Origin of the sequence: Xanthomonas citri pv. mangiferaeindicae, from assembly GCA_002240395.1 — a bacterium.
Lineage (GTDB): Bacteria > Pseudomonadota > Gammaproteobacteria > Xanthomonadales > Xanthomonadaceae > Luteimonas > Luteimonas citri_A.
Genome location: CP016836.1, coordinates 2,848,970 through 2,964,312, shown reverse-complemented (window position 1 = coordinate 2,964,312; position 115,343 = coordinate 2,848,970). Strand labels below are relative to the sequence as shown.

The window sequence follows — 115,343 nt, the reverse complement described above, 5'->3', positions numbered from 1 at the left end:
GTCGCTGGAACTGTTCACGCTGCTGCTGCCGCTCGCGCTGCAATGGACGATCGACGGCGTGCTGGTCACCGCCGACACCAGCCTGTTGACGCTGATCGGGCTGGGCTTCATCGGTGTGGTCGCATTCCAGGCGACGATCGCGGCGGTGCGCGGCTGGCTGGTGGCCGACCTGGGCGCCTCGCTCAATGCGCAGTGGATCGGCAACCTGTTCGCGCACCTGTTGCGATTGCCGCTGGACTATTTCGAGAAACGCAGCGTCGGCGGCGTGCTGTCGCGTTTTCTGTCGGTGCAGTCGGTCCAGCAAACGCTGACCGGCAGCTTCGTCGAGGCGGTGCTCGACGGGCTGACCGTGCTGCTGGTGTTCGCGCTGCTGCTGTTCTACAGCGGGCCGTTGACCGCGCTGGTGCTGCTGGCCTTCGCGCTGTATGCGCTGCTGCGCTGGCTCGCCTACCGGCGCCTGCGCGACCTCAAGGAGACCCAGTTGGTCCACCTGGGGCGGCAGCAGAGCCAGATGATCGAGTCGATCGGCGGCATCCAGACCATCAAGCTCGCAGGCCTGGAGGCCGCCCGACTGGCACGGCTGCGCAACGCGACGCTGGAGGTCGCCTCGCGCGAAGCCGCGATCGCGCGCACCACCGCGACCTTCGGCGCGCTCTCCAAGCTGATCTTCGGCCTGATGCGCGTGGGCCTGATCTGGCTTGGCGCGCTGCTGGTGCTCGACGGCCGGTTCACTGCGGGCATGATGGTGGTGTTTGTCACCTACGCCGATCTGCTGGCGATGCGCGGCGGCGCGCTGGTCGACAAGCTGGTCGAGTTCCGCCTGCTGGGCATGCATGGCGAGCGCATCGCCGATGTCGCGCTGGCCGCGCCCGAGGCCGATGTCGAAGCCGTGCACTCCGGCCCCGATCCCGCGCCCGAGCTCATGATCGAGGGCGTGTCGTTTCGCTACGACGAGAGCGGCCCCTGGGTGCTGCGCGACTGCTCGCTGCGGGTCAAAGCCGGCGAATCGGTGGCGATCACCGGCGCCTCGGGCTCGGGCAAGACCACGCTCGCCAAGCTGATCCTGGGCCTGCTGGCGCCCAGTGAGGGCCGCATCCTGATCGACGGCGTCGACATCCGGCACCTGGGCCTGGCGCGCTATCGCGCCCGCTTTGGCGTGGTGATGCAGGACGACGTGCTGTTCGCCGGTTCGATCGCCGACAACATCAGCGTGTTCGATCCCGATGCGACGCTGGACCGGATCGAGGCGGCGGCCCGGATCGCGCAGATCCACGACGACATCGCCGCGATGCCGATGGGCTATGAGTCGCTGGTCGGCGACATGGGCTCGGCGTTGTCGGGCGGCCAGAAGCAGCGCGTGATCATCGCCCGTGCGGTGTATCGCCAGCCCGATCTGCTGCTGCTCGACGAAGCTACCAGCCATCTCGACGTGCCGCGCGAGCGCGCAGTCAATGCGCTGATCGCCGACCTGCGCGCGACCCGCATCATCATCGCCCACCGCACCGAGACCGTACGCAGCGCCGATCGCGTCGTGCGGCTGGTGAATGGGCGTGTCGCCGAAGACGACGGCGCGGACGATACGAACGGCACCTGACCGGCGGCATCGAAAGTCCGGAAACACGACGTAGGTCCGGAATCCGGGGTTCCGCATCCTCCCTGCTGGCGACTAGCATCGAAGACGCCGGATCCGGACCGGCTCCCTTTCAATCCGGACAAGCACTGGAGGAAACATGAGCCATCAAGACGCGCAGCATGTCCGCCCCATCGCACGCCTCGCGGCCCGCGAGCTGACCGAGGAGGAGGTCGCCGCTGTCGCTGGCGGCAAGCCCGACCACACCCATGCCACCGGCCCCAACGGCGACGACCCGGGCGATCCGGGCGTCGTCTGACCCGCTGCGAGCCCTGCGCGGCCGGCCGTCCCCCGACGGCCGGCCGCATTGCATTCCCGATCCCGCCCACGCCATGACCGCTTCCCTGATCGTGTCGTCGCTCGCGCACGACATCCATGCCGCCGCTGCGTGCTGGGGGCTGCAACGCGCTGGCGTTGCCTCACGCTGGATCGCCGGCTGGCACGCTGGCGCGCCGACGCTCGAGATCGCGTCCGACGGTGCCCCGACCGTCGGCGGCTGGGGACCTGACGGCATGCCGCGCAGCGTGTGGTTCCGACGCCCGATGCCACCGGCGCAATTGCCGGGGGTAGCCGAGCCCGACCAGCGTTTCGTCGGCGACGAGTGGCGCCGCTTCGCCGGCAATCTGCATGCGATCGCCGGCGACATTGCCGGTCCGCTGTGGGTCAATCCACCGGCATCGGCGCTGCGCGCCGAGCACAAGTTCGTCCAACTGCAGGCCGCCGCGCAACTCGGCCTGCCGGTCCCGGCAACGCTGATGTCCAGCGACCCGGCGCGCATCCGCGCGTTTGTCGCGCGCCACGGTCGGGTCGTCTACAAGCCCTTCCAGACGCACAGTTGGCAGGATGCCAACGGTCGGTTGTTCAGTACCTACGCGCGGGTCGTCGATGCCGACATGCTCGCCTCCGACGCGAGCCTGCAGCTGTGTCCGGGCATCTACCAGCAGGCGATCGACAAGATCTGCGATCTGCGGGTGACGGTGATCGGCACGCACGTGTTCGCCGCACGCCTCGATTCGCCGCACGATGACGATGTCATCGACTGGCGGTCGGCCTCGATCGCCGGTGCGGTGGAGACGTCCGCTTACGCGCTGCCGGCCGTCTGGCGCGACGGCCTGCTCGCGCTGCACCGCAAGCTCGATCTCGCGCTGGGCTGTGTCGACCTCGTCGTGGACCGCAGCGGCGCGCTGCACTTCATCGAGGTCAACCAGGCGGGGCAGTTCCTGTTCCTGGAACAGGCGCTGCCGGACCTCCCGCTGCTGCGCACGCTGTGCGCATTGCTCGCGCAGGGACGGCGCGATTGCGATCCGGACGCGATGCCGGACGATGTCGGCTTCGCGACCTATCTCGACAGCGCGGTCTACGCCGACTGGTGGGCCGAGGTCGCACCGCGCCTGCACACCGCCGGCACCGTGCCACCGGGCGTCAGCCTTGAGGCCTGAACTTATGCGCGCGCATCTTCGCCCATCCCGAGCAAAACACTGAGATTTCGCCTGAGTGCGAACTGGTCATTCCACTTCGGATGGGCAGCGGCCTGCCGGCCGGAAGCCGCTCCCCCCTCGGTCAAGGCATCCTGCCTTGACTCGGGCGCGCGCCATCCTTGGCGCGCTCGACGCGGCCACCGGCCGTCAGTCCACTGCAGTGGACGTTCGCAGTCGGACTTCGGTTGGACGGAGGCGTCGTCCGTTTAAAGGAATGGTGCACTGTAGTTCTTAGTGTGGCGTGCCGACCGAGAGGTCTGCACACCTGCTTGGTCATCCGCTCCTCGGTCTGGCCTCCAGCAAAAATAAGCACGCGGGGCTTTTGCGAAGTCGCGGGGTAATGCCGCGCAAGCGACCTTCGCTCACCCCTGGGCCCACTTGGCGGGCGCATTGCGGCCGAAGGCGCACGGCTTCTTCCAGCGGGCGACGCTGCGTCTACCCGAAGTCAGGGTGCATTCGTCTGCTGCAGCGGACTGGCGGCCGGTGGCCGCGCCAAGCGCACCATGGATGGTGCGCGCCCGAGTCAGGACAGGATGTCCTGCCGAGGGGAAAGCGGCTTCCGGCCGGCAGGCCGCTGCCCATCCAAAGTGCCTCACCCCCAAAAAGCCCAGCGCAAAAAAAGCGGGCCTTTCGGCCCGCTTTTTCTAACGACTAAAGACGCCAGGCCTTACTCGGCCGGCGTGCCCTCGCCTTCGGCGACGGCCTTCATCGACAGGCGGATGCGGCCCTGCTTGTCGACTTCCAGCACCTTGACCTTGACCACGTCGCCTTCCTTGAGCACATCGCCGACCTTCTCGACACGCTCGTTGGAGATCTGCGACACGTGGACCAGACCGTCCTTGCCGGGGGAGATCGTCACGAACGCACCGAAGTCCATCAGCTTGACGACCTTGCCCTCGTAGATACGGCCTGGCTCGACGTCCGACGTGATCTGCTCGATGCGCGACTTCGCGGCCTGGCCGGCAGCGCCGTTGACAGACGCGATCGTGATCGTGCCGTCGTCCTGGATGTCGATCTGGGTGCCGGTCTCCTTGGTGATCGCCTGGATGACCGAACCGCCCTTGCCGATGACTTCGCGGATCTTGTCGGGGTGGATCTTCATGGTGATCAGGCGCGGCGCGAACTCGCTGAGCTCGGCACGCGGCGTGGTCAGCGCACTGCTCATCTCATTGAGGATGTGCAGACGGCCTTCCTTCGCCTGGGCCAGCGCGACCTTCATGATCTCCTCGGTGATGCCCTGGATCTTGATGTCCATCTGCAGCGCCGAGATGCCATTCGTGGTGCCGGCGACCTTGAAATCCATGTCGCCGAGGTGATCCTCGTCGCCCAGGATGTCGGACAGGACGACGAAGTCGTCGCCTTCCTTGATCAGGCCCATCGCGATACCCGCGACCGGCGCCTTGACCGGCACGCCGGCATCCATCAGCGCCAGCGACGAACCGCAGACCGAGGCCATCGACGACGAGCCGTTCGACTCGGTGATCTCCGACACGACACGGATCGTGTACGGGAATTCTTCCATCGTCGGCATCACCGCGAGCACGCCGCGCTTGGCGAGGCGGCCGTGGCCGATCTCGCGACGCTTCGGGCCCATCATGCGGCCGGCCTCACCCACCGAGTAGGGGGGGAAGTTGTAGTGGAACAGGAAGTGTTCCTTGTACTCGCCGGCGACCGAATCGATGATCTGGCCGTCGCGGGCGGTGCCGAGCGTGACGGCGACGATCGCCTGGGTCTCGCCGCGGGTGAACAGCGCCGAGCCGTGGACGCGCGGCAGCACGCTGACCTTCGAGCTGATCGGACGCACGTCCGCCGGGCCGCGGCCGTCGATGCGCTTCTTGGTCTTGAGGACCGAGTTGCGCATGGTCTGGTATTCCTGCTCGCCGAACTCCTTCGACAGGTCGCCCTGCGACCAGGCATTGGCCTCGGCGTGCGGCGCGATGGTCTCGAGGATCGCCTTCTTGAGCTTGGAGATGGCGTCCTTGCGCTCGAGCTTGTCGCGCACCTGGAACGCACCCGCGAGCTGCTCGCCGATGGCGGTGCGCAGGGTCGAGATCAGGCCTTCATCGGCGGCCGGAGCCTGCCAGTCCCACTTCGGCTTGCCGGCTTCGGCGACCAGCTCGTTGATCGCGGCAATGGCGACCTGCTGCTGCTGGTGACCGAACACCACCGCACCGAGCATCACGTCTTCCGACAGCTCCTTGGCTTCGGACTCGACCATCAACACCGCCTTGGCGGTACCGGCGACGACCAGCTCGAGCTCGGAGTCGACCAGCTCGCTGGTCGTGGGGTTGAGCAGGTACTGGCCGTTCTTGTAGCCGACCTTCGCCGCGCCGATCGGGCCGTCGAACGGCGCGCCCGACAGCGACAGGGCAGCCGAGGCGCCGATCAGGGCGAGGATGTCGCCGTCGACCTCGGGGTTGAGCGACATCACCGTGGCGATGACCTGGACCTCGTTGCGGAACCCTTCGGGGAACAGCGGGCGGATCGGACGGTCGATCAGGCGCGCGGTCAACGTCTCCTTCTCGGTCGCGCGACCTTCGCGCTTGAAGAAGCCGCCCGGAATCCGGCCGCCTGCGTAGAACTTCTCCTGGTAATCGACGGTGAGCGGGAAGAAGTCCTGCCCTTCGCGCGCGGTCTTGTTGGCCACTGCGGTGACCAGCACCTGCGTGCCTTCGCACGAGACCATGACCGCACCGCCGGCCTGGCGGGCGATCTCGCCGGTTTCGAGCGTCACCGTCTGGTTACCGAACTGGAAGCTCTTTGTCACTTTTGCCACGTTGAATTCCCTTGATGACTCTTGCGATGGACCGGACGGAACCCTTGCCCCGACCGGGTGGACGCTGCGCGCGCCCAAAAAACGACCGCGGCGCATTTCTGCGCCGCGGGGGGAGACGGGTTTAGCGACGCAGGCCGAGCTTCTCGATCAGCGCCTTGTAGCGGTCTGCATCCTTGCGGTGCAGATAGTCGAGCAGACTGCGACGGCGGTTGACCATCATCAGCAGGCCGCGGCGGCTGTGGTGGTCCTTCTTGTGCGTCTTGAAGTGCTCGGTCAGGTGCACGATGCGTGCGGTCAGCAGGGCGACCTGGACTTCCGGCGAGCCGGTGTCGTTGTCGCCGCGCTTGTGTTCTTCGATGATCTTGCTGTTGTCGATCGTGGTCATGTGTTTCGCTCTTGACGCGCGTCCCGCAGAGACAGCGACGGATCAACCGTCACGTACCGCCCGGACCGCCTGTGGATGGAGAGTACATTTCGCCTGGAAAAAGGCGGCCAAGATTGTATCGCCTGTGGTCTGGCCGAACAAGGCGACGTATTCAGTCCGGCGCGCTCAGTCCGGGGCGGCCGCGCGCCGCAACATGCGCCGCGGCCACAGGCTGCCGTCGCCCTGCACCTGTGCCAATCCCTCGGCCCGTCCGTTCGGCCCGAAGACCGCGACCTCGCCGGTCGCCGCGAACGGACCGGGCAGCGACTGCCCGTTCTGCAACCGCGCCGCCTGGCGGGCGTCGACATGGACCGCCGGCCAGGCCAGCATCCCCGCCTCCAGGTCCAGCAGGCAGGCCTCGAGCTGGTGTTCGCCGCGCGCAGCGAGGGCCTGGAGTTCGTCGAGCCTCCACATCCTGGGATCGCGGAACGGATCGACCCACAGCCGGCGCAACTGCGCGACGTGCGCGCCGCAGCCCAGCAACTCGCCGAGGTCGCGGACCAAGCTGCGCACATAAGTGCCCGAGCCGCACTCCACGTGCAGGCGCAGTTGCGGCGCCCCGCCCGGATCGAGCACGCCGTCGAGCAGGTCGGCCGCCGACTGCAGTTCGAAGGCGTGCACATCGACTGGCCGCGACTCGACTTCCACGGTCTCGCCGCGGCGGGCCTTGGCGTACAGCGGTTCGCCCCCGCGCTTGAGCGCCGAGTAGATCGGCGGACGCTGGTCGATGCGGCCGGTCAGTCGCCGCAGCGCGGCATCGATCGTGGCCAGATCCAGCGGCGGCACCGGCCGCTCGCGCAGCAACTGGCCGGCCGCATCGTCGGTATCGGTGACCTGGCCGAGCCGGGCGACGGTGGTATAGGCCTTGCGCGCGCCCAGCAATCCGCCGGCGATCTTGGTCGCCTCCCCGAAACAGACCGGCAACAGTCCGGTCGCCAGCGGATCGAGGCTGCCGGTATGCCCGCCCTTTTCGGCGCGGAACAGGTGGCGCACGCGCTGCAGGGCCTGGTTGGAGCTCAACCCGCCCGGCTTGTCGAGCAGCAGAATGCCGTCGAGCTTGCGGAACTTCGTACGCGGGCGGGACTGGGGACGGCTCATCTGAGGATCGGCGGACAAGGGAAGAATGACGTCCCCGGGAACCCGGGCGGCGTCATGACCGCGGCGATCGGCCCGGGCGCTGCGTGGACGTCAGGCGCGGCGCCCAGCGTACGGCGTCGTGCCAAGCCACGACGGCCCGGCGGCATTGTCGAACGCCAGGCCGCCGGACGGCGACGATAGCGGTCAGGCCCGCTCGCCGCCGTCGTCGAGGTCGCGCAGCAGATGGTCGATGCGCTCGCCGCGGTCGACCGAATCGTCGTAGTGGAAATGCAGTTCGGGCACGTGGCGCAGCTTGACCGCGCGCGCAAGACGGAAGCGGATCTCGGGCGCAACCGCCTTGAGCCCCTTCAGCGCCTCGGACGCGCGCTCGGACTGCAGCGCCGTCACGAACACCTTGGCGTGGGCCATGTCGCGCGTGACCTCGACGTCGGACACGCTCACAGACGGCAGGCCATGCTCGGACACGGCTTCACGGACCAGGGTGCCGAGTTCACGGCGAAGCTGGGCGGAGACGCGGTCGGTGCGATGGAAGGATTTGGTCGGCACGTGATGGCTGATTCGTGATTCGTTCTGGGTAATGCGAAAACCTGGCTCGATCCTGCGATGGGCAAGGACCCGTGATCCGCGCTCGCGGATCACGGTGCCCCCATCGCCGATCGGTCGCGGACGCTTACAGCGTCCGCTGCACCTCGATGCGCTCGAAGCATTCGATCTGGTCGCCGGCCTTGACGTCGTTGTAGGCCTTCACGCCGATGCCGCACTCGGTGCCGTTGCGCACCTCGTCGACGTTCTCCTTGAAGCGGCGCAGCGATTCGAGTTCGCCTTCGAACACCACGGTGTTGTCGCGCAGCACACGGATCGGCTTGGAGCGCTTGACCACGCCCTCCACGACCATGCAGCCGGCCACGGCACCGAACTTGGAGCTGCGGAAGACGTCGCGGACCTCGGCGATACCGATGATCTCCTCGCGGATCTCCATGCCCAGGATGCCGGACGCGACCTGCTTGACCTGGTCGATCACGTCGTAGATCACCGAGAAGTAGCGCAGGTCCAGACCGTTGCCTTCGATGACCTTGCGCGCCGAGGCGTCGGCACGGACGTTGAAGCCGATGATCGTCGCCTTCGCCGCCGCCGCCGAGTTGGCGTCCGACTCGGTGATGCCGCCCACGCCCGAGACGATGATGTTGACGCGGATCTGATCGTTCGACAGCGCGGTCAGGGCCTGCTTGAGCGCCTCGACCGAACCCTGCACGTCGGCCTTGACGACCAGGTTGAGCGACAGCTGCTGCTCGGCCTGGCCCATCTGCGCCATGATGTCTTCCATGCGGTTGCCCGCGGCCTGCACCAGACGCGTCTCGCGGCGCTTGGTCTCGCGCTGCTGGGCGACGTCCTTGGCCAGGCGCTCGTCGGCGACGACGACGAAATCGTCGCCGGCATCGGGCACGCCCGACAGGCCGAGCACCTGCACCGGGATCGACGGACCCGCGGTCTGTACCTGGGTCCCGGTCTCGTCGAACAACGCACGCACGCGGCCGTACTGCACACCGCAGACCAGATAGTCGCCGCGAGCCAGCAGGCCCTGCTGCACGAGCACCGTCGCCACCGGGCCGCGGCCCTTGTCGAGCGAGGACTCGATGACCGTGCCGCTGGCGCGGCCTTCGGCGACCGCACGCAGCTCCAGGATTTCGGCCTGCAGCGAGATCGCGTCGAGCAGGTCGTCGACACCGTCGCCGGTCTTGGCCGACAGCTCGACCATCTGCGTGTCGCCGCCGAAGTCTTCGGCCACGACCTCGTGTTCGAGCAGCTCGTTCTTGACCCGGTTCGGATCGGCGTCGGACTTGTCGATCTTGTTGATCGCCACGATCAACGGCACCTTCGCCGCCTTCGCGTGCTTCACCGCCTCGACCGTCTGCGGCATGACGCCGTCGTCGGCCGCGACCACCAGCACCACCAGGTCGGTGAGCTTGGCGCCACGGGCGCGCATCGAAGTGAATGCCGCGTGGCCTGGGGTGTCGAGGAAGCTGATGACGCCCTTGTCGGTTTCGACGTGGTAGGCGCCGATGTGCTGGGTGATGCCGCCGGCCTCGCCCGAGGCGACCTTGGTGCGCCGGATATAGTCCAGCAACGAGGTTTTGCCGTGGTCGACGTGACCCATGATCGTGACCACCGGCGGACGCGCGGTCAGCTCGCCCTGCGACTCGCCGACGTGGGCGATCAGCTCGCTCTCGGCATCGTCGGCATCGGCGCGCACGGCCGTGTGGCCCAGTTCCTCGACCACCAGCACCGCGGTGTCGTGATCGATCGACTGGGTGATCGTCGCCATGACGCCCATCTTGAACAACGCCTTGACCACGTCGCCGCCCTTCATCGCCAGCTTCTGGGCGAGATCGGCGACGGTGATCGCCTCGCCGATCGCGACTTCACGCACGACTGGCGCGGTCGGACGCTCGAAGCCGTGCGGACCGGCGCCACTGCGCGCAGGCGCGCTGCCGCGGCGCTGCGGGCCACCGCGGGCCGGCCGGCCACGCGTACTGGTGCTGCGGCGCGCCCGATCGGATGCACTGAGGTGCAACTGCCCGGCAAAGCGCGCGGTGCTGTCATCGTCCTCGACGCCCGACACCATCGCGTGCGAACCGCGGTTGCCCTTCTTGGCATTGGCGTTGGCATTGCGGTCATCGCTGCGCGGCGCCGCCGGCGCCTTGTGCGCATGCGCGTGGCCACCGGCCGGCTTGCGGGCGGTCGCGGTCTCGCCGGCGTCCGGGGTTGCGGCAGCGGCTGCAGCGGCCTGGCGCAGCCGCTCAGCTTCGGCCTCGGCTTCGCGCTTGCGCTGCTCGGCCTCGTCGGCACGACGCTTGTCTTCCTCGGCCAGGCGCTGCTGCTCGGAGAGATTGCGCTGGCGCGACTCCTCGAGCTTGCGCAGGATCTCGGCGCGCTCGCTGTCCGGATCGACCGGCGCCCCGCCATCGGCGGGCCGGCTGAGCGTGACCTTCTTGCGCACGACCACGTCGACCGTCTGGCGGTTCTTGCCGCCGCCGACCGTCAGCTCCTGCTTGCGGCTGCGGCTGAGCGTGATCTTCTTCGGCGCGGAGGTTTCCTCGACAGGGGCGTCGCCCTTGCCGTGGGCGCGCTTGAGGAAGCCGAGCAGCTTGAGCTTCTCGGCACTGGTCACGACCTGGTCGGGGTTGCTGAACTGCATGCCCGCCTCGGACAGCTGTTCGAGCAGTTTCTCGACCGGCGTGTTCACCAGTGCGGCCAGCTTACGGATGGTGGTTTGTTGCGACATTCGTGATTCCGATTCCTTGCGCGCCGCCGCGGGGGCGGCGCAGTGGATTTGTCATTCTAGCGCTGCATGGGGTGCATTCCGAACGCGACCGCCTGCGGGGATCGGGCGACTGCAGGACCGCGGCCCTCGAGAAGCATGCGACCTGCGCCATCACTGCGACCTTCCCGACGGTCCGACTACGACTTCGGGTCGTCCTGCCCGGCCTTCACACGACCGGGCGGCAGATCACCCCTCCCGTTCCAGACGTGCGATTTCCTCGGCACGTGCGGCCAGGATCAACGCCGCGGCGCGCGCCTCGTCGAGGCCCTCGATACCGAACTCCAGCACCTCGTCGGCGCCCAGGTCGGAGAGGTCCTCGCTGGTGCGCACGCCGTGGGCGGCGAGTGCGAACGCGGTGTCCTCGTCCATGCCCTCGAGCGCCAGCAGGTCCTGGGTCGGCGCGTTCTCGTCGGCTTCTTCCTCGACCGCGAGCGCGTCGTTGAGCAGGGCGTCGCGGGCGCGCGAGCGCAGTTCCTCGACGATGTCCTCGTCGAAGCCCTCGACGGCGAGCAATTCGCCGACCGGCACGTAGGCGATCTCCTCGACGGTGCCGAAGCCCTCCGACACCAGGATGCCGGCGATTTCCTCGTCGACTTCCAGCTTGTCCATGAACAACTGGCGCGCAGCGGCCTGCTCGGCCTCCGACTTCGCGGTCACCTGGTCCTGGGTCATCACGTTGAGCTGCCAGCCCGCCAGGCGGCTGGCCAGGCGCACGTTCTGCCCGCCCTTGCCGATCGCCTGCGCCAGCTTGTCCTCGGCGACCGCCAGGTCCATCGAGTGCTTGTCCTCGTCGACAACGATCGACTGCACTTCGGCCGGGGCCATCGCGTTGATGACGAACTGCGCCGGGTTGTCCGACCACAGCACGATGTCCACGCGCTCGCCGTTGAGCTCGTTGGAGACCGCCTGCACGCGCGAGCCGCGCATGCCGATGCACGCGCCGATGGGGTCGGTGCGGGTGTCGTAGGCGACGACGGCGATCTTGGCGCGGTCGCCCGGATCGCGGGCGCAGGCCTTGATCTCGACCAGGCCCTGGCCAACTTCCGGCACCTCGAGCTTGAACAACTCCATCATGAATTCGGGCGCGGCGCGGCTGATGAACAGCTGCGGGCCACGGGGCTCGCTGCGCACGTCGTACAGGTAACCGCGCACACGGTCGCCGGCACGCACGACATCGCGCGGAATGGCCTTGTCCTTCTGGATCAGCGCCTCGGCGTTGCCGCCCAGGTCGACATAGACGTTGCCGCGCTCCACGCGCTTGACCACGCCGGTCACCAGCTCACCCACGCGATCCTTCCAGGCGTCGACGACCTGCTGGCGCTCGGCCTCGCGCACGCGCTGCACGATCACCTGCTTGGCGGCCTGCGCGGCGATGCGGCCGAAATCGACGTTCTCGATCTGCTCTTCGATGTAGTCGCCGACCTCGACGCCGTCGGCCTCGTCGACCGCATCCATCAGGCGGATCTGACGGTCCGGCGATTCCATCACCACGTCGTCGGCCACGACTTCCCAGCGGCGGAAGGTCTCGTAGCTGCCGTCCTTGGGATCGATCGCCACGCGGGTCAGCACGTCCTGATCGACATAGCGCTTCTTGGCCGCCGTGGCCAGTGCGGCCTCGATGGCCTCCAGGATCACGGTCTCGGGGACACCTTTCTCGCTGGCGACCGCATCGACGACCAGCAACAGTTCCTTGCTCATCTTTTCATTCACTCCGCACCGGCCGGCTTGCGCGGCCGCTTGTTGTCACGTGGTGTGTTGTCTGCGTTGCGGGTCGCGCCGGCGGCGCGTCCCTTCTTGTCCTTCGACGGCGCCAGGCCCAGCGCGGCCCAGTCGGGGACCAGCCGCGCCTTGTCGATGTTGTCCATGCGCACCGTCAACGGCGTGCCGTCGACGTCGAACGTGATGGTCTCGCCCTCGACCGCGTCGATGCGGCCGGTCAGGCGGCGGCGCCCGTCCTGCGGCAGCTTCAGGCCGACCTTCGCGGTCTGGCCGGCGAAGCGCGCGAAATGCGCGGCCTCGAACAGCGGCCGGTCGACGCCGGGCGAAGACACCTCGAGCGTGTAGTTGCCGCTGATCGGGTCCTCGACGTCGAGCTGGGCCGACACCTCGCGGCTGACCGCCTCGCAATGCTCGATGGTCACGCCCTGCCCGGCCTCGCCGTTGGTCGCCCCACCCTCGGCGGCATCCGTGTCGGTGGCCGGCACATCGATGTAGAGCCGCACCAGCGCGCCACCGGGCGCCGGCAGGTATTCGATGCCCAGCAGTTCGAGGCCAAGAGACTCGACCGTCGCCGCCAGCATCGTCTTGAGTTGTGTCGCCTTGTCCGCCACTCGTCCCTCGCGTTGTCCGGTACCGCGTCCGATCGCCTGCATTTCGACGACCTGCCGACGCGCGCGTCGGTTTTGCGGTCGTGGAAAACGACAAGGGGCCCGACGGGCCCCTTGTCCGATACCACTGGATGTCGGCGCCGAAGCGAAGCAGGAGCTTCGGCAAGCCCAGACTTTTCGCTTTCGGGCACCTTGCGGATACCCATCGATCGACGCGAAAAATTTGGTAGCGGGGGCAGGATTTGAACCTGCGACCTTCGGGTTATGAGCCCGACGAGCTGCCAGACTGCTCCACCCCGCATCAGGAGTGCGATTATGAAGCGAGCGGTGCGGAATTGCAAGCCAGAACACCGCTGCAGATCCCGTTTCGCATCGCTCGATCGTGTGGGCAAACCCAGGTCACGACCGACCGCGGGCGCATCATAACGCAAGCACAATGCCGGCGCCATCGCCGTGCGCTAAACGGCCGATACGCAGGCGAGCGCACGCGAGGAAACCAGCCACTGAAGCAGCGCACGGGCATCGTCTTGGGGCATCGAAGTCGCCTCTCCCGGCCGCGTCTCGAACGGCGCGAGCAGCGCGTCGACCGAGATCGCCGCGCCGCCATCGAAGCACCGCAGCGAAGCGGCGGCCACGGGGTCGAAACGCTCGATACGACGGACATGCCCGGCCGCGCCGCACAGCACCGCCCCCGGCGCATCGTCGTGGCTCCAGACCAGCGGATACGCCGGGTCGGCCAACCGCAACTGCGCCCGGTCGTCGAGCGGCGCCAGCGGCATCGCCGGCGGCGGCGGCATGAAGCCGCCACCGGTCAGCAGCGAGAGATAGCCCGCCGTCGCGGCACTGCGCAGCGCACGCGAAGACGCCAGGTCCCGTGCCCGATCCAGCGCCTGTACGACCCCGATCGGCCGGCCGTCGTCCTCCGCGCCCAAGGCATCGGCAGCAGGCCCCGTCTGGTCCGCATCGCAGGCCTCGGCCACGCGCTCGATCGCATCGAGGGCATAGAGCACGGCATGCCCGTCGCGCGGGACGCCGACGTTCACGCTGGTCGCCACCTCGGCGCCGACCGTCTCGCCGACGTGGTAATAGGTCGACGGCCAATAGAGCAGGTCCCCAGGGCCGATCTCGACGGCGAACGAGTCGTCCAGAAACTGCGCATAGTCGACCCGCGTGGCCACCGCATCCTGCCAGGGGCGCGCAGGCCAGAAGCGCATGCGCTTGCGTCCCTGCAGCACGAACACGAACGTCGAGAAGCGGTCCTTGTGCACGCCCACCGGCGTGCGCTCGTAGTTGCCGTGGAACAGCGTGGTGATCGCCCCGCTCGCCGGCAGACCAACGTGCGCCCACAAACCGCGAAAGAACCGGCGCCCGGCCTCGAAGATGTCGGCATCGTGCCGATGAAACTCGTTGACGATCAGCGCGTAGGCCGCGCGCGTGCCGGCATCGCGCAGCACCCGCTGCGCGTAGCGCGCGAAGTCGCCGTCGTCCGCGCGCGGCAGCCAGCCACCGGGCTGCCGCAACTGGCGATCGTCAAGCACGAACCGGCACACCGCGCCCCCTGCAGCCCCTTCGTGCGCCACCGAAGCGGCCGCGCGCAGCGCCGCATCGACGGGGTACGGCGCCGCGCCGCCTTGGCGGTACACCACCGGCCGCACGTCCCAGCAGGTCGCGACGAACTGCGCCCAGTCCAGCGGCCCCTGCACTTCCAGGTAGGGCGTGGCGTTCATGGCGTGTCTCCCCCGTAGGTGCGCTGCAACTGCGCGCGATAGGCGGCGAGCGGCGGCAGCCCCATCCGACGCCGATGCGCATCGATCTGGTCGGGCTGCTCGAGCGGGTACGGCACCAGCCGTCCGCGTCGGCGCCTGAACTTGGTGCCGTAGCGCTGCGGGCGCCCGGCCTGCACGCAGACCGCGTCGCTCAGATACGCCAGATGGCGCAGCGGCACCTCGCCCTGCGCGGCGGCCGCGGTCACCAGCGCCAGACAGCGCCGCTGCAGGGTCGCGGCCTCGCGGCCGGCATGCTGCGCGAGCGCGGCAGCGGCGTCGCAGGCCTGGGCACCGACGCGTGCGACGGTCGGCCAGCCGTGCGCGTCAAGCACCGTCTCCAGCCACGTCAGCGCGGCGCGTGTCAGCCGCGCAAGGCGCGTGGCCAATGCGCGATCCCGGAAGCCGTCCGCAGCCCATTGCCGGCGCAACGCGCCGTCGATGCGCTGGATCGCGCGCAGCCGCCGGGCCACCGCCGGCAACCGCGGGGCAGCTGCGGGCAACGGCCGCGTACGCAGCTCGATCCGCCGCCGGCTCCAGGTGTAGACGACCCGACAGTCCGCCGCGGGCCAGTCGAAGTGGGCCTCCCCAGCATGCGTGCTGCGAAGATGCAGCGCGACGCCCAGCGCCGGATCGCGCCAGCGCCAGCCGCGAGCGTCGCGCCAGACCTCGGGCGCGTCGCGTTCGAGATCACGATACGCATGCGCGACCGCGTCCTGGAGCAGCGTCGCCAGATCGACCAGATCGGGGCGCCACGCCAGCCGCGCGCGCAGGTCCGGCCGCAGCGACGGCAGTGCGAGCGTCACCGGCCCGGCCGCGCGGGCGCGCAGAAATGTCGGCGCGGCCAGGCACTGCAGCGCGCCGCCACCGGCTGCGGCAAAGAAGTACGGCACATCGCCACGCGCCAGTTGCGTGCGCTCGGCCTCGTCGAACGACAGTGCATCGGTCGGCACGCCCTCGGCCTGCGCCGCGAGCGCGCGGGCATAGGTTGCGGTCAACTGGGTCAGCACGCGGACGCGCCCACCGCGCACCGCCCGCCGCAGACGCGCATCGAACCCGCGCCGGTGATGCAGCAGACAGGTCCAGGTATCGAACATGCCGCGCAGCATCGCCGGCAGATAGCGCGCAGGACCGAGATTTCCGGCGAGATCGGCGACTGCCGCCCGCGATGCAGTGCGTGCCCACGCGGCCACCGGTCGCAATTGCAGCGCGTCGCCAGGCGCCGCGAACAAGGCGGCGGCCGGCCCCTCGACAGCATCGGCCTGCAGGCGGGACGCGAAGCCGGGGTGACCGGTCTGCGCATCGCCCAGGACCAGTCCAGTGCCGGTCAAGCGGGTCATGTGGCAGCCGAACACTTCCATATCGACGATATAGGGCATCGGTTCGGGCGCACCGGGACGGATGCCGCACAGCACGTTGCCCTCGCCCAGGTCGGTAGCGCCGACGGCGTGGCAGGCGACAGCCAGCGCACCGGCCGAGCGCCAATAGCGCGCCGCCGCCCGCGGCGACAGGCGCGCGCCTTCGATCGACGGCTGCGCCGGGTCCAGCACGTCCCATTGACGCGGCGGCGCGATCCAGTCCTGCCAACTGTAGGTCCAAGCGTCGGCGCCGGCGCCGCGCCAGACCCGCAGCGTGGGCAGCCGCACCGGGCCGGACACCGGCGAGCACGCATTGAGCCAAGCGAACAGCGCGGCGTTGTCGCGGTCCGCCCCGTCGGCGAGAAAGAGTCGCTCGCCATCGACCGGTCGCGGCTTGTAGGCGATACGCCTGCCCCCGCGCAGCCGCAGGCACAGCACGCGCTGGCCACCGTTGTGCGTTTCCGACGCACTGGCCCACAGTCCGACCACCGGCCCGCGCACCGCATCGCCGAAGACCTCAGCATCCAGGTCGCGACGCAGGCGCAGCACGAAGCGCTCGAGGAAGCGCTGGAACTGTTCGCGACTGCCGACGAGCGCTTCGGCTGTGTCGGGTCCGCCGGTGGCGCAGCGGACGAATGCGTCACTGACCAGCGGGGCAAACAACGCGGCATTGCCGAGCCCGAGCACCCGGCGCGCAAAGAGATCGGCATGGGCCGGCGCCAGGGCACGGCACCACGACCCCAGCGCCTCGAGCATGTCGACGAACGGTGCGAACGCCGGCCGGACCAGGACCGCCGCGAGCCGGCGCGCATCCTCCGGGCCTTGCAAGGGCCCGAGCGCTTCGACCAGCCCATCCCCGCGCCGTCGCGCGCGCGGCGGCAGCAACGCGCCGCCTCCGCCGTGGGCGACGGCGCGCACGAGTGCCCGGGCTTCCGGCGGCAGTCGCACCATCGAATCGACGAGTGGTAACGTCAGCGCGAGAGCCACAGGCAATGCGTGCCGAGTCGGGTCAAGCCCGCAGCCTGCATCGCGCCGCACACGACGGGCCAAGGCCTCAGGGCCCTCCGGTGCTGTCGGCGGCGGACCACGCGACCCCACGCGCTGCGCACAGCTGCGCCAAGGTGGTCTGCAACGCAGCCACGGGGCCGCACAGCGCTGCGACGGTCGACGCCCCATCGCGCATGAGCGCCTCGCGCAGCCTGCGGCTGGCGGGCGTCGCCTCGACCGCCAGCGTGTGCCCGTTGACCGCCCACAGCAGCATCCCCTCGCCCGCCGGGATCTCGAGAATGCGGGTGCCGGGCACGGTGCGGATACGGTCGTCGGGCGCGAGGTCCGGCACAGCGGCGCAGCCAGGCACCGGCTCCAGCGCGCAGGCGCTGGCGCGGGCGATCCACTGCACGCGCTGGGCGAGTTCGGCATTCGGCCCGGCGGCGACGTCGCCGAGCGCCTCGACATCGCGTGCGAGCGCATCGGGCAGCACAATCGCACCGTCGGCCGCACATGTGGGCGTCGCCGGCAGATACGGCACGAGGCCTTCGGGATAGCGTTCGGCTTGCACCAGCGAGGCGAACAGTGCGATCAGCTCGCGCACAGATGCCGTCCGCTGCACCGGAATGTCCAGACGCAACGCGACACACCCCGGATCCTCGGCTACCTCCACGGCCTCGCCGGGCGGCCTGCACAGCAATTGGCCGGGCGCGACGCGATGCGTGTCGCCGCAGTCGCCTTGGGTCACGACGATCCCCCGAGCAATGGCAGCAGCAGCGTCGCGGCCGTGCGGTCGTCGGTATTGCGGCGGAAGCGTCCCAGCAGCAGGTGCGAGGCCACCGGCCGCACTGGGCAGCCCAGCCGTTCGCACCAACCAGAAAGAAAATCGCGGACATCCCGCCATGTCGCCGGATCGACGACCAGGGGCGATTCGATGTCCAGCCATGCCGGCGCGTCTGGACACTCGGCTGCGAGGCGACGCAGATACGCGACCGCCGATGCGTCGCGCGCGTCAGGCAGCAGCGCACCCGGTGCGCGGATCTCGGCATCCCCGGCAAAAAAGCGCAGGGCCGGCACCGAGAAGAAGCGGATACCCGCGCGCGAGGGCCGGCAGATGGCGATCGCCAGGCGATACGCTGATGCGATCGGCCACAACGGCGGTGCCGGCAGGCAGACCGCACGGCCTGCCCGGTGGCAGGCAGCGAGGCGGTCCCAATCGAAAGCGCCGGCGTGCGCCGGCGCCGTTGCCATGTCCATGGCCGATGCCATCCGCAACACGAAGGCCGCACCCGCCGGCATCGCCGGCCGGATGCGGCACTGCGCTCAGACGCAGTAGATCGTGCGCGAGCAGGTCGCCTGCGGGGCGATCCCGGCGGTGTCGAGGGCGGTGCCCTTCGGCGTCTGCTTCTGCATCTGCCCGATCAGCCGATCGAGGTTGGACCTCGCATCGCCGGCCGGGTTGCGACGGGTCCCCTGATCCTTGCTTGCCTTGACCTTGTCCATGATCGTCTCCTTGCTGGTTGGGTGACGTCCCGGTGCAGCCCGGCGGTGACCGGACGATCCGGCGATCCGCGCGCCGCACCGGCCCGCCGTCGTCGACGGGCGGGTTCCGGGGTAACACGCCCGCGCGGCGCCATGCAAATGAATACGCCAGCGTCGTGCTCGAGCCATGACCGAGGTCACATCCTCATGCGCACGTGCCCAATGGCGGCGCTCGGCCGTACAGGCATCGAAACGGATCCCGCAAACGACACCGGCCGGGTCGAAGACCCGGCCGGTATTGAAGACATCGATGGTCCGCGCACGCGCGGCCTTTGCGGTCAGGCGAACGCCTGCTGGCACCAGGCCATCAGCGGGCTCCAGAACAACCCCAGGCCCAGCAGCGCCAGCGCATTGACCGCGAACACGATCCGCAGCAACGAACCCGGGCGCTGCGCGACCGGCGCGGCGTTGGGCGCATCGAAGTACATGACCTTGATCACGCGCAGGTAGTAGAACGCGCCGATGACCGCAAACACGATACCGACGATCGCCAGCCACAGCAGGTCGCCTTCCAGCGCGCCCTGCAGCACGACCAGCTTGGCCCAGAAACCGAGGAACGGCGGCACGCCGGCCAGCGACGCCATGATGCACAGCACCAGACCGGCCATCCACGGGCTGCGCTGGTTCAGGCCCTTGTAGTCCTCGATCCGCTCGGCCTCGAAGCCGGCGCGCGAGAGCATGACGATCGCACCGAACGAGGCCACCGACATGATCGCGTAGCTGATCGCGTAGAACATCGCCGCCGCATGTCCGGTCTCGCCGCCGCCGGCCAGGCCGAGGAACAGGAAGCCGACGTGCGAGATCGTCGAGTAGGCGAGCATGCGCTTGAGGTTGGTCTGCGCGATTGCGAACAGGTTGCCGACCGCCAGCGACAGCGCCGCGAGCAGCGCCAGCAGCAGCTGCGACTGGTCGTGCACCTGGCCCAGCGCGGTATCGAGCAGGCGCCAAGCCATGCCGAACGCGGCCAGCTTGGGCACCGAGCTGATGAACGCGACGATCGGGGTCGGCGCACCGTGGTAGGTGTCGGGCAGCCACATGTGGAACGGCGCGGCGCCGAACTTGAACGCGATGCCCACCAGCACGAACACCATGCCGGTCAGCAGCAACACGCGCCCCTCGCCCACCAGCCCACCAACCGCCTGGTCGATGCCGGGCAGCGACAGCGTGCCGGTCGCGCCGTAGATCAGCGACATGCCGAACAGCAACATGCCCGAAGCCAGCGCGCCAAGGACGAAGTACTTCATCGCCGCTTCCGACGACAGCGGGTTGTCGCGGTCGCAGGCCACCAACGCATACGAGCACAGCGCCAGCAGCTCCAGGCCGACGTAGACCATCGTCATGTTGTTGGCCGAGACCAGCAGCATCATGCCGGCGCTGGTGAACAGGAACAGCACCGGGATCTCGCCCTGGTACAGGCCCCGCTCGCGCAGGTACGGCCACGCGTAGTCCAGTGCGATCGCACCGACGATCAGCCCAGCGACCTTGAGCACATCGGCGCCGGCATCGCGGACGAACATGTCGGCCAGGATCGTGCCGTGGCCGCCGATACCGGCGGCGATCAGCACGGCGGCGCCGAGCATCGTGACCACGGCCAACGCATGGGTGACGATGCGGCGGCGCGGGTCGAGGAACAGGTCGAGCATCAGCAGCGCGAACGCGCCCAGGATCACGACGAGCTCAGGCACGATCGGGCCAAGCTCGGCCAACGTGCGGACGGGGGGCGTCATCGGAGCGGAAATCATCGCGGCACGGCTCTCATTGAATATGGACTCACAGCTTGCTGGCGGCGATCACGTTCGCCAGTTGCGCGATGGACGGCTCCATCAGGTCGGTCAGCGGCTTGGGGTAGACACCGATCAGCAGCGTGCCCGCGGCGAACACGCCCAGCACCAGCGCCTCGCGGGCGTTGATGTCCTTGAGCGCGGCGACGTGCGCATTGGCGACCTCGCCGTAGAGCACCCGCTTGACCAGCCACAGGGTGTAGGCGGCGCCGATGATCAGCGTCATCGCCGCGAAGAAGCCGATCAGCGGGTGGTTCTGGAACGCGGCCAGGATCACCATGAATTCACCGACGAAACCCGACGTGCCCGGCAGGCCGGAGTTGGCCATCGCGAACAGCACGTAGAACGCCGCGAACCAGGGCATCACATTGGCGACGCCGCCGTAGTCCTTGATCATGCGCGTGTGCATGCGGTCGTACAGGATGCCGATGCACGAGAACATCGCGCCCGAGACGAAGCCGTGCGAGACCATCTGCACCATCGCGCCCTGCAGGCCCAGCCGGGCCGCATCGCCAGCGTCGACGTCACGCACCAGCGCAAACGCGATAAACACGCCCAGGGTCACGAAGCCCATGTGCGAGACCGACGAGTACGCGACCAGCTTCTTCATGTCCTGCTGGACCAGCGCGACCAGGCCGACGTAGACCACCGCGATCAGCGACAGCGCGATCACCAGCCACGCCCACTCGTGGCCGGCATCGGGGGTGATCGGCAGGTTGAAGCGCAGGAAGCCGTAGCCGCCGATCTTGAGCATGATCGCCGCCAGGATCACCGAGCCGCCTGTCGGCGCCTCGACGTGCGCATCGGGCAGCCAGGTATGCACCGGGAACATCGGCACCTTGACCGCGAACGCGGCGAGGAACGCGAAGAACAGCCACGTCTGCTCGGTCGCCGACAACCGCACCGCGTACAGGTCGGGCAATTGCCAGCTGCCGGCCTGCAGGTACAGGTAGATCAGCCCGACCAGCATGAACACCGAGCCGAGGAACGTGTAGAGGAAGAACTTGACCGAGGCGTAGACGCGCCGCGGACCGCCCCACACGCCGATGATGATGAACATCGGAATCAGCATCGCCTCGAAGAACACGTAGAACAGCATCGCGTCCACGGCGCAGAACACGCCGATCATCATGCCCTCGAGGATCAGCATCGCGGCGTAGTACTGGTGCACGCGCTTGCTCACCGAGGTCCAGGCGCCGATCAGCACCAGGGCGGTGGTCAGCGTGGTCAGGATGATCAGCGCCACCGAGATGCCGTCCGCACCCAGGTGGTACTCGATGCCCAGCGACGGAATCCACTCGCGGCGCTCGAGGAACTGCATCCCCGCATTCGCGTAATCGAAGCCGGTGAACAGCGGCAGGCTGAGCACGAACACCGCCACGGCGACCGCGAGCGACACCCAGCGCACGGCATCGGCGCGGCGATCGCCCAATGCGAGCACGCAGGCGCCGCCGAGGATCGGCAGCCAGATCAATAGACTGAGAAGAGGCCAGTTCGACACGTGGGTATTTCCGTCAGCGCCAGTACTTGATGAGGACGGCCAGGAGCACGATCAGGCCGACGATCATCGCGAATGCGTAGTGGTAGAGAGCGCCGGACTGCAGCCGGCGGACGAGGCCCGAGACCAGGTCGACGACGCGCGCCGAGCCGTTCACGAACAGGCCGTCGATGACCTTGGTGTCGAACACGCGCGACAGCTTGCCCAGCGCGACGCCGCCACCGGCGAAGCCGCCGATCCACAGGTCGTCGGCGAAGTACTTGCGCTCGAGCACCCGGATCGGCAGCGCGAACACGCGCGCGGCCTTGGCCGGCAGTTCCGGCTTCCACCAGTACATCACCGTGGCGAGCACGAAGCCGGCCACGACCAGCCAGAACGCAGGGGCAACGAAGCCGTGCAGCGCGAAGCCCACCGGGCCGTGCCAGAGCTCTTCCTTCAGCGTCGCCAGCACGTCGTTGGACGCCAGCACGTGGATCACGCCATCGAAGAACCCGTTGCCTGCATGGTGGCCGGTCCAGTCGGTGCCGAAGAGCATCGGGCCGGCGGTGAAGTAGCCGATCAGGATCGACGGGATCGCCAGCAGGATCAGCGGCAGCGTCACCACCCACGGCGACTCGTGCGGCTCGTGCGCACCGTGACCATGGTGCCCATGATCCTCATGCGCATGGGCCACCGCATGGCCATGCCCGTCGTCGTCCAGCGGCTCGTGATGGGTCTCCTGGCCGTGCGCATCGTGTGCGGCATGCACGTCGGAGGCGTGCGCATCGCGGAAGCGCTCCTTGCCGAAGTAGGTCATGTACAGCAGGCGGAAGCTGTAGAACGAGGTCACGAATGCGCCCAGCAGCACCGACCAGTACGCGTACTGGTACACCCAGCCGCCATCGCCGGCGTGCTTGGCCGCTTCGATGATCGTGTCCTTGGAGTAGAAGCCGCTGAAGAACGGCGTGCCCACCAAGGCCAGCGTGCCGATGACGCTGGTCCAGAACGTGATCGGCATGTACTTGCGCAGGCCGCCCATCTTGCGCATGTCCTGCTCGTGGTGCATGCCGATGATCACCGAGCCGGCGGCCAGGAACAGCAGCGCCTTGAAGAACGCGTGCGTCATCAGGTGGAACACTGCGGCCGAGTACGCCGACACGCCCAGTGCGACCGTCATGTAACCCAGCTGCGACAGCGTGGAGTACGCGACGACCCGCTTGATGTCGTTCTGCACGATGCCGATCAGGCCGGTGAAGAACGCGGTGGTCGCACCGATGAACAGGATGAACTGCAGCGCGGTCTCCGACAGCTCGAACAGCGGCGACATGCGCGCCACCATGAAGATGCCGGCGGTGACCATCGTCGCGGCGTGGATCAGCGCCGAGATCGGGGTCGGGCCTTCCATCGAATCGGGCAGCCACACGTGCAGCGGGACCTGGGCCGACTTGCCCATTGCGCCGATGAACAGGCAGATGCAGACCAGCGTCGCCACCGACCACTCGAAGCCGCTGATGATCTCGACCGTCTGGCCACCACCGATCGTGGTGTCGGCGGCCGCGAACACGGTCGCGTAGTCGAGGCTGCCGAACCAGTAGAGCACCCCGGCAATACCAAGCAGGAAGCCGAAGTCGCCCACGCGGTTGACCAGGAACGCCTTCATGTTGGCGAACACCGCGCTGGGCTTCTTGAACCAGAAGCCGATCAGCAGGTACGACACCAGGCCCACCGCTTCCCAGCCGAAGAACAGCTGCAGGAAGTTGTTGCCCATCACCAGCATCAGCATCGAGAAGGTGAACAGCGAGATGTAGCTGAAGAACCGCTGGTAACCGGGGTCCTCGGCCATGTAGCCGATGGTGTACAGGTGCACGAGCAGCGACACGAAGGTCACCACGACCATCATCATCGCCGTCAGGTTGTCGACCAGGAAGCCGACGTGCGCCGAGTAGTTGCCGACCTCGAAGAACGTGTAGACGTTCTCGTTGAACGGTGCGGCGCCCTGCAGCAGTTGCCACAGCGTGTAGACAGACAGCGCGCAGCTGACCGCGACACCGGCGATCGTCGCCACATGCGCGCCGGTGCGCCCGACCTGGCGTCCGAACAGGCCGGCAATGATCGAGCCCAGCAGCGGGGCCAGGACGATCGCGACCAGGATGCCCTTTGAAATGGTGTACTCCATGCCCGGCTCAGCCCTTCAGCGTGTCGAGTTCGGCGACGTTGATCGTGCGCCGGTTGCGGAACAGCGTGACCAGGATCGCCAGGCCGATCGCGGCCTCGGCCGCGGCCACGGTCAGAATGAAGAACACGAAGATCTGACCGGCGGCATCACCGTATTCGCGCGAGAATGCGACGAAGTTGATGTTGACCGCGAGCAGCATCAGCTCGATCGACATCAGCAGGATGATCACGTTCTTCCGGTTGAGGAAGATGCCCGCCACGGAAATGCAGAACAGCACCGCACCCAGCGACAGGTAGTGGCCCAGCGACAGGCCGGTTCCGAACAGCTCGGTCATTTCGCTTCTCCCTCGGTCGGCAGGTCGCCGGCATCGGCCGGGGCCTCCACCACCGGACGCACTGCGTCCATCTTCACCACGCGCATGCGGTCCTTGGCGCGCACCCGCGCCTGCTCGCCCGGGTTCTGATGCTTGGCGCCCGGCCGGCGGCGCAGCGTCAGCGTCACCGCGGCGATCACTGCGACGGTGAGGATCACCGCGGCGACCTCGAACGGCAGCAGGAAGTCGGTGAACAGCCGGCGGGCCAGCCACACCGTGTTCGAGACCCCGGCCGCGTCGACCGCATCGACCGCGAACGGCGTCATGCGGCTGCGCACGCCGATCAACGCGAGGATCTCGAGCAGCATCACCACCGCCACGATCAGGCCGACCGGCAGGTAGCGCACGTAGCCCTCCCGCAGCGGCGCGACATCGATGTCGAGCATCATCACCACGAACAGGAACAGCACCATCACCGCACCGACGTAGACCAGCACCAGCGCGATGCCGAGGAACTCGGCGCCGACCAGCAACCAGGTGCAGGCGGTGGAGAAGAACGTCAGCACCAGGAACAGCGCCGCGTGCACCGGGTTGCGGGCACTGATCACCGCAACCGCGGACATCACGGTCGTCGCGGCGAAGACGAGGAAGAAGATCAGGGCGAGGTCCATGGCTTACCTGTACGCGGAGTCGGCGGCGCGGCGTTCGGCGATCTCGGACTCGAGACGGTCGCCGATGGCCAGCAGCTGCGGCTTGGTCACGATGTTCTCGCCGCGGTTCTCGAAGTGGTACTCGTGGATGTGCGTCTCGACGATCGAATCCACCGGGCACGATTCCTCGCAGAACCCGCAGTAGATGCACTTGAACAGGTCGATGTCGTAGCGCGTGGTGCGGCGGGTGCCGTCGGCACGCTGCTCCGAATCGATCGTGATCGCCAGTGCCGGGCACACCGCCTCGCACAGCTTGCACGCGATGCAGCGCTCCTCGCCGTTGGGATAGCGACGCAGCGCATGCAGCCCGCGGAAGCGTGGCGACTGCGGCGCCTTCTCCATCGGGTACATCAGCGTGTACTTGTCCCGGAACAGATATCGGAACGTCAGTGCCATGCCGCCGAGCAATTCGAGCAGCAGCAGGCTCCTGAACCATGCAACGAACTTGCCCATCACTGCCCTGCCTCGAATACGCCGAAGTACGCCATCAACGCGGTGACCACGATCCAGCCGATGCTGATCGGGATGAACACCTTCCAGCCCAGCCGCATGATCTGGTCATAGCGGTAGCGCGGGAACGACGCACGGAACCAGATGAAACAGCTGGCGAAGAAGAACACCTTCGCAAACAGCCACCACCAGCCATCGATCGCCAGCCACTCGAGCACCGGCACGCCGTCGAACCAGCCCTGGAACGGCGACAGCCAGCCACCGAGGAAGAACGTCGAGGTCAGGAAGCTGATCAGGATCATGTTCGCGTACTCGGCCAGGAAGAACAGCGCGAACGCCGACCCCGAGTACTCGACCATGTGGCCGGCGACGATCTCCGACTCGCCTTCGACGACGTCAAACGGCGAGCGGTTGGTCTCGGCCACACCGGACACGAAATAGATCACGAACAGCGGCAGCATCGGCAGCCAGAACCAGTCGAACAGGCCCTTGCCGCCGGCCTGCGCCATGACGATCTCGCTCAGATTCAGGCTGCCGGCGCCGACCATCACGCCGACCAGGGCGAAGCCCATCGCGATCTCGTAGCTGATCATCTGCGCCGAGGCGCGCATCGCGCCCAGGAACGCGTACTTGGAGTTCGACGCCCAGCCGGCCAGGATGATGCCGTAGATCCCCAGACTGGTCATCGCCAGCAGGTACAGCAGGCCCGCGTTCGCGTTCGACAGCACCAACTGCGCGTCGAACGGCACCACCGCCCAGGCCGCGAACGCCGGCGCGAGGGTGATCAGCGGCGCCAGCACGTACAGCACACGTTGCGCGTTGGTCGGCTGGATGACTTCCTTGAACAGCAGTTTGAAGACGTCAGCGAAGGCCTGGAAGATGCCCATGCCGACGTACATCGGCCCATGGCGCACGTGCATCCAGCCGATCAGCTTGCGCTCCCAGACCACGTAGAACGCCACGGCGATGATCACCGGCATCGCGATCACGAGGATCTTGAGCACGATCCACAGCACCACGCCGATACCGCCCAGCGACAGCAGCGCCTCGTGCAGCGGCGCAGTGAGATCGCCGAGCAACGATGCGGTGTTCGTCACGCCGGTTTGCGAAACGCCGCCTTGCAAAAGGCTTGCTGTAGGCATGCTCATGCCGCCACCACCTTGACCTTGCCGGCCACCAGCGCCGCGGTGGCGCCGTAGCCCGATTCGACCCATGCCGCGCCAGGGGCGACGCGGTCGTCGACGACGACCTGCAGCGTGCCGGTGCCGACCGCGTTGCTGACCTTGGCCATGCCGCCATCGGCCACGCCGTGCGCCGAGGCGTCATCGGGATGCAGCGCGATGCGCGGGCCCAGGGTCAGCGGATGGGACTGCAGCGCCGCCGCGCGACGGGTCAGCGCATCGACCCGGTAGATCGCCTGGGTCACCGCCAGCTCGAGCCCGTCGCCGTCGACCGTCGGGGCCGCAGAGGCTGCGACCGTCACGGTCCGCGGCTGCAGACCTGCACGCAGGCCGGCCAGATCGGTGAACTCGAAGCCCGGTACCGCCAGCTCGCCACTGAGCGCACGCAGGACCCGCCAGCCCGCCCGGGCATCGCCCGGCAGCTTGCCGGCCGCGGTCGCATGCTGCGCGCGCCCGTCGAGGTTGGTCAGCGTGGCGTCGATCTCGGCGAGCGCGCCGATCGGCAGAATCACATCGGCGACGCTGCGCGTGGATTCGCAGGCGAACTGGCTGAATGCCACGACCTGGGCCGCGCCCAGTGCCTGCATCGCCTGCGCCGGATCGGCGAAGTCCAGGCCCGGCTCGATGCCGTAGATCACATAGGCGCCACGACGCTGCGCGAGCATCGCGTTGGCATCGCGCGTGGTCGGCAGCACGCCGGCATGCGTCAGGCCGAGCGCATTCGCACCCTGCGGGATCCGGCACAGCGCGGCCCCGGTCGACTGCGCCAGCGCGGCCGCGGCCTTGCGGATGTCGGTGGCGTGCGCGCTGGTTTCCGCCTGCGCACCGACGATGATCGCAGCATGCTTGGCATCGCGCAGCGCGTCGGCCAGCTCGGCGACCTGCAGCGTCTCGGCGATGCGCGACGGCGCCACGATGGCCTTGTCGGCGATGTCGAAGGTGAACTCGAAATCGACCGGATTGACGACGTAGACCTTGGCGCCGCGCTTCCAGGCCTGGCGCACACGGTGGTGCAGCAGCGGCACTTCATGGCGCAGGTTGGATCCGACGATCAGCACCGCGTCGGCCTTGTCGAGCTCGGCGACAGGCATCGCAAACGCTTGCGCGACGGCGCCGTCGGACAGGTCGCGCTGGGCGATGCGATGGTCGAGGTTGCCCGAGCCCAGGGCGTCGGCCAGACGCGCGAGCAGCGCGCCCTCCTCGCTCGAGGTCGACGGGTGCACCAGCACGCCGAGTTCGTCGGCCGGGTTATCGCGCAGGATCCGGGCCGCGCGCGTGAGCGCTTCGTCCCAGGTCGCCTCGCGCCACTGGCCTCCATCCTTGATCTGCGGATGCAGTGCACGGTCTTCGGCCGCCAGGCCCTGATGCGAGTAGCGGTCGCGGTCCGACAGCCAGCACTCGTTGACCGCCTCGTTGTCGCGCGGCACCGCACGCATCACTTCGCCGCGGCGCAGGTGCAGGAACAGGTTGCTGCCCAGCGCGTCATGGCCGCCGAGCGACTCGCGCGCGATCAGTTCCCACGGCCGCGCGCGGAAGCGGAAGACCTTGTTGGTCAGCGCGCCGACCGGGCACACGTCGATGACGTTGCCCGACAGTTCGGTCGTCAACGGCTTGCCGTCGTAGGTGCCGATCTGCAGGTTCTCGCCGCGCTGCATACCGCCCAGCTCGTAGGTGCCGGCGATCTCGGCGGTGAAGCGGATGCAGCGCGTGCATTGGATGCAGCGCGTCATCTCGGTAGCGACCAGCGGGCCGAGATCTTCGTCGGGCACCACGCGCTTGCGCTCAGCAAAACGGCTGACCGAGCGGCCGTAGCCCAGCGACAGGTCCTGCAGCTCGCACTCACCGCCCTGATCGCAGATCGGGCAGTCGAGCGGATGGTTGATCAGCAGGAACTCCATCACGTTGCGCTGCGACTTGAGTGCCTTCTCGCTGCGCGTGACGACCTTCATGCCGTCCATCACTGGCGTGGCGCAGGCCGGCGCCGGCTTGGGCATCTTCTCGACCTCGACCAGGCACATCCGGCAGTTCGCCGCAATCGCCAACTTGTCGTGATAGCAGAAGCGCGGGATCGCGATGCCGGCCTTGTCGGCGGCCTGGATGATCATCGAGCCCTTGGGCGCGGCCAGCTCGACGCCGTCGATGAAGACGGTGACGTGGTCGGGCGGCAGGTTCGGATTCACAGGTTGCGCGCTCATGCAGCCCCCGCCTTCGACACCACCGTGCCGTTGCGCTGATCGTCGACCAGGAAGCGCCGGTTGACGATCGCGTACTCGAACTCGTCCCAGAAGTGGCGCAGGAAGCCCTGCACCGGCCACGCAGCGGCCTCACCGAACGCGCAGATGGTGTGTCCCTCGATCTGGCCGGCGGCCGCCCGCAGCATCTGCAGGTCGTCGACGGTCGCCTTGTGTTCGGCGATGCGGGTCAGCATGCGGTACATCCAACCGGTGCCCTCGCGGCAGGGCGTGCACTGGCCGCAGGACTCCTTGAAGTAGAAACGGGCGATGCGCTGGCATGCACGCACCATGCAGGTGGTCTCGTCCATCACGATGACCGCGCCCGACCCCAGACCCGACCCGGCCTTCTGGATCGCGTCGTAGTCCATCGTCAGACCCATCATCGTCTCGCCCGGCAGCACCGGCATCGACGAGCCGCCCGGGATCACCGCCTTGATGCGGTGCCCGTTGCGCATGCCGCCGCACAGATCGAGCAGTTCGGAGAACGGCGTGCCCAGGCGGATCTCATGGTTGCCCGGCCGCGCGACGTGACCGGAGACCGAGAAAATCTTGCAGCCGCCGTTGTTGGGCTTGCCCAGATTGAGGAACCACTCCGGGCCGTTGCGCACGATCGCGGGCACCGACGCGTAGGTCTCGGTGTTGTTGATCGTGGTCGGCTTGCCGTACAGCCCGAAGTTGGCCGGGAACGGCGGCTTGAAGCGCGGCTGACCCTTCTTGCCTTCGAGCGATTCCATCAGCGCGGTTTCTTCGCCGCAGATGTAGGCGCCCGCGCCCAGCGCGTTGTAGATGTCGATATCGATGCCCGAACCGAGCACGTTCTTGCCCAGCCAGCCGTTGGCGTAAGCCTCGGCGGTGGCTTCTTCGAGATGCTCGAACGGCTCGTGATGGAACTCACCGCGCAGGTAGTTGTAGGCCACGCTCGATCCGGTCGCGTAGCAGGCGATCGCCATGCCCTCGATGACCGCATGCGGGTTGTAGCGCAGGATGTCGCGGTCCTTGGCGGTGCCCGGCTCCGACTCGTCGGAGTTGCAGAGGATGTACTTCTGCATCTCGCCCTTGGGCATGAAGCTCCACTTCAGGCCGGTCGGGAAGCCCGCGCCGCCGCGGCCGCGCAGGCCCGACTGCTTGACCATCTCGATGACGTCGGCCGGCGGGATCTTCTCCTCGAGGATCTTGCGCAGCGCGCTGTAACCACCCGTCTTGAGGTAGTTCTCGTAGCTCCACGGCTTGTCGAAATGCAGCGTGGTGTAGACCGCCTGGTGTTCCTTGGGCGCAGGCCCGACGGGCCCGTAGCCTTCGGAAGACTTGGGATGGTGATGTGCCATGTCCGCGCGTTGCCCTACTTCAGACCATCGAGCAGCTCATCGACCTTCTCGGGCGAGAGCTTCTCGTGGTAGTGACCGTTGATGACCACAACCGGCGCGCCGCAGCACGCGGCGACGCATTCTTCCTCGCGCTTGAGGAAGACGCGGCCGTCGGCCGTGGACTCGCCCAGTTTGCAGCCGAGCTTCTTCTCGGCGTGCGCGACCAGATCCTCGGCGCCGTTGAGCCAGCAGCTGATGTTGGTGCAGAAGGCGACGTTGTTGCGGCCGACCTTCTCGGTTTCGAACATCGAGTAGAACGTCGCGACCTCGTACGCCCACACCGGCGGCAGGTCCAGGTACTTGGCCACGCCGGCGATGAGCTCGTCGGTGAGATAGCCGCCATTCTGCTCCTGCGCAGCGAACAGGCCCTGCAGCACCGCCGAACGCTTACGATCAGGCGGGAACTTGGTCAACCAGTGGTCGATGTGCGCGCGGGTGTCCTCGCTGAGCACGACCATCGGGTCGACGTTGCGGGCGTTCTCGAAATTTCCGGTCGCCTTCATCGGTCGACTTCTCCGAACACGATGTCGTAGGTGCCGATCATCGCGACGACGTCCGAGAGCATGTGGCCCTTGGTGATCGCGTCCATCGACGAGAGATGCGCAAAGCCGGGCGCGCGCAGATGCACGCGGAACGGCTTGTTCGCGCCGTCGGAGACCAGGTAGCAGCCGAACTCGCCCTTGGGCGCCTCGACCGCACTGTAGGTCTCGCCCGCGGGCACGCAATAGCCCTCGGTGAACAGCTTGAAGTGGTGGATCAGCGCTTCCATGTCGTCCTTCATCTCCGCGCGGGAGGGGGGCGACACCTTGTAGTTGTCGAGCATGACCGGGCCGGGGTTGGCCTTCAGCCACGCCACGCACTGGGCGATGATCCGTGCCGACTGGCGCATTTCGAAGATGCGGACCAGGTAGCGGTCGTAGCAGTCGCCGTTGACGCCGACCGCGATATCGAAATCGACATCGGCATAGCGCGCATACGGCTGGGTCTTGCGCAGATCCCATTCGACGCCCGAACCGCGCAGCATCGGGCCGGTCATGCCCCAGGCCATCGCCTGCTCGGGCGGGATGACGCCGATGCCGACAGTGCGCTGCTTCCAGATGCGGTTGTCGGTGAGCAGGGTCTCGTACTCGTCGACGCGGCTGGGGAAGTCCTTGGCGAACGCCTCCAGGTAGTCGAGCATCGAGCCCTCGCGCCAGGCATTGAAGCGCTTGAGCTTCTCGCCCTTGCGCCAGCGCGATTCCTTGTACTGCGGCATGCGCTCGGGCAGGTCGCGGTAGACACCGCCAGGCCGGTAGTAGGCGGCATGCATGCGCGCGCCCGAGACCGCCTCGTAGACGTCCATCAGCTCTTCGCGCTCGCGGAACGCATAGAGCATCACCGCCATCGCGCCCAGGTCGAGCGCGTTGGAGCCGACCCACATCAGGTGGTTGAGGATCCGCGTGACCTCGTCGAACAGCGTGCGGATCCACTGTGCGCGCTCGGGCGCCTCGACGCCCATCAGCGTCTCGATGGCGCGCACGTAGGCGTGCTCGTTGCACATCATCGACACGTAGTCGAGACGGTCCATGTAGCCGATCGACTGGTTGAACGGCTTGGACTCGGCCAGCTTCTCGGTCCCGCGATGGAGCAGGCCGATATGCGGATCGGCGCGCATCACCGTCTCGCCGTCCATTTCCAGGATCAGGCGCAGCACGCCATGCGCGGCCGGATGCTGCGGACCGAAGTTGAACGTGTAGTTGCGGATCTCCTGCTTGAGGACATCCGCGCTCGGCGTGGTGTTCGCCTGGTGCAGGGAGGTAGTCGGCACGGCACTCATTTGGCGTTCTCCGCGCGGCGGGCCATCTGCTCACCGCTGGCGGTCGCATAGCGGGCATCGTCGCGGATCACGCGCGGCACGCCGACGCGCGGCTCGACCGAGGTCACCGGCTCGTAGACCACGCGTTTGCGTTCGGCGTCGTAACGCACTTCGACGTTGCCGATCAACGGGAAATCCTTGCGGAACGGATGGCCGACGAAGCCGTAATCGGTGAGGATCCGGCGCAGGTCGGGATGGCCTTCGAAGATCACGCCGAACAGGTCGAACGCCTCACGCTCGAACCAGTCGGCGACCGGCCACAGCCCGGTCAGCGAGGACACGACCGGCAGGTCGTCGCTCGGCGCAAAGCAGCGCACCGTCAGGCGGCGGTTGTGACGGATCGACAACAGCTGCGCGACCACGACGAAGCGGCGCTGCGGCACCGGGATCTCGGCGGTCGCATCGGGCTGGCCGACCTGGCGACTCGGAGCTTCACCGAAGCGGAAGCGACCCGGACCACGGCCTTCGACGCCGCGACTGAAGCCTTCGGAGGACACTTCGGTGTCCCACTCGTCGCTGCCGTAGCCCAGGTAATCGACGCCACACAGATCGATCAGCGACTGAAAGCCGAACTCGTCGCGCAACGCACGGCAGGTATCGAGCCAGTCGCCAGCGGTGGTGATCGTCACCTCACCGCGCGGCAGCGCAACGCCGACCTCGGCGTCCAAAAAGCGAGTGCGCAGGCGCGCGGCGAATGCGCTCGCCGACTCGCGAACAGGTTGGTCACGCATCGCGCAGCCCCGTCTTCTCGTCGCCGAAATTGGTGGCGCGGCGGATCTTCTTCTGCAACTGCAGGATGCCGTAGACCAACGCCTCGGCCGTCGGCGGACAGCCCGGCACATAGACATCGACGGGCACGATGCGGTCGCAGCCGCGCACCACGGAATAGGAATAGTGGTAGTAACCGCCGCCATTGGCGCAGCTGCCCATCGAGATGACCCACTTCGGATCGGGCATCTGGTCGTAGACCTTGCGCAGCGCCGGGGCCATCTTGTTGACCAGGGTGCCGGCCACGATCATCACGTCGGACTGGCGCGGACTGGGGCGGAACACCACGCCGTAACGGTCCAGGTCCAGGCGCGCTGCGCCGGCGTGCATCATCTCCACCGCGCAGCAGGCCAGACCGAAGGTCATCGGCCACATCGAGCCGGTCCGCGCCCAATTGAGCAGCGCGTCGGAGCTGGTGGTGACGAAACCGCGCTCGAGCAGCGGGTTTTCGCCTTCAGGGCGCAGGATGTCGTCGACCCGGCCTTCCGGCAGCGGGTTGTTCATCAGGCGCGCAACGGTCTGGCTCACTCCCATTCCAGCGCTCCCTTCTTCCACACGTAGATGAAGCCGAGCAGCAGCATGCCGGCGAAGATGCCCATCTCAATCAGGCCGAGCATGCCGAGTTCGCGGAACACGGTCGCCCAGGGCACGATGAAGATGATTTCCAGGTCGAAGACGATGAACTGGATCGCGATCAGGTAGTAGCGCACATCGAACTGCATGCGCGCGTCCTCGAATGCCTCGAATCCGCACTCGTAGGGCGACAGCTTCTCCAGCGACGGGCGCTTGGGCCCGAGCAGGTTGCCAACGACCAGCAAGGCGATGCCGATCCCCGTGGCAACGATCAGGAACAGCAGGGTCGGCAGATATTCGGCCAGCACTGGATTGTTCTCTCGGCTACAGCCGCAGGTTTGCGGCCTTGGCTCGACGTCGTGACGTCGCACTCACGAGGCGCCTGGGCGCCTCACGCATATCGGGGACCGCCGCGTTGGCGACGCCTCCACCGATCCCCCTAATTGTACCGTTTTCAGAACTGACGAGTAAACGATTACCCCGGGCCGATACGCGATTCGGGCGGCCTGCAAGGAGGCGCCCAGGCGCCGACCGGACGCATGCGGCAAGAACGCGTCTCAACCGCAGCAAACCGCGTGCTTGAAACGAAAAACCCCCGCTTTTGCGGGGCTTTTCGCCGGCGCGGCACGCGTGCCGACGTCCGTATTTTCTGGTGCCCAAGGGGGGACTCGAACCCCCACGACCTAAGCCGCTACCACCTCAAGGTAGTGCGTCTACCAATTCCGCCACCTGGGCAAACCTGAAACCGCCCGAGCGCGTTACAACAGCACTCGGTAGCCGCGCATTGTAGCGCGAATTATTCCGTCTGGGGAGCCTGCGGCGCAGGTTCCTGCGCCGGTGCCGACGGCACAGTCGCGGCGTCGGCCGGCGCCTGCGGGACCGCGCCCGAGACTGCCGGTGCTGCGGGCACGGCAGCGTCGCCCTGCGGCACTGCCGGCACGGCGGGCGCCTGCTGCTGCGCACCCATCACGCCCAGATCCATATCCAGCGCATTGGGGTTGGCCCGATGCATCGCGTACCAGGCCATGAACAGGGTGATCGAGAAGAACGAGATCGCCAGCCACTTCGTGGCCTTGGACAGGAAGTTCGACGAGCCGCGCGCGCCAAAGACCGTGGCCGAGGCGCCGCCGCCGAAGCCCGAACCGGCCGACGCACCGGCGCCGCGCTGCATCAGAACCAGGATGATCATCGCGATCGCGATGATGACGAACAAGAGGTTGAAGACGAACAGCATTGCGTGGGCGCTCGCAGAACGTGTGGTACGAGGGGCCGCTCAGCGCGCGGCTGCAGCGACGATGGCCAGGAAATCGGCGGCCGACAGCGAGGCTCCGCCGATCAACCCGCCGTCGACATCCGGCTGCGCGAACAGCTCGGCCGCGTTGGCGGGCTTGACGCTGCCGCCATACAGGATCGGCAACGAATCGGCGATCTTAGCATCCCGTGCCGCGATTTCGCTACGGATGAAGGCGTGGACGGCCTGGGCCTGGTCCGGAGACGCAGTCCGGCCGGTGCCGATCGCCCAGACCGGCTCGTAGGCGACGACCGCGTCGGCGAAGGCGGCCGCGCTGACCAGGTCGAGCACCGGGCGCAACTGGGCGGCAATGGCGTCCTCGGTGAGGCCGGCGTCGCGGTGCTGCAGCGACTCGCCCACGCACAGGATCGGCCGCAGCCCGGCATTGACCGCTGCCAGGAACTTGCGCGCCACATGCTCGCTGCTCTCGTGGTGGTACTGCCGACGCTCGGAATGGCCGACCAGCCCGAAGCGCGCGCCGACATCGACGAGCATCGTCGCCGACACCTCGCCGGTATAGGCGCCCTCTTGGTTGCTGCTGACATCCTGGGCACCGAAGGCAAGGCCCTGGGCACCCGCGAAGGCTTCGGCCAGGTCGCCCAGATAAGGCAGCGGTGGCAGGATCACCACCTCGACCCCCGGCGCCGGCGTCGCGGCGATCCGCGATACCAGCGCATTGGCGAATTCACGGCTGCCGTGCAGCTTCCAGTTGCCGGCGACGATGCGTGGACGCATTGGCCATCCTCATGAATGCGGAACGGGGATTCTAGGCGCTGCACCCCAACGGGGCATAGCTGGAGAATCGCGCGGGCCTTCAAAGGCCGGTCTTCACATCGCAAAATAGCCGTAGCCGGCCCTCGCCGGCTTTTTGTTGCGCGGCCTGTTTCGCGTGATGTCCACGATGACCGGAGTCCCCCACCCATGCGCTCTTTCCCTGCCCTCACCGCCCTCGCCTGCGCGCTCGCGCTGGCCCCCACGCTCGCCCTGGCCACCGACGGCTGGACCGGCACCGGCGAGCTCGGCGTGGCCATCTCCAAAGGCAACACCGACAGCGAAACGATCGTGGGCAAGCTCGCGCTCGCCCGTGAGACCGAACTGTGGAAGCATGCGGTGAATGCGTCGTTCCTGTACGGCACCGCCGACGAGGTCGAGAACGCGCGCCGCTACGAGCTGTTCGGCTCGACCGGCTACCAACTCGGCGAGCGGCACTACGTGTTCGGCTCGGCGCGCAACGAGCGCGACCATTTCAGCACCAACGAGTACCAGACCACGGTGGCCGGCGGCTACGGCTTCGAAGCCTTCATGGACGAGCGCACCAAGCTGGTGTTCGAGATCGGCCCCGGTTATCGCTGGGCCAAGGCGCAGGATGTGCGCGTGCACAACAACGAGGCGATCGTCCGCGGCTTCATGGACTTCAGCCATCAGCTCAACGACAACACCCGCCTCTACGACACTCTGCTGATCGAATCGGGCAGCGACAACACCTTCGCCCGCAACGAGCTCGGCGTGCAGGTGAAGATGACCGACGCCCTCGCCCTCAAGGCTGGCTTCGAGATCCGCCACAACACCGAGGTCACCGACGACCGCCAGCGCACCGACCGGCTGACGACGGTGAACGTGGTGTACGGGTTCTGAGAGGCTTTTGATGGGTGCAGGGGCGATCCGAAGGGGCAACAACGCCCGAAGAAGGTTCTCCGCCGAGATCAGGGGATCCTACTTCTGCTCGCTCGATCATGGGGCCATCTCCGGAGCGCGCGTCGCGCCGGCCGGGGACTGCTCCCCGGCTCGGTCAGCCCGCTCCGCGGTCCGGCCCGGCGAAGCACGCCGGGCGTTCGTGCGGGCTGCGCGGCATGCCGCGCGAGCAGCCCGCACTCACCCATGGCTGACTCGCCGCCGCGGGCCATCCATGGCCCGCTATCGCAATCCCCGACCAGCACGACGCACTGAGGCCGACAGTGCGCGACTTCTTCCAGCGGGCGACTTCACATCCACCCGAAGTCGGGTTGCAAACGTCTATGGCAGCGGACTGACAGCCGGTGGCCGCGTCGAGCGCGCCATGGAGGGCGCGCGCCCGAGTCAAGGCAGGGCGAGCATGGATGGCCTGCGCGGCACTGCCGCGCATCCATGCGAACGCCACGCGTGCTTCGCGTGGCCGGACCGCGAAGCGGCCTTGACCGAGGGAAGAGCGGCTTCCGGCTGACAGGCCGGTGCCCATCCGAAGTGGACTCTCATCCGCAGTTGAGAGAAGCACCAAAAGAAACGGCGCCCAAAGGCGCCGTTTCAAATCAGCTATAACGCATCGCGAATCTCGTTACTTGAGCTTGATCTCGCGCAGCCGTTCCTCGAGATAGCCCTGGGCGGTGATCGGCTCGGGGTAGCGGCTCGGGTTGTCGGCAGTGACCGTCGAGGGCAGTACGTCGATCAGGAAGTCCGGATTGGGGTGCAGGAAGAACGGCACCGAATAGCGCGGCTGGCGCGCCGCCTCGCCCGGTGGATTGGTTACCCGATGCGTCGTCGACGGATACACGTGATTGGTCAGGCGCTGCAGCATGTCGCCGATGTTGACCACGATGGTGTCGGCGTCCGAGGTGAACGGCACCCACTCGCCGTCATGCGAACGCACTTCCAGGCCGGCGGCGCTGGCGCCGACCAGCAGCGTGATCAGGTTGATGTCCTCGTGCGCGCCGGCGCGCACGTTGGGGATGTCATCGGCGGTGATCGGCGGATAGTGGATCGGGCGCAGGATCGAATTGCCACTGTCGGTCTTGTCGGCGAACCAGTGCTCGGGCAAGCCAATGTGCAGTGCGAGCGCCGAGAGCACCCGCGCACCCAGCGCATCGAGCGCCTGGTACAGCCCGTAGCCGTGCTCGCGGAAGCCCGGCACCTCGGACGGCCACAGGTTCGGCGGCATCACATCGCGGTACTTCGAGTCGTCCGCGATCTCGCGACCAATGTGCCAGAACTCCTTGAGGTCGAAGTGCTGGGCACCCTTGGCAGTCTCGACGCCGAACGCGGTATAGCCGCGCGCGCCGCCGCCGCCGGGAACGTGGTACTGCAGCTTGGTCGCCTCGGGCAGCGCGAAGAACGCCTTGAAGACGTCGTAGGCCGCATCGATCTGCGCCTGTGGGATGCCGTGGCCCTTGATGCCCGCAAAGCCCCACTGCCGGTAGGCAGAGCCGAGTTCGGCGACGAAGGCGTCCCGGTCCGTGTCGAAGCGTCGAATGTCGAGCGTCGGAATGCGGGCGGTCATGAAAAATCCTCCAAAAGTCAGGCAGCGGCCGCGCGCACCGCGTCGGCCAGTCGATCAAGCGTGGTTTGCATCAGGGCGGCATCGTCGGCCTCGACGGTCACGCGCACGACCGGCTCGGTGCCCGACGGCCGCAGGAAGGCGCGACCGCGGCCCTCGACCGCCGCTTGCGCCTGCGCCAGTGCGGCCTGCACCGACGGCGCCTGGGCCGGCTTGGCATCGCCCGCGTAGCGGACGTTGACAGTGCGCTGCGGCACCTTCGCCAGGCCGTGCAGCGCCTGTTGCAGCGACACGCCGCGGCGGCGCAGCACTTCGAGCACCTGCAACGCACTGATGATGCCGTCACCGGTGCTGGCGCGATCCAGACACAGCAGGTGACCGGAGGTCTCGCCGCCGAGCACGCCGTCGTGTTCGATCAGTGCCTGGTGCACATAGCGATCACCGACCTTGGCGCGCAGGAAGCCGATGCCGGCCTCGCCGAAGGCGCGCTCCAGGCCATAGTTGCTCATCAACGTGCCGACGACCGGTCCCTGCAGGCGCCCCTGCTGCTGCCAGTCGCGGGCCAGCACGTAGAGCAGATCGTCGCCGTCGCGCACAGTGCCGTTGCTGTCGACGAACAGCACGCGGTCGCCGTCGCCGTCGAAGGCGATCCCGAGGTTCGCACCGCTGTGACTGACGCGTCCAGCCAGGCCTTCGGGATGGGTCGAGCCGACGCCGTCGTTGATATTGACGCCATTGGGCTCGGCGCCGATCACCTCGACCTGGGCGCCCAGCTCGCGCAGCACGATCGGCCCGACCTGGTAGGTCGCGCCATTGGCGCAGTCGACGACGATGCGCATGCCGTCGAGATCGAAGCCGCGCGGCACCGAGGCCTTGCAGGCTTCGACATAACGGCCGACCGCATCGCGCGTACGCACTGCCTTGCCCAGCCGCTCCGACGGCACGGTGCGGAACGGCTGGTCGAGCGCCGCCTCGATCGCCAGTTCGGTGGCGTCGTCGAGCTTTTCGCCCTGCGCACTGAAGAACTTGATGCCGTTGTCGTGGTGCGGGTTGTGCGAGGCGGAAATCACGATGCCGCCGTCGGCGCCGAGCGAGCGCGTGAGGTGCGCGACCGCAGGCGTGGGCATCGGGCCCATCAGCTGCACGTCAACCCCGGCCGCGACCAGGCCGGCCTCGAGTGCGGCCTCGAACATGTAGTTGGAGATCCGCGTGTCCTTGCCGATCACCACCTGCGGGCGCCGCCAGTCGGCGCCGCGCGCGCGCAGCGAATGGCCGTAGGCGTTGCCCAGGCGCAGCACGAAATCGGCCGAAATCGAGCCCTCGCCCACCCGGCCGCGGATGCCGTCGGTACCGAAGTATCTGCGGCTCACGCGGCGGCCTCGGAAGGCGCGTCCTGCCGGCTCAGCAACGCGAGTAGACGCGCGATGCGCGCACGCAGTTCGCGGCGGTCGCAGATCTGGTCGATCGCGCCGTGCTCGAGCAGGAACTCGCTGCGCTGGAAGCCCTCGGGCAGGGTCTCGCGCACGGTCTGCTCGATCACGCGCGGACCGGCGAAGCCGATCAGCGCTTCGGGCTCGGCCATGTTGATGTCGCCGAGCATCGCGAACGACGCCGAGGCGCCGCCGAAGGTCGGGTTGGTCAACACCGAGATGTACGGCAGGCCGGCCTCGCGCAAACGGCCGAGGGCGGCCGAGGTTTTGGCCATCTGCATCAGCGAGAACATGCTTTCCTGCATGCGCATGCCGCCGCTGGCGGCGAAGCTGACGAACGGGGTACCGGCGGCCAGCGCCTGCTCGGCGGCACGCGCGAACTTCTCGCCGCCGACCGAGCCCATCGAACCGCCCATGTAGGCGAAGTCCATCGCGCTGGCGACGATCGGGCGCTGCATCAACGTGCCCTGCATCGCGACCAGGGTGTCGCGCTCGCCGGTCGAGCGCTGTGCGGCCTTGATGCGGTCCGAGTACTTCTTCTGGTCCTTGAACTTCAGGATGTCGGTCGGGCCGAGGCCAGCCGCGATCTCCTGCACGCTGCCCGGGTCCAGGAAAGCCTTCAGGCGCGCGCGTGCGCGGATCGGACGGTGGAACCCGCATTTGGGGCAGACCTCGAGGTTCTCTTCGAGTTCGGGGCCGTAGAGCACGGCGCTGCAGCGCTCGCACTTCTCCCACAGGCCCTCGGGGACGCTGCGCTTGCGGACCGCGGCGGCATCGGTGCGGATGCGCGGCGGCATGATCTTCTGCAACCAGGACATGGCTCGTGTACTCCCGCCGGCCCGTACGGGGCCGCGAAGCGCGGAAGTGTAACCGACGGCCGGTGCCGGGCCGCGCCGTTCAGGCAGCGTCGAGCGCGGCCCGCAGCGGCGCCAGGAACGCCCCGGCACGGCGCGCGGCCTCGCCCGGATCGGCGGCATCGGCGATCTCGGCGACCAGGGCGCTGCCCACGACCACGCCATCGGCGTCGGCCGCCATCGCCGCGGCACCGGCAGCGTCGCGGATGCCGAAGCCGGCGACGACCGGCGCGCGACTGGCCTGTCGCAGCGTCCGCAATCGGGCCGAAGCCTGCGTCGGGTCGAGCCGGTCGGAGGCACCGGTGACCCCGGCGAAGCTGACGTAGTACAGGTAGCCCTGCGCCTGGGCGCACAAGGTCTCGATGCGGGTGGCATCGGTTGTCGGCGAGGCCAGCAGGATCAGCGCCAGCCCTTGGGCATCGAAGGCGGCGCGGTACTCGCTGGCCTCCTCGGGCGGCAGGTCCACCAGCAGCACGCCATCGACGCCGGCCTCGCGCGCCTGCGCGGCGAAGGCCGCCGGGCCGCGGATATCCACCGGGTTGAGATAGCCCATCAGCACGACCGGAGTCGTGGCATCCGTCGCCCGGAACGCACGCACCGCATCGAGGACCCAGGCCATGCCGGCGCCGCGTGCAAGCGCGCGTTCGGAACTGCGCTGAATCGTCGGGCCGTCGGCCATCGGGTCGGAGAACGGCACGCCGAGCTCGAGAATGTCCGCGCCCGCATCGACCAGCGCACGCATGACCGGCACCGTCGCCTCCAGCGACGGATCGCCGGCGGTGACGAACGGGATCAGCGCCTTGCGGCCACTGGCGCGCAGCGCGGCGAAGCGGGCGTCGATCCGGGACATCGCAGATCCGGTCGCCGCGCTCACAGCGTGAACCCCTCGCGCCCGGCGATCGTGTGCACGTCCTTGTCGCCGCGGCCAGACAGGTTTGCCAGCACGATCGCGTCCTTGGGCAGGTCGCGCGCGAGCTTGATCGCCTGGGCGATGGCGTGGCTGGATTCGAGTGCGGCCAGGATGCCCTCGGTGCGGGCGAGTTGGTGGAACGCGGCCAGCGCTTCGTCGTCGGTGACGCCGACGTACTGCGCGCGGCCGGCGTCGGCCAGGAACGCATGCTCGGGGCCGACGCCCGGGTAGTCGAGCCCAGCGGACACCGAGTGCGTCTCGGTGATCTGGCCGTCGTCGTCGCAGATCACATAGGTGCGGTTGCCGTGCAGCACACCCGGCCGGCCGGCGGCGATCGAGGCGGCATGACGGCCGGTCGCGATGCCATCGCCAGCGGCCTCGGCGCCGACGATGCGCACGCCCGGATCGTTGAGGAACGCGTGGAACAGGCCGATCGCGTTGCTGCCGCCGCCCACGCACGCGGTGATCGCATCGGGCAGCCGTCCGTACTCGGCGAGCATCTGCGCCCGCGCCTCGCGGCCGACGATGGCGTTGAAGTCGCGGACCATGCGCGGGTACGGGTCGGGACCGGCGACGGTACCGATGATGTAGAAGGTATCGGCGATGTTGGTGACCCAGTCGCGCATCGCCTCGTTGAGCGCGTCCTTGAGCGTCGCCGAGCCCGAGGTCACCGGCACCACCTGCGCGCCGAGCAGGCGCATGCGGTAGACGTTGATCTTCTGCCGCTCGATATCGGTCGCGCCCATGTAGACCACGCACTCGAGCCCCAGGCGCGCGGCGACGGTCGCCGAGGCCACGCCGTGCTGGCCGGCGCCGGTCTCGGCAATGATCCGGGTCTTGCCCATCCGGCTGGCGAGCAGCGCCTGGCCGATGGTGTTGTTGATCTTGTGCGCGCCGGTGTGGTTGAGGTCCTCGCGCTTGAGCAGGATGCGCGCCCCGCCCACCGCGTCGCTGAGCCGCTGCGCGTGATAGATCGGGCTGGGCCGACCGACGTAATGCGCGAGGTCGGCGTCGAACGCCTGCTGGAACGCGGGATCGACCTTCGCAGCGTCGTAAGCGGCCGCGAGCTCGGCGACCGGCCCGACCAGCGTCTCGGCGACGAAGCGCCCCCCGTAGCGACCGAAGTGGCCGGCGGCGTCGGGATAGGCGTGGAAGTCGGTGATCGGAGCGTCGGACATCGAAAGGACACGGCGAAAAGATGACTCGCACTCTAGCGCACACGTCCAAGCCCCGGAACCGATAAGATCTGACCGTTAGCTCAGGAAATCTCACAGATGACCGATGCCGATCTGCCGTCGCTCAACGCCGTGCGCGCCTTCGAGGCGGCCGCCCGGCTGGGCAGCCTCACCCGGGCCGCCGAAGCCCTGCATGTGACCCATGGGGCGGTCAGCCGCCAGGTGCGGTTGCTCGAGGACGCGCTGGGCACGCCCCTGTTCGTCCGCGCCGGCCGCGGCCTGCGGCTTACGCCGGCCGGGGAACGTCTGCGCGATGCGGCCGGCGATGCCTTCACGCGCCTGCGTAGTGCGGTCGCGACGATCCGGCACACGCAGGGCGATGCGGCCCTGGTGCTCGGCTGCCCAGGCAGCCTGGTCGCGCGTTGGGTGATTCCGCGCCTGCCTCGACTGGCGGAGGCCTTACCCGAGTTGCGCTTGCACCTGTCGCCGCACGAGGGCGCGTTTCCGCAGTCGCTGGCCGGCTTCGACGCCGCCTTGCTGATCGGCCAGGCGCCCTGGCCGGCCACCTGGCGCGTACGCCCGTTGGCGCCCGAACGCATCGGACCAGTCGTCAGCCCCCGGCATCCCGAGGTCGCACGCCTGCGCGCACTCGCACCCGACGCCTTGTTGCGCGAGCCACTGCTGCACACCCTGTCGCGGCCGCAGGCGTGGCCCGCCTGGGCGGCGGCCAGCGGTGCAGCGCCGCCCCAGGCCCTGGGCACGGGCTTCGAGCATCTCTACTTCCTGCTCGAAGCCGCGGTTGCCGGACTCGGTGTGGCGATCGCGCCGCAGGAGCTCGTCGCCGACGATCTCGCTGCCGGCCGCCTGCTCGCCCCCTGGGGCTTTGCCGCCACCGGCGCCCAGTGGGTGCTCGCAAGCCCGCGCGATGGCGACGATGCCCGCGCCAACGGGCTGGCGAACTGGCTGTCGCGGGAACTGGCCTGACCGCCGCGCGGCAACGCAGCACCGAACCCAGCTAGAGGACGATGTCCCGCACCGCCGCCACGAACGCACGCATGCGCGCGGCGTCCTTGCGACCCGGCGCCGACTCGATCCCGCTCGATACGTCGACCCCCGCCGGGCGCGCGGTCGCGATCGCCTGCGCCACATTGGCGGCATCCAGGCCACCCGCCAGCCAGAACGGCCGGTCGAGCGTCGCGGGCAGCGCCGCCCAGTCGAAGCGCGCGCCGCCGCCGCCCGGCTCGCCGGCTGCATGGCCGTCGAACAGGAACGCCGCGGCATCGGGCCAATCGCCCAGCGTGCGCAACGCGGCCGCCGGATCGCCGCCCATCGCGATCGCCTTCCAGTAGGGCCGCCCGAAGCCACGACAGAATGCGGCGTCCTCGTTGCCGTGGAACTGCAGCACGTCGGGCGCCACGCCCTCGACGATCGCCGCGACCTCGGCAGCGGCGTTGTCCATCGTCAACGCGACCACCTGCACCTGCGGTGGCACGATCGCGCGCAGCGCCCGGGCCTGATCGAGATCGAGCCGGCGCGGGCTGCGCGCCGCGAACACGAAACCGACACAGTCGACGCCGAGCGCGACCGCAGTTTCGACATCCTCGCGCCGGGTCAGCCCGCAGAATTTGATCCGGACCGCGCTCATGCCGGCAGCGTGACTTCCGCCGGCAGGCTCCATTCCGGCGGATACAACGGCCCCAGAAAGACCAGGCCGGCTGCGGGCGCGGTCGGGCCGGCCAGGCGGCGATCGCGGCCGGCCAGCACCTCGGCGATCCAGCTTTCTGGCTGCGCCCCGGCGCCGACCTCGAGCAGCGAGCCGACGATGTTGCGGACCATGTGGTGCAGGAACGCGTTGGCCTGCACCTCGACGACGACCTCGTCGCCATCGCGGCGGACCGCGATGCGCTGCAGGTCGCGGCGCGCGTGCGGCGCCTGGCAGTGCACGGTGCGGAATGCGGAGAAATCCTGCTCGCCGACCAGCGCCTGCGCCGCACGATGCATCGCGGCCGCGTCGAGCGGCCGTAGTTCCCACGACAGGTATTGCCGGTGCAATGCCGGGCGCACCTGGCGGTTGAGGATGCGGTAGCGGTAATGGCGCGCGCGTGCGGAGAAGCGCGCATTGAACGTGTCGGGCACTGGCTGGCACCAGCGCACGCTGACCTGCGGCGGCATCAGCGTGGTCGCACCGAGCATCCAGGCGCGCGGCGCGCGCGCGGCCTCGGTATCGAAATGCACGACCTGGCATTGCGCGTGGACGCCGGCATCGGTGCGCCCGGCGCAGACCGTGGCCACCGGATGCGCGGCGATTTTCGACAGCGCCGTCTCCAGCGCGGCCTGCACCGACTCCTGCCCGCCCTCGCCGGCCTGGCTCAGCCGTTGCCAGCCCAGAAAACCATTGCCGTCGTACTCGACGCCCAGCGCGAATCGCATCGCGCGATCAGCCGAGCGTGCGCAGCAGGCGCGCGGCCTCGGCCGCGGCGACCGGATCGCCGCCATCGACCACATCCTGCAGCAGGCCGCGCGCGGTGTCGGCATCGCCCAGGTCGATGTAGGCGCGGGCGAGTTCCAGACGCTCGATGCCAGGCGGCGGTTCGACCGCGTCGCCGCGATCGAGCTCGACCGGCGTCTGGACCGGCGCAGGCGCCGGTGGCGCCGCCACCGGCGCGGCGTCGGACGCTGGGGGCGTATCGCCGACATGCCAGGTCGGCCCGCCGGTCGGCGGCACGACGGGCGCTGCGGCCGGTGCAGCGGCAGGCGGTGCCGAGCGTGCGAAAGCGGGCACGGCGTCGGCCGGCTGCGCGGCGGTCGGCGAGCTGTCCGCAGCACTTGTGGTCGTCCGCGCCGGGGCCGCCCGGCGCCCACGGCGACCGAGCAGGAATGCGAGTGCACCGACCACCAGCAGCGCCGGGGCCAGCCACAGCCAGGACCAGGGCGCGCCTTGCGATGCCGTGGCCGCGTCCAGACGCTGCTGCGCAGCCGCGAGGTCGGCGTCCTTCATCTCGATCAGCCGCTGCTGCTGGCGTTGCAGCTGCTCCAGGTCGTCGAGTCTGGACCGCAGTTCGGCAAGCTCCGCGTCGCGCGAGATCGCGGCCTCTTCGGCCTGGTGCGGGTCCTGACGCAGCATGTCTCCTCCAGCGCCGGCCGCGATGCCCGACTGTGTCGCCGCCGGCGCAGCGTCGCCGGCCGGCGGTGTGATCTCGAGCCGGGCCGATGGTGCGGCAACCGCAGCGGGTGTGACAGCGGACGCGGCGCGGGGCTCAGTGGGTGGCGGCGTTGTCGCGGCGGACGCCGCGGGCGCCGCCGTCGCGACCGTCGCGGCCTGCGCCGACGCTGTGGCGGGCCGGCGCATGTCGCGCCACTGCCCCACCTGCTGGCGCACCAGCGCATCGGCCTCGGCGGTGCCGGCCTCGGCCCAGTCGTCGCGCGGCGGCACGCGCAGCACGGCGCCCTGACGGATCAGGTTGAGATTGCCGCCGATGAAGGCATCGGGGTTGTGCCGCAGCAGCAGGACCATCGCCTGGTTGACGCTGATCCCGGCCTCACGCGCGAAGGGCGCGGCAATCGTCGACAGGGTCTGGCCGGGCCGGACGGCCGGCAACGTCTGCGCGCGATCGCTGGCAGGCGATTGGGCGATGCTTGCCGCGGGTCGCACGGGTGGCGGCGCAGGCCTGGGTGCTGTGCGCACTGGCGTTGCGGGCGCCGGCGCCTGTTGTGACGCGGTCGGCGCCTGTGCCTGCAGCGGGGCCGGCGCAGCGGGTGTTTCGGTGGCGGAGACGACCGCCGGCCGCACGATCGCGTCGGCCGGCGCGGCGACGGGTGCCTGGATCGCGGGCTGCGCTTCGGCCGCGACGGTGTCGGGCACTGCGAGCAGCGCCGAGTACTCGCGCACCAGCCGGCCCTGCCCCCAATCGACCTCGACCAGGAAGGCGAGCGCGGCCTGCTGCACCGGTGCGGCGCTGGTGACCCGGATCACCGGCCGACCGCGCGCATCGAGCGCGACGCCGAAGCGCAGGTCCGAGACCACGCCGCGCGGCGGCGCCAGGCCGATGCGGGCGAAGGTCTCCGGCGACGCCAGCCGGGCCTGCAACTGGCGCAGTTCGGCCGGGTCGCTGGAGATCACCGGAATCTCGGCCAGCAACGGCTCGCCCTGCTGCGAACGGACCTCGATGCGTCCCAGTCCCAGCGCCAACGCCGGCCCGGCGACGCCCAGCAACACGCTCGCCACCAGCAGGGGCTGCACGATGCGCGACACGATCTTCCCCCGATCCATCGGACGACTGTAGCGGCCGGCCGCTGCGCTGCGCAACGTTGGCGACGTCGCGCCCGGCGAGCGGCCAGCACGCATGCTCAGCGTTCCGCCGCGACCAGTTCGGCCACCTGGACCGCATTGAGCGCGGCGCCCTTGCGGATGTTGTCCGAGACGATCCACAGGTTCAGGCCGTTGGGATGCGAGAGATCCTCACGGATGCGGCCCACGAACACCGCGTCGCGGCCGGAGGCGTGAGTGACCGGGGTCGGATAGCCGCCCGCGCGCCGCTCGTCGACGACCTCCACGCCGGGCGCCTGCGCCAGCAGCGCACGCGCCGCCTCGACAGTGAGCTTGTCGCGCGTTTCCACCGCCACCGCTTCCGAGTGCCCATAGAACACCGGCACGCGGACCGCGGTCGGGTTCACCAGGATGCTGTCGTCGCCGAGGATCTTGCGCGTCTCCCAGACCAGCTTCATCTCCTCCTTGGTGAAGCCGTTGTCCAGGAAGTCGTCAATGTGCGGGATCAGGTTGAAGGCGATCTGCACCGGGAACTTCTGCGGATCGAGGTCGCGGAAGTTCAGCAGGTCGCCGGTCTGGCGGCCGAGCTCCTCCATCGCCGAGCGCCCCGCGCCCGAGACCGACTGGTAGGTGGCGACATTGATCCGCACGATGCCCGCCTGCCGGTGCAGCGGCGCCAGCGCGACCAGCATCTGCATGGTCGAGCAGTTGGGGTTGGCGATGATGCCGCGCGGGCGATTGCGTGCGGCTTCGGGGTTGACCTCGCTGACCACCAGCGGCACGTCATCGTCGTAGCGGAACGCCGAACTATTGTCGATGACCACCGCACCGGCCGCGGCGAACTTCGGCGCATAGGTCTTGCTGGTGGCGCCGCCGGCCGAGAACAGCGCGATATCGACGCCAGTCGGGTCGAACGTCGCCAGGTCCTGCACGACGATGTCCTCGTCGCCGAACTTGACGGTGGTGCCGGCCGAGCGTTCGCTCGCCAGCGCGACGAGCTCGGACACCGGGAAATCGCGTTCGGCGAGGATCGACAGCATGGTTTCACCGACGGCGCCGGTGGCACCGACGACTGCGACGCGGAAGGCGCGGGAGGGAGACTGGGACATGACAGGAACTCTCGAAAAAGGGGACGTGGGAGACGCGGGCACTGATCGGGGTTCGGGGAACCGCTCGCCGGGAACTCAGGCGGTTCCCGGTCGTTTCGCATCCTGGCCAGCCGGCGCGATCGGGCTCGGCGGATGGCCGGCATCGGGGCCGGCGCCCAGTGCGGCGATCAGGTTGTCCACCGCCAGCGCGACCATCGCCCGGCGCGTGGCCAGGCTGCCGCTGGCGATGTGCGGGGTCAGCACCACGTTGTCGAGCGCGAGCAGACGCGGGTCGACGTCGGGCTCGCCCTCGAACACGTCGAGCGCCGCCGATGCCAGGCGGCCATGCGCCAGCGCGTCGGCCAGCGCGGACTCGTCGACGATGCCGCCGCGCGCGATGTTGGTCAGTGTCGCCGTCGGCTTCATCCACGCCAGCGCGGCCGCATCGACGATGTGGTGGCTGGCAGCCGAGTACGGCAACACCAGGACCAGGTGGTCGGCCTGCGCGAACAGCGCATCGAACTCGACGTAATGCGCGTTGCAGCTGCGCTCGACCTCCGCCGGCAGGCGGCTGCGATTGTGGTAGCACACGCGCATGTCGAAACCGGCGGCGCGCCGGGCAATGCCCTGCCCGATCCGGCCCATGCCCAGAATGCCCAGCGTGCTGCCGTGCAGATCGGCGCCCAGCAGGCCCTTGAAGTTCCAGCCCTGCCAGCGGCCCGCGCGCAGGTGGCGTTCGGCTTCGGTGATGCGGCGCGCGGCGGCCATCATCATCGCAAAGCCGAAGTCGGCGGTGGTCTCGGTGAGCACGTCGGGCGTGTTGGTCGCGACGATGCCGCGCGCGTGCAGCGCGGCGATATCGAGATTGTTGTAGCCCACGCCGACATTGGCGATCGCACGCAGGCGCGGCGCCGCGGCGATCTCGGCCTGGCCGATGCGCTCGTTGAGCGTCACCAGCGCCCCGTCGGCGTCGCGCAACGCGGCGGCGACCGCGGCCGCGTCGTGCTCGACGACCGACGGCACCTGCACGACATCGAAGTGCGCGTGCAGCCGCGCGACGATGTCGTCGAACAGCGGCTGCGCGACCCAGACCCGGGGACGCGGCTCAGCCATCGATGCGTCCCGGGATCCGCGGCCCCACGTCGCCGACGTCGCCGCACTGCGCGCGATGGCGCAGCGCCTGGTCCATCAGCACCAGCGCCAGCATCGCCTCGCAGATCGGCGTGGCGCGGATGCCCACACACGGATCATGGCGGCCGGTGGTCACCACCTCGACCACGTTGCCGTCGACATCGACGCCATCGGTCGGCAGACGCAGGCTCGAGGTCGGCTTGAACGCGGTCGAGACCACGATCTGCTGGCCGGTGCTGATGCCGCCAAGCACACCGCCGGCATGGTTGGATGCGAAACCGGCCGGTGTCATCAGATCGCGGTGCGCGCTGCCGCGCTGGGCGACCGCCGCGAAGCCGTCGCCGACCTCGACGCCCTTGACCGCATTGATCGACATCATCGCCGCCGCCAGGTCGCCGTCGAGCTTGCCGTAGATCGGCGCGCCCCAGCCCGGCGGCACGCCGTCGGCGACCACGGTCACACGCGCGCCGACCGAATCGCCGGACTTGCGCAGCGCGTCCATGTAGGCCTCGAGCTCGGGCACCTGCGCCGCATCCGGCCAGAAGAACGGGTTGGCCTCGACCACGGCCCAGTCGATCGCCTGCGGATCGGACACCGACGGCACCAGCTCGCCCAGTTGCGACAGCCAGCCGTGCACCTGGACGCCGTGGCGCTGCGCGAGCCACTTCTTGGCGATCGTGCCTGCGGCCACGCGCATCGTCGTCTCGCGCGCCGACGAACGTCCGCCGCCGCGCGGATCGCGGATGCCGTACTTCTGCCAATAGGCGTAGTCGGCGTGACCGGGGCGGAACTGCGCGGCGATGTTCGCGTAGTCCTTGCTGCGCTGGTCCGTGTTGCGGATCAGCAGCGCGATGGGCGTGCCGGTGGTCGTGCCTTCGTACACGCCGCTGAGGATCTCAACCGCATCGGCCTCGCGCCGTGCCGAGGTGTGTCGGCTCTTGCCGGTCGCCCGGCGCGCCAGATCATGCGCGAAGTCCTCCGGCGCGAGCGCGATGCCCGGCGGGCACCCATCGACCACGCAGCCGATCGCCGGTCCGTGGCTCTCGCCGAAGGTCGTGACGCTGAACAGTTGGCCGAAACGGTTGCTGGACATGGCACCGGACGCCGCGCAGAGCGACGGAAGACGGGGGCCGGCAAGCTTAGCGCGCCCGTGCGGGCTGTGGATGGATGGTTGCGCGCACAACCGTTTGTGTGGACGGTCAGCGGCCGAAATCGCCCTGCCGGAAATCCGTGTCGCCGCCATAGCCGTACAGGCGTGCGACCTTCGCGAAGTCATCGGCGGCAAACCCGCACCACGTGTAGTGCCGGACGTTGCGGCCACGACGGCGATCGCGCACGTGGAACGACAGGCCGGCCTTGCGCTCTGGCAGGTTCACGACCTTGTGCAGCACCGGCACGAAGGCGTAGTCGGCGGTCGGGAAGGTCCGGTGCATGCCCAGGGCGGTGCGCACGCCGATGGCCTGGGGACTGAACGTGTAGCGATGGGCCAGGATCGCGTCGCGCCGCCAGATCACGAACACGATCAGCCCCAGCGCGAGGGTGACGGCATAGAACGCCGGCGTGTTGACGGCCCGGTCGACCGTGTAGCGGTATCCGTAGTTGAACACCAGCGAGATCAGTCCGGCGCCGAGTGCGAGTTGACCGAGCTGGTAGAGGCTCCAGCGGACCGGATGCCGGACCGTCACAATCTCAGTGCCCGGCTGGCTGCCGGTCGTTCCGAGCGCGCCCACGGTCAGAACAGACCGGTGCCAGCCGGGTCGGCGGCACGGGTCTCCCGTTGCGCCGCCAACTGCGCGATGCGCGCGTTGTGCGCGACCAGGTCGCGGCGCTCGACGACGAACACGCCCATCTGCCCGACCTGGAACTCGACCCACAGCAACGGCAGCTCGGGCAGCAGCTTGATCAGATGCTGCTCGGACTCGCCGACTTCGCAGATCAACAGCCCATCCTCGGTCAGATGCAGCGGCGCGTCGCGCAGGATCTTCAGCACCAGGTCCAGACCATCGTCCCCGGCGCGCAGGCCCATCTCGGGCTCGTAGCCGTACTCGCGCGGCAGCGCATCGGTCTCGTCGTTGGTCACGTAGGGCGGATTGGTCACGATCAGGTCGTAATGCTCGCCCTGCAGGCCCGCGAACAGGTCGGACTTGAGGAACCGCGTGTTGCGCACCTCCAGCCGGGCCTCGTTCTCGGCCGCAAGCGACAGCGCCTCGTCGCTGAGATCGACGCCGTCGACGTGCCAATCGGGGTTGTGGTGGGCCATCGCGATCGCGATGCAGCCCGAGCCGGTGCACAGATCCAGCGCGCGGCGCACTTCGCGGCCGCCCAGCCACGGCTCGAAGCCGGACAGGATCAGCTCGGCGATCGGCGAGCGCGGCACCAGCGCACGACGGTCGGACTTGAAGCTCAGGCCGGCGAACCACGCCTCGCCAGTCAGATAGGCCGCCGGGATCCGCTCCTCAATGCGACGCAGGAACAGGCCCAGCACGTCTTCCTTCTCGGCCAACGTGACCCGCGACTGCCCGTAGACCGGGCTCAGGTCGTGCGGCAGGTGCAATGCGTGGAGGGTCAGCTGGGTGGCCTCGTCGATCGCGTTGTCGTAGCTGTGACCGAAGGTCAGCCCAGCGGCGTTGAAGCGACTGGCGCCATAGCGGATCAGGTCGACGATCGTCTGCAGTTCTTCGGTCATGGCGCGCGCGGCTCGGGGGACGGCTTGATGGCCGGCGATTATAGGTCAGCGGCCGCCGCGCTCCCGCGTGCCGCCGGGCGCGCACGTGCGCGCGGGCTATGATGCCCGGTCCCTCGACTCGGCGGCCCCAGACGGATGTTCAACCGCACCACCCTCGTGATCCTGTGCATCGCGCTCGCCGGCGGGCTCGGCCTGATCGCAGCGCAGCGCTACTTCACCGGCGGCGCCGTCGCCGATCGCCCACCGCTGCAGGTCGTGCAGCTCTACCCCCAGCCGCGCGCATTGCCGCAGATCGAACTGCAGCAGGCCGACGGCACCCCGCTGCCGACCAGCGCGTTGGCCGGGCACTGGACCCTGGTGTTCATCGGGTTCACCCAGTGCCCCGACGTGTGCCCGATGACACTGACCCAGTTGGCGCAGGCCCAGCGGCGCTGGGAAGCGCTGCCGGAGGCGACCCGGCCGCGGGTGCTGTTCGTGTCGGTGGACCCCGAGCGCGACACGCCGCAGCGGCTCGGCGACTATGCGCACGCGTTCCACCGCGACACGCTCGCCGCGACCGCCGACCTGCCGACGCTCGAGCGCTTCACGCGCGCGCTGTCGATGGTGTTCGCCAAAGTGCCGCTGCGCGGCGACGCGCCGGCCGGCGCCTACACGATCGACCACAGCGCCTCGATGGCGGTGCTCGACCCGCAGGGCCGCATGGCCGGCGTGGTCTCGGGCAGCGTCCTCAACGGCGAGACGCCCCAGCCCGAGGCCATCGCCGACGACCTGCTGCGCCTGACCACGGACACTCGCCCATGAGCCTGACGACCACGCTGACCTATGCGCTGCCGCACCGCCTGCTCTCGTCGATGGCGCGCCGGCTCGCCTACTCGACCCATCCGGGCACGCGACGCTGGCTGATCGACACGGTCGTGCGCCGCTTCGGCGTCGACCTGTCGGAAGCGGCCAATCCGGACCCGGCGTCCTACGCCAGCTTCAATGCGTTCTTCACCCGCGCGTTGCGCGAAGGCGCGCGCACTGCCGATCCGGACCCACGCGCGCTGCTGATGCCGGCCGACGGCCACATCAGCCAGTGTGGTGCGATCGACGGCGACCGCATCTTCCAGGCTAAGGGCCAGTCGTTCACGGTCGCCGAACTGCTCGGCGATGCCGACGACGCGGCGCCCTATCTCGACGGCCGCTACGCCACCGTGTACCTGTCGCCGCGCGACTACCACCGCGTGCACATGGCCTGGACCGGTACGCTGCGCGAGACCGTGCACGTTCCGGGCCGGCTGTTCAGCGTCGGCACCGACGCGGTCGCCAATGTGCCGCGATTGTTCGCACGCAACGAGCGGCTGGTATGCCATTTCGATACCGACTTCGGGCCGATGGTCCAGGTGATGGTCGGCGCGCTGCTGGTCTCGGGCGTGGAGACGGTCTGGGCGGGTGAGGAGATTCCCGCCTACGGCGACCGCATCCAGCGCAAGGACTACCGCGGGCGCGGCATCGTGCTCGAGCGCTTCGCCGAGATGGCGCGCTTCAACTACGGCTCGACGGTGATCGTGCTGCTGCCGCCCGGCGTGGCCGAACTGGCACCGGCGCTGCACGCCGAGTCGCCGGTCCGCCTGGGCGAACGGCTGGCCACGCGCCTGGGCGCGTGACCATGCGCGCGCCCTGCCCGCACTCGGGCGAGGGCGTCGCGCGCGGCGTCTAGCGCGCGCAGCCCTGCAACGTCAGCGTCTGTCCCGGCTTGAGTGCGTACGCAGGCGCGCGCAGGCCATTGGCGCGCGCGAGCGTCGAGATGTTGCAGCCATAACGCTGGGCGATCTTGCCCAGGGTGTCGCCGCGGGCGACGCGGTGGCTGCGCGCGGGCGCCGGGGCGGCCTGCGGCGGCCGCGGGGCGGCAGGCGCAGCCGGCAGGGCCGCTGGGGCGTCGGCGCTGACGTCGGGCAACACCTCGATCGCACCGGTGCGCACGATCGCCGCACGCGGGTCGCTGTTCACCAGTTCGGCCGCCAGGTCGGCGCGCGCGCCGCGCACGCACCACTGGCGATACAGCCCGGCCATGCGCACGGTGCCGTTGAGCACGGTGCCGACCGGCAGCAGGCTCTCTGCCTCGTAGCTGGGATTGAGATTGCGCAGCGCGCGCATGTAACCGTCGCGGGTGTTGCCGTTGCCCAGACAGATCGTAAGTTCGTAGATCGACGCCGGCCGCTCGAGACGGAACGTCGCCGGCCGCGCATCGACCTTCGGGAAGGTCAGTCCGTACTCCTGCGGGTGCAGGTACAGCCACGCCGCGGCGATCACCATCGGCACATAGTCGCGGGTCTCGGGCGGAAACTGGTTGTAGACATCCGGGTCCCAGAAGCGCCGGCCCGCAGCCTCACGGTAGACGCGCAGCGCGCGCCCCTCGCCGCCGTTGTAGGCGGCCAGCCAGTATTCGATCTCGTTGCCGTGCTGGGCGAACCGCTCATTGAGATAGACCGCCGCGGCATCGGCCGCCTGACGCGGGTCGTAGCGCGTGTCGAAGCCGCTGCCGTCGGGGCCCAGACCGAACCGGCGCCCGGTAGCGGGCATGAACTGCAGCGGCCCGGCGGCGCCGGCGCGCGAACGCGCGTGCACCCGGCCGTTGGATTCCTTGGCCATGATGCCGAACAGCAACGCCTCGGGCAGCCCGCTGCGCTTGAACGCCGGCGACATCAGATGCCGCATGTACTGGTAGTTCTCGTGACTGGTGATCAGCGACACGCGCATGTCGGTGAGCCAGCGGCGGATGCCGGCCTGGACGGCCGGATTGAGCTCGACCATGCGCTTGAACCGCTCGTCCTCGCTCAGCAGCGCCGAAGCGCTGGCAGCGGCGGGCACATCGGCGGTCGGCAGGCTGCCGTCGGGCGCATCGACCGGCGCGTCGTCCTCACCCTGCCCGGCCTGCGCATCGGCATCGGCCTTGAGCAGGCGCTTGTAGCTGGTCAACAGCTGCGGGACGCTGCAGCCGCGCTGCTTCTCGCAGGCCACCATCACGTCCTCCATGTCCTCGAGCGCGGCATTGCTCGCCTCGACGCCCGCCGGGTCGTCATTGGCGATGCGCACCAACGCTTCGCGGTAGCGCCCCTCGGCATCGAGCATGCGCTGATTCAGCGCCTCGGCCGCCTCGCGGTCGCGGCGCGACTGCGCCTGCGCATCGGTGGCATGGCAGGACAGGACCAGCGCCAGCGCCAGGGCGCCCAAGTGCGCGAGCGGAAAACGACGGGAAAACCGGGACTCGGGCATGCGGGGCTTCGCTCTGAGGGGCCGGCAGGGTAGCCCCGGCCATCGCGCCGCGGCAAGGCGACCGACGGTCGCCGGGCTCAGCCGCCGGGCTGTCCGGCCCCGACCCGCGAACGGGCCCAGTCGCGGGTCTGCGCCGGATCGTGGCGCGCGAAGCCGGCCGCGTCGATCGCCGCATCGAGGTCGCCCGCCGGCGCGGCCGCGAGATGGCGGGCGAGGAACGCGCGCGTCACCGCGGCGACACCGCGCGCGGTCGCGGCGGCATCCGCATCGCCGAAGTGCGCCTCGTGCGCCGGGCCCGCCATCAGCAGCGGCAGGTCGCTGAACGCCATATGCCGGCTGCCGGGCACGCGCAGCCGGATCACGTCCGGCGCCAGCCCGACCTGCGTCCAGCGCTCGTAGGCGTAGTCGTTGTGGTGGAACGCAGCGTCGGCCGGCGTGCCGTCGTAGAGCGGAAACCGCACCCAGTCGCTGGCCAGCGCCAGCAACGGCCGACCGAGGTCGGCATCGTAGAGCCCGGGGTCGAAATTCAGCCCGTCCAGACTCACCGCCGCGCGGCAGCTCGGCAGGTGCCGGCAGGCGGTCGCCGCGGTCGACCCGCCGAAGGACATGCCTGCGATCGCCAGCCGCTGCGGATCGGTCGCGGCGAGCACCGGCGCGAACGCCGGTGGCACGTGCCCGGCCTGGAGCGCGCGCACCGCGAACAGCACGTCCTCGCGCCAAGTCGCCTGACTGGCGCCCAGCCGGCTGCCGGCCAGCGCCTGTGCGTAGCCGTCGATCAATGCGGCGCGCGTGGCGTGATCGTGGGCGGCATGGAAACGACGGCGCCATTCCAGCAGGGCCGGCGCCTCGGCGGTCATGTGGGTCGGCACCACCCGGCCGTCGGCCAGCGCGAGGTCCACCGCGTCGCCGGGATGCCCCAGCGCCACCACCACATAGCCATGACTGGCCAGCGATTGCGCCAGTGCGGTGTTCTGCGCCGGATACAGGAAGAAGCCGTGACTGAGGACCACCAGCGGGAAGCCGCCCTCGGGCCGCGACGCCACGCCCGTGCCGGCGCCTGCGGCGGTGCAGGCGGCGATAGCGTGAGTCTCGTCGACGGCGTAGCCCAGATTGCGTGCCAGCGCCGGCAACAGCTGCCCTGCTTCGTCCTGCGGCAGATACGGGCGCGGGGGCGCGGCCTGCGCGGCGGGGTACCAGGCGACGAGAGGCAACGTCCGCACCGCCTCGGGGGCCTCGCCTGCCACACCACGCCGCGTCGTGTCCGCCAGTTCGAAGCGCTGCTGGCCCACGGGCAGCGGTCCGTCCGGCGCTGGCAGCGCGCAGGCAAGGACCACTGCGGGCAAGGCCGCGACGATCAGGCAGAGCAGACGCGACGGGAGTCGAGAGGGCATGGCGACACTCCTTGAAAACAACACGTCCATTGTGCGCGCGCCACGGACCTCGACGACGGCGCGGCACCGGCAGCGACGAGGTCCTAGAATCGCGACTTCCTCCAAGCGCTCTGAATCCATGGATCCGATCCTCATCGGCAAGGCCGTCACCACGCCCGACGGTGGCCCCGTGCACCTGCTACCTGCGCTAGGCAACCGCCACGGCCTGGTCGCCGGCGCGACCGGCACCGGCAAGACCGTCACGCTGACCACGCTGGCCGAAGGCTTTTCGCGCCTGGGTGTGCCGGTGTTCATGGCCGACGTGAAGGGCGACGTCGCGGGTCTAGCGGTGCCCGGCGAGATCGGCGATGCGCTGCGCGAACGCGCTGCGCGCATCGGCGTGCCCGACTATGCCGGCGAAGCCAGCCCGGTGGTGTTCTGGGACCTGTTCGGCGTGTCCGGCCATCCGGTGCGCACGACGGTCAGCGAGATGGGGCCGACGCTGCTGGCGCGCATCCTCGAGCTCAACGATACCCAGGCCGGCGTGCTCGACATCGTGTTCAAGCTCGCCGACGACCGCGGCCTGCTGCTGCTCGACCTCGACGATCTGCGCGCGCTGCTGGGCCTGGTCGCCGAGGAGCGCAAGGCGGTGTCGTCCGAGTACGGTCTGGTCTCGGCCCCCTCGGTCGCGGCGATCCAGCGCGCGGTGCTGCGGCTGGAACAGGACGGCGGCGCACCGTTCTTCGGCGAACCTGCGCTGGCGCTCGACGACCTGCTGCGCACGCGCACCGACGGCCGCGGCGTGATCGGCATCCTCGCCGCCGACCGGCTGATTCTCAAGCCGCGTCTGTACGCGACGTTCCTGCTCTGGCTGCTGTCGCAATTGTTCGAGACGCTGCCCGAGGTCGGCGATCTGGACAAGCCGCGGCTGGTGTTCGTGTTCGACGAGGCGCACCTGCTGTTCGGCGACGCGCCGACCGCGCTGCAGCAGCGTATCGAACAGGTGGTGCGGCTGGTGCGCTCCAAGGGCGTGGGCGTCTACTTCTGTTCGCAGTTCCCCGATGACGTGCCGCAGGCCGTGCTCGGCCAGCTCGGCAATCGCGTGCAGCACGCGCTGCGTGCGTACACGCCGCGCGATCAGAAAGCCGTGCGCACCGCCGCGCAGACCTTCGTGCCCAACCCCGCGCTCGACGTCGCCGCCACGATCGCCACGCTCAAGACCGGCGAGGCGCTGGTCTCGATGCTGCAGGCTGGCGGCGCGCCGGCGCCGGTCGAGCGCACGCTGATCGCGCCGCCGCGCTGCCGGATGGGCGCAATCACCGAGGCCGAACGTGCACGCGTGCGCGCCGGCAGTCCGGTCGGCGCCAAATACGACACGCCGGTCAATCGCGAATCGGCCGCCGAGCTGCTGGCCCAGCGTGCGCAGGCCGCGACCACTGCCGGCGACGCGCCTGCGGCGAAGTCCCGCGACGCTGACGAGGCCGAGGGTGGCCTGGGACAGAAGCTCAACGAGTTCCTGTTCGGCACCAAGCGGCGCCAGGGCGCGGTCCAGGCTGCCGGCAAGCAGGCGGTGCGCACGATCACCAACCGGATCGTGCGCAACCTGCTGGGCGGGATCGGGCGCCGATGAGCCGCTGGCGCCCGCCACCGGAAAAGAGCACCGCGCTGATCACTCCGGACGGCCACGCCCGGCTCAAGGCCGAGCTCGACGATCTGTGGCGGGTGCGCCGGCCCGAGGTCGTACGCGCGCTGTCGGCCGCTGCGGCCGAAGGCGACCGCTCGGAGAATGCCGAGTACACGTATCGCAAGAAACAGCTGGGCGAGATCGACCGCCGCGTGCGCTACCTCGGCAAGCGGCTCGAAGCGCTGCGCGTGGTCGACACCGTGCCGACCGATCCTGCGGCGGTGTTCTTCGGCGCTTGGATCGAACTGGAAGACCTCGACAGCGGGCAGTGCAGCCGCTACCGCATCGTCGGCCCCGATGAAACCGATGCGCGCGAAGGCTGGATCAGTATCGATTCACCGCTCGCGCGCGCATTGCTCAAGAAGCGCGTCGACGACGAGGTCGCGGTCGAACTGCCGGGCGGGTCGCGCACGTTCGCGATCGTCTCGGTCGACTACGCCAACTGAATGGGCCGCGATCGCCGACACGGTGGCCGGACGGTCGCGGCTGCGAACAGATGGCCCCTCGCGCGCGGGACCTGCACCGGCCTCATCCTGCTGGCGACCGCCCTCGCCGCCTGCAGTCCAGGCACCACCCCACTTCGCCGGCGACCACGCCCGCCCCGGCCCCTGCCGACCCAACGACCGACGCCCATGCCGCTCTCGCTGCGCGGCTGCGGCCGTTCCTGATCGAACGTGGCACGGGCCCTTCCGGGCGCAACGCACGCGCCGCCGACGATGAGCGCTTCCGGCTCGGCGCGTTCTGGAAGGTCCGGACCGATACCCATCACTTCGACGCCGCGTTCCGCGCGCGGGCGCACGCCGTTCTGGCAGCGCATGAGGATGGCGCGGGAAACGTGATCGTGCGAGGCGCGCTGCGGCAGCTGCTTGCGACCGTCGACGCGCGCCTGCCGGCCTGGCAGGCCCTGGTCGACTACAACGCCTCGGGGCGGATGCGCGACGACGGCGGCGACGGCGGACGGGCCCTGCTGCCCGGCGCGATCGCGGCGATCGACGCGATCGAGGCCGCGACCTGGGCCTATGTCGAGACGGCCGCCCAGACAGCGCCCGCGCCGTAGATACGCGAGGGCGCGCGCCGGACCTGCGCCCGGCCGGGCGCTCAATCGATGCGCTGCAGCTCGTGGATCTGCGTGTCCGAGAACGCGCTGAAGTACCCGGTCGTCGACGTGAACTTCTGGTCGGGGAACACGGTGCCCGGCGCGACGCGGCACATCAGGAACGCGCTCGACGACGCGCACTGCAGTCCGGCCTCGGGCGGGACACCGGGAAACAGTGCCGCCTGCTCACGCCCGCTGAGCGGCAGCATGGCCAGCCCTTCGCCACGGAACATCGCCAACCAGCCGCGGCCCTCGGCCCGCAGCGTCAGCTGGGCGTCGGCCGGCGCCGTCGCCGGATCCTCGTCCACCGGCCGATAGGTCCCGCTCAGTCCGTCCGCCGCGCCTGCGGTGCCGGCCACGAACGCCAGCAGCAGCCCCGTCGCCACTTCCTTCGACCAGCGCTTCATGCATCCGTCTCCACGACTTCGCCGTAGAGATCATGCTCGTCGCTGCCCATGATCGCCACCTCGACGAAATCGCCAGGGCGCACACCGGCCTCGCGGCCGTCCTGGATCTGCACCACGCCGTCGATCTCGGGCGCATCCCCCATGGTCCGCGCGATCGCCAGATCGCCGTCGACGACATCGACCAGACACGACTGCACGGTGCCGACCTTGGCCTCCAGCCGCGCTGCGGAAATCTCCGCCTGCTTGTCCATGAACCGCGCCAGCCGCTCCTGCTTCACCGCCTCTGGCACAGGATCGGGCAACAGGTTTGCGCTCGCGCCCTCGACCGGCGAATAGGCGAACGCGCCGACGCGATCGAGCTGGGCCTCGTCGAGGAAGTCCAGCAACTGCTGGAAATCGTCCTCGGTCTCCCCGGGGAAGCCGACGATGAAGGTGCTGCGGATCGTCAGGTCCGGGCAGATCTCGCGCCAGCGCGCGATACGCTCGCGGGTGCGCTCGATCGCGCCGGGCCGCTTCATCAGCTTGAGGATGCGTGGGCTCGCATGCTGCAGCGGCACGTCGAGATACGGCAACAGCTTGCGGCTGCCGTCGGCATGGCGCTCAGTCATCAGCGGGATGATGTCGTCGACATGCGGGTACGGATACACATAGTGCAGTCGTGTCCACACGCCTAGTTCCGACAGCCCCTCGCACAGCGCCTTCATCCGCGTCTGATAAGCGCGATCGCGCCACGTCCGCTCGGCATAACGCACGTCCACGCCGTAGGCCGAGGTGTCCTGGGAGATCACCAGCAGTTCGCGCACGCCGCCGCGCACCAGCCGCTCGGCCTCGCGCAGCACGTCATCGACCGGGCGCGACACCAGGTCGCCGCGCATCGAAGGAATGATGCAGAAGCTGCAGCGGTGGTTGCAGCCCTCGGAGATCTTCAGATACGCATAGTGCCGCGGCGTCAGCTTGACGCCGGTATCGGGCACCAGGTCGATGAAGGGATCGTGCCGCGGCGGCAAGGCCGCATGCACCGCGCCCATCACCGAGCCGTAGTCCTGCGGCCCGCTGATCGACAGCACGCCCGGATGCGCGTCGCGGATCATCTCCTCGCGCTTGCCCAGGCACCCGGTCACGATCACCTTGCCGTTCTCGGCCATCGCCTCGCCGATCGCGTCGAGCGACTCGGCGACCGCCGAATCGATGAACCCGCAGGTGTTGACGACCACCACGTCGGCATCGTCGTAGGTCTGCACGATGTCGTAGCCCTCGACCCGCAACTGGGTGAGGATGCGTTCGGAATCGACGAGGGCCTTCGGACAGCCGAGACTGACGAAACCGACCTTGGGACTGGCTGCGGACATGGGAACCGTGGCGGGTGCAGGAGGGAAGAGCCCACGCGCATCGCCGGGCGACCGGACGGGCCGGTCCGCGGTTGCGGGCACGAGGGGCCGCGCAGTATAGCGGCGGCGGCCGGGGCGGTCCTGCGGCCACCGCCCTGGGGTAGACTCGGGGCGATCCCCTGAACAGGACGCCGCCATGGGCCGGGACATCGTCGTCGCCACCGCGTCGGGGCCGGTCAACGCCTGGCGGGCCGACCCGCCGCATGGCGCCGCTGCCAAAGGCGCGATCGTGGTGCTGCAGGAGATCTTCGGCGTCAACGCCCACATCCGCAGCGTCGCCGATGGCTACGCGGCGGCCGGCTATGTCGCGATCGCCCCGGCGCTGTTCGACCCGGTCGCACGCAATGTCGAGTTGACCTACGAGGCCGCCGACTTCGAGCGCGGCCGTGCGCTTGCCACGGAGCTCGGCTTCGACCGCGCCGTCAGCATCGTCCGCGCCACACGCGACCTGTTGCGCGGCGAAGGCCATCGCCAGATCGGCGTGGTCGGCTTCTGCTGGGGCGGCAGCCTTGCCTTCCTGGCCAACACCCGCTTGGGGCTACCCGCGGTCAGCTACTACGGCGCGCGCACCGTGCCGTTCCTCGATGAACCGCTGCAGGCGCCGATGCTGTTCCACTTCGGTGCCGACGACGCCAGCATTCCCGAAGCCGATATCGCCGCCCATCGCGCGCGGCAGCCGGACGCCGAGATCCATGTCCACCCGGGCGGCCACGCCTTCAACCGCGACGTCGACCCGGCCCACTACCACCCCGACAGCGCCGCCGAGGCCCGCCGGCAGACGATGAAGTTCCTCGCCGCGGCGCTGCGCTGACCGGAGGCCGATGATGCCGCACACCGCCGCCCCTGCCCGCTACGTCCTGCACCCGCAGCTGGCCGACGACACCCACCCGGTCACCATGCTCGCACTGAGCGAGGTGCGGCTGATGGACGATGCCAACTATCCGTGGCTGATCCTGGTCCCCCGCCTGCCGGACGCCCGCGAACTGATCGACCTTGGCAGCGAACAGCGCAGCCTGCTGACCGAGGAGATCGATATCGTGGCGCGCGCGATCCGTGACGCGTTCCGGCCGTTCAAGCTCAACATCGCGGCGCTGGGCAACCAGGTGCCGCAACTGCACGTGCACGTGATCGGTCGCGACCAGAACGATCCGGCTTGGCCCGCGCCGGTCTGGGGCCGCGTCGCGGCCCGCCCGTACTCGCCCGAACTGCTGGTGGAGCGCATCAACCGCCTGCAGGCCGTGCTGCCCGGCTGAGCGCGCGTCAACGCACCTTGACCACACGCGTGCCGGCCACGACATCGTGGCCGCAGCGCCGGTCCTCGCGGAAGATCATGCACACGCTGATCAGGACCGCGAGCGCCCCCAGGCAGGGGATCCCGCCCACGGCCTGCAACGGCAGGTAGCGCGCCAACAGCGCGCGCGTCGCGGTCACCGGCCGGCCATCGAGCGTCACGATGCGGATCCCCAGCCACCGCTTGCCCCAGGTCTGGCCACCGACATGCAGCGGCCAGGCGTGGATCGCCGCGAACATCAGCAGGCCGATCCCCATCCACAGCAGTTGCAGGCCGAACCCGACCTGCTCACCGCGCTGGGCCGCCGCGATCACTGCAGACCAGTAGCCGCCGAGCCACATCACCGGTGTCATGATCGCAAGCCCGATCAGGCCATCGATCACCGCCGCGCCCAGCCGCGTGCCGCGTTCGGCCAGCACTTCGTCGGTATCGCCCTGCAACTCGGCCACCGGGGCCTGATAGGGGTTGGTGTCTTGCATCACACGTCCTTGTTGGAAGAAAGCGACAGGTTGCTCAGGTGCGCGGCAGCGTCACCCCGGTCTGGCCCTGGTACTTGCCACCGCGGTCCTTGTACGAGGTCTCGCAGACGTCGTCGGCATCGGACTGGAAGAACAGCATCTGCGCCACGCCCTCGTTGGCGTAGATGCGGGCCGGCAGCGGCGTGGTATTGCTGAACTCCAGCGTCACGTGGCCTTCCCACTCCGGCTCGAGCGGGGTCACATTGACGATGATGCCGCAGCGCGCATACGTGCTCTTGCCCAGGCACACCACCAGCACGTCGCGCGGAATGCGGAAGTACTCGACCGTGCGCGCCAGCGCGAACGAATTGGGCGGAATGATGCACTCGTCGCCGACCACGTCGACGAAGCTCTTGGGGTCGAACCGCTTGGGGTCGACGATCGTCGAGTTGATGTTGGTGAACACCTTGAACTCACGCGAGCAGCGCACGTCGTAGCCGTAGCTCGAGGTGCCATAGCTTACGATACGCTGGCCGTCGACGTGCTTGACCTGCCCGGCCTCGAACGGCTCGATCATGCCCCCCGGCTGCTCGGACATGCGGCGGATCCAGCGGTCGCTCTTGATGCTCATGCAGTGTTCTCTCGGCACATCGGCTGAACGGAGAATTGTAGGCCTGGATGAGGGGACGATGCACTCCGCCTGCGTCGCTCGTACCAGTGGTTCGGGCCGAGCCCTGGCGCCTTTGCGCCAGCCACGTGGAAGACTCGCCTGTCACCCAAGCCCGGCCTGAACATTGACGAACCGCCGTACTTTTCATTAAATCGGCGTTAACGTCGCTAGCAGTGCCGTTCAGCTTCCCCCTAAATCGCATGCTCCGGACGCTCCCAGCAGAGGATTTCCGAATGACCCGTCGCACCTCACCGTCGCCGCACCGCCTCAGCGCTGCCTTGCTCGCCGCCCTCCTCGTCCCCATCACCAGCGCCGCACTCGCGCAGGATACGGGTGCCGCAACGACCCTCGACAAGGTCACCGTCACCGGTTCGCTGATCCCGCAGAGCCAGATCGAGACGTTCACGCCCGTCACCGTGGTGACCGCCGAGGACATTCAGCTGCGCGGCTTCCAGAGCGTCGCGGACATCCTGCAACAGTCCACCTTCACCACCGGTGGCCTGCAGGGCGGCCAGACCTCGGCTTCGTTTACCCAGGGCGCGGAAGCAGCGGGTATGTTCAGCCTCGATCCGGGGTACACCAAGTACCTGATCAATGGCCGCCCGATGTCGAACTATCCCGCGCTATACAACGGCTCGGACACCTTCAACAACATCAGCGGCATTCCGGTCGCGCTGGTCGAGCGCATCGAGATCCTCCCGGGCGGCCAGTCCTCGCTGTACGGCTCGGACGCGATCGCCGGTGTCGTCAACGTGATCCTGAAGAAAGACGTGGATGGAGGCGAGTTCACCGTGCGCGGTGGCTGGTTCGGCGATGGCGGCGGCGCCAGCACGCGCTTCACATTCGCCGACTCGTTCGGCTCGGCGGATGGCCGCATCCGCTCGCTGCTCGGCCTGCAGTTCGAAGAGCGCGACCCGATCTGGGGCTATCAGCGCGACCTGACCAAGCAGTTCAATACCCAGGGCTACACCGCTCCGGTGGCGAGCCGTGACTACCTGGTCATCGATGAGCTTGCCGGCCAGTACGTCTTCGCAGACCCCAACGATTGCGCCAATGTGACCGGTCAGTTCGGCGGCACGGTCAGCAAGCAGGACCGCCCTGGCTTTGGCGAATACTGCGGCAGCTTCATCACCGCCGGTCATCGCACGATCCGCAACGGCAAGCAAAGCAGCCAACTTTACTCCTACACCACCTTTGACATCAGCGACAGCACCCAGCTCTACGCCGAAGTGCTTGGCAACTACGAGGAGAGCGATTATTTCGCCGGCTCGGGTTACACCTGGTGGGGTACCGGCGTGCGCTATGGCGCCTTCTATGACCCTGACCTCGACAAGCTGGTGAACCTCCAGCGCGCATTTTCCCCCGAAGACATCGGTGGCCGCGGCTTCCACGACATCATGGATACCGACCGCAACAAGGCCTACACCGTCACCCTCGGCGCCAATGGCGCACTGGGCGCCTGGGACTACGATGCCTATGTCATGCGTGCCGAGTACAAGCTGACCGAGCGCAAGTGGTCCCGCTTCGCCGATCCCATTGACGCCTGGTTCTCGGAGAACGTACTGGGTCCGCAGCTCGATGGCGTGGATCCGTTCTTCGGCGCCTATCCGATCTTCCGACCAGACTACGACGCGTTCTATCGCCCGATGTCTCCGAATGATTTTGCGACGTTCACCGGCTACGTCACCAATCAATCGCGCACCTGGAACAATCTCGCGCACGTCCAGTTCACCAATGGCTCACTGTTCTCGCTGCCCGGCGGGGACGCAGGCTTCGCCGTGGTCGGCGAAGTGGGCAATGAGGGTTGGGAGTACGCGCCTGACGCACGCCTTGTGCAGGATCCCGACACGCTCGAGTCGCAGGTCTGGGGCACGACCTCGGTCAGCGGCAACGGTCGCCGCAGCCGCTACGCAGTCACCAGCGAACTGCGGATGCCGCTGCTCGACCCGCTGACGGTCACGCTGTCGGGGCGCTACGACGCGTTCGACATCGCAGGCGATACGGTCGACAAGCCGACCTACAGCATCGGGCTCGAGTACCGCCCTGTGGAAAGCCTGCTCGTGCGCGGCAAGTACGGCACGGCGTTCCGCGCCCCGACCCTCGCCGACGTGTTCCAAGGCTTGAGTGGCTTCTACGGCTTCGGTACCGACTACTTCCGTTGTGCGGGCGAGGGCTTCCTGCCCGGCAACACGGACCAGTGCTCCTACGATTCGGAGCAGTACTTCGGTCAGCAGTCCGGCAACAGGGAACTTGAGCCGATCACCGCCGACGTCTGGAACGCAGGCATCGTCTGGGCACCGATCCAGAATCTGTCGCTCGCGGTCGACTACTACAGCTGGGACATCGACAACGAGGTCAAGAACCTGACCGGCGACCAGTTGCTGCTCAGCGAGTACTACTGCCGGACCGGCGCGTCGGGCTCGCCCGTCACCTCGTGCGACAACGTCCTCGACTGGGTCACCCGCAGCGCGAACGGCCAACTGACGTCGATCCTCACTCCGAAGGTCAACATCGCCTCGCAGCGGCTCCGCGCCCTGACCACCGCAGCGAACTACAGCTTCGATGCGGGCAACGTGGGTAACTTCGCCCTCGCGGTCAACTACACCAACAACCTCGAGCACACCCTGGTGACGCAGCCGGGCCAAGCCGAGCTCGACCTGCTGCGCGATCCAATTCCGATGTGGAACTACGATTCGTACGCCAAGACCCGCACGGACGCGACTGTCGCCTGGAGCAAGGGCGACTGGACGACCACGCTCTACGGCAACCGGATCGGTTCCACACCCAATAACCTGGCGTACCTGGGGGGCTCGTTCGACTACGTCCACCCGTCCGGTGCTCGCGCCGGGAAGTGGGGCAGCTACACGACCTACAACTTGAGTGTGAACTGGCGCGCGCTGGAGAACCTGACGTTCTCGGTACTGGTCAACAATCTGTTCGACAAGTCCCCCGAGTACCAGGCCAACAACTATCCGGGCACCGCCAGCACGCCGTACAACAATTATCTGTACAACCCGTACGGTCGCGCGTTCTATCTGGAAGCGAAGTACCAGTTCGGTCAATAAACGAGGTCCGTACCACAGAAAACCCCGCCTCGGCGGGGTTTTCTTGTTTGCGAGCTGGAGAATTCAACGACGCCCGACTGACCTCCCAGCACGCAACCTATAGGCCTTAGACCAATGACGCGGAGATCGACATCGGCGCACGCGGGCGCTTCTCGAGCTCGACGACCATGGCCCGTGCGACCGCCCGGTAGGCCGCGGCTGCCGCCGAGTCCGGCGCGAAGGCGACGATCGGCGCACCGGCATCGCCCTGCTCGCGAATACCGATCTCCAGCGGCAGCGCGCCGAGCAGCGGGACGCCATAGCGTTCGGCCATGCGCTCGCCGCCGCCCGCCCCGAACAGATGCTCGACGTGCCCGCAGCTCGAGCACACGTGCTGAGCCATGTTCTCGACCAGACCGAGCACGGCGACCTCGACTTTCTCGAACATCTTCAGCGCCTTGCGGGCATCGAGCGTGGCGACTTCCTGCGGCGTGGTCACGATCACCGCTCCCGCGACCGGGATCTTCTGCGCCAGCGTGAGCTGGATGTCGCCGGTGCCGGGCGGCAGATCGACCAAGAGGTAGTCCAGGCCTTCCTCGCCGCCCCAACGCGTGTCGTTGAGTAACTGCTGCAGGGCCGACGTCGCCATCGGTCCACGCCAGATCATCGGCGTGTCCTGATCGACCAGCAGACCGATCGACATCGCCTCGATGCCGTAGGCATGCAGCGGCAGGATCGACTTGCCGTCTGGGCTGTCCGGCTTGCCCGACAGGCCGAGCATCGTCGGGATGCTGGGCCCGTAGACATCGGCATCCAGCACCCCGACCCGGGCACCGTCGGCTGCCAGCGCGAGCGCCAGATTCACCGACGTCGTCGACTTGCCGACCCCGCCCTTGCCCGAGCCGACGGCGATGATGTTGCGGATGCGCGGATGTGGGTGAAGGGCGCCTTGGACGGCGCGGGCTGCCTTGGGAAGTTGCATGGGCTGACGAATTCTCGGGCGGGAACCGACATTGTCCCATGTCGCGCGACGATCCCCGATGGCCAGGATGTCGCACCCGCCGGGCGGCCGTGGCACGCACGACGAGGACCAGACGAGCAGCGAACAGATCGGCTATAACGTTCCCAACTGCGTCGGCGCCGCGCCGACACGCATCGAGGGAGGGAGCGCAATGAAGAGGTACAAGAAGGTCGCACTGCTCGCACTCGCGGCACTGCCGCTTGTCGTCGCATCGTTCTCGGCATCGGCGCAGTCGCCCGCCGGGCGCTGGAAGACCATCGACGACGAAACCGGCCGGGTGAAGTCGATTGTCGAAATCAGTCAGGCTGCCAACGGCACGCTGAGCGGCAAAGTCGTCGAGGTGTTGCATTCCGATCGCGGGCCGAACCCGACTTGCGACAAGTGCACCGGGGAACGCCGCAACCAGCCGATCACCGGCATGACGATCCTCTGGGACCTCAAGCCAGACGGCAACGAGTGGTCGGGCGGCACGATCCTCGACCCAGCCAACGGCAAGACCTATCGTTCGAAGGCCAAGTTGATCGATGCCAACCGGCTCGGCGTGTCGGGCTGTATCGCCTTCATCTGCCGCGAGCAGGTCTGGCAGCGGGAGTAAGCCGCCCTCGGATCCCGCCTACAGGCTTGGATCCTATGTCTTCCCGCCCCCTGATCGCTCGCGCATCAGGGAGGCGAGGTGTGTGCATGGCGTATTCAGCAAGAAGTCGCTATCCGCCGTCAGCGCATTCAGTGTCATCCCCTGTTCCGGATCCCGACAAGAGCGGTCTTCAAGCGAGACAGCAGGTCTTGATTTCGTTACGAACCTATGGCAAATAGGTTAACTCGGAGTTAATTCCGGGCGCCCTCCAAGGTCGACCTCGGGCGGGCTTTTTTTTACCAAGGGGATGTATGTTGATGATTTCTAACAAGACCGCACCGCTTTGTGCGGCCATCGCGCTGTCGTTGCTGGCCACGGCAGCTGCCCATGCCCAGGACGCGGCGCCCGATACGGACACCCAGACCCTGGACCGGGTCAACGTCACCGGCTCGCGCATTGCGCGCGAAGGCTTTGTGACCCCCTCGCCGGTGACGGCCATCACTGCCGAAGAGATCCGCGCCACCGGTGCGATCACGATCGGTGATCTGATGACCAAGCTGCCGGCGCTCAGCGCAACCTACACGCTGGGCAATTCGACCCGCTTCATCGGCACCGCGGGCGTCGGCCTGCTCGACCTGCGTGGCATGGGCACCTCGCGCACGCTGGTCCTGGTCAACGGCCGCCGCCATGTCGGCGCGACCCCGGGCTCGACCGCGGTCGATACCAACACCATCCCCGTCGAGTGGATCGAGCGCGTCGAGGTCATCACCGGTGGCGCCTCGGCCGTCTACGGCGCCGACGCGGTTGCGGGTGTCGTCAACTTCATCACCAAGAAGTCCTTCGAGGGCTTCGAACTGCGCGGCCAGAAGGGCGCGGCCAGCGAAGGCGGCTTCGGCCGGCAGTTCCTCAGCTTCTCGGCCGGCAGCAACTTCGCCGACGACCGCGGCAATGTTGCGTTCTCGGTTGAGCGCAGCGAGCAGGACCGTTTCAGCCGCACGAGCCGTGAGATCGGCCGTCGCTACCTGGTCACGCGTCCCAACCCGAACTACGATCCCTCCAAGCCCTCGAGCGAGGCGAACCCGCAGAACATTCTCGCCGGCCCGGGTGGCAACCACTCGATCTCCTTCGGTGGCTCGTTCTACACCGGCGGCGTGATCAACGCCAACAGCAATCCGTTCGATCCGACGCAGCGTTATCACTTCAACTCCGACGGTAGCTTCTCACGCAACCGCTACGACGGCTGGTACAACGCGACCGGTACCTCGTGCATCGACTGCGACTTCACCGACCTCAACTCGCTGGCTGACCTCGAGCCGGAATTCGACCGCACCAGCGTTAACGCGATCTTCGGTTTCGATATCAACGATAACCACCGCGTGTTCGCCGAGGCCAAGTACAGCAAGACCGAAGCGCACTTCTACGGCCAGTCGGCATTCGACTCGCAGTTGCGCATCCGCACCGACAATGCCTACATCACGCCCGAACTGCGTGCGCTGATGGCGGCCAACCCCGGCCTGCTGCGGACGACGACGCTCAACGGCGCGCCGGCCGAGTACTTCGAGATCGGCCGCATGAACGTCGACGCAGGTCGTCGCGGCGAGCAGATCGAGCGCGATACCAAGCGCATCGTGGTCGGCCTGGAAGGCTTCTTCGGCGAGAACTGGACCTACGAGACCTCGTTCAACTACGGCGAGTCGTCGATCTCGCGCCTGAACCTCAACAACCGTATCAACGAGCGTTGGCACGCGGGCCTGGACACGGTCCTCGACGCCAACGGCAACATCGTCTGCCGCAGCACGCTCGACCCGAATGCCTTCAACATCCACACCGGTCGACAGTACCGTGCCGACCTGGTGGCCGGTTGCGTGCCGTTCTCGGTCTTCGGCAACGGCGCGGTCGCGGCCAACCCGGCCGCCGCCGCCTGGTTCAACGTCGATTCGCTCAACCGCTCCAAGCTCAAGCAGACGGTCTACAGCGCATCGGTCGCCAACAACGCACTGTTCTCGATGCCGGCCGGTGACGTCGGCTTCGCGGCGGGCGTCGAGCATCGCCAGGAGCGCAGCCAGGAGAACACCGATCCGCTGGCCGCCCAGGGTTTGACCTTCCTCAACGCGATCCCCAGCCGTGGCGGCGAGTACGACGTGAGCGAAGCCTTCCTCGAAACCACGATCCCGCTGCTGGCTGATCTGCCGGGCGTGGAGCGCCTGTCGCTCGATCTGGCCGGCCGCTACTCGCACTACGACACCATCGGTTCGACCAAGACCTGGAACATCGGTTTCGATTGGCAGGTGATCCCGTCGCTGCGTGTGCGCGGTACGACCGCGAAGGCCGTCCGTGCGCCTAGCATCGGCGAGCTGTTCAACCCGCAGTCCGAGAACTTTGCGACGATCAACGATCCCTGCAACTACGCAGGGACGAACTCGAACCGACCGGGCACTGCTGCAGACCAGGCGCTGCGCCAGGCCAACTGCTCGGCCCTCGGCGTTCCGGTCGGCTGGCAGGACAGCTATTCCGCCAATCGGCCCGGTGTGAGCGGTGGCAATCCCAACCTGCGTCCGGAATCGGCGGAGACCGTGTCGTTCGGTGCCGTCTGGCAGCCGGAGTTCGTCAAGGGCTTGGGCGTGTCGGTCGACTACTGGCGCATCACGCTTGATGATGCGATCGGCGCGGTGACGGGGCAGACCAATGCGACGCGTTGCGCTGATTCCCCGGTGGCGTGACGAACAACGTGTTCTGCAGCCAGATCCTGCGTGCCGGCCCGGGTGGCTACACCGATGCGTCGGGGCGCTTCTTCCCCGAGCACAGCATCTACAGCTGGCGCGCATTGAACGAGAACCTGGCCAAGTCCCGCCGCGTCGGCGTTGACTTCGAGGTCGATTACCGCTTCGAGTTCATGGGCGGCAACATGGTCACGCGCATGGTCGGTACCCGCCTGCTCCAGTCTCGCGAGTGGGAGTTCCAGGACTTCCCGAACGAGTACAAGGAATGGGTGACCGCGGTCTCCGACCCGCGCCTGCGTGGCAACCTGGAAGCCGCCTACCAGCGCGGCGACTGGGACGTCTCGTGGACGGCCCGCTACATGCACCACAACCTGCGCGTCGAGCCGGCGTCGTACCAGAGCAACCCGGGCCAGAACAGCCCGATCCGCAACGGTTCGTACACCTATCACAACGCCCAGGTCGGCTACACGTTCCCGGACTCGGGCATCAAGGTGTACATCGGCGCGGACAACCTGTTCGACAAGGACCCGCCGGCGAACTACTTCGGTGCTGAAGCCAGCCACGCGTTCTACGACAGCGTCGGCCGGTTCGTGTACCTCGGTGCGACCTACAAGTTCTGATCTGCTTGTCGTGTCACAAAAGAGCCCGGCTTAGGCCGGGCTCTTTTTTTGCCGAAAACCGGGCACCAGAGCGGCGTGCGATAATCCGGCCCCGTTCCTGCCGTTGCCATCGCCATGTCGCGCAAGTTGCTCGTCACCGCCGCCCTGCCCTATGCCAACGGCCCGCTGCACCTGGGCCATCTGGTCGGGTACATCCAGGCCGACATCTGGGTCCGGGCCCAGCGTATGGCGGGCGATGTCGCGCATTTCGTCTGCGCCGACGACACCCACGGCACGCCGATCATGCTGGCCGCCGAGAAGGCGGGAACGACGCCCGAAGCCTTCATCGCCGAGATCCACGCGGGCCATGTGCGCGATTTCGCCGCGTTCGGCGTCGCGTTCGACCATTACGACTCGACCCACTCGGCGGCCAACCGCGCCATGGTGGAGACGATCTACGCGCGTCTGGAGCGCGGCGGACACATCGCACGTCGCGCCGTTGCGCAACTCTACGATCCGGTGCGCGGCATGTTCCTGCCCGACCGCTACGTCAAGGGCACATGCCCGAAGTGCGGCACACCCGACCAGTACGGCGACAACTGCGAGCACTGCGGCGCGACCTACGCGCCCAGCGACCTGATCGACCCGAAGTCGGTGGTCAGCGGCGCCACGCCCGAGGTGCGCGAGTCCGAGCATTTCTTCTTCGAACTCGGCCATTTCCAGGACATGCTGCGCGACTGGCTCGCCGGCGATGTCGCGGCGCCCGGCGTCAAGGCCAAGCTCGCAGAGTGGCTGGACGGCGATGGCGGCCTGCGCGCCTGGGACATCTCGCGCGACGCGCCCTACTTCGGCTTCGAGATCCCCGGCCACCCGGGCAAGTTCTTCTACGTCTGGCTCGACGCGCCGATCGGCTACCTAAGCAGCTTCAAGACGCTGTGCGTGCGCGAAGGTATCGATTTCGATGCCTGGTTGTCGCCCGACGGTGATGTCGAGTTGCACCATTTCCTGGGCAAGGACATCGTCAACTTCCACGGCCTGTTCTGGCCGGCGATGCTGCACGGTGCGGATCTGCGCGTCCCGACGCGGCTGCACGTCAACGGCTATCTGATGGTCGACGGCGCGAAGATGTCCAAATCGCGCGGCACGTTCGTCATGGCGCGCACGTATCTCGATCAGGGCCTGGACCCCGAGGCGCTGCGCTACTACTTCGCGGCGAAGTCCTCGGGCGGCGTCGACGACCTCGATCTGAACCTCGAGGACTTCGTCGCGCGCGTCAACGCCGACCTGGTCGGCAAGTTCGTCAACCTGGCCAGCCGCTGCGCCGGTTTCATCCACAAGCGCTTCGACGCGCGCTTGGCGGACGCACTGCCCGATCCGGCGCAGTACGCGCGTTTCGTCGCGGCGCTGTCCGGCGTGCGCGAGGCCTATGCGCGCAACGACCCGGCCAGCGCGATCCGCCAGGTGATGGCGCTTGCCGATGAGGCCAACCGCTACATCGACGATCGCAAGCCCTGGGTGATCGCCAAACAGGCGGGCGCCGACGCCGAACTGCAGGCCGTCTGCACCCAGGGCCTGAACCTGTTCCGTATCCTCGCTGGCGCCCTGCAGCCGATCCTGCCGCGCACCAGCACACAGGCCGCGGCGTTCCTCGCAGCGCCCGCCACTCATTGGCACGATCTCGACCAGCCGCTGACCGGCCGGACGATCCAGGCCTATGTGCCGCTGTTCACCCGTATCGACCCGACCCTGCTCACCGCCATGACCGAAGCCTCCAAGGACACGCTCGCCGCCGCTGCCCCCGCCGCCCCGCAGAAGAGCGAGGCGAAGGCGCCGGCAACGTCCGCACCCGCGGCCACCGACACCGCCTATGTCGGGATCGACGATTTCGCCAAGCTCGATCTGCGGATCGGCAAGGTCCTGGTCTGCGAGGCCGTCGAGGGCTCGGACAAGCTGCTGCGCTTCGAACTCGACGCGGGCGAACTGGGCAAGCGCCAGATCTTCTCCGGGATCCGTGCCAGCTACGGCGCGCCCGAAGCGCTGGTCGGCCGCAACGTGGTGTTCATCGCCAATCTCGCGCCGCGCAAGATGCGTTTCGGCCTGAGCGAAGGCATGATCCTGTCGGCCGGGTTCGATGGCGGCGCACTCGCGCTGCTGGCGGCCGATGACGGCGCGCAACCGGGCATGCCGGTGCGCTGATCGCATGATCGGGCGGCGTGCAGCAGCGCCGCCCAGGCAACATGCACGTTGTTACTTGCGACCGCTGCGCCAGATCGACAGCAGGATCCACACACCGCTCAGGCCCGCGCCGACGAAACCGAGCACGCCCAGCGCCATCAGCCAGCGGTGCGTTGCGCCGCCGCTGACACTGTTCATGACGATCGACGAGCCGATGATCAGCGCGGCGGTGACGACGCCGACCGTGAGCCGATTGGCGGCGGCGTTGACCTGGTCGCCGAACGACTTGAGCGAGGTCACCTCGATCTGTGCGCGCAGGCGGCCACGGCGCGCGGTCTGCAGCAGGCGGCGCAGATCGCGCGGCAGATCGGCCAGAAGATCGATCGTGCTCGACAGCGTGCGTTGCCCGCGCCGCGCCAGCGCGCGTGGCGAGTAGCGCTGCAGCATCACCCGCTCCAGCCACGGCTGCGCGGTACTGGTCATGTCGAACCCGGGATCGAGCTGGCGGCCCAGCCCCTCCAGCGTGAGGAAGGCCTTGATCAGCAGCGCGAGGTCCGGCGGCAGCATCAGACCGTGCCGGCGCAGCAGTCCGGTGATGTCGGCAAGCATCGCGCCCATCCTCAGGTCGCGCAGCGGCAGACCGCGATACTGATCGACGAAGCCGTCGATCTCGTTCTGCAGCCGCCCCTCATCGACCTCGACATCGCTCGTCGTCCAGTCCAGCAGCACGTCGCACACGCTCTGCGGTTGCTGGGAGACCAGCCCGTGGAGCAACCGCGCGACCTGGTAACGCAGCTCCGGCGGCACGCGGCCGACCATGCCGAAATCGATCAATGCAATGCGACCATCGGGCAGGAAGAACAGGTTGCCCGGATGCGGGTCGGCATGGAACAGGCCGTCCTCGAACACCATCTTCATGACGATGGCACTGCCCGCAAGCGCAAGCGCGTGGCGGTCGAGGCCTGCGGCCTCGAGGCCGGCCAGGTCGCCACCGGGAATGCCGACCACCCGGTCCTGCACATTGAGCCGCTCGCAGGTCCATTGCCAGTGCACACGGGGCACAAGCACGGCAGGATCGTCGGCAAAGTTCGCTGCGATGCGCTCGGCGTTGCGGCACTCGGCCGCGAAGTCGAGCTCGCGCCGCAGCGACGCATCGAACTGCCGCACGACCTCCACCGGCCGGTAGCGGCGCAGGTCCGGCGCCTGTGACTCAACGATCTCGGCCAAGCGCGCGAGCAGGCGCAGGTCGGCTTCGACGATCTCGCGGATTCCGGGGCGCCGCACCTTCAGCACGACCGGCGTGCCGTCGTGCAACCACGCCAGATGCGCCTGCGCGAGCGAGGCGGCGGCGATCGGCTCGGGCTCGAACCTTGCGAACGCAGTGTCCGGTGCCTCGCCGAGGTCTTCGACCAACTGGGCGTGGATCGCCGCGTACGGCACCGGCGGCACCCGACTCTGCAGCCGGCCCAGTTCTTCGATCCAGTCCGGAGGCAGCAGATCGACGCGCGTGGCGAGGATCTGCCCGAGCTTGACGAACGTCGGGCCCAGGTCCTGCAGCGCATGGCGGACCCGTTCGGGTTGGGTCATGCGCGCGGTGTCGGCCGCGTGGAGATGCAGCAAGCGACCAGCACGTTCGAGCGCCCCGGCCATGCCGATGCGCTGCACGATGTCGCCGAAGCCGTAACGCGCCAGGACCGATGCGATCTCCTGGATGCGGCCCAGATCGCGGACGGTGGCGAGCGTCTCCCACATCAGTCGAGCGTTGCCTCAAGCCCGCGCAGCGCCGCTGCGACCGTCTGCCGCCGCACCGCCTCGCGGTCGCCGTCGAAATGATGAACCTGCGCGCGCGCATAGTCGCCGCGCCGCTTCCACGCGATCCACACCGTGCCGACCGGCTTGTCGTCGCTGCCGCCGCCGGGCCCGGCGATGCCGGTCACCGCGACCGCGATACTGGCCCCGGAATTGACCAGCGCGCCGGAGACCATCTCGATCGCAGTCTCCCGGCTGACCGCGCCGTGCGTCTCCAGCGTCTGCAGGCTGACGCCCAGCAGCGCCTGCTTGGCTTCGTAGCTGTACGCCGCCAAGCCGCAATCGAACCAGTCCGAGCAGCCGGCGATGTCGGTCATCGCTTTGGCAATCCAGCCGCCGGTGCAGCTTTCGGCGGTCACCAGGCGATGGTGGCGGTCGCGCAGCAGGCTGCCCAGCCGGGCGGCCATCGCCTGCAAGGTCGCGTCATCGGGAGTTGCGCTCATCGTCCTGCGTGCCTGTTCAAAGGCCCGTTTTACCGCATTCGCACGCGCGCGTCGCGCATTCAGGGAATTGACCCGTCGCCTCCATCGCGCGATCATGCCGCGCCGCCAGCATCAGGGCCGTTCCAGGTTTCCTCGCCAGCACATGGGCATCCCCGCCCGTCTCTTCGCTGACAGGAACCTTGCATGCACCGCCTCGCCCTGGCCGTTTCGATCGGCCTGCTCGCCATGTCCGCCCATGCTGCCGGACAATCCACCGCTCCCGCTCCCGTGCCGTCCGAGCACCGTGCCTCCGCGCAGATCGCGACAGGCGAAGACGTGCCATCCGCGACCTCGCTGCGCTTTGGTCCGCTGCGCGTGCCCGGCCAGCGGATGCTCCGCTATCAGGAAGGCATGACGCTGGACGAGGGCGATATCCAGCAACAGCCCAAAGGGAATAGCGACATCGGCACACTGCTGCGGATCAACCCGGCCGTGCAGTTCGACGATGCGCGCATTGGGTCGTCGCGACAGATGGGCGAGATCCGGCCGGCCGACATCAGCATCCATGGCGGTCTGTTCCACCAGAACCTGCTGCTGGTCGACGGCGTCTCGTTCAACAACGACCTCGACCCGGGTGGCGACTCCCCATCGAACCCTCACCTCGTTGACAGTGTGCCCAGCCCGGCCCAGGGCATCGCGTTGGACACCGATCTGCTCGAACGCCTGACGGTCTACGACAGCAACGTTCCGGCCGCCTTCGGCGGCTTCACCGGCGGCGTGGTCGACGCCAAAACGCGGCGTGCCAACTCAGCGTTCGGCGGCAAGACCTGGTTCCGTATGTCGCGCTCGGTGTGGAACGAGCTTATCGTCGCGGAGGGCAACGAGCAGGCCTTCGCCGAATCGGACACGTGGACCAACCAACCGGTCTACGACAAGTACAAGCTGGGCGCGATGCTCGAAGGGCGTACGACACGGGGCATCGGCCTGATCGGCACCGTCAGCCGTACGCGTTCGGATATTCCCCTGCGCGCCTACAGCAACGGCGAGATGAGCCCGAGCGATGCCAACGTCAAGGAACAGCGGCGAGAAAATACCAGTGTGAGCCTGCGCGCCGATTACGCACCGACCGATCGGCTGGAGATCGGCGCAGGCATCACCTATGCCCCGACCAACGACCTCTACTTCACCAAGAACGCGAAGGACTCCTGGTTCGAACTCGAGCAGGGCGGGCCGGTCGCCAATCTCACTGGGTCGTGGCGTGGCGATACCTGGACCTTCGATGGCCGCATCGGCTACAGCGACATCGACAGTTCGCGTCGCGTCGATGCGGCAATCGATTACTGGAAGACCTGGGCGCGTTCGGAAGACAAGAACTGGAGCCCTGAAGGGAAGACAAACGCCATTGAGGGCAACTGGGGCAATATCGATCAGAGTACGCGCAACATCACCGCGTCGTTCGGCGCACAACGCGCGCCCCTCCGGTGGGGGCGAACCGAACACCGCCTACAGGCCGGTGTCGACCTTCGCGACCGCCATGCGCAGTATCACCGCCTCAACGATCATCACAGCTACATCAGTCCGAGGCCCACGACCTCCTGCACCGGTCCGGACGGCACAGAAGACACCGTGTCGTGCTCACTGGCACCGGTCCATCGTACGCAAACAAAGAGCGTGATTGCCGGCCAGGGCCAGTTCCAGAGTACGCACAACCTCTATCGGGCCGGTCGCTTCGATGTGCGGGTACGCGAGTTCAGCGCCTATGTGCAGGACGATATCCAACTCGGCCGCGTGAGCCTGCGGCCAGGCCTGCGCTTCGACATGGACGACCTCATGGACCGCAACACCTTGGCGCCGCGCCTGGCGGCAAGCTGGGATGTGTTCGGCAGCGGAGACACCCTGGTCACAAGTGGCGTCAATCGCTACTACGGCCGCAGCCTGTTCGGCATGAAGCTGCGTGAAGGACGCGAAAACCTGCAGACCGAGTACGCGCGCACGACGGTTGCCGATGGCTGGCGGGAAAAGCGCGCCTTCACTGCGAACAATCGCTTCGAGACGCTCCACGTGCCCTACAGCGACGAGGTCAATCTCGGTGTCCGCCAACGCTTGCGAGGTTATGTCGCCGACCTCAAGTACGTCAGGCGCCAGGGGCGGGACGAGATCATGCGCGAGCGCGTCGCGTCAGACGACGACACCGGCTTCTTCTCGTCCAATGTCTACCGCTACGTCAACACCGGCCGCAGCGACAGCGAAACCGTCACGCTGGCGGTCGAGATGCCGACCTGGCACTGGCGCGACACGCACACCACGGCGCGCCTGGCCGCCGACCATACCGATATTCGCCGCAACTACGCCAACTACGACGAAAGCTTCAAAGACGGGACCTATAACCGCTGGGTCCGCTACAACGGCACGCTGATGCGTGCGTATGAATTGCCCCAGGACGGCTTCAACCGGCCGTGGACCGCACGTCTGTCCACACAGACCCGCTTCGAGGCACTGCGTCTGTCGTGGAGCAACTTCCTGCGTTATCGCGCCGGCTACCTGAACTTCGTCACCGTGGGCGAGGACATGCTGGAGGAGAACGGGCAGACAGTCTCGGTCGACGTCATCGAGGAACGACACAACCCGAGCACCTGGACCTTGGACTCGACGCTCGAGTACACCCAGCCCCTGCGAGGCGGGCAGGAAGCCTATATCCGGGTGGACGCACAGAACGTCTTCAATCAGCGTAATCGCATGACCAGTGTGACCACCGCGATCAGTACCCTGTACGAACCGGGACGCACCTATTGGCTCGAAGCCGGGTACCGGTTCTGAACCTGACCATGCGACCGTGCGCCCGCCCGCATCGTCATCGCGCGCTGCCGGCATTGCTTTGTTTCCTGGTCTTTGCGACGTGGGCGGACGCGGCGTCGCCGACGGTGCCATCGCCGGCGTCAAGCGCCCCTAGCATCTGCACCGACCAGCAGCGGACGGGCGGGCCGCCTGTCGACTTCGCCTGCCTGCGCCGTGTCTATACGCAACCGCGCGAACGCTGGCCGGCGCCGCACGTCGATCCGGGCGTGATCTGGCAAGAACTTGCACCCCTGCCACGCACGCCCCCGATGCCGGCCGACAACCCGCCCACGCCCGAGCGCATCGCGCTCGGCAAGCGTCTGTTCGAGGACCCGCGGCTGTCGCGCTCGGGCCAGATCGCCTGCGCGAACTGCCATGACCCCCAGTTGGGCTGGGCCGACGGGCGCAGTGTGTCGTTCGGGCACGACCGCCAGACCGGGCGCCGCAATGCCATCTCGGTGGCGACCAGCGCCTGGATGCGCACGCTGTTCTGGGACGGCCGGGCGGCCTCGCTCGAAGATCAGGCGCTGCACCCGCTGGTCGACGGGCGCGAGATGGCAAACCGGTCGCTGGCCCCGGCCATCCGGCGCGTGCGGCGCGATCCGGCCTACCGCGCTGCCTTCGCGGATGCCTACGGCAGCGATCGCATCGATGCGCAGTTGATCGCCAGATCGCTGGCGACCTTCCAGCGCAGCCTCGCACCGCGCACCGGGCGGCTGGATCGGTTCCTCGCCGGCCGCACGGACCAGCTCGACGATCGCCAGCTGTGGGGCCTGCACCTGTTCCGCACGAAGGCGCGCTGCATGAACTGCCACAGCGGCCCCGAGATGACCGACCACGCGTTCCACAATCTCGGGCTGCACTTCCACGGCCGCCGCAGGCAGGACCTGGGCCGCTACGAAGTCACCGGCGATCCGGCGGACGCGGGGAAGTTCCGCACGCCGTCGCTGCGCGGCGTCGCCCGGACCGCGCCGTACATGCACAACGGTCTGTTCCCCCATCTGCTCGGCGTGGTGCGCGCGTACGACGCCGGCATGCCGGCGCCGCGGCCAACGGCGGCCCAGCGCGACGATCCGACGTTTCCGCGTCCCGACCCGCTGCTGCGACCACTCGGGTTGCAGCGCGAAGAGATCGAGGCGATCGTCGATTTCCTCGAGCAGTTGTAGCGGCCGGCGGCGGGCAGCCGGGCGTTGAGGCAAAATGGCCGGCCGGCTGGCCCTCCCGAGATGCAATGACCGCCCCCCAGCACACGCCCCTGATGCAGCAATTCTTCGCCGCCAAGGCGAAGCACCCGGACGTGCTGTTGTTCTTCCGCATGGGCGATTTCTACGAGCTGTTCTACGACGACGCCCGCAAGGCGGCGCGGCTGCTCGACATCACGCTGACCCAGCGCGGCAATTCGGCCGGCGCGCCGATCCCGATGGCCGGGGTGCCGCACCATTCGGCCGAAGGCTATCTGGCGCGGCTGGTCGCGCTCGGCGAGTCGGTGGCGATCTGCGAGCAGATCGGCGACCCGGCCGCGAGCAAGGGGCTGGTCGAACGCAAGGTGGTGCGCATCGTGACGCCGGGCACGGTGACCGACGAGGCGCTGCTGCAGGAGCGTCGCGACACGCTGCTGATGGCGGTCGCGCGCAATCGCGCCGGCCATTACGGGCTGGCCTGGGCGGATCTGGCCGGCGGGCGCTTCTTGGTCTGCGAATGCGCCAACGAGGACACGCTGGAGGCCGAGCTGGCGCGGCTCGACCCGGCCGAACTGCTGATGCCCGACGAAGACGGCTGGCCTGCGTTCCTGGGCGAGCGCAGCGGCATGCGCCGGCGGCCGCCGTGGCTGTTCGACGCCGATTCGGGCCGCCGCCAGTTGCTGCAGTTCTTCGGCCTGCACGACCTCACCGGCTTCGGCATCGACGACCGGCCGCTGGCGATCGCCGCAGCCGGCGCGCTGCTGGGCTACGTCGAGGAGACCCAGAAGCAGCGGCTGCCGCATCTGACCTCGATCGCGGTGGAAAGCGGCGACGGCGCGATCGCGATGAACGCCGCCACGCGGCGGCACCTCGAACTCGACACCCGCGTCGATGGCGACACCCGTAACACCCTGCTCGGTGTGCTCGACAGCACGGTCACGCCGATGGGCGGGCGCCTGCTGCGCCGCTGGCTGCACCGGCCGCTGCGCGATCGCGGTGTGCTGGGCGAGCGCCTGCACGCGGTCGAGGCGCTGATCGAAGACGGCGCCGATGTCGCGCTGCGCGAGCGCTTCCGCGCGCTCGGCGATCTGGAGCGCGTGCTCACACGCATCGCACTGCGCTCGGCGCGGCCGCGCGACCTGTCCACGCTGCGCGACGGCCTGGCGCTGCTGCCCGACCTGCGCACGACCCTGCAGGCGATCGACTCGCCGCGCCTGCGCGCCTTGCACGACGCCCTCGGCGAGCACGGCGAGCAGGCCCACCTGCTGGCCACGGCCCTGGTCGAGCAGCCGCCGGTGCTTGCGCGCGACGGTGGCGTGTTCGCCGACGACTACGATGCCGAACTGGCCGAGCTGCGCCGGTTGAGTACCAACGCCGACCAGTTCCTCGTCGATCTGGAAGCGCGCGAGCGCGAGGCCAGCGGCATCGCCACGCTCAAAGTCGGCTACAACCGTGTGCACGGTTACTTCATCGAGATCGGCAAAGCGCACTCGGCCAAGGCGCCGGCGCACTACACGCGGCGGCAGACGCTGACCAATGCCGAGCGCTACATCACCGAGGAACTCAAGCAGTTCGAGGACAAGGTGCTGTCGGCACGCGAGCGCGCGCTGGCCCGCGAACGCCTGCTCTACGAGCAATTGCTCGACGCGCTCAACGCCAGCCTCGACACGCTCAAGCAATGCGCGGGTGCGCTCAGCGAACTCGACGTGCTCGCCTGTTTCGCCGAACGCGCGCAGGCGCTGGACTGGTCGCGCCCGCAGCTCGACGCGCATCCGGGCGTGCGCATCGAGCGTGGCCGCCATCCGGTGGTCGAGGCGGTGCGGCGCGACCCCTTCGAGCCCAACGACCTGGTGCTCGGCGACGGCCCCGAGTTCGGCGACCGCCGCATGCTGGTCATCACCGGCCCGAACATGGGCGGCAAGAGCACCTACATGCGCCAGAACGCGCTGATCGTGCTGCTCGCGCACATCGGCAGCTTCGTGCCGGCGGCCCGCGCGACGATCGGCCCGATCGACCGCATCCTCACCCGCATCGGCGCCGGCGACGATCTCGCCAAGGGCCAGTCGACCTTCATGGTCGAGATGGCCGAGACCAGCTATATCCTGCACCACGCCACCGATGCATCGCTGGTGCTGATGGACGAGATCGGCCGCGGCACCTCGACCTACGACGGGCTCGCGCTGGCCGATGCCTGCGCGCGCCATCTCGCCGGCCGCAACCGCAGCTACACGCTGTTCGCAACGCACTACTTCGAACTCACCGCGCTGGCGCAACCCGGCAGCGGCATCGCCAACGTGCACCTGGACGCGGTCGAACATCGCGACCAGCAGGGCAACGAGACGCTGGTGTTCATGCACGCGGTCAAGGACGGGCCGGCCGACCGCAGCTTCGGTCTGCAGGTCGCAGCGCTGGCCGGCCTGCCCAAACAGGTCGTGCGCGACGCCCGGGCGCGGCTGGCCGAGCTCGAACAGCGGCGCCACGATGCGCCTGCACCGCCGATGTCGGCCGATGCGCTCGGCGCGCCGCAGCAGATCGGTCTGTTCGCGCCGCCGTCGGCCGCGGTGGAGGCACTGGCCGGGATCGATCCCGACGCGCTGACGCCGCGCGAAGCCCTTGAGGCGTTGTACCGGCTCAAGACCTTGTTGTAAGCGGCATCCTCCCGCGCGATGGATCGGGGATCGCCGTCGCGCGTCATCGGCGTGGCATGTCGTGTCCCGGTCCGCTGTCGGATGCGCACCCTGCGCTCGTCGGACACGGCGACTTCCCGCTGCGTTCGGGTCGCGATGGCCGCGGTGCCCAGCGGGCGCTCAAGCGGATACCGTGCCTTGACGCGCCTACCCGCGTGCAACCGTCCGCGTCGAGATTGCAGTCACGCCCAGTGCCGGGGACCCCATTCGATAGCTTCGGCCTATCGAAATCAGGAAAACAATCGATTTCAACTTCCTGATCGACGCGCCTAATCTGCGGGCTCTCCCATACAGATCGGCCCGCCCACCATGCACCTTGCGCGCTCGCCCGTTACCGGTGCCACCGCGTCGCCAGCGCCGCACGCCGGCGACTGAGTCCCCGCCCCGGCTTGCCTACTTGGCGCCGCCCGACCCTTTCCGAACTTCCGCGCGCCCGTCCCGCAATCGCGCCGCGCGCCACCGACCGACAAGGTAGCCCCATGTCCACCGACGCGAAATGCCCCTTCCATCACGATGCCGCGGTCCAGGGCACGAGCAACCGCGACTGGTGGCCAAACCAGTTGCGTGTCGATCTGCTCAGCCAGCATTCGTCGAAATCCGATCCCATGGATCCGGACTTCGATTACGCCGCCGAGTTCGAGAAGCTCGACTACCACGGTCTCAAGCGCGACCTGCGTGCGCTGATGACCGACTCCCAGGACTGGTGGCCGGCTGACTTCGGCCACTACGGTCCGCTGTTCATCCGCATGGCCTGGCATGCGGCCGGCACCTACCGCGCCGGCGATGGCCGCGGCGGCGGCGGTCGGGGCCAGCAGCGCTTCGCTCCGCTCAACAGCTGGCCCGACAACGTCAATCTCGACAAGGCCCGGCGACTGCTGTGGCCGATCAAGCGCAAGTACGGGCGGCGGATCTCGTGGGCGGACCTGCTGATCCTCACCGGCAACGTGGCGCTGGAGACGATGGGCTTTCGCACCTTCGGCTTCGCCGCCGGGCGCGAAGACACCTGGGAGCCCGACCAGGACGTGTACTGGGGCCGCGAAACGACCTGGCTCGCCGGCGACGTGCGCTACGCACACGGCTCGCACGGTGTCGAGAAGCCCGGCGACGCAGCGGTGCTGGTGTCCGACGACGATGCCGACGGCGACGTCCACACGCGTCGGCTCGAGCGCCCGCTGGCCGCGGTGCAGATGGGGCTGATCTACGTGAACCCGGAAGGCCCCGACGGCAACCCCGACCCATTGCTCGCGGCGCACGACATCCGCGACACCTTCGGCCGCATGGCGATGGACGACGAGGAAACGGTCGCGCTGATCGCCGGCGGCCACACTTTCGGTAAGACCCACGGTGCCGGTCCAGCCGAGCATGTCGGTGCAGAAACCGAAGCTGCCAACCTGGAGGAACAAGGATTGGGCTGGCGCAGCAGCTTCGGCTCGGGCAAGGCCGGCGACACGATCACCAGCGGCCTGGAAGTAACCTGGACCACGACACCGGCGCTATGGAGCAACAACTTCTTCGAGAATCTGTTCGGCTTCGAGTGGGAACTGGAGAAGTCCCCCGCCGGTGCGCACCAGTGGGTCGCCCGCGAGGCCGGCGACATCGTGCCCGACGCCCATGACCCGGCCAAGAAGCACCGACCGCGGATGCTGACCACCGACCTGGCCCTGCGCTTCGACCCCGTGTACGGCAAGATCTCGCGGCGCTTTCTCGAGAACCCACAGGCCTTCGCCGACGCCTTCGCTCGCGCGTGGTTCAAGCTGACCCATCGCGACATGGGCCCGCGCGCACGCTACCTCGGCCCCGAGGTTCCGAAGGAAGCCTTGATCTGGCAGGACCCGGTGCCTGCGGCCGAGCATCCGTTGATCGATGAGGCCGACGTGGCGACGCTCAAGGCGCAGGTGCTGGCATCGGGCCTGACGGTCTCCGAACTGGTGGGCACTGCGTGGGCGTCCGCGTCCACGTTCCGCGGCAGCGACAAGCGCGGCGGCGCCAACGGCGCACGCATCCGCCTGGCGCCGCAGAAGGACTGGGCGGTCAACCGCCCCGATCAACTGGCCCGCGTCCTCGAAGTGCTGCAGCGTATCCAGCGCGCGTTCAACCTCGACGCGCCGGGCGGCAAGCAGGTGTCGCTGGCCGACCTGATCGTGCTCGCGGGCAATGCCGGCGTCGAGCACGCCGCGATGGCGGCCGGCCGCGAGATCGCCGTGCCGTTCTCGCCCGGTCGCACCGACGCGAGCCAGGCACAGACCGATGTCGCGTCGTTCGCGGTACTCGAGCCGCACGCTGACGGCTTCCGCAACTATCTGGCCGGCGCTTCAGCGATTCCCGCCGAAGCGCTGCTGATCGATCGAGCGCAACTGCTCACGTTGACCGCCCCCGAACTGACCGTGCTTATCGGCGGCCTGCGTGTACTCGACATCGGTGTCGACGACACCCGGCACGGCGTGTTCACCGACCGGCCCGGCGTGCTGAGCAACGACTTCTTCGTCCAGCTGCTCGACATGGACACCGCCTGGTCGCCCCGCACCACAGCGCGTGACGTGTTCGAAGGCCGCGACCGTCGCGGCGGTGCACTGAAGTGGACCGGCACCCGCGTCGACCTGGTGTTCGGCGCCAATGCCGTGCTGCGCGCACTGGCCGAGGTCTATGCCAGCGACGACGCCCAGGGCAAGTTCGTCGACGACTTCGTCGCGGCCTGGACGAAGGTGATGGCACTCGATCGGTTCGATCTACGCTGATCGGTCACCACGCAGGTGCCCCAGGACGGCCGCGCAATGCGGCCGTCCTGGGATCTGCTGTCAGCTGCCTGCCGGCACCCGCGCAGCCAGGGCATCGTCACGCTTCGCAGCCGCCTGCGCCGCCGGACGTGCGGCGTGGACGCGCGCGAACTCGACGAAGGCCGGCCGCGATGGCATCGCGCCGATCTGCATGTAGTAGCCCAGCATCGCGGTCATATACAGATCCGCCGCACTGAATCGCTCGCCGACCAGAAACGTCCTGCCGGTCACCGCCTGCTCCAAGGTCCGCATCACGTCGTCCGGATTCCCGTAGCCGGCCGCGCGCGCCGATGCCAGTGCGCCGGTTTCCTGCGCGGTGAGCAGCGATTCGAGCGGCCCGGCGAGGAAGAACAGCCAGCGGTAGTAGCTGCCCCGCTCGGGCGAACCGGGCGGTGGCGCCAGTTGCCTGTCGGGGACGAGTTCGGCGAGATAGGCGCACACCGCCGCGTTTTCGGTTACGACCGTATTGCCATGGCGGATCGCCGGCACCTTGCCCATCGGGTTGATCGCCAGGTACGCCGGCGACTTCATGCTGGTGTCGTACTCCAGCAGCACCTCTTCATAGGGCAGCCCCGTTTCCTCCAGCATCCAGCGGGCCACGCGGCCGCGGGACATCGGATGGGTATAGAAGGTCAGTGTGTCGGTCATCGGGCCTGCTCGGTCTGGAAGGAACCGCCAGTCTCCGCGGCCCCGCTGTCAGCGGCTGTCAGTAGCGTCATCGCCGGCCGGCGCCATGTGCTGCACGGCACGCCGCTGGGCATGCCATCTGCGCAGCAGTTCGTGGCGACGCACGGTGTAACGCACCCCGGTGTCCTCCAACGACACCACCCGGTCGGCACGGAAATGACGGAAATCGCCGCGCGTCTCGCACCAGGCGGCAAGCAGGCGGGTATCGGACAGGAAGGCCATCGCGAACGGCCAGATCGTGCGCTCGCTGTCGCGTCCTGCGGCGTCGGCGTAGTGCATCCGCAGCGCGCGTTCGCCCCGGATCGCGTGCCGCAGGATCGGCAGCCAAGGCTCGGGCTCCGATGGCGCCCAGTGCGGGGCGAACAGACCGCTGGTCTCCACCTGCAAGCGCAATGCAGCAGGCAAGACACCGACGAGGCGGTCGAGTGCGCGGGTGGCCGCGGCCGCCAGCTCCGGATCGGCGTGGCTGCCGACCCAGCGCGCGCCCAGCACCAACGCTTCGAGCTCCTCATCGGAGAACATCATCGCGGGCAGCAGGAAGCCGGGGCGCAACAGATAGCCCAGGCCGGGATCGCCTTGAATCTCGGCGCCCTGTCCGCGCAAGGCATCGATGTCGCGATACAGCGTGCGCAGGCTGATGCCCAACCGGTCGGCCAGCTCGCGTCCGGGAACAGGCCGGCGCCGTCGTCGCAGGTCATCGAGCAGACGCAGCAGCCGTGTTGCACGTTCGGACATGGTCCTGCCTTCCTGGCGCGCCGGAGCTACAGCGCGTCGATATCGCCCAAGGCCCGGATCAACCGCCGTGCACGCTTGTCGGGCTTGTGTTCGGGCGCGCGATAACCGGCGCGTTGCGCGCGCTGCTCGGCGACACGTGCCAGACGTGCAGCGCGCGAGTCCTCGGATTCGGTGTACAGGCCCTGCGCCACGCTGGCCGGTCCGCGCGTGTCCGACAGCCCGGCCACGACGACCTCGAACACTTCCTCGCCCCGCGCCACACGCAGCGCGTCGCCGAGGCGCACCGCACGCGCGGGCTTGGCCCGTTGGCCGCCAACATCGACCTTGCCAATCTCGATCGCCTGCTTGGCCAGGGCACGGGTCTTGAAGAAGCGTGCCGCCCACAGCCAGAGATCGAGGCGGACGCTGTCGGCGGTACTGGCAACACGGGCTTCGCTCATGCGCCCGATATCGGTCCGCCGGCCGGCAAATCAAGCGCGGCGCGGAAGCCGCCCGGGCGATTGTCGAGCACCAGGCGTCCGTCATAACCGGCGGCGATGCCGTCGACGATCGACAGGCCCAGACCATGGCCGGGCACCCGGCTGTCGAGGCGCACACCACGCCGCATCGCCTGTGCCATCGCCTCGGGCCGCATCCCGGGGCCATCGTCGTCGATGGCGATCCACAGGCGCGCCTGCGCGCGCCATGCGTGGACGTGTACCCGGGTGCGTGCCCATTTCACTGCGTTGTCGAGCAGGTTGCCCAGCATCTCCTCCAGGTCCTCGCGCGCGCCCGCGAACACCAGGTCCGGCGCGACATCGTCGACCAGCGCCAGGGGACTGCCCGCGCCGCGTGCGAACAGCGCGCGCAGCGCCTCGACCACCGGCGCCACCAGGGTACGCTGGCGCGCGTCGAAGGCGAAGCCGCCAGCCAGCCGACGCTCGACCTCGCCGCGCATGCGCTGCACCTGCGCGGCGACCACGCCGGCGATGTCGTCGCCCGGCGCCTGCGCCTCGGCAGACAGCACCGCCAGCGGCGTCTTGAGCGCATGGGCGAGATCCTCGGCCGCATGCCGCGCCCGCGCGACCCGGCGTGCGTGCTCGTCGAGCAGTTCGTCGATCTGCTCGGCCAGCGGTGCCGCCTCGGCGGGCCAGCGATCGACGGAAAAGCGCACGTCATCGCCGTCACGGACCCGCTGCAGGATGCCGCGCATCCGGCGCAATGGTCGCAGCCCCCACTCCACCTGCCAGGCCAGCAACGCGAGCAGCACGGCGGCCGCGCCGGCGAATGCGAGCATCGCCGTGCGCCGGAACTCGCGCGTCTCGGCAATCACATCACTGCGGTCGGCGGCCACATAGACCGGAATCGAGGCGGCGACATCAGGCAGACGCAGCTGCTGGGCGCGGACGCGCAGTTGTTGCCCGCGCGGGCCCTCGGCCTCGAACCGCACGGCCGGTCCGCGCGCGATCGGCATCGCCGGCAGATCGCTGTCCCACAACGACCGCGAACCGATCGCCTCGCCGCCGTCGCCGATCCGCCAGTACCAGCCGGAGAACACCCGGGTCCAACGCTCGTCGGCTGGCGCGCGGCGCAGTTGCCAACCGCCATCGGGGCGCGCCTGGATCAAGCCGGCAAGGGTCGCGAAGTCGTCATCGAGCCGACGGTCGAGCGCACGTTCGCCGGAGCGCGCGAACATCGCGCCGAGCAGGCCGCCTGCGATCGCGGCGGAGATCGCCACACCCAAGGCACCGGCCAGCCACAGCCGCCAGCGCAGCGACAATACGCGCGCCGCGGTCACGGTGTCTCCGACAGCCGGAAGCCCTGTCCGCGAACGGTGTGCAACAGCGCGACGCCCAGCTTGCGGCGGATGCGCCCGACCAGCACGTCGAGCACGTTCGAATCGGGATCGTAGCCGTTGTCGTAGACGTGCTCGCCCAGTTCGGCCCGGCTGACCACCCGCCCGACGTGATGCATCAGATAGGCGAGAATGCGGTACTCGCGCGCGGTCAACGCCAACGGATCGCCGTCGAGCGCGAAGCGACCGGCATGCGCGTCGAACTCGAGCGCGCCGCAGCGCAGTCGCGGCGAGGCATGGCCGACGCTGCGGCGGATCAGCGCCTGCAGGCGCAGCACCAGTTCCTCGATCTGGAACGGCTTGGTCAGATAGTCGTCGGCGCCGGCGTTGAAGCCGGCCAGCTTGTCGTGCCAACGGCTGCGCGCGGTCAGCACCAGTACCGGCAGGGTCAGTCCGGCCTCGCGCCAGCGGTGCAGCACCGAGATGCCGTCCAGACCGGGCAATCCCAGATCGAGCACCGCCGCATCGTAGGCCTCGGTCTGGCCGCGGAACTCGGCCTGCGTGCCGTCGTCGATGCGATCGACGGCGAATCCGGCCGTGGCGAGCGCGGCGGCCACCCGCGCGGCGAGTTCGGTGTCGTCCTCGGCCAGCAGGATGCGCATCAGTCGTCGATCTCGACCTCGAGCAGGCGCCCGGTGCGCGCATCGTACTTGAGCTCGGCGACGCGGCCGTCCTCCATCAGGATCTCGATCTCGTATTCGTCATCGTCCTCGTCGAGCTCGACCTCGAGCACGCGCCCCGGGAAGCGACGCTCGGCATCGGCCAGCAGCCGTTCGAGGCGGACGAACGCGCCGCTGCGCACGCCGTCGCGGGCATAGTCGGCGCTGCGGCGGGCGTCGGGCACATCGGCATGCAGGGGCACGGCCAACAGGCCGGCGAGCAGCAGCGGGAGCGGAAGCAGAAAACGGCACATGCCCCAGTGTGGGCAGACCGCTTAACGATTCGGTGAACGGTCCGATCAGAACGCGGTTAGCCGCGATCGGGAGACTGCGATGCAACCGGTCGCCGACCGGACCCGCCATCCACACGAGGACATCCCATGACGCACCGTATCGCCATCGCCAGCCTGATCGCCGCCGCCGGCATCGCCGTCGCGCTGCCCGCCGCACTGGCGCAGACCCGCGACGATCGCGACGACCGTCTGCATGCCGCTGCCGCCGCACAGGCCGACCCCGGTTCCCGGGGCAACATCGCCTCGCTCGACCGCATCCTCGCCGACGCCCAGCGCCGTCATCCGGGCCGCATCCTCGAAGTGGCCTATGACGACGGGGCGTACGACGTCGAGATCCGCCAGAACGACGGCCGTATCGTCGAACTCGAGTATTCGGCGCGCACCGGCCGCCTGCTCGACACCGATTACGACTGAGCGCAGCGCGCGATCGCGCACGACTTGGCGGGCGCTGGATGCAGATCCGGCGCCCTTTTTTTCTGCGCGTATCGACGCCCGGACCTACGCGGCGCCGACGTGGGCCGGGCCTGGGCACTTGTGCGGAGCCGCGCCCAATCGTGGCCCGGCACCAACAGACGCTGGACGGATGCGACGGCGAGACCGGAAAAGCGTCGGGCCCGTGCCGGCACACTGCGCCGGGATCCGGCGAATGGCAGATGCGCGCATTGAGAGGCCCTGTTCGTGGAGCGCCCAAACGCAGACGGCCGCCTTGCGGCGGCCGTCGTGCGACATCGGAGCGAGCCGGATTACTCGGCGGCCGGAGCAGCCGCTGCCGCGGCCTTGTCGGCGCGTGCCTTCTCGTTCTTGGCCTTCGCCGAGGCCGACAGGTCTTCCTTGATGCGGGCCTTCTTGCCTTCCAGGCCACGCAGGTAGTACAGCTTGCCGGCGCGGACCTTGCCGCGGCGCTTGACTTCGACCGACTCGATCTGCGCGCTGTGGCTCTGGAACACGCGCTCGACGCCGTAGCCGTGCGAGATCTTGCGCACGGTGAACGCCGAGTTCAGACCGGCGTTCTTCTTGCCGATGACCACGCCTTCGTAGGCCTGCACGCGCTCGCGGTTGCCTTCCTTGACCTTGACGTTGACGACGACGGTGTCGCCGGGGCCGAAGTCGGGAAGCTCGCGCGCGGTCTGGGCGCTTTCGAATTCCTGCAGCAGGGTGTTAAGAGAGGGCTTGGTGGTCATGGTCTTGGCCTGTTGGAGTCGTTGTAGGCGTGGTGCACGTGGACGCACGCTCTGGCATGGCGGGCACGATGGCCCGTTGTTTCGGTTAGCCGCGCATTATAAGCCCAGGCGCTCGGCGAATGCCACTGCCGTCGCCGCAGCGCTCAGGCGTCCGGATCCCGGTTCCGCTCGGCCCGCCAGGCTGCGAGCAGACGCCGGTCGGCCTTGCCCAGCGCGGACTCGTCGAGAAGATCGGGCCGCCGCTCGGCGGTGCGCCCCAGCGACTGCTGCCGGCGCCAGGCGGCGATCTGGGCATGGTTGCCCGACAGCAGCACGTCGGGCACCCGGCCCAGCGCATGGTTCACCGGCCGGGTGTAGTGCGGGCAGTCGAGCAGACCGTCGCCCTCGAAACTGTCCTGCACCGCCGAATCGGCGTCGTTCAACGCGCCGTCCTGCAACCGGGCCACCGCATCGACGACGACCGCCGCGGCAAGTTCCCCGCCCGACAGCACGTAGTCGCCGATCGACAACTCCTCGTCGACCTCGGCCTCGAGCAGCCGCTCATCGACGCCTTCGTAGCGGCCGCACAGCAGGATCAGCCGCGGCAGCGCGGCCAACTCGCGCACCTTGGCCTGGGTCAGCGGCCGGCCCTGGGGGCTCATGTAGATCGTGCGCGCCGGTGCCGGATCGGCCGCACGCGCGGCGGCGAGCGCAGCCTGCAGCGGCTCGATCAGCATCACCATGCCCGGCCCACCGCCGAACGGCCGGTCATCGACCCGCCGGTAGTTGCCCTGCGCATAGTCGCGCGGATTCCAGCCCTGCAGCGCGACCAGCCCGCGCTCACGCGCTCGCCCGACCACGCCGACCGCGGCCGCCTGGTCGATGAACTCGGGAAACAGGCTGACGACATCGATGCGGATGGCACCGTGCTCGGCGGCTCGGGAGGCGGGATGCGTTTGCGCTTCGGACGACATGACGTTCCCTCCCGATCACGAACGACGAGACGGCTGCGACTGCCGATCCGGGGTGTGGCGCGGCTTCGCAGGCCACGACCTGGATCGTCCGCTCACCAATCGCGCAGCGCGGCGTTCAAAAGTCCGCGTCCCAATCGACCGTCACCAGACCGGCATCGAAGTCGATCGAGACGACATAGTCGGGCACGACGAACGGAATCATGCGCTCGCGTTCGCCCTGGGCGACCAGCACGTCGTTGGCACCGGTCGAAAACAGATGGGACACCGTCCCCAGGTCCACGCCGTCGACATTGCGCACGCGCAGGCCTTCGAGGTCGACCCAGTAATACTCGCCCGGTGCAGGCGGCGGCAGCGCCTCGCGCGGTACCCAGACCTCGAGCCCGCGTGCGGCCTCGGCGGCATCGCGGTCGGCGATGTCGGGCAGCGTGGCGACCACGCCCTTGGGCGTCTCGCGACCGCGCGCGCCCGACAGTGTGCGCTCGCCCCCGCGGCCGTCGCGCAGCACCCAGGGCTGGTAGCGGAAGATTGCGCTGCGCGGCTCGGTGAACGATTCGAGCTTCACTTCACCGCGCACGCCGAACGCGCCATGGACCTTGCCCAGCTGGATCATCCGCTGGGGAGGCTGGCGCGTCGGGTCGTTCATCTCGGCATGGCCGCGCCCGCAGGCGCGGCCTATGGGTCAGGCAGCGGCGACCGCAGCCTTGCCCGCTTCCTTGTACAGGGCGCGGACCTTGTCGCTCATCTGGGCGCCGTTCTTGACCCAGTGGTCGACGCGCTCGGTGTCGAGGACGACACGCTGCTCACCGCCGGTCGCGACCGGGTTGTAGTAGCCCACGCGCTCGATGTTGCGGCCGTCGCGCGCGCTGCGCGAGTCGGTCACGATGATGTGGTAGAACGGACGCTTCTTGGCGCCGCCGCGCGTCAGACGGATCTTGACCATTGCTTTGCTTCCTGTGTTGCCCAGTCGCCAGGGTGGCGAGGTAAGCCGGCGATTATAGCGGAAGCGGCGGCTGCCGGCGCAAGCACCGGTCAGCGCGCGCCTCCGAGCGGCATCCAGAGCTGCGCGGCGAGCAGCGCGCGCAGACGCCCGAGCACCGCCGAGTCGGCATCGAAGCGCCAGCCGTCGATCGACGCCACCGCACGCAGCCCGCCGCTGTTGCAGGCGAACGCAGCCTCGAAGCCCGCGCAATCGGCTAGGCCGACACGGGCGTGGCGCTGCGCGATGCCCGCGGTCTCGAGCGCGCGCTGCAGCAAACGCTCGCTCGTACCCCGCAACGCCGGCGCGATCGGCCACACCACGGTGTCGCCGGCGACGAAGCCGACGTTCCACAGCGCCCCCTCGCCGATAGTGCCGTCGGCATCGACCAGCAGCGCATCGTCGTAGCCGGCCAGCGCGGCCTGCCGGCGTGCATGCAACAGCGGCAACGTGGCGGCGTGCTTGAGATGGGCCAGCGTACGGACATGGATATGCGAGGCCAGCCGCAGCGGCGCGGCCGGCGGCGCGCGCGGCGGCGACAACGCGACCAGCAGCACCGTCGGCACCGCCTCGCCGCGCTCGACGGCCGGCATATCGCGCGAGAACGCCGCAATGCGCACTGTCGCATCGTCGACGCCAGCGGCCACCAGCGCCGAGGCCATCGCGCCGAGGAGCGCGTCCGACGCCAGCGGGCTGCCGAACAGTTCGAGGTTGGCGGCCTGCAGGCGCGCCACATGTAGGTCCAGCCCCTGAACCGCGCGTCCGCGCACCTGCAATGTCGAGAAATGCCCGTAGTTGACCAGGGCCGCGGCGAGGTCCGCCGTCTCCGCCGGCCGGCCGTCGATCCAGTGGCTGACAGCAAGCGCGGCGCGTGTCACAGCAACGCCTGCGCGTCGCGCCACCAGCCCTGCACGAGCTCACCGGCGGGCCGCGCCTGCGCCAACCAGGCCGATTGCCCCGCCCAGGCCTGCATCGCGTCGAGACGGCCATCGCGGGCCGCGGCGGCGCGCATCGGCGCGGTGAGCCCGCGCTGCACCGGGTACGGCCGCGGCGGCGGTACGCCGTCGGCCGCGGCTGCGCGCACGTAGCCGGTCGCCAGCGCACGGCCGAGCCGGCCGCTGAACGCCCGAGTCGGCCAGCAGGCCTCCGGCTCGGCGCTCGCCAGTGCGTCCGCCCACGCCGGCGCGATGGCCGCCTCGGGCGTGCGCAACAGGCCGGTGCCGATCTGCACCGCGCTCGCGCCGAGTAACAATGCGGCGGCGACACCGCGCCCATCGGCGATGCCGCCGGCGGCGATCACCGGCACCTCGAGGGCATCGGCCAGCCGCGGCAACAACGAGAACAACCCGACGATGCGGTGCTCGGCTTCGGCGGCCTCGAACGCGCCGCGGTGTCCGCCCGCCTCGGCGCCCTGTGCGACCACCGCATCGGCGCCGGCGGCCTGCGCCTGCCGCGCCTCATCGAGCGTGGTGACGGTGGCGAACCAGGCGATCCCGGCCGCCTTCAGGCGTTCGACCTGCGCCGGGGAGAACACGCCCATGATGGTGGAGGCGACCGCCGGTCGCGCGGCCAGCAAGGCATCGAACTGGGCATCGAAATCGGCCGGCGTGGCGTCGCCGGCAGAGGCCGGCACCACCGGCCCCCAGCGTTCGAGAAACGCCCGGGTCGCCGCCTCGGCGTTCGCATCGCGCGCCGGTGGCGGATCGGGAATCCACAGATTGACCTGCGCCGGGCCCGCGGTGCGGTCGCGGAACGCGCGCATCCACGTCTCGATGTCGGCCGGCTGCGACAGCACCGCGCCCATCGCGCCCATGCCGCCGGCGTCGGCCACCGCCGCCGCCAGCGCCGGCGGACAGGCGCCGGCCATCGGCCCCAGCAGGACCGGAATCCGCAGGCCGAAGCGCGCACAGAACGCGTCGGCCCGCTGGCGCGCCGGGTGCGCGCCCGTGCTCACCGGAACGGCATGCGGCCCATGCCGCCCATCATCCCCTGCAGGCCGCGCATCATGCCCTTCATGCCGCCGCGGGCCATCTTGCCCATCATCTTTTCCATCTGCATGTACTGCTTCATCAGCTTGTTGACGTCGGCCGGGGTCGTGCCCGAGCCGGCAGCAATGCGCGCGCGGCGCGAGCCATTGAGCAGGGTCGGGTTGCGCCGCTCCTTCTTGGTCATCGAGTCGATGATCGCGATCATCCGCGGCACTTCCTTGTTCTGCTGGACCTGCTGCTTGAGATGCTCGGGCACCTGGCCCAGGCCCGGCAGCTTCTCCATCAGGCTGCCGATGCCGCCCATGTTCTGCATCTGCTCAAGCTGGTCCTTCATGTCGTTGAGGTCGAACTTCTTGCCCTTGGCGACCTTCTGCGCGAGCTTGGCCGCCTTGTCCTTGTCGACCTGGTGCTCGACCTGCTCGACCAGCGACAGCACGTCGCCCATGTCGAGAATGCGGCTGGCGACGCGCTCGGGATGGAAGACATCGAGCCCGTCGACCTTCTCGCCGGTGCCGACGAACTTGATCGGCTTGCCGGTGATGTAGCGCACCGACAGCGCCGCGCCGCCGCGGGCATCGCCGTCGGTCTTGGTCAGCACCACGCCGGTCAACGGCAGCGCCTCGCCGAAGGCCTTGGCGGTGTTGGCCGCGTCCTGACCGGTCATCGAGTCGACGACGAACAGCGTCTCGACCGGATTGACCGCGGCATGCAGCGCCTTGATCTCGGTCATCATGGCCTCGTCGATCGCCAGGCGGCCGGCGGTGTCGACCAGCAGCACGTCGATGAACGACTTGCGCGCATCGGCGATCGCCGCGCGCACGATGTCGACCGGCTGCTGCGAGGCCTCGGACGGGAAGAAGCGCACATCGACCTGTTCGGCCAGCGTGCGTAGCTGCTCGATCGCGGCCGGACGATAGACGTCGGCGCTGACGACCATGACCTTCTTCTTGCGCTTTTCCTTCAGCAGCTTGGCCAGCTTGCCGACCGTGGTCGTCTTGCCCGCGCCCTGCAGGCCGGCCATCAACACGACCGCGGGTGCCGGCACGGCGAGATTGAGTTCGGTCGCCTGCGCGCCCATGACCGCAGTCAGCTCGTCGCGCACGACCTTGATCAGCGCCTGGCCCGGGGTCAGCGACTTGAGCACTTCCTGCCCGACCGCGCGCACCTTGATCCGCTCGATCAGCGCCTGCACCACCGGCAGCGCAACATCAGCCTCGAGCAGTGCGATGCGCACCTCGCGGGTCGCCTCGCGGATGTTCTCCTCGGTCAGGCGGCCGCGCCCGCGCAGGCGCTCGATGGTGCCGGACAGGCGCTGGGTCAGGGACTCGAACATGCGGGACTCGGGCTGGGTCGAAACGGTCGGCGATTATAGCCCGCACGCCCGCGCGCCCCGGCCCGCGTCGATCGGCGGCAGGCGCGTTTGGGGCGTTCCTGTGCGACACTTCCGCGATGACAATGGTTCTCATCGCAGCCCTGCTCTACCTGGCCGCTGCCGTGGCGCTCGTGCACGGTGTCGGGCGCGACCCTGCGCCCGGCAACGCGTGGTGGGCGGTGCCGGCCGTCGCCGCCGTCGCGCTGCATGCCGCCGCGCACATATTGGTGTGGCGCGACGTGGGCACCGAGCTGCATTTCTACGCCGCGCTGTCGCTGGTCGGTCTGGGCATGGCGGTGCTGACGATGCTCTACGACATCCGCGGACGCATGGCCGCGCTGGGCGTGATCGTGTTTCCGATCGCCGCCGCGGCGCTGATCTCCTACGGCCGGGGCGCGCACGTCGCGTCCAGCGTCCCGGACTGGCGCCTGCAGTTGCACGCCTGGTGCGCCTTGCTGTCCTACGCCACGCTCGCGATCGCCGCCCTGCTCGCGATGCTGTTGTGGGCGCAGGAACGCGCACTGCGCCGACGCGAATTCCATCGCTGGCTGCGCGCGCTGCCACCGCTGACCGAGCTCGAATCGCTGCTGTTCCGCACGATCTGGGTCGGGTTCGCGCTGCTGACGGCGACACTGGTCACCGGTGTGCTGTTCGTCGACGACTTCTTCGCCCAGCACCTGATCCACAAGACCGTGCTGAGCGTGCTGTCGTGGCTGGCCTTCGGCGCGCTGCTGTTGGGCCGCTGGCGTCATGGCTGGCGCGGCACCCGCGCGGTCGGCTGGACGCTGGCGGCGATGGCGCTGCTGGTGCTGGCGTTCTTCGGCAGCAAGTTCGTGCTGGAGCTGGTGCTACGGCGTCCGGGCTGAGCCCAGCCGACCGATCCGGAAGACTCGCATGCGCACATGGATGGCCGCCTTCGCACTCGCCGCTTCGATCTCGACCGCCGCCGCAGATGACGAGGCGCATTCGCCAATCTTCGGCCACATCGAGTTTCTCTGGAACGCGCCGGTTGCGGGCACCGGCGCTCGTCCGGTCGCCCAGGGCCTGTTGCGCCATCCGGAGGCGCCGCACCTGGCCTGCTGGAAAACGCAGGGCTTTCCGCAGCGGGCGGTCGATGTTCGGCTGGAGATCGACGACAGCGCCGGCCGCCACACGTTGTGGTCAGCCACCGAACCTGGAACGGAATCGAAGTTCGTCCGCTGCGGCACGATCGATCTCGCCGCGCTGGGCGTGACACCCGGCCTGCGTCGCATCGTCCTGCGTTTCGACGGGCAGATCGCGGCGCAGACCACGATCGAGGTGGCCGAGTCCCTGGCCTCGGCTGCGTTCGCACAAGGCGACCGCATGTACGTCCACGGACGTACTGATTATCCAGACGACCTCGCGCCGGCCGACTATGTGGGCCGGTTCGTCTGGGTTTTGGGCTTTGGGCCGGACGGCCAAGTCGTAGACGTCCAGACTGAAGTCGCCGAAGGGCTGGCCGCGACGCGGTTGCGGACCGCGGGCCAAGCGGCCGCCCAGCTCTACCGCATCGGGCCCAACCCGGCCAAGCCGCTGCGCCAGTTCCGGCAGCCTTACGACATCCAACCTGCTCCCTGACCGACGGGTCAACGCCTGAACCGATACCAGCCGCCTGCCTGAACAGCGCTTGCGGCGGCAATACTTGCCTTGACAACAATTGCAGCGGCGAGGAATATGCGCCGCCATGTCGTCTCCTCCCCGCCCTTGCGCCTCCGCCAGCGGTTCGTCGCTGGGCCTGCTGTTCCGGCAGGTCCGCGATGCCATGTGGACGCGCATGGCCGACGAGCTCGCCCAGGCCGGGCATGAACTGAGCTTCAGCCAATACATCACGATCAAGAAGCTGGCGCTGGGCACCAGCAACGCGACCGATCTCGCCCGTGCGGCCGAGCTCAATCCCGGTGCGATGACCCGTCTGATCGACAAACTGATTGACCGGGGCTTGGTCGAGCGCCATGCCGATCCCGACGACCGCCGTGTTGTGCGCATCCGCCTCAGCGCGCAGGGCGAGGCGATCTGGCGCGACATCGACCAATGCGGCAACCGCGTGCGCGAGCGCGCGATGTCGGGCATCGACGACGCCCAGCGGCAGCAGTTCATCCGGCTTCTCGAACAAGTTCGCGACAACCTCTCCTTCCCGGGACAGTGACCATGCCTTCTCCCACGACACGCGCCCGGCGACGGGCGCCGGCTGCGGTGTTGCCGATTGTCGCCGCACTGCTGCTCGCAGGTTGCGCCAGCAGTCGCGGCCTGGCGCCGCAACTCACGCCCAGCGATGCCGACACGCTCGCTGCAGGCCGGAGCCTCGCCGGCACACCGCTCAGCGCTGCCGACTTTCCACGCAGCGACTGGTGGACCGCGTTCGGCGATCCGCAGCTCGATGCGCTGATCGATGAGGCGCTGCGCGACAGCCCCTCCTTGGCCGCCGCCGATGCGCGCGCCCGCAGCGCCCAGGCGCAAGCCGGCCTGGCCGATGCGCAGCGCCGGCCGACCCTCGGCACCAGCGCGCGCGTGAGCGGTGTGCAACTGCCGGAAACTCTGGCGCCCGACCCGATCGGCGGCGACTTCAAAGCCAGTGGCGTGTTGATGCTCGACTTCGCCTGGGCGCCCGATCTGTGGGGCGGCCAGCGCGCGGCCTTCGAGGCGGCTGCTGGGCAGGCGCGCGCTGCCGAAGTCGATGCGCAGGCCGCGCGCCTGACGTTGTCGTCGAATGTCGCGCGCGGCTACATCGCGCTGGCGCAGGCCTTCGACGCGCAGGATGTGGCGCAGCGCGAGATCGAGCGCGCCAGCCGGTTGCGCGACCTCGCGCACCAGCGCGTGGAGGCCGGTCTCGACAACCAGTTGCAACTGCGCAATGCCGACACCGCGATCGGCATCGCGCGCCAGCAGGCGCAGGCCGCGCAGCAGCAGATCGATGCGGCGCGCAATGCGCTGGCCGCATTGCTGGGCAAGGGTCCCGACCGCGGCCTCGACATCGCCCGCCCGCAGCTGTTGCAGGCGCCGCCACCGGGCGTGCCCGCGGTACTGCCGAGCGAGCTGCTGGGCCATCGCGCCGATGTCGTCGCCGCGCGTTGGCGCGTCGAGGCCGCCGCCCGCGGCGTCGACGCCGGCAAGGCCGCCTTCAAGCCCAGCGTCAACCTCAGCGCGCTCGTCGGCCTGGCCGCGGGCAACCTCTCGGATCTATTCGGCAGCGATGCGGTGCTCGGCTTCGGCGGCCCCGCGCTGAGCCTGCCGATCTTCGACGGCGGTCGGCTGCGCGCCGGCCTCGCCCAGCGCGACGCCGACTACGACACCGCGGTCGCAAGCTACGACCAGACGCTGGTCGTCGCGCTGCGCGAGGTCACCGACGCCTTGCAAACGGCGCGCGCGCTCGATGCGCAGATCGACACCGTCGCCGATGCGACCGAGGCCGCCCGTCAGGCGTTCGCGCTCGCCGACACCCGCTACCGCGCCGGCATCGGCAACCAGCTCGATGTGCTCGCCGCCCAGCGGCCGCTGTTCCAGCTCGAACAGCAACTCGCGACGCTGCGCGCGCAGCGCTTCGGCGCCGCGGTCGATCTCGACCGCGCGCTCGGCGGCGGCCTGACGCTCGCCGCGCCCACCCTTTCCACGCAGACCCAAGCCGGGGCGACCACGCCATGACCTCCGAATCCAACACCGCCACCCCGCCGCAGAAGAATGGCAAGCGCCGCCGTGCGCTCACGATCCTGGCCACCGTCGCCATCCTGGCCGGGGTCGGCTGGGCGGCGTGGTACCTGCTCGTCGCGCGCTGGCACCAGGACACCGATGACGCCTATGTGCAGGGCAACGTCGTGAGCATCGTGCCGCAGACGATGGGCACCGTGGTCTCGATCGATGCCGACGAAGGCATGCGCGTCGAGGCCGGCCAGGCGCTGGTGCACCTCGATCCCAACGACGCGCAGGTCGCCTACGATCAGGCGGTCGCGAACCTGGCCGGCACGGTTCGGCAGGTGCGTGGCCTCTACAGCAGCGTCGAATCCGGCCAGGCCGAGCTGGCGGCGCGACAGGTCGCCGTGCGCCAGGCCCGCGAAGACGTGCGCCGCCGCGAAGGCCTGGTCGCCAGCGGGGCGGTCTCGCGCGAGGAACTGGCCCACGCCCGCGACGTGCTGGCCGGAGCCGAAGCCGCGCTGTCGGCCTCGCAAGGTCAACTTTCGCGCAGCCGCGCGCTGGTCGACGCAACCGAGGTCGCCAGCCAGCCGCAGGTCCAGGCCGCCGCCGCGCAGCTGCGCCGTGCCTGGCTCGACCTGCAGCGCATGGCCATCGTTGCGCCGGTGTCGGGCTACGTCGCCCGCCGTGAGGTGCAGCTCGGCCAGCGCGTCCAGCCGGGCAACACGCTGATGACGATCGTGCCGCTGGAGCAGGTCTGGGTGGAGGCCAACTTCAAGGAGACCCAGCTCACCGGCATGCGCATCGGCCAGCCGGTCGAGGTGCGCGCCGATCTCTACGGCGGCGACGTGCACTACGCCGGCAAGGTCGCCAGTCTGGGCATGGGCACCGGCAGTGCGTTCTCGCTGCTGCCGGCGCAGAACGCCAGCGGCAACTGGATCAAGATCGTCCAGCGTGTACCGGTGCGCATCGAACTCGATCCCGCGCAGCTGGCCGAGCATCCGCTGCGCCTGGGCCTGAGCATGCATGTCGATGTCGCGGTGCGCGACCAGACCGGCCCGGTGCTGGCCACCTCGCAGGCCAAGCGTGCCGCGCCGCTGCTGTCGACCGACGCCTATGCCGAGCAACAAGCCCAAGCCGATGCGCTGATCACGCGCACGATCGAGGCCAACCTGCCCCAGCTCGCCGCCCGCCGCTGAGCCGACTCCCGGCACCGAGGCCGTCATGTCCACAACCACCGCCGATGCGCCGGGCGCGCCTGCCCCGGCCGCTGCCTCCGCCTTCCGTCCGCCGAACCTGGCGCTGACGACGATCGGCCTTGCGCTGGCGTCGTTCATGCAGGTGCTCGACATCACGATCGCCAACGTCTCGTTGCCGACGATCGCCGGCAACCTCGGCGCGAGCTCGAACCAGGCAACCTGGGTCATCACCTCGTTCGCGGTCAGCAATGCAATCGCATTGCCGCTGACCGGTTTCATGACCCGGCGCTTCGGCGAGCGCAAGCTGTTCGTGTGGGCGACGTTTGCGTTCGTGATCGCCTCGCTGCTGTGCGGCCTGGCCTCGAGCATGGGATTTCTGGTCGCCGCCCGCGCGCTGCAGGGTTTCGTCGCCGGTCCGATGTATCCGGTGACCCAGGCTCTGCTGATCTCGATCTATCCCCCAGCCAAACGCGGACAGGCGATCGCACTGCTGGCAATGGTCACCGTGGTCGCACCGATCTGCGGCCCGATTCTCGGCGGCTGGATCACCGACAACTACAGCTGGGAATGGATCTTCTTCATCAACGTGCCGATCGGCATCTTCGCCAGCCTCGTCGTCGCCAGCCAGCTACGCGGGCGACCGGAGAAGCTCGAGAAGCCGAAGATGGACTACGTCGGCCTGATCACGCTGATCATCGGCGTCGGCGCGCTGCAGACGCTGCTCGACCTGGGCAACGAGGAAGACTGGTTCGAGTCGACCAAGATCGTGTGGCTGGCGATCACCTCGGTGCTGGGCCTGGCGGTGTTCCTGATCTGGGAGCTCACCGAGAAGGACCCGATCGTCAATCTGCGGCTGTTCCGACATCGCAACTTCGCCTTCGGCACGCTGGCGATGGTGCTTGGCTACTCGGCCTTCTTCGCCGTGGGCCTGCTGGTGCCGCTGTGGCTGCAGCGCAACCTGGGCTACACGCCGATCTGGGCGGGGTTTGCGACCGCACCGATCGGTATTTTGCCGGTGCTGCTCACGCCGCTGGTGGGCAAGTACGCCACCCGCTTCGACCTGCGCATCCTGGCGACATTCGCGTTCATGGTGATGGCCTTCACCAGCTTCATCCGCTCGGGCTTCAATCTCGACGTCGACTTCCAGCATGTCGCGATGGTGCAGCTGTGGCAGGGCCTGGGCGTGGCGCTGTTCTTCATGCCGGTGCTGACCATCCTGCTGTCGGATCTCGAACCGCACGAGATCGCCGCCGGCTCGGGCCTGGCGACCTTCGTGCGCACGCTCGGCGGCAGCTTCGCCGCATCTTTGACCACCTGGGCCTGGAACCAGCGCAGCACCATCCACCATGCGCAGCTGACCGAGCACATCCCCGCACACGATCCTGCGATCCAGCAGACGGTCGCCGCGCTCGGCCAGGGCGATGTGCAGCGCGGCGCGATGATGCTCGATCAGATGATCGCCCAGCAGGCGACCCAGATCGGCTTCAACGAGATCTTCCATCTGCTGGGCATCTTGTTCCTGCTGGTGATCGCGTTCGTCTGGATGGCGCGGCCCCCGTTCGCGGCGAAGATCGGCGGCGCAGCCTCCGGCGGCCACTGAGCACGCGCGCGCGATGCGCGCGCGTTGTCAGCCAACGGCCAGCAGCGCCAGGCCCTTCGCCAACCCGAGCGCGGTGCCGCCGATCGTCTCGGGCCACGTGTGCCGCGCCAGGCGCAGCCGCGACCAGCCCAGCATCGGAAGCGCCAGCAGCCCTGCGAGCGAGACCACGGGCAACAGCGGCCAGATCGCCACCGCCGCAAACGCCAGGCTCGCCATGTGCAGCGACAGCTTGATCCAGCGGTTGGCGAGACCTGCCGCGCACAGCATCAGTGCGGCCGCGAGCACACCGGTCGAGGTCGCCGAACCGCGACCGCCCATCCACAGCCAATAGCCGCCGGCAACGACCAGCAGCAGCACATAGAGCAGCGGCCGCTCCTGCCGCCGCGAGGCATCGACCGTTTCCCAATGCCCACCCCGTCGCCGTTGCCAGATGAAGGCCGCGACGATCGCGACCCCGGCGACGAGCCCTAGCGAGGTACGCCCGAGCGAGGCGGGATCGGCACGCCAGGCCGCCAGCAACGCGAGCGTCGCGAATACGACGAACGGATGCAGCGCGATCGAGACGACGCGGGCAAGCGGCATCACCGGCGCTCAGTCGATTGAGGCCGGACGCCCGACCCGGCACTCAGACATGCTCGAGCGCCTCGGCCAGCCGTTCGACCGCGATGATCTCCATGCCCTTGTAGGCGCCGGCCTTGGGCGCATTGGCGCGCGGCACGATCGCACGCACGAAGCCGTGGGTGGCGGCCTCCTTCAGGCGCTCCTCGCCATTGGGCACCGGCCGGATCTCGCCGGCCAGGCCGACCTCACCGAAAGCGATGGTCTTCTCCGGCAGCGGGATGTCGCGCAGCGACGACAGCACCGACAGCAGCACCGGCAGGTCGGCCGCGGTCTCCTGCACGCGGATGCCGCCGACGACGTTGACGAACACGTCCTGGTCGCCGGTCATGATGCCGCCGTGCCGATGCAGCACCGCCAGCAGCATCGCCAGCCGGTTGCCCTCCATGCCGACCGCGACACGCCGTGGGTTGGACAGCGGCGAGGCATCGACCAGCGCCTGCACCTCGACCAGCAGCGGCCGGGTGCCCTCGCGCGTGACCATGATGCAACTGCCCGGCTGTTGCGCGCCCGCCCCCGACAGGAAGATCGCCGACGGGTTGGCGACCTCCTTGAGGCCTTTCTCGCCCATCGCGAACACGCCCAGTTCGTTGACCGCGCCGAAGCGGTTCTTGAATGCGCGCATCACCCGGAAGCGGCTGCCGCTGTCGCCCTCGAAATACAGCACCGCGTCGACCATGTGCTCGAGCACGCGCGGGCCGGCGATGCCGCCCTCCTTGGTCACGTGGCCGACCAGGAACACCGCGGTGCCGGTCTCCTTGGCATAGCGCACCAGGCGCGCGGCCGACTCTCGGACCTGGCTCACCGAGCCGGGGGCTGCGGTCAGGGACTCGGTCCACAGGGTCTGGATCGAGTCGGCGATGATCAGCCCGGGCTTGAGCTTGGAGGCGTGCTCGAGAATGCGCTCGATGCCGGTCTCGGCCAATGCGTGCAGGCCGTCGAGCGACAGTCCCAGCCGGACCGCACGCCCGGCGACCTGCGCCAGTGATTCCTCGCCGGTGACGTACAGCCCCGGCAGCGTATGCGCCATCCGCGCCAGCGCCTGCAGCAGCAACGTGGACTTGCCGATGCCGGGATCGCCACCGACCAGCACCACGGCGCCCTCGACCAGACCACCGCCCAGCACCCGGTCGAACTCGCCGATGCCGGTCGACACGCGCACGTCCTCGCCCTGCTGCACATCCTTGAGCGCCATGACCTTGGGCGCATCGACCTTGCCGGCCCAACCCGAGCGGCGCGCCGCGGGCGAGCAGACCGACGCCGCGCTCTCGAGCACGATCTCGGCGATCGTGTCCCAGGCGCCGCAGGCGCTGCACTGCCCCTGCCACTTGTTGTAGTCGGCGCCGCACTCGCTGCACACGAAGGCGGTTCGGGCTTTGGCGGCGGGCTTGGCCATCGACGATCGGTCCGTTGCGGGGCCCGGCAGGATAGCCGAGGGCGGTCGCAGCAACGGAGACGCACACACCCGCACGCAGCCATCGGGCACCGCTACAATCGCCTCGGACAACGGGCCCCGGGGGGCCGCTCCCGATGCCCGACCGCGACGACCTCCACCACCGGGCGCGTGCCGCCGCTCTGCTGTTTCCGTCCCGGATCCGCCGTATGCGGATGCTCGGTGCGGCGCTGTGTGCGCTGCCGATCGCCTCGGTCCTGGCCGAACGCGAAGCGCCGGCGTGGCTCTGGGCAGTGCTGGCATTCAACGCCATGCTGTGGCCTCAACTGGCCTGGCTGTTCTCGCGACGCGCGGAAGACCCTGTCGCCACCGAGTACCGCAATCTCCTCATCGATGCGGCGGCCGGTGGCCTGTGGATCGCGGCGATCGCGGTCAACCTGCTGCCGACGGTGGCCATCGCGTCGGTGCTGGCCTCCGATCGCTTGGCCGCCGGCGGATGGCGCCTGTTCTGGCGAGCCGCCATCGTGTTCGCGCTCGCCTTCGTGGCCGGCTGGGCGCTCGCCGGCTATCCGTTCGCGCCGGAGACCTCGTCGCGCACCCTCCTCGCGTGCATTCCGCTGTTGGTTGGCTACCCCATCGCGTTGAGCCTGGTGACCTACCGGCTGGGCAGGACGATCGCCCGACAGAACCGCGAGCTCGAACGCAGCAACCGAACCGATTCGGGCAGCGACCTGCCCAACCGGCGGCACTTCGACGTCCGGGTGCGCGATGCCTTGTCGCGCTTCGATCGGCACGGTGATCCGGCCACATTGCTGATGATCGACATCGACGCCTTCAAGTCGATCAACGACCACTATGGCCACGGCGTCGGCGATCTCGTGCTGCGACGGGTGGCCGATGTGCTGCGCACCGCCGCTGGCGCGACCGATACGCCGGCGAGGATCGGTGGCGATGAGTTCGCGATCCTGCTCGCCCCGGCCGGGCCGGCGCGCGCATCCGCGGTGGCCGAGTACGTCCGCGCCGGCATCGCCGCCCTCGGTTTCGACGGCCATCCGACGCTGGCATGCACGGCCAGCATCGGCGTATCGACGACGCGCCCGGAGTTCGGCTCGCCGCCCGACTGGCTGCGCGATGCCGACAGCGCGCTCTACCGCGCCAAGGCTGCCGGGCGCAATCGCGTGGCGGTGGCCTGAGCCCCGGCGCATTCGCCTAGGGACTGGTGACGCCGCCCGGGCGTTCAGACGCGCGTGGCGCCTCCGCCGGCATCAGCGGCGTCTCGCCGCGACGCGTCAACTGCGCCAACGCCATCGCCGCATCGCCGACCACCAGCGGTGCCGGCACCGACAGCATCAGGTTCAGCGGCAGCCCGAACTCTTCGATATTCCAGCCGTGCACATCGAGCACGCCGTCAGGTCCGATCGCCTCGGGATGGCGCTGGCGGATGCGCTGGGCCAGCGTGCCGCCCTCGGGGATATAGCCGTACACCGGCTTGCCGCGCGCGACCGCATAGCCGACCTCGAAGCAGGTGCCGCTGTCGGGCTCCGGCCCGCGGAAGAAATCCAGGTTGGCGAGCACCGCATCGGCGCGCTCGATCAGGCCGATGTTGGCCCGGTAAATCCACCGCGCCTGCTCGCCCGGATCGACAAGCGTCGCCGGCACGTCCTGATCGAGCGGATACAAGCCCTCGATGCCGAAGCGCGCGCACAGCGCCTTGAGCTCGAGCCCGCGCGCGCGGGCATCGGGCCGGAACACGTCGGGTCCGGCGAGGTACAGGGAACGAATCATCTCGGCGAAGACGTGGACAGGTTGCGCATTGTCGCGGCGCCGGCCGATACAGGGAATGCGACCCGATGCCGCTGACCTTGGGCACCGTGGGCATCCCGGCTCGGCGACTGCATCTGCGATGCTGCGCGGAAACTGCGGCGGACGTGGCGACGACGCCTCAAGCAGCCTGCCCGTGCGCCAGAGAGATTGGCTACTCGTCGTTCCGGAACGACAGCTGCCGACGAAAGGTCGAAGTCGAGTCGGGCCCCGAGCGCGGCGGAAACAGCGAGATCTCGCCGGCACGAATGGCGCGATCGCGGATCTTCAGACCAATGCCCTCGGCACGCTCGATCTCCACCCGGTCGACGCTGCCGTCAGGCGCGATGTGCATGACCCAGGCCAGCTCACCGACAAACGCTTCGGGCGCGATCGTCGCGTCGTAGTTGGGACGCCCCAGCACATAGGGCATGTCCTGGGGCGTGGCAGCGATCAGCGCATCGAGCGTCGGATACACCTCGACTTCGCGGGTGCCGGCCGGCGCCGCAGCGCCATCCAGGTAGACCACCACACGCCACCTCCCTGGCATCGCGTCCGGCGGCAATTGCGCAGGAAAGCAGCGCTTGCTGCCATCGAAATCCGGATGCGCCTGCTGCGCGACCACGCGCCCCGCCGTGTCACGCATCTCGATCGTCAGCCCCGATGTCTTGGCGTCGGCATCGAGCACCGCGACGCAGACTTGGTGCCCGAAGCGCTCGCCGAGCACGAACGAACGCGTTTCCTGTCTGGCCAGCGCGCCCTCGGGCGTCTTGGACCACAGGAACTCGATATAGGGATCCGACGGCGATGGCGTCCCCGTCGCGGCCAGTGCGGCATCGCAGGCCAACACCAGCAACGCCCCCGCAAGACGCGCCTGCATGCCATTACTCCAGACCATAAAACCCCGGCGACGATTGGATCGCCGCCAGGATAGGCGCCCGCGAAATCGTCAGACGCGCACGCACGATGGACTCACAGATGCGGATCCGACACCAACGGCGGATCGCTCTTGGGCGTGCAGGTGCCCTGGTCGACCCACGAATCGGTCGGTTCGGCCAACGGGCCAGCCCCGCCACTGACGTGCGCAATTTCCTCGCGGGACAGCACACGCGCCAACACCCGGCCTTCCACGGCCGCGGCCGTACGCTCTTCGGACTTCCTGGACATAACCACTCCTCATGATTGGATGGGACACATCACATCATTGCCACGACGTACCGCCGCGACATCGAAAGAGGCCGCGCTGAGCGGCTCCTGCGATCCTTGGACTGCGAAAGTCATTTCGAGATTAGCCCGTGCGCGTGGGCCGAAACCGTGGCCTGCGTCAAAGTTGTCGGCTTCCCGGGTGCCAAATACCTGAAATCCGCACGCGCGGTTTCGATGAATTGGCAGAACGCATCGAGCACCGGCAGATCCGGGCACCAGGACTCGATGAAGAAGAACTGGCCCGCCTCATTGACCTCCAGAAACTGCCAGTCGCCCTCCGGCGTGACGATGAAGTCGAATCCGCCGCTCACGATGCCCAGTCGCGCCATCAGCGCGATGCAGGCCGCCTCGACCTTGGCCGGCAACTGCGCCGACTCGCAACGCCGGATCGATCTCTGATCGAGTCGCCAATCCAGATCACCGCCTTCGAGCGTGTTGGAGTCGATCCTGATCGCAAAGCAGCTATGTCCGAAGAACTGCGCGCGGACCTCATAGGCCTTCGCGACCTTCTCCTGGAAGATGCCCGGCGTCGCACGCAGCAACGCATCGGACGGAAGATCATTCACCTCGACCTTCGCGGTGTAGGTCTTCAGGCTCGCCCCGTCTTCCTTCCAGATGTAGCCGCCCAGCGGCTTGTAGATGCAGTCCTCCACCTCGAGGATGAAGGCCCGGATCGTCACCGGGTCGTTGCTGATCAATGTGCGCGGCACCGTGAGGCCGGCCGCCAGCGCATGACGGAACTGATGCGCCTTGACCTCGCACAGCAGGGACGCGGCCGGCGGGTTGATCCAGAAGGCATCGGCGAAGGCTTCGGGATGCGAGCGCTCCGCCATCCGCAGTTCTTCGGTGCAGAACGCCTGATCACGGGGGTCGACGTAATCCGGCGACGACACCAGACGCCGCCGGCGATACCAGACCACATCGACCGCATCCGACGACACCGTGCGCCCGTCGCAGACGAGCGTTCCGCGCATGCCGTCGCCCCCGAAGCGCACCGTGCTGGCGCTGAACTCGGGATAGTGATCGCCGCGCCAGCGCACGACCTCGTGTCCCCGCAACCGCAGCGCATGCCCGACCACGGCTGCATGGAAATCGCCTTCCACGGTGTGGATCAGCACGCGGCGCGTGTCCGCGGCGGCATCGTCACGGCGCGCACCGCGCCAATCGTCTGTCTCCAAGCCCGCCCTCCTGCAAGCCGAGTCCGCCCTTGCACTCGGCCAGCAGCGGCCACAACGCCGCTGCGCCAAGATTGCGTCTGCTATGGCTGTCCCTTGACCAGCCGGATGCGCTCGACACTATCACCGTGGGCCAATCGTGTCGAAATCGGACGCAGTGCAGTGCGTGTGTGTGTCTGCATGTGTACCGATCCAACGCGTCATCTGTGGTCAGGTTGCGCGCCATCGCGCCGCGCCACTGCGCTCTGGACAACAGGCGCAAGACCGGAGCAAGCACAACAAAAAGCCCCGACCAAGGCCGGGGCTTTCGATGACGCTGGTGCCGGAAATAGGAATCGAACCTACGACCTACGCATTACGAATGCGCCGCTCTACCAACTGAGCTATTCCGGCATGGGACGCGAATTCTAGGGAGCGCCGGGCCAGCCGTCAATCGACCAGGCGCAGGCGCAGTTCCTTGGGCAGGGCGAAGACCATGCTCTCGGGCTCGCCGGCGAGCTCGCGCATGCCGTTGGCCCCCAGCTCGCGCAGGCGGTCGAGCACGCCCTGCACCAGCACGTCCGGGGCCGAGGCGCCGGCGGTGACGCCGATGTGGTGGCGGCCTTCGACCCAGCGCGGGTCGATCTCGTCGGCGCCGTCGATCAGGTAGGCCTCCACGCCGTCGCGCTCGGCGAGCTCGCGCAGGCGGTTGGAGTTGGAGCTGTTGGGCGAGCCGACGACCAGCACCAGGTCGCATTCCTTCGCCAGATCGCGCACGGCGTCCTGGCGGTTCTGCGTGGCGTAGCAGATATCGTCGTTCTTCGGGCCCTGGATCGCCGGGAACTTCTCGCGCAGCGCGGCGATGACGCCGCGGGTGTCGTCGACCGACAGCGTGGTCTGGGTCGTGTAGGCCAGGTTCTCGGGCTGGCCGACGTCGAGTGCGGCCACATCGGCCTCGTCCTCGACGAGGTAGATGCTGCCGGCGCCGGCCTCGGCGCGCCACTGGCCCATTGTGCCTTCGACTTCGGGATGGCCCTGGTGGCCGATCAGCACCACGTCGCGGCCGGCGCGGCAATGGCGCGCAACCTCGAAGTGCACCTTGGTCACCAGCGGACAGGTCGCGTCGAAGACCTTGAGTCGGCGCCGGGCGGCTTCCTCGCGCACGGCCTGGGAGACGCCGTGGGCACTGAAGATCACGGTCACGCCGTCGGGCACTTCGTCGAGTTCCTCGACGAAGATCGCGCCGCGGCGCTTGAGGTCCTCGACCACGAACCGGTTGTGCACGACTTCGTGGCGCACGTAGATCGGCGCGCCGAGCGTCTCGATCGCGCGCTTGACGATCTCGATCGCGCGGTCGACGCCGGCGCAGAAGCCGCGGGGGTTGGCGAGGACGATATCCATGAGATGCGCAGTCTACCGGAGGCGGCGGTTCGGAAGCGGAACGGCGGCAGGACGGCGTGTCTTCTGCGCCACGCTGAACGTTCGCGTGGCGCGGTTAGCGCCTTCCCCCGCCCCGGGCAGTTGGCTGCGCTGGCGACCTCCCGGACCGATGCGCACCAAGCGCGCCCCCATCCCAGCCTTCCACCCGTAAAGGGTGCAATGCCCCGCAAGCGGGGGAAGGGGCGAAGCAGGCGGGGCTACTTCTTCTTGGCGGGAAAGAAGCCGAACAGGGCAATGCCGATCGCGCCGCCGACGATCGCGGCGTCGGCGAGGTTGAATGCTGGCCAGTAGTGGTCGCGCCAGTGCCACTGGATGAAATCGACCACGTGGCCATGGATCTGGCGGTCGATGACGTTGCCCAGTGCGCCGCCGATCACCAGCGCGAACGGCAGTGCGGTGCGCCAATCGCGGCGCGGGGTCTTGGCCAGCCAGACAGCCAGAACGCAACTGATGACGATCGCCAGAATCGTGAAGAACCACTTCTGCCAGCCGCCAGCATCGGCCAGGAAGCTGAACGCCGCGCCGGTGTTGTAGGTGCGGTACCAGTTCCAGAATCCTTCAATGACCGGGATCGCGGTGTATTCGGGCAGCGAGGTCAGCACCCACCACTTGGTCAACTGGTCGAGTGCGATCACCACCACCGACAGCGTCAGCCACGGCAGGGCGTTGGGGACGGGACGGGCCATCAGAACCACCTCCGGGTCTCGCCGCCGCCATCGCGGCCGTCGGTCACGATGTTCTCCACGCAGCGGCCGCACAGCCCTGCGTGCTCGGCGTGCGCGCCGACATCGGCGCGGCGCTGCCAGCAGCGCACGCACTTGGGCTTGTCGGTCGCGCGCGCCGACACGCCGATCGTGGTCGCGTCGCCGGCGTCGACGATTGTGACGTCGCCGCTGATCAGCAGGAAGCGCAGTTCGTCGACCACCGGCGAGAGCCAGTTGGCATCCGAGACGCCACAGCGCAGTTCGATCTCGGCATCGAGTGCGGCGCCGATCTCGCCGCTGGCACGCATCGGCTCAAGCACTTTGGCCACGCGCTCGCGCAGTTCCAACACGCGCTCGAAGTCCTGCGGCCCCCAGTCGGCGTCGCCATCGAGCAGGGTCAGGCCCGTGTACCAGGTCGCGAACTGCACATTGGCTTCGCGCGTGCCCTGCGCCGGCGCGGGCAGATAGCCCCACATTTCGTCGGCGGTGAAGCTGAGCACCGGCGCGATCCAGCGCACGAAGGCCTCGGCGATGTGGTACATCGCGGTCTGCGCGCTGCGCCGCCCGACCGAGTGCTCAGGCATCGTGTACAGGCGGTCCTTGGTCACGTCGAGGTAGAGCGAGCCCAGGTCGACGCTGCAGAAGTTCGACAGCGCCTGGACGATCTCGGCGAAGTCGTAGCGCGCGTACGCATCCTCGATGCGCCCCTGCAACTGGGCGGCGCGATGCACGATCCAGCGATCGAGCGCGACCATGTCCTGCGGCGCGACGAGATCGGCCGCCGGCGTGAACCCGGCGAGGTTGCCGAGCAGGAAGCGCGCGGTGTTGCGGATGCGGCGGTAGGCGTCGGCGGTGCGCTTGAGGATCTCCTGCGACAGCGACATCTCGTTGCTGTAGTCGGCCGATGCGATCCACAGGCGCAGGATGTCGGCGCCCAGCGTCTTCATGATGTCCTGGGGCTCGATGCCGTTGCCCAACGACTTGGACATCTTGCGGCCGTGCTCGTCGACGGTGAAGCCGTGCGTGAGGCACTGCCGGTACGGGGCCGCCTTGTCGATCGCCACGCCGGTCAGCAGCGAGGACTGGAACCAGCCGCGGTGCTGATCCGAGCCCTCGAGGTAGAGGTCGGCCGGCTTGGGATACCCGCGCGCGCGCAGCACCGCTTCGTGGGTGACGCCCGAGTCGAACCAGACATCGAGGATGTCGGTGATCCTGTCGTAGTCGGCCGCCTCACTGCCGAGCAGCTCGGTCGCATCGAGCGTGTACCAGATGTCGACGCCGTGCTGCTCGACGCGGTCGGCGACCGCGCGCATCAGCTCGACCGTGCGCGGATGCGGTTCGCCGGTTTCGCGATGCACGAACAGCGCGATCGGCACGCCCCAGGTGCGCTGGCGCGAGATCGTCCAGTCCGGGCGGCCCTCGACCATGCCGGCAATGCGCGCCTGGCCCCAGGCCGGGTACCAGGTCACGCCCTCGATCGCTTTGAGCGCATCGGCGCGCAGCCCGCCCTGCTCCATCGAGATGAACCACTGCGGGGTGGCGCGGAACGCGATCGGCGTCTTGTGGCGCCAGCAGTGCGGGTAGCTGTGTTCGAGCTTCGCGAGCGCCAGCAGGCTGCCCTGTGCACGCAGCGCGTCGACGATGACGTCGTTGGCCTTCCAGATGTGCAGCCCGGCCAGCGCGGTGTCGCCGATCGGCGGGGTCGATGGCAGGTAGACGCCGCGGCCATCGACCGGGTTGAGCTGCGCGGCGCTGTAGCGCTCGAGCAAGCCGTAGGCCTTGCCGACGACGTAGTCCTCCTGACCGTGGCCGGGCGCGGTGTGGACCGCGCCGGTGCCGTCCTCCGCCGAGACGTGCTCGCCGAGGATCACCGGCACATCGCGCTCGGCATAGAAGGGATGGCCGAGCAGCAGGTGCTCGAGCGCGCTGCCGGCCACGCGGCCGTGCACGACGATGTCGCCCTCGACGCCATAGCGACGCAGCGCGTTCTCGGCCAGCGCATCGGCCAGCACCAGCCAACGGCGGTGTCCGTCCTGCGTGCGTGGGCCTTCGACCAGCGCGTACTCGAGATCGGCGCCCAGCGACACTGCCAGCGACGCCGGCAGTGTCCACGGCGTGGTGGTCCAGATCGGCAGCGCGACCTCGACACCGGCCGGCAGCGTGGCGCCGAAGGCGCGCGCGAACGCCGCACCATCGCGCGCGACATAGGCGACGTCGATCGCCGGCGAGACCTTGTCGGCGTACTCGATCTCGGCCTCGGCCAGCGCCGAACCGCAGTCGAAGCACCAGTGCACCGGCTTGACCCCACGGGTCAGATGGCCGTTGTCGACGATCTTCGCCAGTGCGCGGATCTCGTCGGCCTCGAAGCGGAAGTCCAGCGTGCGATAGGGGTTGTCCCAGTCGCCGATCACGCCCAGGCGCTTGAAGTCGCGGCGCTGGATGTCGATCTGCTCGTTGGCGTACTCGCGGCACTTGTGCCGGAACTCCACCGCATCGAGCTTGACCCCGACCTTGCCCCACTTCTTCTCGATCGCAATTTCGATCGGCAGGCCGTGGCAGTCCCAGCCCGGGATATAGGGCGCATCGAAGCCGGCCATGCCCTTGGACTTGACGATGATGTCCTTGAGGATCTTGTTGACCGCATGGCCAAGGTGGATCGTGCCATTCGCGTATGGCGGGCCATCGTGCAGCATGAACAGCGGACGGCCGCGCGCATGCTCGCGCAACTGGGCGTAAAGGCCGCCCTCCTCCCAGCGCGCCAGCATCGCCGGCTCGCGCTTGGGCAGGTCGCCGCGCATCGGAAAGTCGGTCGCCGGCAGGTGGATCGTCGACTTGTAGGGGTTCGGGGAATTGTCGGCCTGGGCGCTCACGCGTCGTCCTGTCGTTGCGGTTCTTGTCGTGGAGGGGCGCCGGCGGTCGCCTCGGCGAGCAGGGCCCGGGCGCGCACGGCGTCCAGATCCATCTGCGCGACCAGGGCGGGCAGGTCGTCGAACTTTTCCTCATCGCGCAGTCGCGCGACGAATTCGACCTCGATCCTGCGCCCGTAGAGGTCGCCGTCGAAATCGAACAGGTGGGCCTCGAGCAGCGGCTCGACGCCCCCGACCGTAGGCCGGGTGCCGAAGCTGGACACCGACGGCCACGGGGCATCGCCGACGCCGTGCACGCGCGTGGCATAGATGCCGCGCAGCGCCGGCACCTTGCCGCCGAAGCGCAGGTTCGCGGTCGGGTAGCCGAGCGTGCGGCCGAGTTGCTGGCCACGCACCACCCGGCCGGAGACCGCGTACGGCCGTCCGAGCAAGCGGGCGGCATGGACGAAATCGCCGGCCACGAGCGCGGCGCGGATGTGCGTGCTCGACACCCGCTCGCCGTCGATCACCAGCGGCGCGATCTCGCCTGCGACGAAGCCAACCTCGCGCCCCAGCGCCTGCAGCGTCGCCAGGTCGCCGGCACGTCGATGCCCGAACCGGAAGCCCGGCCCGACCCAGACCTCGCGTGCGCCCAGTCGCGCCAGCAGCACCTGCTCGACGAAGGCCTCGGGCGACATCGCCGCCATCCGCGCATCGAAGCGCAGCAGCCCGATGACGTCGGCACCGAGCGTGCGCAGGCCCTCGATCTTCGCCCGTACCGGCCCCAGCCGCGGCGGCGGCGTGTCGGCGGCGAAGAACTCGCGCGGCAGCGGTTCGAAGCTCAAGGCCGCGGCCGCGACGCCCAGGGCCTGCGCGCGCGCGACCGCGTGGCGCACCAGCGCCTGGTGCCCGAGGTGCAGGCCGTCGAACGCCCCGATGCAGACCACGCTGCCGTCGGCACACTCGGACCCGCCGGCGATGTCGCGGAACAGCCTGCTCATGGCGTCTCGTCGGGGCGGAAGCGGCGCCAGGCACCGCATTCCGGAAGGTGACCGGAGATTATAGCGGGCGCGGCCACTGCGCCGCGGACCGCATGGACCCGCTCGCTGCGACAGTCAGTGCCGCAAGTGCCGCGGCCGCAAGCCCAAGGCCACCATCGCGATGCCGTAGGCGGCTGCGCCGGCCCCGATCACCAGCGCCAGCCAGGCGATCCGGTGCTGCCAGCCGCTGATCGCGGTCCACTCGCCGATCCAGCCGCGCAGTGCAAGCACCACCGCGGCCATCGCCACGCAGGCGCCAGCCAACCGCAGCAGGTAGCGTCCCCAGCCCGGTTCGGGCACGAAGATCGCGCGCCGGCGCAGGTACCGCCACAGCAGCGCCGCATTGACCACCCCCGCCAGCGCCGTCGCCAGCGCGATGCCGCCGTGCGCGCCGGGCACCGCGTAGAACCACAGCGGCGTGGTCAGCGCGATGGTCAATGCGACATTGGCGGCCACCGTCCAGATCGCCGCGCGCATCGGTGTCTTGGTGTCCTGGCGGGCGTAGAACGCAGGGGCCAGCACCTTGCTGAGCATGAAAGCCGGCACGCCCAGGCTCATCGCGGTCAGGCTGACCGCGGCCATCCGCGTGTCATGGGCCCCGAACGCGCCGTAGTTGTAGACGGTCGCGGTGATCGGCTCGGCCAGCAGCAACAAGCCCAGGCCAGCGGGCACGCCCGCCAACAGCGCCATGCGCAGGCCCCAGTCCAGCGACTGGCTGTAGCCCCGCGCATCCTGGGCCGCGTGCCGGCGCGAGAGGTGCGGCAGGATCACCGTGCCCAGCGCAACGCCGAACAGGCCGAGTGGGAACTCGATCAACCGGTCGGAGTAGTACAGCCAGTCGACACTGCCGCTGGCCAGCAGCGAGGCGAACGCGGTGCCCACGATCAGGTTGAC

At 68.7% G+C, this 115,343-nt stretch carries 99 protein-coding genes, 3 tRNA genes and 2 pseudogenes (2 of these 104 running past the window's edge); 27 read left to right on the top strand and 77 right to left on the bottom strand.

Translation table 11 applies throughout. From position 1 onward, the window contains the following. Window positions 1-1,594 carry the 3' portion of an ABC transporter gene (locus BEN78_12880; protein ID ASR44134.1) on the top strand. 515 nt of this gene lie to the left of the window's left edge, so only the last 1,594 of its 2,109 coding nucleotides appear in the window; its start codon lies off the left edge, out of view; its stop codon occupies window positions 1,592-1,594. Between the two features lie 368 nt (window positions 1,595-1,962). After that, window positions 1,963-3,069 (top strand): hypothetical protein, encoded by a 1,107-nt coding sequence (locus BEN78_12875; GenBank protein ASR44133.1) that lies wholly within the window; start codon window positions 1,963-1,965, stop codon window positions 3,067-3,069. A 706-nt stretch (window positions 3,070-3,775) separates the two neighbouring features. On the opposite strand, the gene BEN78_12870 is transcribed toward BEN78_12875, so the two are convergent. From BEN78_12870 to BEN78_12725, 30 genes are all read right to left on the bottom strand, one after another. After that, window positions 3,776-5,884: a polyribonucleotide nucleotidyltransferase gene (locus tag BEN78_12870; GenBank protein ASR44132.1), complete on the bottom strand. Its 2,109-nt coding sequence runs from the start codon at window positions 5,882-5,884 to the stop codon at window positions 3,776-3,778. 121 nt (window positions 5,885-6,005) lie between these two features. Continuing rightward, the gene (locus BEN78_12865; GenBank protein ID ASR44131.1) at window positions 6,006-6,269 is read right to left on the bottom strand and encodes a 30S ribosomal protein S15; all 264 of its coding nucleotides are present in this window, start codon (window positions 6,267-6,269) and stop codon (window positions 6,006-6,008) included. Window positions 6,270-6,434: 165 nt separating this feature from the next. Further along, complete coding sequence (locus tag BEN78_12860) at window positions 6,435-7,406, bottom strand: tRNA pseudouridine(55) synthase TruB (protein ID ASR44130.1); 972 nt, start codon at window positions 7,404-7,406, stop codon at window positions 6,435-6,437. 183 nt (window positions 7,407-7,589) lie between these two features. Further along, window positions 7,590-7,952, bottom strand: a complete 363-nt coding sequence (locus BEN78_12855; GenBank protein ASR44129.1) for a ribosome-binding factor A — start codon at window positions 7,950-7,952, stop codon at window positions 7,590-7,592. 124 nt (window positions 7,953-8,076) lie between these two features. Next, window positions 8,077-10,689: a translation initiation factor IF-2 gene (locus tag BEN78_12850; GenBank protein ASR44128.1), complete on the bottom strand. Its 2,613-nt coding sequence runs from the start codon at window positions 10,687-10,689 to the stop codon at window positions 8,077-8,079. A 225-nt stretch (window positions 10,690-10,914) separates the two neighbouring features. Beyond that, on the bottom strand, window positions 10,915-12,426 hold the full coding sequence (gene nusA, locus BEN78_12845; GenBank protein ID ASR44127.1) for a transcription termination/antitermination protein NusA: 1,512 nt from the start codon (window positions 12,424-12,426) through the stop codon (window positions 10,915-10,917). Window positions 12,427-12,434: 8 nt separating this feature from the next. After that, the gene (locus tag BEN78_12840; GenBank protein ASR44126.1) at window positions 12,435-13,058 is read right to left on the bottom strand and encodes a ribosome maturation factor RimP; all 624 of its coding nucleotides are present in this window, start codon (window positions 13,056-13,058) and stop codon (window positions 12,435-12,437) included. A gap of 221 nt (window positions 13,059-13,279) precedes the next feature. Beyond that, a tRNA-Met gene (locus BEN78_12835) sits at window positions 13,280-13,356 on the bottom strand. Between the two features lie 157 nt (window positions 13,357-13,513). Further along, window positions 13,514-14,782 (bottom strand): hypothetical protein, encoded by a 1,269-nt coding sequence (locus tag BEN78_12830; GenBank protein ID ASR44125.1) that lies wholly within the window; start codon window positions 14,780-14,782, stop codon window positions 13,514-13,516. Beyond that, window positions 14,779-17,127 (bottom strand): hypothetical protein, encoded by a 2,349-nt coding sequence (locus BEN78_12825; protein ASR44124.1) that lies wholly within the window; start codon window positions 17,125-17,127, stop codon window positions 14,779-14,781. Before BEN78_12825 ends, BEN78_12830 begins: the two co-directional genes overlap by 4 nt. 103 nt (window positions 17,128-17,230) lie before the next feature. Beyond that, on the bottom strand, window positions 17,231-17,911 hold the full coding sequence (locus BEN78_12820) for a hypothetical protein (GenBank protein ID ASR44123.1): 681 nt from the start codon (window positions 17,909-17,911) through the stop codon (window positions 17,231-17,233). Further along, window positions 17,908-18,462: a hypothetical protein gene (locus tag BEN78_12815; protein ID ASR44122.1), complete on the bottom strand. Its 555-nt coding sequence runs from the start codon at window positions 18,460-18,462 to the stop codon at window positions 17,908-17,910. The genes BEN78_12820 and BEN78_12815 overlap by 4 nt, the downstream gene beginning before the upstream one ends. Before the next feature lie 24 nt (window positions 18,463-18,486). Continuing rightward, window positions 18,487-18,666, bottom strand: a complete 180-nt coding sequence (locus BEN78_12810; protein ID ASR44121.1) for a hypothetical protein — start codon at window positions 18,664-18,666, stop codon at window positions 18,487-18,489. 317 nt (window positions 18,667-18,983) lie between these two features. Then, window positions 18,984-20,444 (bottom strand): NADH-quinone oxidoreductase subunit N, encoded by a 1,461-nt coding sequence (locus BEN78_12805; protein ASR45125.1) that lies wholly within the window; start codon window positions 20,442-20,444, stop codon window positions 18,984-18,986. Window positions 20,445-20,475: 31 nt separating this feature from the next. Further along, window positions 20,476-21,987: an NADH-quinone oxidoreductase subunit M gene (locus BEN78_12800; protein ID ASR44120.1), complete on the bottom strand. Its 1,512-nt coding sequence runs from the start codon at window positions 21,985-21,987 to the stop codon at window positions 20,476-20,478. Window positions 21,988-22,000: 13 nt separating this feature from the next. Then, window positions 22,001-24,139 (bottom strand): NADH-quinone oxidoreductase subunit L, encoded by a 2,139-nt coding sequence (locus BEN78_12795; protein ASR44119.1) that lies wholly within the window; start codon window positions 24,137-24,139, stop codon window positions 22,001-22,003. A gap of 7 nt (window positions 24,140-24,146) precedes the next feature. Then, entirely contained in the window at window positions 24,147-24,473 is a 327-nt protein-coding gene (locus BEN78_12790) for an NADH-quinone oxidoreductase subunit K (protein ASR44118.1), read from the bottom strand. Next, window positions 24,470-25,123, bottom strand: coding sequence for an NADH:ubiquinone oxidoreductase subunit J (locus BEN78_12785; protein ASR44117.1), 654 nt, complete (start codon window positions 25,121-25,123; stop codon window positions 24,470-24,472). Before BEN78_12785 ends, BEN78_12790 begins: the two co-directional genes overlap by 4 nt. Window positions 25,124-25,126: 3 nt before the next feature. Next, window positions 25,127-25,615: an NADH-quinone oxidoreductase subunit I gene (locus BEN78_12780; GenBank protein ID ASR44116.1), complete on the bottom strand. Its 489-nt coding sequence runs from the start codon at window positions 25,613-25,615 to the stop codon at window positions 25,127-25,129. Beyond that, window positions 25,615-26,691: an NADH-quinone oxidoreductase subunit H gene (locus tag BEN78_12775; protein ASR45124.1), complete on the bottom strand. Its 1,077-nt coding sequence runs from the start codon at window positions 26,689-26,691 to the stop codon at window positions 25,615-25,617. Before BEN78_12775 ends, BEN78_12780 begins: the two co-directional genes overlap by 1 nt. 65 nt (window positions 26,692-26,756) lie before the next feature. After that, the gene (locus tag BEN78_12770) at window positions 26,757-28,988 is read right to left on the bottom strand and encodes an NADH-quinone oxidoreductase subunit G (GenBank protein ID ASR44115.1); all 2,232 of its coding nucleotides are present in this window, start codon (window positions 28,986-28,988) and stop codon (window positions 26,757-26,759) included. Further along, window positions 28,985-30,352: an NADH oxidoreductase (quinone) subunit F gene (locus BEN78_12765; protein ID ASR44114.1), complete on the bottom strand. Its 1,368-nt coding sequence runs from the start codon at window positions 30,350-30,352 to the stop codon at window positions 28,985-28,987. The genes BEN78_12770 and BEN78_12765 overlap by 4 nt, the downstream gene beginning before the upstream one ends. 14 nt (window positions 30,353-30,366) lie before the next feature. Continuing rightward, a complete protein-coding gene (locus tag BEN78_12760) occupies window positions 30,367-30,894 on the bottom strand; it encodes an NADH-quinone oxidoreductase subunit E (GenBank protein ID ASR44113.1) in 528 nt (175 codons plus the stop codon). Continuing rightward, the gene (locus BEN78_12755) at window positions 30,891-32,207 is read right to left on the bottom strand and encodes an NADH dehydrogenase (GenBank protein ID ASR44112.1); all 1,317 of its coding nucleotides are present in this window, start codon (window positions 32,205-32,207) and stop codon (window positions 30,891-30,893) included. Before BEN78_12755 ends, BEN78_12760 begins: the two co-directional genes overlap by 4 nt. Beyond that, the gene (locus BEN78_12750; GenBank protein ID ASR44111.1) at window positions 32,204-32,977 is read right to left on the bottom strand and encodes an NADH-quinone oxidoreductase subunit C; all 774 of its coding nucleotides are present in this window, start codon (window positions 32,975-32,977) and stop codon (window positions 32,204-32,206) included. Before BEN78_12750 ends, BEN78_12755 begins: the two co-directional genes overlap by 4 nt. Next, window positions 32,970-33,548 (bottom strand): NADH dehydrogenase, encoded by a 579-nt coding sequence (locus tag BEN78_12745; protein ASR44110.1) that lies wholly within the window; start codon window positions 33,546-33,548, stop codon window positions 32,970-32,972. The genes BEN78_12750 and BEN78_12745 overlap by 8 nt, the downstream gene beginning before the upstream one ends. Next, entirely contained in the window at window positions 33,539-33,895 is a 357-nt protein-coding gene (locus BEN78_12740; GenBank protein ID ASR44109.1) for an NADH-quinone oxidoreductase subunit A, read from the bottom strand. The genes BEN78_12745 and BEN78_12740 overlap by 10 nt, the downstream gene beginning before the upstream one ends. Window positions 33,896-34,237: 342 nt before the next feature. Next, window positions 34,238-34,322, bottom strand: a tRNA-Leu gene (locus tag BEN78_12735). Between the two features lie 61 nt (window positions 34,323-34,383). Further along, complete coding sequence (locus BEN78_12730; GenBank protein ASR44108.1) at window positions 34,384-34,821, bottom strand: preprotein translocase subunit SecG; 438 nt, start codon at window positions 34,819-34,821, stop codon at window positions 34,384-34,386. A 39-nt stretch (window positions 34,822-34,860) separates the two neighbouring features. Continuing rightward, window positions 34,861-35,613, bottom strand: coding sequence for a triose-phosphate isomerase (locus tag BEN78_12725; GenBank protein ID ASR44107.1), 753 nt, complete (start codon window positions 35,611-35,613; stop codon window positions 34,861-34,863). Between the two features lie 186 nt (window positions 35,614-35,799). On the opposite strand from BEN78_12725, the gene BEN78_12720 reads away from it, so the two are divergent. Beyond that, window positions 35,800-36,513, top strand: a complete 714-nt coding sequence (locus tag BEN78_12720) for a hypothetical protein (protein ASR44106.1) — start codon at window positions 35,800-35,802, stop codon at window positions 36,511-36,513. Between the two features lie 676 nt (window positions 36,514-37,189). Here the strand turns inward: BEN78_12720 and BEN78_12715 are convergent. From BEN78_12715 to BEN78_12695, 5 genes are all read right to left on the bottom strand, one after another. Next, window positions 37,190-38,128 (bottom strand): flavonol synthase, encoded by a 939-nt coding sequence (locus BEN78_12715; protein ASR44105.1) that lies wholly within the window; start codon window positions 38,126-38,128, stop codon window positions 37,190-37,192. A gap of 17 nt (window positions 38,129-38,145) precedes the next feature. Then, complete coding sequence (locus BEN78_12710) at window positions 38,146-39,495, bottom strand: phosphoglucosamine mutase (GenBank protein ASR44104.1); 1,350 nt, start codon at window positions 39,493-39,495, stop codon at window positions 38,146-38,148. Then, window positions 39,492-40,373: an acetyl-CoA carboxylase subunit beta gene (locus tag BEN78_12705; protein ASR44103.1), complete on the bottom strand. Its 882-nt coding sequence runs from the start codon at window positions 40,371-40,373 to the stop codon at window positions 39,492-39,494. Before BEN78_12705 ends, BEN78_12710 begins: the two co-directional genes overlap by 4 nt. 79 nt (window positions 40,374-40,452) lie before the next feature. Continuing rightward, window positions 40,453-41,259, bottom strand: a complete 807-nt coding sequence (locus BEN78_12700; protein ID ASR44102.1) for a tryptophan synthase subunit alpha — start codon at window positions 41,257-41,259, stop codon at window positions 40,453-40,455. Window positions 41,260-41,279: 20 nt separating this feature from the next. Continuing rightward, window positions 41,280-42,497 carry a tryptophan synthase subunit beta gene (locus BEN78_12695; protein ID ASR44101.1) on the bottom strand — a complete coding sequence of 406 codons (1,218 nt, stop codon included), beginning with the start codon at window positions 42,495-42,497 and terminating at the stop codon, window positions 41,280-41,282. A gap of 96 nt (window positions 42,498-42,593) precedes the next feature. Here BEN78_12695 and BEN78_12690 point away from each other — a divergent pair, with 96 nt between their 5' ends. After that, the gene (locus BEN78_12690) at window positions 42,594-43,478 is read left to right on the top strand and encodes a transcriptional regulator (protein ASR44100.1); all 885 of its coding nucleotides are present in this window, start codon (window positions 42,594-42,596) and stop codon (window positions 43,476-43,478) included. A 31-nt stretch (window positions 43,479-43,509) separates the two neighbouring features. Here BEN78_12690 and BEN78_12685 read toward each other — a convergent pair whose 3' ends face one another. From BEN78_12685 to BEN78_12650, 8 genes are all read right to left on the bottom strand, one after another. Further along, complete coding sequence (locus BEN78_12685) at window positions 43,510-44,139, bottom strand: N-(5'-phosphoribosyl)anthranilate isomerase (protein ID ASR44099.1); 630 nt, start codon at window positions 44,137-44,139, stop codon at window positions 43,510-43,512. Then, a complete protein-coding gene (locus BEN78_12680) occupies window positions 44,136-44,924 on the bottom strand; it encodes a tRNA pseudouridine(38-40) synthase TruA (protein ID ASR45123.1) in 789 nt (262 codons plus the stop codon). The genes BEN78_12685 and BEN78_12680 overlap by 4 nt, the downstream gene beginning before the upstream one ends. Before the next feature lie 7 nt (window positions 44,925-44,931). Next, window positions 44,932-46,764 (bottom strand): hypothetical protein, encoded by a 1,833-nt coding sequence (locus BEN78_12675; GenBank protein ID ASR44098.1) that lies wholly within the window; start codon window positions 46,762-46,764, stop codon window positions 44,932-44,934. A 77-nt stretch (window positions 46,765-46,841) separates the two neighbouring features. Next, window positions 46,842-47,870, bottom strand: coding sequence for an aspartate-semialdehyde dehydrogenase (locus tag BEN78_12670; protein ASR44097.1), 1,029 nt, complete (start codon window positions 47,868-47,870; stop codon window positions 46,842-46,844). Window positions 47,871-47,945: 75 nt separating this feature from the next. After that, window positions 47,946-48,962, bottom strand: a complete 1,017-nt coding sequence (locus BEN78_12665; protein ID ASR44096.1) for a D-glycerate dehydrogenase — start codon at window positions 48,960-48,962, stop codon at window positions 47,946-47,948. Continuing rightward, a complete protein-coding gene (locus tag BEN78_12660; GenBank protein ID ASR44095.1) occupies window positions 48,955-50,073 on the bottom strand; it encodes a chorismate synthase in 1,119 nt (372 codons plus the stop codon). Before BEN78_12660 ends, BEN78_12665 begins: the two co-directional genes overlap by 8 nt. A 106-nt stretch (window positions 50,074-50,179) precedes the next feature. Next, window positions 50,180-50,668: a hypothetical protein gene (locus tag BEN78_12655; protein ID ASR45122.1), complete on the bottom strand. Its 489-nt coding sequence runs from the start codon at window positions 50,666-50,668 to the stop codon at window positions 50,180-50,182. 44 nt (window positions 50,669-50,712) lie between these two features. Continuing rightward, a complete protein-coding gene (locus tag BEN78_12650; GenBank protein ID ASR44094.1) occupies window positions 50,713-51,666 on the bottom strand; it encodes a ribosomal protein L3 N(5)-glutamine methyltransferase in 954 nt (317 codons plus the stop codon). A 135-nt stretch (window positions 51,667-51,801) separates the two neighbouring features. On the opposite strand from BEN78_12650, the gene BEN78_12645 reads away from it, so the two are divergent. After that, a complete protein-coding gene (locus tag BEN78_12645) occupies window positions 51,802-52,467 on the top strand; it encodes a hypothetical protein (GenBank protein ID ASR44093.1) in 666 nt (221 codons plus the stop codon). After that, window positions 52,464-53,312, top strand: a complete 849-nt coding sequence (locus BEN78_12640) for a phosphatidylserine decarboxylase (GenBank protein ASR44092.1) — start codon at window positions 52,464-52,466, stop codon at window positions 53,310-53,312. The genes BEN78_12645 and BEN78_12640 overlap by 4 nt, the downstream gene beginning before the upstream one ends. Window positions 53,313-53,361: 49 nt before the next feature. Here BEN78_12640 and BEN78_12635 read toward each other — a convergent pair whose 3' ends face one another. Next, on the bottom strand, window positions 53,362-54,921 hold the full coding sequence (locus BEN78_12635) for a lytic transglycosylase (GenBank protein ID ASR44091.1): 1,560 nt from the start codon (window positions 54,919-54,921) through the stop codon (window positions 53,362-53,364). Window positions 54,922-54,998: 77 nt separating this feature from the next. Beyond that, window positions 54,999-56,312, bottom strand: coding sequence for a hypothetical protein (locus BEN78_12630; GenBank protein ID ASR44090.1), 1,314 nt, complete (start codon window positions 56,310-56,312; stop codon window positions 54,999-55,001). A 118-nt stretch (window positions 56,313-56,430) separates the two neighbouring features. Between BEN78_12630 and BEN78_12625 the strand changes: the two genes are divergently transcribed. Genes BEN78_12625 through BEN78_12615 form a run of 3 tightly spaced genes read left to right on the top strand, consistent with a single transcriptional unit; the run spans window position 56,431 to window position 59,032 of the window. Further along, window positions 56,431-57,921, top strand: coding sequence for an ATP-binding protein (locus BEN78_12625; protein ASR44089.1), 1,491 nt, complete (start codon window positions 56,431-56,433; stop codon window positions 57,919-57,921). Then, window positions 57,918-58,421 (top strand): transcription elongation factor GreB, encoded by a 504-nt coding sequence (locus tag BEN78_12620; GenBank protein ASR44088.1) that lies wholly within the window; start codon window positions 57,918-57,920, stop codon window positions 58,419-58,421. The genes BEN78_12625 and BEN78_12620 overlap by 4 nt, the downstream gene beginning before the upstream one ends. Before the next feature lie 50 nt (window positions 58,422-58,471). Next, the gene (locus BEN78_12615; protein ASR44087.1) at window positions 58,472-59,032 is read left to right on the top strand and encodes a hypothetical protein; all 561 of its coding nucleotides are present in this window, start codon (window positions 58,472-58,474) and stop codon (window positions 59,030-59,032) included. Window positions 59,033-59,073: 41 nt separating this feature from the next. Here BEN78_12615 and BEN78_12610 read toward each other — a convergent pair whose 3' ends face one another. Together BEN78_12610 and rimO are read right to left on the bottom strand one after the other, a co-directional pair. Continuing rightward, window positions 59,074-59,478 (bottom strand): hypothetical protein, encoded by a 405-nt coding sequence (locus tag BEN78_12610; protein ID ASR44086.1) that lies wholly within the window; start codon window positions 59,476-59,478, stop codon window positions 59,074-59,076. Continuing rightward, entirely contained in the window at window positions 59,475-60,827 is a 1,353-nt protein-coding gene (rimO, locus tag BEN78_12605) for a ribosomal protein S12 methylthiotransferase (GenBank protein ASR44085.1), read from the bottom strand. The genes BEN78_12610 and rimO overlap by 4 nt, the downstream gene beginning before the upstream one ends. Window positions 60,828-61,002: 175 nt before the next feature. Here rimO and BEN78_12600 point away from each other — a divergent pair, with 175 nt between their 5' ends. Together BEN78_12600 and BEN78_12595 are read left to right on the top strand one after the other, a co-directional pair. Next, window positions 61,003-61,677, top strand: coding sequence for a hypothetical protein (locus BEN78_12600; protein ID ASR44084.1), 675 nt, complete (start codon window positions 61,003-61,005; stop codon window positions 61,675-61,677). A gap of 13 nt (window positions 61,678-61,690) precedes the next feature. Then, complete coding sequence (locus BEN78_12595) at window positions 61,691-62,119, top strand: hypothetical protein (protein ASR45121.1); 429 nt, start codon at window positions 61,691-61,693, stop codon at window positions 62,117-62,119. Window positions 62,120-62,126: 7 nt separating this feature from the next. Here the strand turns inward: BEN78_12595 and BEN78_12590 are convergent, their stop codons facing one another. Together BEN78_12590 and BEN78_12585 are read right to left on the bottom strand one after the other, a co-directional pair. Continuing rightward, a complete protein-coding gene (locus BEN78_12590; GenBank protein ID ASR44083.1) occupies window positions 62,127-62,636 on the bottom strand; it encodes a hypothetical protein in 510 nt (169 codons plus the stop codon). A gap of 34 nt (window positions 62,637-62,670) precedes the next feature. Next, on the bottom strand, window positions 62,671-63,246 hold the full coding sequence (locus BEN78_12585) for a dCTP deaminase (protein ID ASR44082.1): 576 nt from the start codon (window positions 63,244-63,246) through the stop codon (window positions 62,671-62,673). 272 nt (window positions 63,247-63,518) lie between these two features. On the opposite strand from BEN78_12585, the gene BEN78_12580 reads away from it, so the two are divergent. Next, entirely contained in the window at window positions 63,519-66,350 is a 2,832-nt protein-coding gene (locus BEN78_12580) for a TonB-dependent receptor (GenBank protein ID ASR44081.1), read from the top strand. A 106-nt stretch (window positions 66,351-66,456) separates the two neighbouring features. Here BEN78_12580 and BEN78_12575 read toward each other — a convergent pair whose 3' ends face one another. After that, window positions 66,457-67,311: a sodium:proton antiporter gene (locus BEN78_12575; GenBank protein ID ASR44080.1), complete on the bottom strand. Its 855-nt coding sequence runs from the start codon at window positions 67,309-67,311 to the stop codon at window positions 66,457-66,459. 190 nt (window positions 67,312-67,501) lie between these two features. Here BEN78_12575 and BEN78_12570 point away from each other — a divergent pair, with 190 nt between their 5' ends. The 3 genes and pseudogenes from BEN78_12570 (at window position 67,502) to BEN78_12560 (ending at window position 73,439) form a co-directional block, all read left to right on the top strand. After that, window positions 67,502-67,945, top strand: a complete 444-nt coding sequence (locus tag BEN78_12570; GenBank protein ID ASR45120.1) for a hypothetical protein — start codon at window positions 67,502-67,504, stop codon at window positions 67,943-67,945. Window positions 67,946-68,235: 290 nt separating this feature from the next. Further along, window positions 68,236-71,264: pseudogene (locus BEN78_12565) on the top strand (TonB-dependent receptor). A gap of 114 nt (window positions 71,265-71,378) precedes the next feature. Further along, the gene (locus tag BEN78_12560; GenBank protein ASR44079.1) at window positions 71,379-73,439 is read left to right on the top strand and encodes a methionine--tRNA ligase; all 2,061 of its coding nucleotides are present in this window, start codon (window positions 71,379-71,381) and stop codon (window positions 73,437-73,439) included. A gap of 51 nt (window positions 73,440-73,490) precedes the next feature. Here BEN78_12560 and BEN78_12555 read toward each other — a convergent pair whose 3' ends face one another. Continuing rightward, a complete protein-coding gene (locus tag BEN78_12555; GenBank protein ASR44078.1) occupies window positions 73,491-75,170 on the bottom strand; it encodes a ubiquinone biosynthesis protein UbiB in 1,680 nt (559 codons plus the stop codon). Next, entirely contained in the window at window positions 75,170-75,670 is a 501-nt protein-coding gene (locus BEN78_12550; protein ID ASR44077.1) for a damage-inducible protein CinA, read from the bottom strand. Before BEN78_12550 ends, BEN78_12555 begins: the two co-directional genes overlap by 1 nt. 183 nt (window positions 75,671-75,853) lie before the next feature. Here BEN78_12550 and BEN78_12545 point away from each other — a divergent pair, with 183 nt between their 5' ends. From BEN78_12545 to BEN78_12530, 4 genes are all read left to right on the top strand, one after another. Continuing rightward, window positions 75,854-78,466 carry a hypothetical protein gene (locus tag BEN78_12545; protein ASR44076.1) on the top strand — a complete coding sequence of 871 codons (2,613 nt, stop codon included), beginning with the start codon at window positions 75,854-75,856 and terminating at the stop codon, window positions 78,464-78,466. 65 nt (window positions 78,467-78,531) lie between these two features. Then, window positions 78,532-79,650, top strand: a complete 1,119-nt coding sequence (locus BEN78_12540) for a cytochrome-c peroxidase (GenBank protein ID ASR45119.1) — start codon at window positions 78,532-78,534, stop codon at window positions 79,648-79,650. 65 nt (window positions 79,651-79,715) lie between these two features. Beyond that, window positions 79,716-82,313, top strand: a complete 2,598-nt coding sequence (locus BEN78_12535; GenBank protein ASR44075.1) for a DNA mismatch repair protein MutS — start codon at window positions 79,716-79,718, stop codon at window positions 82,311-82,313. A gap of 518 nt (window positions 82,314-82,831) precedes the next feature. After that, entirely contained in the window at window positions 82,832-85,087 is a 2,256-nt protein-coding gene (locus tag BEN78_12530) for a catalase/peroxidase HPI (GenBank protein ASR44074.1), read from the top strand. A gap of 60 nt (window positions 85,088-85,147) precedes the next feature. Here the strand turns inward: BEN78_12530 and BEN78_12525 are convergent, their stop codons facing one another. Genes BEN78_12525 through BEN78_12500 form a run of 6 tightly spaced genes read right to left on the bottom strand, consistent with a single transcriptional unit; the run spans window position 85,148 to window position 89,295 of the window. Next, complete coding sequence (locus BEN78_12525) at window positions 85,148-85,774, bottom strand: glutathione S-transferase (GenBank protein ID ASR44073.1); 627 nt, start codon at window positions 85,772-85,774, stop codon at window positions 85,148-85,150. A 48-nt stretch (window positions 85,775-85,822) separates the two neighbouring features. Further along, window positions 85,823-86,548, bottom strand: coding sequence for a DNA-binding protein (locus tag BEN78_12520; GenBank protein ID ASR44072.1), 726 nt, complete (start codon window positions 86,546-86,548; stop codon window positions 85,823-85,825). A gap of 26 nt (window positions 86,549-86,574) precedes the next feature. Beyond that, on the bottom strand, window positions 86,575-86,988 hold the full coding sequence (locus tag BEN78_12515) for an RNA-binding protein (GenBank protein ID ASR44071.1): 414 nt from the start codon (window positions 86,986-86,988) through the stop codon (window positions 86,575-86,577). Continuing rightward, window positions 86,985-88,325, bottom strand: a complete 1,341-nt coding sequence (locus BEN78_12510) for a hypothetical protein (GenBank protein ID ASR44070.1) — start codon at window positions 88,323-88,325, stop codon at window positions 86,985-86,987. Before BEN78_12510 ends, BEN78_12515 begins: the two co-directional genes overlap by 4 nt. After that, window positions 88,322-88,984: a DNA-binding response regulator gene (locus BEN78_12505; protein ID ASR44069.1), complete on the bottom strand. Its 663-nt coding sequence runs from the start codon at window positions 88,982-88,984 to the stop codon at window positions 88,322-88,324. The genes BEN78_12510 and BEN78_12505 overlap by 4 nt, the downstream gene beginning before the upstream one ends. Then, window positions 88,984-89,295 carry a hypothetical protein gene (locus tag BEN78_12500; GenBank protein ASR44068.1) on the bottom strand — a complete coding sequence of 104 codons (312 nt, stop codon included), beginning with the start codon at window positions 89,293-89,295 and terminating at the stop codon, window positions 88,984-88,986. The genes BEN78_12505 and BEN78_12500 overlap by 1 nt, the downstream gene beginning before the upstream one ends. A 126-nt stretch (window positions 89,296-89,421) precedes the next feature. Between BEN78_12500 and BEN78_12495 the strand changes: the two genes are divergently transcribed. After that, a complete protein-coding gene (locus tag BEN78_12495; GenBank protein ASR44067.1) occupies window positions 89,422-89,748 on the top strand; it encodes a hypothetical protein in 327 nt (108 codons plus the stop codon). Window positions 89,749-90,077: 329 nt separating this feature from the next. Here the strand turns inward: BEN78_12495 and BEN78_12490 are convergent, their stop codons facing one another. The 7 genes from BEN78_12490 to BEN78_12460 form a co-directional block, all read right to left on the bottom strand. Then, complete coding sequence (locus BEN78_12490; GenBank protein ID ASR44066.1) at window positions 90,078-90,515, bottom strand: 50S ribosomal protein L19; 438 nt, start codon at window positions 90,513-90,515, stop codon at window positions 90,078-90,080. Window positions 90,516-90,658: 143 nt separating this feature from the next. Further along, window positions 90,659-91,414 carry a tRNA (guanosine(37)-N1)-methyltransferase TrmD gene (locus BEN78_12485; GenBank protein ID ASR45118.1) on the bottom strand — a complete coding sequence of 252 codons (756 nt, stop codon included), beginning with the start codon at window positions 91,412-91,414 and terminating at the stop codon, window positions 90,659-90,661. 169 nt (window positions 91,415-91,583) lie between these two features. Continuing rightward, on the bottom strand, window positions 91,584-92,111 hold the full coding sequence (locus BEN78_12480; protein ASR44065.1) for a 16S rRNA processing protein RimM: 528 nt from the start codon (window positions 92,109-92,111) through the stop codon (window positions 91,584-91,586). A 36-nt stretch (window positions 92,112-92,147) separates the two neighbouring features. Beyond that, on the bottom strand, window positions 92,148-92,408 hold the full coding sequence (locus BEN78_12475) for a 30S ribosomal protein S16 (protein ASR44064.1): 261 nt from the start codon (window positions 92,406-92,408) through the stop codon (window positions 92,148-92,150). Window positions 92,409-92,497: 89 nt separating this feature from the next. Continuing rightward, window positions 92,498-93,322 carry a hypothetical protein gene (locus BEN78_12470; GenBank protein ID ASR44063.1) on the bottom strand — a complete coding sequence of 275 codons (825 nt, stop codon included), beginning with the start codon at window positions 93,320-93,322 and terminating at the stop codon, window positions 92,498-92,500. Beyond that, window positions 93,319-94,398 carry a 2-nitropropane dioxygenase gene (locus BEN78_12465; GenBank protein ID ASR44062.1) on the bottom strand — a complete coding sequence of 360 codons (1,080 nt, stop codon included), beginning with the start codon at window positions 94,396-94,398 and terminating at the stop codon, window positions 93,319-93,321. Before BEN78_12465 ends, BEN78_12470 begins: the two co-directional genes overlap by 4 nt. Then, window positions 94,395-95,765: a signal recognition particle protein gene (locus tag BEN78_12460; GenBank protein ID ASR44061.1), complete on the bottom strand. Its 1,371-nt coding sequence runs from the start codon at window positions 95,763-95,765 to the stop codon at window positions 94,395-94,397. The genes BEN78_12465 and BEN78_12460 overlap by 4 nt, the downstream gene beginning before the upstream one ends. Before the next feature lie 116 nt (window positions 95,766-95,881). Here BEN78_12460 and BEN78_12455 point away from each other — a divergent pair, with 116 nt between their 5' ends. The 6 genes from BEN78_12455 (at window position 95,882) to emrB (ending at window position 102,248) form a co-directional block, all read left to right on the top strand. Beyond that, window positions 95,882-96,670, top strand: coding sequence for a hypothetical protein (locus BEN78_12455; GenBank protein ID ASR44060.1), 789 nt, complete (start codon window positions 95,882-95,884; stop codon window positions 96,668-96,670). A gap of 40 nt (window positions 96,671-96,710) precedes the next feature. After that, window positions 96,711-97,403: a hypothetical protein gene (locus tag BEN78_12450; GenBank protein ASR44059.1), complete on the top strand. Its 693-nt coding sequence runs from the start codon at window positions 96,711-96,713 to the stop codon at window positions 97,401-97,403. A 106-nt stretch (window positions 97,404-97,509) separates the two neighbouring features. Then, complete coding sequence (locus BEN78_12445) at window positions 97,510-97,971, top strand: MarR family transcriptional regulator (protein ASR44058.1); 462 nt, start codon at window positions 97,510-97,512, stop codon at window positions 97,969-97,971. Between the two features lie 2 nt (window positions 97,972-97,973). Continuing rightward, window positions 97,974-99,464 carry a multidrug RND transporter gene (locus BEN78_12440; GenBank protein ID ASR44057.1) on the top strand — a complete coding sequence of 497 codons (1,491 nt, stop codon included), beginning with the start codon at window positions 97,974-97,976 and terminating at the stop codon, window positions 99,462-99,464. Next, window positions 99,461-100,648: a hemolysin D gene (locus tag BEN78_12435; protein ASR44056.1), complete on the top strand. Its 1,188-nt coding sequence runs from the start codon at window positions 99,461-99,463 to the stop codon at window positions 100,646-100,648. The genes BEN78_12440 and BEN78_12435 overlap by 4 nt, the downstream gene beginning before the upstream one ends. 25 nt (window positions 100,649-100,673) lie before the next feature. Beyond that, complete coding sequence (gene emrB, locus BEN78_12430) at window positions 100,674-102,248, top strand: multidrug resistance protein B (GenBank protein ASR44055.1); 1,575 nt, start codon at window positions 100,674-100,676, stop codon at window positions 102,246-102,248. Window positions 102,249-102,275: 27 nt separating this feature from the next. Here emrB and BEN78_12425 read toward each other — a convergent pair whose 3' ends face one another. After that, a complete protein-coding gene (locus BEN78_12425) occupies window positions 102,276-102,830 on the bottom strand; it encodes a hypothetical protein (protein ASR44054.1) in 555 nt (184 codons plus the stop codon). A gap of 43 nt (window positions 102,831-102,873) precedes the next feature. Further along, window positions 102,874-104,262, bottom strand: a complete 1,389-nt coding sequence (locus BEN78_12420; protein ASR44053.1) for a DNA repair protein RadA — start codon at window positions 104,260-104,262, stop codon at window positions 102,874-102,876. A 134-nt stretch (window positions 104,263-104,396) separates the two neighbouring features. Here BEN78_12420 and BEN78_12415 point away from each other — a divergent pair, with 134 nt between their 5' ends. Beyond that, window positions 104,397-105,452 (top strand): hypothetical protein, encoded by a 1,056-nt coding sequence (locus BEN78_12415; GenBank protein ASR44052.1) that lies wholly within the window; start codon window positions 104,397-104,399, stop codon window positions 105,450-105,452. 97 nt (window positions 105,453-105,549) lie between these two features. On the opposite strand, the pseudogene BEN78_12410 reads toward BEN78_12415, so the two are convergent. The 10 genes and pseudogenes from BEN78_12410 to BEN78_12365 all read right to left on the bottom strand — a co-directional run. Then, window positions 105,550-106,044 (bottom strand): annotated as a pseudogene (locus BEN78_12410) (nucleoside 2-deoxyribosyltransferase). Window positions 106,045-106,234: 190 nt separating this feature from the next. Next, window positions 106,235-106,414, bottom strand: coding sequence for a hypothetical protein (locus tag BEN78_12405; GenBank protein ID ASR45117.1), 180 nt, complete (start codon window positions 106,412-106,414; stop codon window positions 106,235-106,237). Between the two features lie 617 nt (window positions 106,415-107,031). Further along, the gene (locus BEN78_12400; protein ID ASR44051.1) at window positions 107,032-107,226 is read right to left on the bottom strand and encodes a hypothetical protein; all 195 of its coding nucleotides are present in this window, start codon (window positions 107,224-107,226) and stop codon (window positions 107,032-107,034) included. Window positions 107,227-107,336: 110 nt separating this feature from the next. Continuing rightward, a complete protein-coding gene (locus BEN78_12395) occupies window positions 107,337-108,443 on the bottom strand; it encodes a hypothetical protein (protein ASR44050.1) in 1,107 nt (368 codons plus the stop codon). Between the two features lie 314 nt (window positions 108,444-108,757). Beyond that, window positions 108,758-108,833, bottom strand: a tRNA-Thr gene (locus BEN78_12390). Window positions 108,834-108,869: 36 nt separating this feature from the next. After that, on the bottom strand, window positions 108,870-109,820 hold the full coding sequence (locus BEN78_12385) for a 4-hydroxy-3-methylbut-2-enyl diphosphate reductase (GenBank protein ASR44049.1): 951 nt from the start codon (window positions 109,818-109,820) through the stop codon (window positions 108,870-108,872). Window positions 109,821-110,056: 236 nt separating this feature from the next. Further along, a complete protein-coding gene (locus BEN78_12380; GenBank protein ASR44048.1) occupies window positions 110,057-110,545 on the bottom strand; it encodes a signal peptidase II in 489 nt (162 codons plus the stop codon). Continuing rightward, window positions 110,545-113,361 carry an isoleucine--tRNA ligase gene (locus tag BEN78_12375; GenBank protein ID ASR45116.1) on the bottom strand — a complete coding sequence of 939 codons (2,817 nt, stop codon included), beginning with the start codon at window positions 113,359-113,361 and terminating at the stop codon, window positions 110,545-110,547. Before BEN78_12375 ends, BEN78_12380 begins: the two co-directional genes overlap by 1 nt. Before the next feature lie 68 nt (window positions 113,362-113,429). After that, window positions 113,430-114,410, bottom strand: coding sequence for a riboflavin biosynthesis protein RibF (locus tag BEN78_12370; GenBank protein ASR44047.1), 981 nt, complete (start codon window positions 114,408-114,410; stop codon window positions 113,430-113,432). Window positions 114,411-114,524: 114 nt separating this feature from the next. Further along, window positions 114,525-115,343, bottom strand: the 3' portion of a protein-coding gene (locus BEN78_12365; GenBank protein ID ASR45115.1) for a murein biosynthesis integral membrane protein MurJ. It continues 696 nt past the right edge of the window; only the last 819 of its 1,515 coding nucleotides appear in the window; its start codon lies beyond the right edge, outside the window; the stop codon is at window positions 114,525-114,527.

Excerpts from the sequence above, each read along its gene's own strand:
- BEN78_12875 (ASR44133.1), top strand. The coding sequence starts at position 1,963 with ATGACCGCTTCCCTGATCGTGTCGTCGCTCGCGCACGACATCCATGCC.
- BEN78_12865 (ASR44131.1), bottom strand. The coding sequence starts at position 6,269 with ATGACCACGATCGACAACAGCAAGATCATCGAAGAACACAAGCGCGGC.
- BEN78_12860 (ASR44130.1), bottom strand. The coding sequence starts at position 7,406 with ATGAGCCGTCCCCAGTCCCGCCCGCGTACGAAGTTCCGCAAGCTCGAC.
- BEN78_12850 (ASR44128.1), bottom strand. The coding sequence starts at position 10,689 with ATGTCGCAACAAACCACCATCCGTAAGCTGGCCGCACTGGTGAACACG.
- nusA (ASR44127.1), bottom strand. The coding sequence starts at position 12,426 with ATGAGCAAGGAACTGTTGCTGGTCGTCGATGCGGTCGCCAGCGAGAAA.
- BEN78_12830 (ASR44125.1), bottom strand. The coding sequence starts at position 14,782 with ATGAACGCCACGCCCTACCTGGAAGTGCAGGGGCCGCTGGACTGGGCG.
- BEN78_12825 (ASR44124.1), bottom strand. The coding sequence starts at position 17,127 with ATGGTGCGACTGCCGCCGGAAGCCCGGGCACTCGTGCGCGCCGTCGCC.
- BEN78_12815 (ASR44122.1), bottom strand. The coding sequence starts at position 18,462 with ATGCCGGCGGGTGCGGCCTTCGTGTTGCGGATGGCATCGGCCATGGAC.
- BEN78_12810 (ASR44121.1), bottom strand. The coding sequence starts at position 18,666 with ATGGACAAGGTCAAGGCAAGCAAGGATCAGGGGACCCGTCGCAACCCG.
- BEN78_12795 (ASR44119.1), bottom strand. The coding sequence starts at position 24,139 with ATGGAGTACACCATTTCAAAGGGCATCCTGGTCGCGATCGTCCTGGCC.
- BEN78_12790 (ASR44118.1), bottom strand. The coding sequence starts at position 24,473 with ATGACCGAGCTGTTCGGAACCGGCCTGTCGCTGGGCCACTACCTGTCG.
- BEN78_12785 (ASR44117.1), bottom strand. The coding sequence starts at position 25,123 with ATGGACCTCGCCCTGATCTTCTTCCTCGTCTTCGCCGCGACGACCGTG.
- BEN78_12780 (ASR44116.1), bottom strand. The coding sequence starts at position 25,615 with ATGGGCAAGTTCGTTGCATGGTTCAGGAGCCTGCTGCTGCTCGAATTG.
- BEN78_12770 (ASR44115.1), bottom strand. The coding sequence starts at position 28,988 with ATGAGCGCGCAACCTGTGAATCCGAACCTGCCGCCCGACCACGTCACC.
- BEN78_12765 (ASR44114.1), bottom strand. The coding sequence starts at position 30,352 with ATGGCACATCACCATCCCAAGTCTTCCGAAGGCTACGGGCCCGTCGGG.
- BEN78_12760 (ASR44113.1), bottom strand. The coding sequence starts at position 30,894 with ATGAAGGCGACCGGAAATTTCGAGAACGCCCGCAACGTCGACCCGATG.
- BEN78_12755 (ASR44112.1), bottom strand. The coding sequence starts at position 32,207 with ATGAGTGCCGTGCCGACTACCTCCCTGCACCAGGCGAACACCACGCCG.
- BEN78_12750 (ASR44111.1), bottom strand. The coding sequence starts at position 32,977 with ATGCGTGACCAACCTGTTCGCGAGTCGGCGAGCGCATTCGCCGCGCGC.
- BEN78_12745 (ASR44110.1), bottom strand. The coding sequence starts at position 33,548 with ATGGGAGTGAGCCAGACCGTTGCGCGCCTGATGAACAACCCGCTGCCG.
- BEN78_12730 (ASR44108.1), bottom strand. The coding sequence starts at position 34,821 with ATGCTGTTCGTCTTCAACCTCTTGTTCGTCATCATCGCGATCGCGATG.
- BEN78_12725 (ASR44107.1), bottom strand. The coding sequence starts at position 35,613 with ATGCGTCCACGCATCGTCGCCGGCAACTGGAAGCTGCACGGCAGCCGT.
- BEN78_12720 (ASR44106.1), top strand. The coding sequence starts at position 35,800 with ATGCGCTCTTTCCCTGCCCTCACCGCCCTCGCCTGCGCGCTCGCGCTG.
- BEN78_12715 (ASR44105.1), bottom strand. The coding sequence starts at position 38,128 with ATGACCGCCCGCATTCCGACGCTCGACATTCGACGCTTCGACACGGAC.
- BEN78_12705 (ASR44103.1), bottom strand. The coding sequence starts at position 40,373 with ATGTCCTGGTTGCAGAAGATCATGCCGCCGCGCATCCGCACCGATGCC.
- BEN78_12700 (ASR44102.1), bottom strand. The coding sequence starts at position 41,259 with ATGTCCCGGATCGACGCCCGCTTCGCCGCGCTGCGCGCCAGTGGCCGC.
- BEN78_12695 (ASR44101.1), bottom strand. The coding sequence starts at position 42,497 with ATGTCCGACGCTCCGATCACCGACTTCCACGCCTATCCCGACGCCGCC.
- BEN78_12690 (ASR44100.1), top strand. The coding sequence starts at position 42,594 with ATGACCGATGCCGATCTGCCGTCGCTCAACGCCGTGCGCGCCTTCGAG.
- BEN78_12685 (ASR44099.1), bottom strand. The coding sequence starts at position 44,139 with ATGAGCGCGGTCCGGATCAAATTCTGCGGGCTGACCCGGCGCGAGGAT.
- BEN78_12680 (ASR45123.1), bottom strand. The coding sequence starts at position 44,924 with ATGCGATTCGCGCTGGGCGTCGAGTACGACGGCAATGGTTTTCTGGGC.
- BEN78_12675 (ASR44098.1), bottom strand. The coding sequence starts at position 46,764 with ATGGATCGGGGGAAGATCGTGTCGCGCATCGTGCAGCCCCTGCTGGTG.
- BEN78_12670 (ASR44097.1), bottom strand. The coding sequence starts at position 47,870 with ATGTCCCAGTCTCCCTCCCGCGCCTTCCGCGTCGCAGTCGTCGGTGCC.
- BEN78_12665 (ASR44096.1), bottom strand. The coding sequence starts at position 48,962 with ATGGCTGAGCCGCGTCCCCGGGTCTGGGTCGCGCAGCCGCTGTTCGAC.
- BEN78_12660 (ASR44095.1), bottom strand. The coding sequence starts at position 50,073 with ATGTCCAGCAACCGTTTCGGCCAACTGTTCAGCGTCACGACCTTCGGC.
- BEN78_12650 (ASR44094.1), bottom strand. The coding sequence starts at position 51,666 with ATGACCGAAGAACTGCAGACGATCGTCGACCTGATCCGCTATGGCGCC.
- BEN78_12645 (ASR44093.1), top strand. The coding sequence starts at position 51,802 with ATGTTCAACCGCACCACCCTCGTGATCCTGTGCATCGCGCTCGCCGGC.
- BEN78_12640 (ASR44092.1), top strand. The coding sequence starts at position 52,464 with ATGAGCCTGACGACCACGCTGACCTATGCGCTGCCGCACCGCCTGCTC.
- BEN78_12635 (ASR44091.1), bottom strand. The coding sequence starts at position 54,921 with ATGCCCGAGTCCCGGTTTTCCCGTCGTTTTCCGCTCGCGCACTTGGGC.
- BEN78_12630 (ASR44090.1), bottom strand. The coding sequence starts at position 56,312 with ATGCCCTCTCGACTCCCGTCGCGTCTGCTCTGCCTGATCGTCGCGGCC.
- BEN78_12625 (ASR44089.1), top strand. The coding sequence starts at position 56,431 with ATGGATCCGATCCTCATCGGCAAGGCCGTCACCACGCCCGACGGTGGC.
- BEN78_12620 (ASR44088.1), top strand. The coding sequence starts at position 57,918 with ATGAGCCGCTGGCGCCCGCCACCGGAAAAGAGCACCGCGCTGATCACT.
- BEN78_12615 (ASR44087.1), top strand. The coding sequence starts at position 58,472 with ATGGCCCCTCGCGCGCGGGACCTGCACCGGCCTCATCCTGCTGGCGAC.
- BEN78_12610 (ASR44086.1), bottom strand. The coding sequence starts at position 59,478 with ATGAAGCGCTGGTCGAAGGAAGTGGCGACGGGGCTGCTGCTGGCGTTC.
- rimO (ASR44085.1), bottom strand. The coding sequence starts at position 60,827 with ATGTCCGCAGCCAGTCCCAAGGTCGGTTTCGTCAGTCTCGGCTGTCCG.
- BEN78_12600 (ASR44084.1), top strand. The coding sequence starts at position 61,003 with ATGGGCCGGGACATCGTCGTCGCCACCGCGTCGGGGCCGGTCAACGCC.
- BEN78_12595 (ASR45121.1), top strand. The coding sequence starts at position 61,691 with ATGCCGCACACCGCCGCCCCTGCCCGCTACGTCCTGCACCCGCAGCTG.
- BEN78_12590 (ASR44083.1), bottom strand. The coding sequence starts at position 62,636 with ATGCAAGACACCAACCCCTATCAGGCCCCGGTGGCCGAGTTGCAGGGC.
- BEN78_12585 (ASR44082.1), bottom strand. The coding sequence starts at position 63,246 with ATGAGCATCAAGAGCGACCGCTGGATCCGCCGCATGTCCGAGCAGCCG.
- BEN78_12580 (ASR44081.1), top strand. The coding sequence starts at position 63,519 with ATGACCCGTCGCACCTCACCGTCGCCGCACCGCCTCAGCGCTGCCTTG.
- BEN78_12575 (ASR44080.1), bottom strand. The coding sequence starts at position 67,311 with ATGCAACTTCCCAAGGCAGCCCGCGCCGTCCAAGGCGCCCTTCACCCA.
- BEN78_12570 (ASR45120.1), top strand. The coding sequence starts at position 67,502 with ATGAAGAGGTACAAGAAGGTCGCACTGCTCGCACTCGCGGCACTGCCG.
- BEN78_12560 (ASR44079.1), top strand. The coding sequence starts at position 71,379 with ATGTCGCGCAAGTTGCTCGTCACCGCCGCCCTGCCCTATGCCAACGGC.
- BEN78_12555 (ASR44078.1), bottom strand. The coding sequence starts at position 75,170 with ATGTGGGAGACGCTCGCCACCGTCCGCGATCTGGGCCGCATCCAGGAG.
- BEN78_12550 (ASR44077.1), bottom strand. The coding sequence starts at position 75,670 with ATGAGCGCAACTCCCGATGACGCGACCTTGCAGGCGATGGCCGCCCGG.
- BEN78_12545 (ASR44076.1), top strand. The coding sequence starts at position 75,854 with ATGCACCGCCTCGCCCTGGCCGTTTCGATCGGCCTGCTCGCCATGTCC.
- BEN78_12535 (ASR44075.1), top strand. The coding sequence starts at position 79,716 with ATGACCGCCCCCCAGCACACGCCCCTGATGCAGCAATTCTTCGCCGCC.
- BEN78_12530 (ASR44074.1), top strand. The coding sequence starts at position 82,832 with ATGTCCACCGACGCGAAATGCCCCTTCCATCACGATGCCGCGGTCCAG.
- BEN78_12525 (ASR44073.1), bottom strand. The coding sequence starts at position 85,774 with ATGACCGACACACTGACCTTCTATACCCATCCGATGTCCCGCGGCCGC.
- BEN78_12520 (ASR44072.1), bottom strand. The coding sequence starts at position 86,548 with ATGTCCGAACGTGCAACACGGCTGCTGCGTCTGCTCGATGACCTGCGA.
- BEN78_12515 (ASR44071.1), bottom strand. The coding sequence starts at position 86,988 with ATGAGCGAAGCCCGTGTTGCCAGTACCGCCGACAGCGTCCGCCTCGAT.
- BEN78_12505 (ASR44069.1), bottom strand. The coding sequence starts at position 88,984 with ATGCGCATCCTGCTGGCCGAGGACGACACCGAACTCGCCGCGCGGGTG.
- BEN78_12500 (ASR44068.1), bottom strand. The coding sequence starts at position 89,295 with ATGTGCCGTTTTCTGCTTCCGCTCCCGCTGCTGCTCGCCGGCCTGTTG.
- BEN78_12495 (ASR44067.1), top strand. The coding sequence starts at position 89,422 with ATGACGCACCGTATCGCCATCGCCAGCCTGATCGCCGCCGCCGGCATC.
- BEN78_12490 (ASR44066.1), bottom strand. The coding sequence starts at position 90,515 with ATGACCACCAAGCCCTCTCTTAACACCCTGCTGCAGGAATTCGAAAGC.
- BEN78_12480 (ASR44065.1), bottom strand. The coding sequence starts at position 92,111 with ATGAACGACCCGACGCGCCAGCCTCCCCAGCGGATGATCCAGCTGGGC.
- BEN78_12475 (ASR44064.1), bottom strand. The coding sequence starts at position 92,408 with ATGGTCAAGATCCGTCTGACGCGCGGCGGCGCCAAGAAGCGTCCGTTC.
- BEN78_12460 (ASR44061.1), bottom strand. The coding sequence starts at position 95,765 with ATGTTCGAGTCCCTGACCCAGCGCCTGTCCGGCACCATCGAGCGCCTG.
- BEN78_12455 (ASR44060.1), top strand. The coding sequence starts at position 95,882 with ATGACAATGGTTCTCATCGCAGCCCTGCTCTACCTGGCCGCTGCCGTG.
- BEN78_12450 (ASR44059.1), top strand. The coding sequence starts at position 96,711 with ATGGCCGCCTTCGCACTCGCCGCTTCGATCTCGACCGCCGCCGCAGAT.
- BEN78_12445 (ASR44058.1), top strand. The coding sequence starts at position 97,510 with ATGTCGTCTCCTCCCCGCCCTTGCGCCTCCGCCAGCGGTTCGTCGCTG.
- BEN78_12440 (ASR44057.1), top strand. The coding sequence starts at position 97,974 with ATGCCTTCTCCCACGACACGCGCCCGGCGACGGGCGCCGGCTGCGGTG.
- BEN78_12435 (ASR44056.1), top strand. The coding sequence starts at position 99,461 with ATGACCTCCGAATCCAACACCGCCACCCCGCCGCAGAAGAATGGCAAG.
- emrB (ASR44055.1), top strand. The coding sequence starts at position 100,674 with ATGTCCACAACCACCGCCGATGCGCCGGGCGCGCCTGCCCCGGCCGCT.
- BEN78_12425 (ASR44054.1), bottom strand. The coding sequence starts at position 102,830 with ATGCCGCTTGCCCGCGTCGTCTCGATCGCGCTGCATCCGTTCGTCGTA.
- BEN78_12420 (ASR44053.1), bottom strand. The coding sequence starts at position 104,262 with ATGGCCAAGCCCGCCGCCAAAGCCCGAACCGCCTTCGTGTGCAGCGAG.
- BEN78_12415 (ASR44052.1), top strand. The coding sequence starts at position 104,397 with ATGCCCGACCGCGACGACCTCCACCACCGGGCGCGTGCCGCCGCTCTG.
- BEN78_12405 (ASR45117.1), bottom strand. The coding sequence starts at position 106,414 with ATGCACATCGCGCCTGACGGCAGCGTCGACCGGGTGGAGATCGAGCGT.
- BEN78_12400 (ASR44051.1), bottom strand. The coding sequence starts at position 107,226 with ATGTCCAGGAAGTCCGAAGAGCGTACGGCCGCGGCCGTGGAAGGCCGG.
- BEN78_12385 (ASR44049.1), bottom strand. The coding sequence starts at position 109,820 with ATGGATATCGTCCTCGCCAACCCCCGCGGCTTCTGCGCCGGCGTCGAC.
- BEN78_12380 (ASR44048.1), bottom strand. The coding sequence starts at position 110,545 with ATGGCCCGTCCCGTCCCCAACGCCCTGCCGTGGCTGACGCTGTCGGTG.
- BEN78_12375 (ASR45116.1), bottom strand. The coding sequence starts at position 113,361 with ATGCGCGGCGACCTGCCCAAGCGCGAGCCGGCGATGCTGGCGCGCTGG.
- BEN78_12370 (ASR44047.1), bottom strand. The coding sequence starts at position 114,410 with ATGAGCAGGCTGTTCCGCGACATCGCCGGCGGGTCCGAGTGTGCCGAC.